Source organism: Flagellimonas flava, assembly GCF_050617915.1.
In the GTDB taxonomy this organism is placed as follows: domain Bacteria; phylum Bacteroidota; class Bacteroidia; order Flavobacteriales; family Flavobacteriaceae; genus Flagellimonas; species Flagellimonas flava_A.
Map to the genome: position 1 here is coordinate 1036783 of NZ_JBODQE010000001.1, position 115343 is coordinate 1152125.

Consider the following 115343-nt stretch of genomic DNA (forward strand, 5'->3'; position numbering starts at 1 on the left):
AAAAAACCAAAAATCTTGGAGGAGTGGGAAATTTAATTAACTTTGAATTTCAAAGTACTTTAAAATGGAATCAAAAAAATACTTGGAAGACATCTCCCAAATCAAGGATTTGATGAATCGCTCCTCCCGCTTTATTTCGCTTAGTGGTCTATCAGGAATATTGGCTGGCCTTTATGCTATAACAGGTGCATTTGTGGCCTATATGTTCTTTTTGCCCAAGGGCGATTACGTTGTTTTGCACAGTTGGATCTTTAAAATGATTGCTGGAATATTGATTGCAGTGGCCGTGCTGAGTTCAGTCACAGCTTACTTGTTGACCTCCAAAAAGGCTAAAAAAAACAATGAAAAGGTATGGGACGAAACCACCAAGAGACTACTCGTTAATTTTTTGGTTCCCTTAGTTACAGGTGGCATCTATATCTTAATCAAATTAAACAGCCAACATTACGGATTAACCGCCTCCCTAATGCTTATCTTTTATGGCCTTGCCCTTGTAAACGCGGCCAAATACACCATTGGCAACGTTAGATATTTAGGCTATCTTCAAATTATTCTTGGATTGATCTGCGCTGCCCTTCCCGGCTACGGTTTTTGGTTTTGGGTCATAGGTTTTGGGCTACTTCACATCATTTACGGTAGTTTGATCTACTTCAAGGAAGAAAAAGCGTAACATGGGGCTAATTGATAACATAAACAAACTCTTTGACCATCGTATACGGTTGGGTATCATGTCCATTCTGATGGTCAACGAGGAAGTGGATTTCAATAGGTTAAAAGAACTATTGGAGGTCACGGATGGCAATCTGGCCAGCCATACCAAAACCTTGGAAAAGGCGGAGTACATAAAAATTGAAAAGTCCTTTATCGGGAAGAAACCAAACACCCGATATTCCGCTACATCCTTGGGCAAAATGGCGTTCAAAAAACATATTGGAGCGCTGGAACAGCTAATTAGAAAACAAACATAATTTTTTTAACCACATACTTTGTAATTCAAAGTACTTTTAAAACATATAAAAAATGACATCACAAAAACAGAAAATCGGAAACTGGTTTAGAAACTCCATTTCGGCCAAAATGTTGATGGTAGGCTTCCTCATCCTTATCCTGTTGATCCCTTTGGGATTTGTTAAAGACTTGATTAGGGAAAGAGGCTTTAGACAAACCGAAGTAATTGAAGAAATAAACACCAAATGGGGAAATCAGGTAGTACTCAATGGCCCCATCTTAAAAGTCCCTTACCATGTTTATGTAGAGGAAAAAGTGTTTGACGAAAAGACAAAAACCTTTTTGACCTCCCAAAAACCGGAAAGGCATGTTGCCTACTTTTTTCCCTGGGACCTGGAGATTAATTCCAACGTAAAAACACAGCCTCTGGAACGCGGTATTTACGAATCCGTGGTCTACAACGCCAAGACCCAAATCAAAGGTAAATTCGCGAAGCTTAATTTTTCCGTAAAGGAAATTGCAGATGAGAACATTCTTTGGGACAAAGCAACCGTATTGTTCAAAACCAGTAATTTAAAAGGAATAAGGAACACGGTAAAAGTAAAAATCGGGAAAGAAGAATACGCTTTGAAACCCAAGTTTGACAATACCTATATGAACACACTGGAATCCGGATTTCTTAACGAAATTGCGACCATTCAAAATGAACCCCTTTCATTTTTATCAACAATTGATATCAACGGAAGCAGTTCCCTGCAATTTATTCCCATTGGGAAAGAAACCCGGGTATTCATGAAATCCAACTGGCACTCGCCCAGCTTTAACGGCAACTATTTACCGGAAACCGAGGGCAAAAAAATTAGCCCGTCCGGATTTGAGGCCCAATGGAAGGTGTTAGAGACCAACCGAAGGTTTGGACAGTATTTTTTTGACAATCTGCCCAACCTTTCCGACTTTTCTTTTGGGACGGAATTCATGGTTCCTGTGGACGATTATCAAAAAACGGAACGTACCAGTAAATATGGACTTATGATCATTGGGTTAACGCTGTTGGTGTTTTTATTGATACAGATTAGCAGTAAAATTGCCATCCATCCGTTTCAATACCTGATGATTGGTTTGGCCTTGGTCATGTTCTATACCCTGCTAATTTCCATTTCAGAACACCAAAATTATTTGTTTGCCTATTTAATATCAGGAGCTGCTGTGGTTGCATTGATTACTACTTACTCCAGATCCATTCTCAAAAATTCCAAATTTACCCTGTTGGTTTTGGGTTCCATGTTCAGTTTGTATACCTTCATTTTTGTGATCATCCAACTGGAGGACTACGCCTTGTTGGTAGGCAGTATTGGCCTCTTTGTTATTTTGGGAACCATCATGTTCACTTCCAGAAAAATTGATTGGTCCGGGGCCCAATAGTCCTTAAAGCTTTTGTAAAACCGTCCTGAAATTATCAGGACGGTATGTTTTTAACCAGGATAACCATTTTTTAACGGAGAAAACTCCTTTTTTCAAATCATTGGATTCCATGGTTTTATACCTTTGGTAAAAACCAACCTTATGAAAGTCCAAGCACTATTTTTTACCTTGTTGGCATCCGCCACATTATTCGCCCAAGAACATTCCCATAAAAGTTTGGGAGCAATGACATATCCCGATGTTCCAGGGTACGTAACCTTAAAAACCGATTTTCACCAACATACCGTTTTTTCCGATGGAAATGTTTGGCCCACCATTCGTATAATGGAGGCCCTCCGTGATAATTTGGATGCAGTTTCATTGACCGAACATTTGGAGTACCAGCCCCATTCCTCGGACATTCCACATCCAGATAGAAACAGAGCTTATGAAATAGCCTTGCAAGAGGCCAAAGACCATGACCTGATGGTAATTGCGGGCTCTGAAATTACCAGGGATGCACCTATGGGCCACAGTAATGCCATATTCATCACAGATGCGAACAAGCTGCTTGTGGACAAAGCCGAAGACGCTTTTGCCGCTGCCAAAAAACAAGGGGCATTTGTGTTTTGGAATCATCCCGCTTGGCATCCCCAAAATCCAACTGGGAATCCCTACCTCAGCGATTTCCAGAAAAACCGAATCAAAAATGGGGAACTTCACGGTATTGAGGTCATTAATGACAGGGATTATGCGGAGGAATCATTGGCCATGGCCTTGGAAAACAACCTGACCATCATGGGAACGAGCGATATCCATGGATTGGTGGATTGGCGCTTTAAGGAAAAAGGACATGCCCGCCCCATTACCCTGGTTTTTGCCAAGGAGAAAACACCTGCATCCCTAAAGGAGGCCTTGTTTGCCGGTCGTACAGTGGCTGTTTTTAACGAGTTATTGGTAGGTAAGGAAGAGAATTTGAAACCCCTTATAAAATCATGTATTGAAATTGGCAAGGCCAGTTATATCAACAACACTTCCATTGTTAAAGTGGAATTGAAGAATAACTCGAGCAGTGATCTCTTATTGCAAAACAAGATGCCTTATAGTTTCTATTCCAATCCGCCCTTGTTTACGCTTCCCGCTCAAGGTTCTGTGACTTTACAAATAAAAACATTGGAGCAAAAAGAGCAAATCACACTTTCTTTGGAAGCCGTTGGAGCCTACATTGCTCCTAAACAGCATCCCATTATTGAATGGGAAATAAAGGTGGAAAATTAGGCTACTGAGAACAAAGCGGAGCCATTGATATCACGGTCAAAATCTGCTTTGATTTTTTCTATGATGTCATAGGGGGTTTCCTCTGAAATCCAAACCCACTCGTTTTTAAGGTCAACATCAAAATGGAATTTGGAAAAATCCAACAAGTAATCTCCATCAAACTGGGACAGAAGAAATTTGGTGATTCTTGGTCTCAGTCTATATTCCAAGTCAATACAGACCTTCTTTGTTGCTGGATCAGGGGTTCCAGATATTAGCCAGTTGAATTTCACTACTTAATCTTAAAGGAATGAACAAGATAGTAAAAAGTTTCAACTAGGCGCCAGAGTGCTAAAACTGTTCGACCAAGAAGTGATTATTCCAGACCATCCACGTAATCCTGTAAATAGGCGTAACGTTTGGTAAGCTTTCCATTTTGCGTCATTCGGGAGCGTTCCAGAATGCCATCTTCATCGCCATTGAAAAAAGCAGGAATCACATATTTTGAAAAGGCTTCCCCAAACCCGGTACTGGCATCTCGTGGAAGTTCACAAGGCAGATTATCCACGGCCATCACAGCTACAGCATCGGGGTTTTTAAAATCCACCTCTGATTCGGTTTGCGGATCATAACCGTAGATGGGGTCAGCTACTTCAGATGGGCGGATGGTAGTGGCCACAGGTCCATCAATATCACAGCTGATATCCGCCACTACCTTAATCTTAAAATCGGGATGTTTGGCATCTTCCCTGGTGTAGAGATAGGGAGCACCATCCCCATAAAAATGACCAGCAATATAAAAGTCCGTAACCTCCGCAAAACGGAAAAAGTTGGATTTATACTCTTCTGGGTTGGCAAAGAAGTCGGCCTTGTTGCCACGTACCCCGTCTTTTCGCTTGTTATATTCCGAAGCGTCTATCTGGCAATAAACAGGCTCATCAAATTCCTCTTTCAAGTATTCGGCCACATTGACTCTTTTTAGGCCCATAGCGTCCAACATTTCACGAGACCCATTGCCTACCCTTCCCCTACCGGTAAGCAAGATTTTGAAATTGGGCAGTTTTATTTTGTTCAGCTCATCAATTAATGCCTGTTGGTCTTTTAAGGTTTCCGCCTTAGGCAATTGAAACAAATCATACTTTAAACCATAGGCGCGCATCCCATTATACGCCCCAACTATGCCCGCATATCGGCCAAAGGCCACCAAACGTTGTCCTTTAGGGTTGGTTATTACTTCATGATCATATAACTCTATATTTTTATCCAAGATAGCCTGCAACAGTTTTCTGTTATAAGGTTGTTTTTTGATGGTATGCGAAAAGAAAAAGTATTTTTTATTGGGAATCAAGTCCTCAATCGGAACTTCCTTTACACCAAGTAGTACGTCACATTGACTAATATCCTGAACTACCGGGATATCGACTTCGGCATATTCTTGATCCGAAAAAACCCTGATAGGGGAAGTTTCCACCTGGATTTCTGCCTTTGGGAAATTGGACAATACGTTTTTACATTCGGTTGGGGATAACACCACCCTACGATCTGGTGGGTTCTTTCGCTCTTGGATTAGGCCGAATTTCATTAATTATATAACTTTTTGTTTTGATATTGTTACAAACATAACTTATTGAAAGCAGGATTTCAAAACTTTTTTTGGAATGCTTTTTGGGGTACCTTTGCAGGCCTTGCCCTGTTTTAAAGGCATGGCAAACGTACGGAATTTGTTCTTTGATAAAAAAATGAGATGGATTATACACACCTTCCCCGCCCAAGGCAGGTTCGGTGGACGTAATTCGTTTACGGTAAGCAAAGCTTACCTAACTCATTACGGGGCCGACTGGTTTTGACAGCGAGACCACTGGCAATGTAAGCATGCCGAGCTATGAAATTAACGCTCGTAAATCTCTTATTTCAACTTTTTAAATGGCGAAAATAACTACGCTTTAGCTGCTTAATCGACTGAATTATAGTAAGTCCTAGCCTAGTCGCGCCAGGCGCGAAAGCTAAATGTCCCTTGGTAGCCCTTGTTGATGGCGACCTTTTTAGGGGCACCATAAAAGTCAACATAGCACTGTTGCGGCTTCGGCACTAGTGTAAAACTTAAGAAGCTAAGGGTATGGTAGGCGGTCTTTGGTCAGCCATGCCACGAAAATTGAACAAGGACTAAGCATGTAGAAAGCATTGACTTTGCTTGTTTGGACGGGAGTTCGATTCTCCCCGGCTCCACCTTCGCTCCCCGAAGCTTTATGCGAAGGGGAGCTTTTTTCTTTAAATGCATATCTTTCTGGTCTTCAAATTCTGGCGTTCCCAAGTGGTGAGCTACGGTGGACACCGTCCAATTTATACCCAAATTTTATGACACTCCCTTATTCCGTTTACATTCTGAAATGCTCTAATGGTCAGTTTTATACCGGATTCTCGGCTAACTTAAAGCAGCGATTAAAGGCCCATGCAAAGGGCGAGGTATCCTTTACAAAAGACAAGTTACCTATAGAATTAATCCATGTTTCCACTTTTTCCAACAAGTTAAAGGCATATGATTTTGAGCGGTACCTCAAATCCGGCTCCGGTATAGCCTTTAGGAACAAACGCTTAATCTAATGTACTACAAAGCAGTGAGCGCAGCGAAAAGCGTAGGAGGGCTCTTTTTCTCTTTTCAACCTCCTTTTAATTCTGAACACTCGGGCTTCAGGAAAATTTTCACAACTGAAATAATCCATATATTTTAAATCTCATTACCAAAATATCGTATATCACGATATGAAATAATATTCTATATTTAATTGTTTTTCAATATTTTATATATTAATATTGTATATCGCAATATGGAATAATTATGAGTAAAAGCAATTTACAACAGATGAAACCCCAAGATATTGTTGTTTTAGCAAAGCTAATTGCAATGGATGACCCTAACTATATTCAAATAGGGCTAGCCGAAGTGCTTTACATGAGTCAATCGGAAATAAGCGGTTCAATATCCAGGTCTTCCTATGCAGGACTTATCACTAACAAGGGCAAAGAAGTAAACCGAAAATTGTTTTTTGATTTTATCAAATATGGGCTTGCTGTAGTATTTCCCCAACATCCAGGTGCCCTAGTACGGGGCACCGTAACCGCCCATAGTGCTCCACCTTTGGATATGGAAATTGCAAGTGAAGAAAAATACGTTTGGCCCTATGCCAAAGGTAGAGCTCGCGGCCAAAGTATTGCTCCTTTGTACCCAACAGTACCCCAAGCTGTCGTTTTGGATCCTTATCTACACGAGTTATTGGCTTTAATGGATGCTGTACGAGTAGGTAGAGCGCGAGAGAAAAACTTGGCGCTAGAACTCCTAGAGCAACGTATATGCTAAAGAATACTTTGATCAATAGAGCGGCCACAAAAAAAATAGCAAAAGCCTTGGGCGACTTAAATGATGGGGTAGTTTATGTTGGCGGAGCAATGGTAAGCCTTTATATTGATGACCCTGCAGCCGAAGATATTAGGCCCACAAAAGATTTAGATCTTACTTTTAAGGTAGCAAGTTTTGCCCAATTGGAGGAATTACGCAAACGGCTTATTGAAAAAGGGTTTACCCAAAACGCAGAAGACAAGGTCAATTGCAGGTTTAGATTTGAAGATTTAAAAGTAGATGTAATGTCAACCCAAAATGTGGGTTGGGCGCCATCCAATCCTTGGTTTGCACCAGGTTTTGAAAAGGCTATTTCCATTACCTTGAATGAAACAACCATAAAAGTGTTATCGCTCCCCTACTTCTTGGCCACAAAAATGGAAGCATTCTTTGACAGGGGAATTAAGGATGTTTATGCCAGCCATGATCTGGAAGATATTGCTTATTTATTTAATTACACCACAGATATTGACGAGCAAATTCTAGTTTCCAACAAAGAAGTAAAGCAATTCTTGATCGAAAAACTAAATATCTTTAAAAATGACAATACCATCTTGACTGCAATCCGTGGAAGTTTATATTACGATCAGGCTGATGAACGCATGGATATTATTCTGCAACGTTTTCAAAATGTAATTGGATAATAAAAACAAATCACTTAAAAACATCTTACCCCCTGCTCTTCCATAGCTTTTCACAATAAACACCTAATGTGATGCAATATGCTCTGAAGCTTCAGCGAAGGAGCAGGATTGCGTTTAGAAACAAGCGTCTGATTTAAGAATTCAATACCACACTTTGGCTGATTACCATTATCTTCGAAATATAATGTATTCCCATGTCCAAAGGAAAATCTTGGTTACGAATCCTAATAGACCTTATTGAGGTTTTTATCAATAGTAAGGGGAACAATAAGCGAGGTCGTACGTGGCATCAACATGTGGTACCTTATGAAGAAGGTTGGGCCGTACGCCGTGAGGGCAACAAACGTGTAACAAGTAAACACAGAAAACAAAGTACGGCGATTCGAAAAGCCAAAAGTCTGGCCAAAAAATATAAGGCCGATGTTATTATCCATAGAGCGAGTGGAGGTATTCGAGAGCGGATTAGTTACAACGATTAACCAAAGCGCATGTTAGGCTGAATCTCGGCTCAAGCATGGACTTCCACAAACATTTTACCGCCATCGCGAGTTACCTAAAAGTTTATCAGTTTGGAAAGTGGCACGTCCAATGCCTTCGCAACCTCATGTAAGGTGAATAAAGTGGGGTTAACCTTCCCGTTTTCAAGTTTCTCCAAAGTCTGACGGTCCTTTTTACAAGCCCTAGCTAAATCAGACTGATTCCAACCTTTTTGTGAACGCAATTCTATGATGCGTTTTCCTATCCTTTGTTTTAACTCTTCCTTGGTCACAAAACAAATGTCAACAGATAAAGTGACATTTTTGTCATACTATTAGCTGACAATTGATTTAAATTATTACATTTGTCATACTGTAAGTTGACAATCTATATGAATACAAACCCAAATCATTTTCCATGAAAAACAAGAAAAAACTCAATCTGGACAATCTTGACCTCCCCATTGAAGCCTACTTTGGCACCCTGCAATCCCAAAAAAGAGGTTTTAGCATTCCCAATCTGCAGGTAAGGAGCTATATAGAGCTGCTTTTTAAGTTGGAGTCGCTCCTGAATGTTTGCATTTTGGCCTTGGACAATGCCAACTCTGGCCATCACGAACATATCTTGGAACCAGACACACACATTAAGTCGGTTTTGGAGTTGGCCGCTCAAATGATCCCTTTTGAAGAGGCGGAGTTTTTGGATGTTGTTAAACAGCATTTTCCAGAATAAAATCCGGTGGTTTTCAGTGCTAAAGAATATTCGTGTAGGATTATACAATAAAACCTACAATTCATACATATCTATCTGTATTTCAGGTGTTTTATCGGTAACTTATAAAATACAAAGCCGTTCAACCAATCCATCCGAAAATGAAAAAGAACACCCCTTTAGCATATATACTTTTCATCTTTTTTGCCCTGCTGTTGTCGTCCTGTGTCAGCACTCGCATTGAAGCCAGTCCTTATCAAGATAGTGTTGAGAATTTAGAGTGCCAACGAAAGTCCAGTTGGAGTTATTGGTGGGGAGTAGCCCCAGGGAGCACCAAAATGGTAAGCGCCAATCCGGATATTGCGGATACCGAATGCGCCTGTGCCGAAAGGGCCTTGTCCTGGACGGTGGTAAAAACCTCCTTCCCGGATTTTTTACTGAGTCTTGTTACCCTTGGAATCGTGAACCATAGAACCGCCATTTACGGATGCGCCAGACCACAAGGTGGAGAAGGTGATCTAGATCAATAAAAACACTTGCCATGCTACCAGACGGAATTACAAGATTGCCCATCCAACAATGGACCAACAAACACGAAAACTTTACCCACAACCTGGTGCAGAATGCTTCCTTTAAATTAAGGAACGTACCGGGGCAATCCCACAAAGAACGATACCGGAAAACCACCCAAAACTTCCAATGGCTCATCCAACATGCGCTGGACAACAATTTAAGACTGCGGGCCATGGGAAGTGGGTGGTCTTTTACCAAAGTGGGGGTAACTGAAGGGGGGCTCATTGATACCGCGTCCCTCAACTTTTCCTTTCCCTTGACCAATAAATATGTGGATGCCAATTACCCCAACCAACCGGATGATCTGTATTTTATCCAATGCGGCACCATTATCAATGAGATCAACACCCGTTTGGATCGGAAACTTCCTCCAAGATCCATCAAGGCCTCTGGGGCAAGCAATGGCCAAACTGTGGCCGGAGCCCTTTCCACGGGTACCCATGGTGCTGCCTTCACAGTTGGTGCCATCCCGGATTTTGTAGTGGGACTGCATTTGGTTACCGGGCCCAACTCCCATATTTGGCTGGAACGAGCCTCATATCCTGTAGCATCAATGGAATTTGTGGATTGGCTGGACGCAACTTTGGTACGGGATGATGAACTTTTTGATGCCGCCTTGGTTTCTTTTGGGAGTTTTGGCTTTATCCATGGGGTCATGATCGAAACGGAACCCCAATTCTTGCTTACTGAACACCGGGTGGCTCAGGTTCCTTACGATTCGAAATTGAAGAAGGCCATGACACAATTGGATTTTTCCAACCTTAATTTGGCCGGGACTGGACAAAACGGCGATTTGTACCATTTTGAGGTGCTCTTTAACCTTCACAAATTTGAAGCCAACAATCCGGCAAAAGGGGCTTTTCTTAAATACATGTTCAAAAAACCGGTGGTACCACACCCTCCCCTATTACGTGACAACAATTTCACGTATGGGGATGATCTCTTGGGCATAATCTCCACTGTTTTGGACAGATTGCCGGGTTCCGGTCTTTTGATTCCGGCAATGGTCAATGCCATGTTTGGATTGGCTTTTGAAGCCAAGCCCCCTATCCAAGGTACAGTAAAGGAGATCTTCAACTATACCAAATTCCGGGGCAAAGTGGCAAGTGCTGCTGTAGGAATCGCCATTGAAGATTCCCCAAAGGCAGTGGAACTCATTGTGGATGTGAACAAGCAAAAACCCTTTCCAGGGGGATTGTCCTTACGCTATGTAAAGGGTACCCAAGCAACTTTGGGCTTCACCAAGTTTCCCAATACCTGTGTTTTGGAAATGGACGGTGTGGATGGCAATAAGGCCAGACAATTTTATGAGGCCGTGTGGAACAAATTTGAACAAGAAAATCTACCCTACACCCTGCATTGGGGAAAAATCAATTTTAACCTCAACGAAAACCGAGTCAAAAGCATGTATGGGCCTGTTCAGGTTCAGTCCTGGATAGATGCCCGAAATCAACTGCTTGCTCCGCCAGTCATGGAGATTTTCAACAATAAATTCATCGAAGATTGTGGATTGAACAAAGTTAACGGGCCTATTGTATAGTCATGAAAGAACCTATACAAACCTAATTACTGAACAACCTATGTAAATAGTGTTTTGGATTTTCCCTGGCAATTAGATCAAAATCCTCCTCTCCCAAAAGGGTTTTCATGTCCACAAAAAGGTTTTTATCGGATTTATGGTTCCGCACCACATAAAAGTCGGTGCCGAAAAGTACCCTACTGCGCAACTTGTCCTTGCCTGTCAAAACAGGAGTTCCCTTTTGGGTTGAATTTCCTATTGGATTTGATGCTTGACCATTCTCCGACCCTTCACTTTTTTCCAATGTGTACTTGATCAAAGGATGCACTGATTCCTTGCTCAGGATATAACTTAAATCTGCATAAACATTGGGATATCTGATCATCAAACTACTAATAATGGAGTACCAATCTGCGTCATCCCAAACCTCATTGATTTTATACCAAGAAATTTCCTCATTCTGTTTTATTATGAATTTAATCCCTTCCGAAGGCTCTTTCATAAGTCTTTGACTATACTTTTCGCGATCCTGCTCCATATACCTGATCCATTCCTCTTCTCCACCATAATGGGCCAAACATATTTTTAAATCTTTTAGCGCTGCGTAGTCCAACTCTGGGCTTTCCGATTCCGGATCTTTTACAAAGGCATCAAGCGCTCGACTATTTTTATTTTCCTTAACCGCATCCAAGGTCCGTTTAAACAGGTAAGGATGCAGAAGACATAAATAATTAAGCGGATGTGTGAAATTCCATTGAAAATCCACGTTCTTGGTTTCTGGCAACACCTTTGGGCTTTCCTCATCATAATCCAAAAAAACCGGATGATAGTGCCAATCCGCTTTGATGGTACCCCTGTAGTAAATAGTCCCCATAATGCAATGGGCCATAATAGGGATTTGATTTTCGGCTGCATATCTCCAAATGGGAAGCAAGTATTCATCAAAACAATGATATCCCAAAGCTGGATAGATTTTGAATCCACTAAAACGACAATCTTCCATATAGGTGTGTACAAAACATCCCTTTTTTAGCTTGATTCGCCATTTTTTTTGTCCATTTTCATCTTCATTGCAATCCCATTCCCAATCAAAGAATTTCTCTTTTTCTTCTTTAATCCTTCTCGGGTCCAGGAACAGAAAAGGGTAATATCTCTTGGTGTCCTTTGCAACATCTTTCCCAACCAAATCCCATAATTCCAGCATTTGATATTTATAGCTGTCGTTAAGATCTTTCCCCATGGGTTGATCTTGATATTCTTGAGCCAATTTTCTTTGATCTTTGGAAGCAGAAGTCTTGCCCGCATGCATAAACTCCATGTCCATGGGAAGAATAACCAAGCCTGAATCTTTGGGGAGTTGATTCACGGCGCGCTCAGCAATCTTTCTTTGAGTTTTATAGGTCGTGGCGAACCTTCCTAATAAGTAGTAACGCTGCATAAGATCAAGAAAGGAAGAACTGAACACTTTTTTAATGGCAGGGAAAACTCCTTTCAACACAAAGAGTATAGGTTTTCTGCTAGATTTTATGATCAAAAGCACCGCCACAATCCAAATTATTCTAAAGAATATCTCCAAGTCAAAGTATAAATAGTGCTCTTGCAGCCAATTTTTGATCAGCATGAAGTATTTGTTAGCAAATTCATCCACTTTGAGAATCAAGGCCACAAATTCAACCAAATAGATGACTGCTATGGCACTGATCCAAAAAACCACCAACCGAAAAGGGATTCGAACCAAATAATGACCCAGGACCCAAAATTTAACCTTTAGGAATACTTTTTTTAGAAATTTCCAAAGACGTACTATCCATAACCGGTGGATCTTATCTGAATACCTAATTCCATGCTTGATTTTAAAAAACAGCTTGACCAAGCCGACCACCATGGGGGTATAAATTAGATAGTAGAAAGGCCAGGGCACTATGGTCTTGGCCAAAAAAGGTGGAACAAAATTTCCTGTGAACACATGGGCATGGCAGTTGACAAGTTGTTTTTTGGGCATAACGGGTCTATTTTATGAGGTGTTCTTTCAGAAGTTTATTTAGCTCGACCATAGTTTTTTTTTATTCAGTTATTATAGCTATTCGTCTATAATATCCAAATCAAAGTAGAGGTCATTAAAGTCGGTCCGGTCCAAGAACTTTTGCCATTCGGCATCCGAAATGTTTGCATTGTCCGCCTTCTTGACCTCATCCTCATCCGTTTGAAAAACCCTTCCCTGTGCCTTCTCAAGTAGCGCACTCTTAATACTGGGTAAGGGATGTCTCCAAGGGGGACTGTTTTTGGTCATGGCCCATTCGTTCACCGCCGTGATCATTGCTGTAAACTCTTGGGCATACTTGCCTTGGGCCATCCATCCCAAATTGGGGTAATTGTCATTTAATGTCCCCTTTAGGGTGGCATTATGACTTGCATGGTGACCAACTTTGTAGAGTACGGTACGTCCAAGAATGTCTTTGGCGGTGATGGTATCGTTCCCTCGCTGCCATTCATTATCATCCCAAGAAATCCAATTTCCTCTTTGGGCGTCAGCAGCAAAGAGTAGAACTTTTTTTGATTGCGGTAATTCAAATCCCAGTACCAAGCTGGTATTATTTACTCCCCTGTTGATTTTTAGGGCCAGATTTTCTGTTGAATACAACCATTCATCATCAATTCTACGCCAAGTGGCATTTGAGGGAACCTCCACATTGTCGTCATCCTCATCTTCGTGCTTATCGATATCTGTTCCATACCATTTTTTAAAAAATCCATGTCCAAAAGCACTATTTTTTTCCACTCTATACTCCCGTCGGAAAGGACAGGCTGCACTATCTCCAGCTAAAACCGCTGCATTAAACGACAAATGATGTCCATTTTGGGATGGAAATGCTTCATCTCCAATAGGGTCTTCATCCAACAGTAACTTTTCCCTGCGTGGTGGTCCCAAAACATAGGCTCCAATACCTTCCGTTTCTTTCAAGTCAACATAATCACCTGGATTGAGGTATCTGACACCCTTGTTATTCTGGGCTTTGTCCTTAACCAGTTTCATGGATTGCTTATTTCTGGATTTGGAAGGGTCTTTGGCCGCAGCACTCAAGGCTTTATGATTGAACGCTTCTTCTTTATCGCCGCCAAACTCCATACTCAATAGATTGTCGATTGTCTTGAGGGTCGGGTTATCAGCTTCCAATGAAAGACCCAAAAGCCTTCTCCCCTCCACTAACCCCAATAATTGGTCTTTATGTTTTTTCCGAATTTTCTTCGCAAGCTGGTCAGTAGGAGATTCTGTCCATGCAAACCAGGCTTCCTTGATATCAAAATCCTTGAAAAAAGGACTCCTCTTTTTCCAAAAGGCATTTACATGATCTTGATGTTCGTGGGTAATCACTACCAAATCAATGGTATTATTGGTAGCGGCAGCGATATGGTCGATGACCTTTTTTACATCCTTGTGCGGTAAAAAATTTTGGGACCCCGGTTTGTACCCGCAGTCAATTAAAATGTAATAGGGCACATCGCTGTCCTTCCTCGGCATTGCGATCAAGAAACAATCGCCATGACCAATACGGTACATCCGTACCTTAATTCCGTTTTCTGGTGTTTTCATTGTTGCCATGACTATTCTTCTGTTTGTTTGTGTAACATATAAAAAGGTTCATCACGATGGGATTCATTTTGGGCAACAAATCCAGCGTTGAAGGAATTACCGACCACTCCATCATCTCCCATAATAAAGTCTCGTAACCTGCTCAATTCTTGATTGGACCTAATCGTATCCGGAGTTCTAATAATTCTCCGTATTTCTTGACTGGTCGGGTTGATAATTATGGTACATCCTGCCCTATAGGTGAAATCACCATCTTCGCCAGGCGTCACCCCATTTTTATCCTTCTCTTTCTGAACTACGGGGTCAAAATATCCTCTTCGTCTCTGGGTCACCTCAACAACAATGTCTGTGGTAAAGCTACCAGCTATGGTTTGCCTGACCGTGGGCCTAACCGAGTGCACTTCTAAAGTAGGATCACCATGCTGATCACAATAAATAGTTTGGGGCATATCCGCCTCCTGATAAATAACCAACCCGAACAATTCTCCATAATCCCTCCCTATGGCATCACCCTGTTTCAACCAGTTGTGGACTTGTATTCGAAGCCGCCTTAGAATGTTCCATACCTTGAAACGGTCGCTCTCCAAATTCCAATTTTCTATTTTGCTAAGGAAATTCCCCCTCATGTATTCTTTCATGGAAACCCTCTTTTGGGTCTGCTCTTCCTGTCTATGTTGAAAAGCCTCATCAGTATCCTGATATTGGGTTGATGGGGTATTCCGCATCATTTCGTCCGCGCTAGGCCATTTCAAACCGTCAATTCCAGTACTGGTAACTCTTTTTGGAAGGATTCCCCATTCCCTAAAACTTTGGATAAAAACGATTCTATATTTCTCATTTTGAGGTGAAAAATCCAAATCCGCTGTGATGACTCCTCGTAAAAAATCACCAAACGTAATGCCCAATGGAGGGCAGTAGTCAATCGCCCTAATGCACATTTGAAGCACTCGATCTGCAGCTTCCGCCGCTTCTTGAGACAAACGATTGGTCAAATCTGGATGGATATCACCTTCCGGAAGATTTCCAGTTCCTTGAGTGGCAATTCGGAACAGGTCCGCACTATTCTCAGAATAAATCAATAAAAACGCCCTAAAAACGGCGGCTACCAAAATAGCGCCACGGGCATGAGGCTCAATTACATTATTGAGAGCAAATGGGTCTGGAGATCGCAGTTCCCATTCTCCCGTTTCTTTGTTGATTCCTCCCAAAGCGTCCCGTAAGGCGGCACCTCTGCCCGTGGCCCTTCCAAATTCTTGGGCCAGTTGACCAAGCAAGTTTTCACTCTGGAGATTACCGCGTGTCTTTTTGATTTGGTTTTCCAGTACCTGGGGATATGAAAAGTGTTGGAAAAGTGCCACAATATCAGCAAAAGCTTCGTGGAATGCATGCACATCAATATTGGTGGCATCATTGAATCTGGGATGGACACCATCCAAGAGAGCGTGAGTCACCTCATGGGCAATGATATCATGGGAAAGACATGTAAATACCAAGGTTCCCGGTGAATTGGATGGATCTCTAGAGGTTATGGGAAAATATCCAAACAACAACGCCTTTTTTGCCGGACTGTAGTAGGCATTTTTATCTCGAAGCGCATGGGGGTATACCCGAAGTCTTCTTACAAACTGATCAATATACCTGCCGTCCGGAAGTCTCTCGACTCGATCGGACCAAAATGCTACCCTGCCCAAGGCTCTTTCAAACTGTTTTATGGTGGTCATGACCACAGCATACACCATTTGCTGATGAAACTGGGGATTGGATTCGGAAGGAGTTAAGCCGTCTCGGGCAATAAGGTGTGAATCCTCCAGATTGACGGGTTCATAGAAAACGCCACTTGCAGGGTCATAATCAACTACTTCTATATACTCCCCAATAGGTCCCAATGCAAGATCTTCCCAAGGGATGTCAAGGGTAAGTTGGTTCATCTCGGCCGTTTCCAGATTAATGGCCAGACTTGGGTCAAAAGCCAATACTCTAAGTTTCCTAAAGTATGGGGCTTCCACCGGAATCTTGGATACTAAATTAAAACTGATCATACCAAGTCTTTTTCAATCGGTTAATGAATAGATGCGCTTACCTCCACGTCCCCGGTAGCGTTTTATAATGTTCTTTTGTTCCAACTTGTCTATCAGCGCTTTGGTCTCCGTGCTGTCCAATCCGCTGTCAGTAGCGATTCCTTCCACAGTTCTGAACTTGAATTTTTCATTTTGAAAGGATTTAAAAATCTTGTCCGCCATTTCGGCTGGAATCTCATTTTTAATTTCTTCCAACTTCTGGGGTTTGGCCGTTAAAGTTCCTCCATCGGTTTGTTCTTCCACTAGGGCTTCCACTTTTTCGGTATTGTCCTTGGTCTCTTCTTCAATCACATCGGTTTTTCGTTTGATTTTTTCGAGATCCTGAATGACCCGATCTCCGATTGAATTCATAAACCTATTCGAGAAGAAAGCAGCAATGAGGCAGAAACCAACAAACACAAAATAGTCTGTTGGAGCATTCTGAAATTCCAGTAGGTCACTGGATACCATGTTCAAGAACAAGGGAATGGTAAAGGCCGCAATAGTGCCTAAAAAAACACTTTTCACTAGGTTGTAGCCCTTCGCCTCCAAATTGCTCTCAAATCGAAAAAAATTACCAATACCACCTACAATGCCACTGGACAAAATGAGAACAACAATCAATGTCAATTTTTCCATGAGATTATCGTTTATCAGACTTCTGTATACCAAATCGAAGTCAAGGTTGAATGCGTTGGAAAAAGATAAGTGACACATCATACTTAAAAACTGAACATGCCAAGTATCCGTTTAAAAACCAGTAAATTATACGGGGAACTGCTGGTTATTAAGATAAAAAAATATCATGTGAAATCATTGCACAAAATCCTTAAAAAAACTGGGGATTTTCCGTAAACTTCAACTAGGTTATTGCATTTTTTGATTCCTAAACCTAAAATGTTTGGAATCATATCATTCGATAGATTCCGTCTTACCTCAAATGTAATTTTGAAGCCTAGACAAAAAAATCCCCATAAATGGGGATTTTCAGCCTAACTAACTAAAAACAAGCCGTTTAAAACTCGTATTTTTTCTCCACAGCATAGCGTAGCAGTTCCCCAGCCCCACTCAAGCCAAGCTTGCGTATCATATTTTTACGGTGGGTGTCCACGGTGCTCTTGCCAATAAAAAGTTCTTCTGAAATTTGGTGCGAAGTGCGACCTTTGGCAATCAGCTGTAAAATCTCCCGTTCCCGGGAAGACAGTACACTCTTGGAACTATTTTTTTCCGTGTTGGGAAGATGTAGTTTCCTGTCATAAAAGGTTTTCCCTGCTGCCACGGCCCTAATGGCCTCCAAAACCACATCCAAGCTACTGTTTTTAAGTATATATCCATGGGCACCCACCTCTAGCATCTGCCGTACCGCTTCATCCTGATCAAACATGGTAAAGGCCACAATCTTGGTATAGGGCAATTCCTTTAAGATAATTTTGGTGGCTTCAATTCCATCCAATTTGGGCATTCGAATATCACAGAGAACCACCTTGGGCTGTTTTAACCGGACTATTTTTAATAATTCTTCCCCATTATTGGCATGACCTATGACTTTGAGGTCCTCCTCATAACGAACATACGATCGTATGCCATCTATAAGGGCTTGGTGGTCTTCAGCTATTGCTACGGTAATCATACCGGTATATCGATTAATATGGAGGTGCCTTTACCTAGCACACTGTCTATGGTAAAGTTCCCTTCCAAATGTTCCACCCTTTTTTCGATTGTTGTCAGTCCCATTCCGTTATGGACCTTGCTGACTTTGGTACTATCAAAACCCGACCCATTATCTTCCACAATAATGTTAAGCTGGTCCTCATGCTGGGTTAGATGGATGCCAACTTTTGTGGCATTGGCATGTTTAATGGCATTGGCCACAAGTTCTTGTACCATTCTAAATATGGTCAGCTCCAAGGAATTTTCCAGCCGTTCTCCCAGACCAAAATCCTCTACGGTTACGTTTAGTGCATTGGTTTCGGAAATGGTCCTAGCCATTTTTTTGATGGCTGGCAGCAATCCCTGGTCGCTCATTACCCCGGAATTTTTGCTATGGGCCATTCCCCGAATCTTTTGATAGGCTTCTTCCAGCAACTTTTGGGCATTTTGAATGGCAGGATCTTTTTCGCTCACCTTGGCATTATCAAAATGGAGCTTGATCGTGGCCATAAGACTCCCTAGGTCATCATGAAGCTCATTGGCCACTTTTTGACGTTCTTTTTCCTGACCTTCGATCATGGCATCAATACTCACCAATTCCTGTTCCTTGAGAAGGTTCTCCAACCTGTGTTGCTTGAGCTGTGATTCTTGCTCGGCCAACAAGCGTTTTTTGGTGGTATTTTTTTGAAGGAGGATGGCTATGCCAAAGCCCAAAATGAGTGTTATCCCAGCCGCAATGAGCCAGTTTCGATTGGCTCGAACCTTTTGTTGTTCTTCCAAGATTTGTTTTTCCTTTTCGGCGGTTTGATACTTTGTTTCTAAATCATTGAGTAGGTCATCGTACCTAAATTTTCTTAAACTATCTTGAATTAGTTCGTATTGTTTGTACTTGCGATAGGCCATCTTAAAATTACCATATAATGTATCCTTTACAGAATCATAGAAATAAAAAAGAGAGCTTAGTTGCAAATCTGTCTTGTTCGAGTGTGCATTATCAAACTTAGCCAAGTAAGAATCAAGGAGTTCTCTTTTACTTTCCTTGGCAGCGATTCTAGCTGCAAACACCAGCAACTGATTATATCTACTTTTTGCATAGGCAAATTCTATTTTGGAAAACTCATTTTCCGCCTCACGTATATAATACCAAACTCTTTCAAACTCTCCGAGCTCTTCATAATAGCTGGCAAATACAGTATAGGTAATACCTTTAAGGTATGGCACGTTATTATTCTCAAAGTATTTGGAAAGCCACTCATAGGATGCAGAATTCCATTGATCAACTTTATAATTTTTAAAGTTTAGAATTAGATTAAAATAATTGTAAAATGCCTTCTCATAATCATCATACGCATAGTTCTTATAGTCCTCAAGATATTGTTCAAATGTGATGTTGTCATAGAGATAGTGTATTCTATGGACTGTAAGAATTTTTTTTAAAGCTTCGCATATGAGAATGGAATCTTTTTGGGTTTTGGCCAACACCAGAGCATTCCGATATTCTTCCAATGCTTGAAGATTTTTATCGTTGAACTTATAAAACAGGTAGTCCCCCATATTTATAGACCCATAAAAACTTTGGTATATCCCTTGCACTACATTTGAAGTCTTGGCAAGCTGATATGGATTCTGTATGTCATCTCCATAAAAATCAAATATTTTAAGCATTTTTAGCTGCCAAAGAAGTGCCTTGCCATCTGATTTTTTGGTTGCAAGCAGTAAATTCTCAACCTCCTCCAATTGATATTTTCTCAAATAATTTATCGCCTCTTTTTCTTGGCCAGAAACCAAAAAAGAAACACAAAAGGCCCATAACAAATGGAAGGAAACTTGTATTTTATTTTGGCAAAATATAGACATCCGAAAGTTTCATCTTACATGGTCGGCCTGCTCCAATGGCGGCAAATATCAAATCTTCCTCATCTCCTTCCATATGTGATTCATTCAACATTTGGGTTATGTTTTTTTCTTTGGCCATCCTTTTGGCCTTGTTTAAGCCATCTTCTTCCTTAAGCGCATTTATCAATTCAATTCTTGTCTGTGAATCCTTTAATAATCCGACCTCTTCACCATCCCTATAAAGATATAAGGGATCAGCAAACAAACATTCATTATTTCTAACCTCGCTATCTTTTTCAAGAATTTTGGAATATTCGTTATCCACATGCTCGTAGAAGACCACAACCTCTATCACATCACCTTGGTAAAGTTTTAAGTTCAATGCAGGTGGTATAGGTTCTCCTTCGATCGGCTCTTCAGGGAGTGAACCTTTGAATTCCTTGTTAAGTCCTTGAAGAATCATATAGATTTTTATAAGCCGACCAGTTGAAAATCCTTCCAAGATAAAATTGGAGGGTAATTTTTTGTCCTTGTAATCAATAACCTTCCCAATGCCCATTGTAATATTACCAGTGTAATTTTGCAATCGAAAGTTTATTTTTTCAACTAGAAATCCGGTTTTACCATTGTCATCAATTTCCCCTATAAAATGGCCATATATTCCAAAATGGGTACCGTATTGTATATCTGAGAAAATGGGTTCAAATACATATTCCACTTTACTTTCACCACTAAGTTGTCTATTTAAAACCAAAGGAAATCTAAGTCGTTCGTGTGCCATAATTGTTCTCTAATTAAATGTTTCTATTTGTGGTATTTTCATTTTGTCGTCTTTATAATCGTGAAATCCCCCGTCACTTTCTTTTGTAAAATCAAGAGGATTCGCCAAACAATATTCAAAATTGGCAATATCTCCAGCGAACAACAATCCAACAAGATTTCCATCAGTTGTTGTGACAATTGACCCTGAATCACCATTTTCGGCGTTCATACGGCACCGAATTTGATTCTTAAAAATGAGCTTTCCATCTGGATATTCGCTATGCAACACTTGAACCGATGAAGGAAAATCTATTATTCGACCATGAGTGCACTTTGTAGATCTGCCGTGCTTCTGAACTTCCATATCCTTTTCAGGCCTAACAATGCTCCCAAGGGCTTGTTGGCTCGTGGTACCTGACCCTACTTTTACGGTATCATATACTTTGGCAATTGCGGCATCAAAATGACTATCCAAGCGATACCAAACTAGTTCTCCTATGGAATGTTCACTAGTTCGACCTCCATCAAGACGGCATGGCTGCATAATAGGATCTCCTAATCTTCCATTGGAATTCACAAATACATGCCAATTGGATAAAACATAGTTTGAAGAATCATTTTTCAACCTAAAAGTGCATCCAAGCGTACCTGGACCTCGGTATTTATGATTCATGGAACTGCAACCTCCCAATAATGGTCGAATAGGATTTGCTAGTCCATAATATCTGTTCTCAGGAACTAACAAAACCTCAACTTCAAAGGTTTTATTTATGTCAAAAAGCTGTGGGAAATTTGTATGATTTTCGCTCGAAACGATCAGCTTTGAAGGCAGATTATAATTGTCTGCTGGAACAAACTTGTATTCTCTTTTTTCTGCCACCACCCCAGCTTGTATCATCCATGGAATTTGATTGCCAGTAGCATTGGTTGATTTAGCAATTGTCAAGGATACGAGCTTACCCTCACCTTGGTACCATTCAATTTCTTGCCATTCCAATTCGGATTTTATGACCCTATATACGCTTTCCTCATATTTAGAGTCAAAATGCCCTAATAATTCCATATACAAAGATTAATCTGCCAAGCATGGTAAAACATCCCCATTCCTAGGGATTTCTACCAAAACCAAGTAAAAAGTTTATGGAAATAATTGTGAGGCCCTGAAAATTAGACATTTGACATCTAACTCCATTGCAGATTTCCCTTAAAAAAACTGGGGGTTTTCCGCAAAATCCCCATAAATGGGTATTTTTTTTGACTTTACACCCTTCTAATTTTCCCAACCTAGATTGTTGCCCTTCATGGATAGGTCATTCAAATTTTGGGGGAAACGAGAACGACTGAATATGAAGGGCTCCCTTTTTATTCCCTAAAAGTCTACCCAAACACCGTTTTCAAGTTGGTTTCCATCGACTAAAAAACTAGGCCAAAGGTGTTTTTATTCGATTAACCTTTGTTTGCATCCCATTTGTCCCGTATTTATCTCATTTAACCAATAGTTTGGGGACACTTCTTAGGTATTTAAAACTTTACTGCAAAGATTTAACCTATGAAAGCTATTCTATACAACCTTAAAAAGGAATTTTCCGTTCCAGAAAACCTAACAGCAGGTATTAGCTGTTTGATCATTGCCATTACCGTATTCTTTATTATGGCCGTACTGAACAGGGAGGTATTGCTATAAGGATCCTTAGCCTCTTTTTTACTAAGGTCATCACGTTTTCACCCCAAGCTCGCTTAAATGTTCTTTAAGTTTTAACTTGCTTTTGTTATTTGGGTATTTTTGGTCTTTTAAAATTCAAATTGACCCATGAACTGGTTGCGTTCGGTAATATACCAGCCCCAAATTAATTTTCTAATAAGAAATGCTTGCAAACTGTTTTCCTCCATTTTGCCGGAAGGGTGGAAATTGCCAGCTTCAGGATTGGTCAAAATCAATATTGAAGGGATCTCCCCATTCCAACTAAAGACCAACCAAACCAGCTATATTACCCGCCAACTCTTTTGGAATGGCCCTATGGCCTTTGAATACACCCCGATTTTTAAAGATTTGGTAAAGAAGGTGGAGACCTTTTGGGATATTGGTGCGAATATTGGCTACTACAGTGTTTTGGGATGCAAAGCTAACCCCAACCTAAAGACTCGAGCTTTTGAACCTTCGGACGGGGCCATGTCTTATTTACAAGCCAATGTTGAACAGAATCAATTGGATAGCCAGGTGAAGGTTGAACCTTTGGCTTTGTCCAATTTTAAGGGCGAAATAGAATTCCACCAAATTGTGAATCCAAAATTCCCCAATATCGCCAACCTTTCAGGGGAACATAATATCGGAACCAAAACAAATCTACCATCCAAGAAAGTCAGGGTAAAAACCCAACGCATGGACGACTATGCTTCCGGCATTGGAAGCATTGACCTGATGAAAATTGATACCGAAGGAGCAGAAGTTGAAATCCTAAAAGGAGGATTGGAGACCATAAAAAAACATCAGCCCATTATTATCTGCGAAACCCTGTTCAACAAAAATGAAGCGGAAATAGAAGCTATTTTGGGTGAATTGGACTACGAATTTTATAACCATACCCCAAAAGGACTTCAAAAAGTGGAAACTTTGAAAAGAAATGAGGACAACGGTGTCCGGGATTGTTTTTGCGTACCTCCTGCAAAAGTTTCCCTCATCCAGGAATTTTTAGCTTAACAGCTAAATATTTAAGCAGTTATCCTTTCTATAGAAGACCGAAGTGCACCACTTTCCAGAATTAATGGGACCTAAACCATGAAAATCCAATCGCTTGAAATTATTCGATTCCAGAAACTGATAGCCCTCCAAATACTCATCCCTATCGGAATTGTCCCAAATAACAACACCGTCTTCCTTCAACGCATTTAATGCATTCAAACAACAATTTACCCTATCCCTACCATCCAATACAATGATGTCAAACGCCTTCGAATAATTCAAAATTTCTTGGGCATAAGCCTTGGATTCCAACTCTCGCCAGAGGTATTTTATTTTAGGAGTTGAGTCTAAACGGGGCTGCATTTGCCTATACCAATCTTCATCATGTTCCACTGATACCAGGGTGCAGCCTTTTTTGTTAAACCACACGGTGGAATTCCCACTTCCATACTCAAAAATGGACATTTCGCCATGAATTCGTTCTTCCAAAAAAGCTATGAAAGCATAGGTGAACCATGGAAGTTCATTCCCATTTTTTTGAACAGGTTTTCCGGTTCTCACACTATTGCTCCAACCCATGGGAAACAGAAATTTCTTCTGAAGAAGATAATTGGCCAAAAGTAACCGCCCAAAACCAGTTAGACTAAAAATGTAATGGATAAAGCGCTGTAATGGATTCAACAGTTTTCAATATCGATTGGTGATACGCTGCAAATCTATGTCTTCCCTTTTTAATTGGAGCCAATTATTGCAAAAAAGGAGGAAGTCAAGGCTGTTGCTTGGCCAATTTTAAGGCCTCCGTGGTGGTATAATATTTTACAAGCATATTGGGAATTTCCCATTGCGGGAGATGACCGTCCTTTAAAAACTGCAAGTATTTTTCGGTCACCTGTCCAAAATGGGCCTCATGCCCCACTTTGTACTTTTCAGGGATTTCCACTTTCCATAATTCATCCCCAACCTTTTCCAAGTCAAGACCAGGATACCCTTTAGAGAGTTCCGATACGGCATGCTGTAAAACCTCAGCTATGGGTTGTTGATTTTTGGTTTGAATGTACAAAGTGGGTTTATACGCTTCCTTTTCACCTTGTTGGATAATCAAATTACTTTTTGAGCCCCGCATAATGGAATAATGTGTGTCTTTGGCACCTTCAGGCGCCTTAAAATTCCAGATGACCGATGCTTTGGCGTGAATCCCTTTCAGCTTGTATACAAGCTCTCCATTACTGTGCACTTTTAGCGTATCACTTTGAACATCTTTTTTAAGATATTCGGGGTATTCCTCCAATTGGGTCACGTTTTGGAACATCTCTGGGGTCAGGTCCGTGGTCCAACGTCTGGCCGAGATTAATTCTACATCCTCCTTGGACAGTGTCTGCTCTGGAAAAGTTTCCCATTGAATCAAATCCACAAGATGGGTGTTGACATCCACTAACCCCTCTCCTTGCTGTTCGGTATCAAAGAACCACGCAGGCCTGGTCAATGGTTTACCTGCGACCAATTTGGAAAAATGATGCACACTTTCCTTGGTGATTGCCGGTTCTTCAGGGGTTCCCGGTAAAAGTTCCCCAAACACCCCAGGCATTTGTGATAATTCCCGCTGAAGCATGGTCGTAATCTCATAACGTTCTGTCATAATATCATAAATCAACAAGCCTTTTTCTTCGGCTAGACTGAATGCTTTTTCCAGGGCTGGAAAATCATCGGCATCAATCACCATGGGTTTATCCGCAAACACGTTTATCCCCGCTTCAACAGATTTGAGAATATATTCTGTTTTCTTGGCGTTATTTCCCGATGCATTCATTACGTTGCCTGCTTTTTCGGTAAGCATCCGCTCAAAAAAGTCCTCTCCCCGATACACTTTTAAATTCCAAGAGGTCGGATCTTGCTCACGGTTGTTAAATCCTTCTATTCTTTGAAGATGTTGATTCAAATCGGCTCCCCTAGGTGCATATACATACACTTCAGGATTCATTTGATCATACATGGTCTTTAAAATCAATCCGGCATGGAAATGCCCGGGATCTAGGGTTATCAGTTTTACTTCTCCTTTATTCCCCGAAAATTGGTTGGTCACAGTCTCTTTTTTATCCGATGCTCTTTGGTCCTGCTTGCAAGAAACCGCGATTAGAGCGATTGCTAAACAAAGTAGATTCAGGTTGCTTTTCATGATAATGTTGTTATTTCTTGTTTTGATCTATTCGTTTTTAGCCCATTTGTTATGATAAGCCAAGTCCATGCCTAACTCCCACCTCGAGACCTTTGAGTTCAGCCATTCCCATGGCCCTTCCTATAAGGGAATAGCCCGGATAAAATTCTGCTACCCGGTGCTGGTCATCCAACACAACATGACCATGATCCGGTCTCATTGGGATAGCTACCTCTTGGTCTCCGTTCACCAATCTTCTTTGTTGTTCCTGAACAAGCTCCCGCATTACTTCTGCCATTGGAACCGACCCTTGCAAATGTGAACTTTCGTAAAAACGTCCAGCGCCTTCCCGTTCTACATTTCTAAGATGGACGAAGTGTATCTTATCCCCAAAATCCTGGATTATCTTTATCAGGTTATTGTTTTTGGATGCGCCGAAAGAACCCGAACAAAAAGTGAGTCCATTGCTATGTGAAGGACAAGAATGCAGTATGTTTTGTACATCCTCATGAGTGGAAACGACACGAGGAATTCCAAACACCGAGAACGGCGGGTCGTCTGGGTGAATGGCCATCTTTACACCCAAATCCTCGGCTTCTGGAATAACGGCATTAAGGAAATAGGCTAAATTTTCTTGTAAGGTTGGTTTATCCAAATCTTCCAGGGCCTGAAGATTGCTCTTAAAATCTTCCAGTGAAAGGGCATCTTTGGTACCTGGCATTCCTATCAGAATAGCTTGTGCCAATTTTTGCTGCCCATCGGCATCCAAATTTTGAAAATATTTGGTCGCATCATCCTCTTCTTCGTCACTATATAGGGTATGGGCCTTTTCCCTTTTTAATATATGCAAGTCAAAGGCGGCAAGGGCAACAGGATCATATAGCAAGCTGATAGCACCTGTTGGAAGTCGGAATTGAAGATTAGTTCGTGTCCAATCAAACAAAGCCATAAAATTATAGCAGACGGTAAAAATTCCGTTAGCTGCAAGGTGTTTTAGGGTTTGAATATAATTTTCAATGTATTTGTCCCTTTCCTGCTGACCATACTTAATGGTACTGTGGACATTCACGCTCTCCACAACAGACCATTCCATCCCATGCCGTTCTATCTCTTTTTTGACCGCCAAAATGTTCTCCTCTGGCCATACTTCGCCTATGGGTATTTGTCCACAGGCAGTGACAATGCCCTCAACGCCCAACTGTTTTATTTCTGGGAGTGAAACCCCAAAGGAAGGGCCAAACCAGCGAAATGCTTTTTTAAGAAAATCCATTTGCTATACCCCTGAAAATGAACTAAATCCACCATCAACTTCAAAGATGGAGCCTGTGACAAAACTTGAAGCATCGCTCAGCAAATAATGAACCATGCCATTGAGTTCCGAAGTATCCCCAAAACGACCCATAGGTGTGTTGGCCAAGATTTTCTTCCCTCTTTCCGTGTACGTCCCATCTTCATTAATCAAAATGGCCCGGTTCTGATTCCCAACAAAAAAACCCGGAGCAATAGCGTTCACCCGTATCTTATCACTGAATTTGGATGCCAGTTCTTGCGCCATCCATTTGGTAAAGGCGTCCACTCCTGCCTTGGCCATGGAATATCCTAAAACCCTGGATATACTTTGCCGAGCGGCCATCGAAGAAATATTTATGATAGATCCAAATCCTTGCTTGGCCATCAACTCACTTAAAATTATGGTAGGGGTTACTGTTCCAAACAGGTTCAAATCCACCACCTCCTTGGTATCCTCGATTTTCATGTCATAAATGGTCTGGCCCTCTTGTAGAGTGGCTCCGGGAATATTCCCCCCCGCCAGATTGACGATGCCATCCAGTTTTTTGAATTCCTTGCTTATTTTTTGCTTCAAGGAACTCAATGCCGCCTCATCCAGTAAATCCACAACAAAGGTATGGGCATGGCCAATCTGGATTTCATCCAGTTCTTTTTGTTTTCCGGCAAGCTTCTCTTCCGATCTTCCCAAAAGAATTACCTTGGCTCCTTGCCCTACCAAATAGGTTGCAATGGATCCTCCCAACGCGCCGGTAGCCCCGGAAAGTAAATAATGCTTGTCTTTTATAGAAAAAAGTGAATCCATTTAATCCTGTTAGGCTTTCACATTATCTGTTCCATACGGATTTCGCTGAGACCTTCCCAACATCGTATTGGCTTCATCATCATTGATAAATTCCTCCTTTTCATTATCCCATTCCAATTTGCGCGGTAGCTGCATGGCAATATCACTGATCAAGCAGACCACGCATGCCTTATGTCCAATTTCAATTGGAGAGATGGGCGCTTTTCTACTCTTGATGCATTCCAACCAATTCCCATGCTGATCATCAATCTTATAGAGACGGGTCTCATTTTCCCCAATTTTGGAGCTTAGGATTTTTGGATCCGAAGCAGCCAAGGCCTTATTACTTTGTTTTTTGGATACCGGGTCGGAGGCAGAAGCACTATAATTTCCTCTGGACACAAAAATCCAACCGTCTGTACCCTCATAGCGGATACCATTGGTATATCCTCCGCTCGTGTACACGGTAATACCGTTACTGTATTGCTGCTTTACCAGAAAATCCCCATGAACATTCCAGATTCCCGATTTGGGAAACTCGGCCAATGCTTCCACAGAAGTTGGTCCGGATAGTTCAGTGTTCATTCCCCAAGCTGCAGAATCGTAATGGTGCTGACCCCACCCGGTGATCATCCCGGCTCCATAATTGCGTATACGCAACCAACCCGGTCTGCTATAATCTTGCTGCGGATGAACCCCTATTTCAGTATAGGGTACCATGGGTGTAGACCCCAACCACATATCAAAGTTTAGGTTTTTAGGAATGGGCATTTCTGGGGCTTCAGGCCCAGCAGGGTCTCCAGGAAGTCCAATTTTGACCGTGTGCAAATCCCCAATCCGGCCGTTTCGCACCAATTCTGCCGCAATCCGGAACTGCTCCATGGCGCGCTGTTGGGTACCCACTTGTAGAATCACCTTTTTCTTTTGAACCGCATCCCGAAGCTGTTGACCTTCCCTGACGGTTAGGGACGTGGGTTTTTGCAAATAGATATCCTTACCAGCTAAAGCTGCCTCCATAGCAGGTTGGGCATGCCAATGATCTGGTGTGCTTATGACAACGGCATCTATGTCCTTGTTCAAAAGCATTTCCCGATAGTCCACATAGGTTTTGACATCCACATACTTCGCTTTCCCCGTCTTTTCTTTGTAATAGGAATCCACAAGGGTCTTAGCCTCATTCATTCTCTTTGAATCCACATCGCAAACTCCAATAAATCGGGTCTGGTCAAACCGGATGGTGTCATGGATATCATGGCTCCGCGCAATTCTTCCACAGCCAATCTGCCCAATATTGATTTTGTTGCTCGGCGCATCCTTACCCAGCACATGGGAGGGAACTATACTTGGAAAACCCACCATTGCAGCGGTTCCCAACGCCGATTTGTTAATAAATGTTCTTCTTTGCATGGTTCAGTTAAATTTTAGTCGTTCACAACAATTGTCCAAGGTTGATTGGCAAATAGTTGCCAATAGGACTCAGCTTCATCCGGGCCGAGTTCACCATCAAAGACAATCATTCTATATTTCAGTTGATACTCTTTATTTGATTCAATTTGCCAGGGTTCATGGCGGATGGGGCAAAATTCAAAAAACATGTCGCCCCTACCTCCATTCCCGTCTATGGGCCATACCCTCATAGGTTCTGGGTGCATGCGATTTTCAGGATGGCTTAAAAACAAGATACCACTGGTTCCACTGCCGTCCGCAGACTCCCCACTGACGATGCACCAACGAGCATTTGAGCCGTCGGCCGTAAGACGATCATTCCCTTCTGAGGTAAGTACTTCACAATTATCCTTGTGCCATCGTTCCGTAAACCGCATACCTATTCCACCGCCATATCTATAGGCCTCAAACAGCAATCCGGATTCCAATGGGGAGCTGAAGGTTGATGTATAATCCAGAACATATCGGTTTTTGGGCTCCAAGCTCCATAATCGCAGTTCCAATTTTTCATTCAGGGCGATGCTACTTTCCGCATCCGCACCAAAATCCAGATGTTCCTGATGTGCAACCAAGGATGCAAAAACACCTCCAGCAACCATCGGGCCAAATTCCTTGAACCGAACAGTGCCTTGCCCTTCCCCCAAATTCCAAAAATCCACCGATCTCTCCCCAATTTTGGTTCTAGTCCATGGTCCCCAAATCCCATAGTGATGGTAGTGGTCCGGCGGCTGAATTCTGGTAAGCGTATCTCCTTTGGGGGTAACCAAGGGATGAATATAGCCCGATTTACCGTAAATGGAATCCACACCTTTGGGTGGATATTTCATCTTGAACTGATAGCTGGCAACTGGTGTATCTTGAAGCAACAATTGCAGATTTTCCTCATTTTTTTGATACTTCACAGAAGCCTTGAAGTTGGACACTCGATCTTGAAACTTGAGCTGATACCTAGGAGCTTCCTTGGGATTATGAACGAACCAGAGTTTTCCTTCCCCTTCGTTATCCCATTGAAAGGGGACTTTGACCAAGTCCCCACTTTTTTCCTTTAGCAAGACCATTTCCTGCTTAGACCCAGCAGGGTCCAAATCAAATTGGTCCAAGTTCACCGAAATATGGAATTCTTGTTGCAAAGAGCCATCCACCTTAACCTCAAAACCGTTTACATCTTTTGTAATACAGGAGCATAACATTGTAAAAACAAAAAAGAGAAATACAGGTTTCATGAGGTCTAGGTTGAATGGCTTTAATTTAACTAAAAACTAACTCAATTTGCAGGCAACTTCATTGCTTTCAAAGGCTTACGATTGATTGGCCAGCATTGTTCCAATTAAAACCATGTGTATTCTGGAAAAATCGATCTTAACCAATAAGTGGCGTAAAACTATATATTTGCATTTTATTATGCAACCGATTGCATTCTATTTTTGCTAATAAACAAGAATAAGGCATCAATATTCATGCAAAAACCTACAATAATTACATAAAACTAAGAGGAATTAATCTAAATATGTCGAATTAATCAATTTGTTGCGTAAATTGCGTAAGTATATATTACAAACCTCAAAAACCAAGGATGAAAAAAACGTTTGTTCTATTTGCTCTCCTTTTAATCGCCCAAATCAAGGCGCAAGAAGCAGCTCCTTTTGTCATGACAGAGGATTGGCTGTCCAAAATTCAATCTCTGGCTCCTGCCCCTTCCGGCACCCAAGGTTTAGAGATTAAGAACCTGCTCATTTTTTCCCTGCACACTGGCTTTGAACATTGGACCATTCCCCATACCGAAGCCGTGGTTCAAATAATAGCTGAAAAATCCGAGGGGTTTAAGGTATTCACCAGTAAAGACATTTCGGTATTCGAGAAAAGTAACCTAAAAAAATATGATGCGATTGTCTTGAACAACAATTGCTCCATCGGACCCAAACGGGATCTTTTCTGGGATGCACTTGACAAAGACAGTTCGTTGAGCGAAAAAGCAAAGACTAAAAAAGCAAAACAACTGGAAAACAACTTGCTTAATTATGTGAAAAAAGGGCATGGTCTAATGGTTGTCCACGGGGGAATTGTCATGCAAAACAACTCGCAAGCTTTTAGCGAAATGGTAGGAGGCAGTTTTGACTACCACCCCAAGCAACAGGCCATCCATATTAAGCTAGTGGATTTGGAACACCCCATGGTCCAGTGTTTTGACCCTAGCGGATTTATACATATCGATGAGCCTTATTTTTTTAAGAACGCCTATTTCGATTACAACTTTAGACCACTTTTATATCTGGAAGCAGATAAGCTCGATGGACTTAAGAAAGAAGTTCCAGACAACATTAAATATATTTCTTGGATCAAAAAATATGGCAAAGGAAGGGTATTTTATTCCTCCCCTTCACATAATGCACAAAGTTTGGAAAATCCAGATTTGCTCCAGTATTATTTAAATGGGCTACACTATATCACGGGAAGTTTGGACTGCGATGACTCTCCCATTGGGCGAAACCAAATTGGGTCAAAAAAGGCCAAAAGCTCCCGCTAAAACCCAGGGTTATAGCGACGACTCTTTAATATATTAAGTAATATTGCCAACGGTTAGTGCTACACTATTTAGCATGGGTAAAAAAATAACAATTTACGATTTAGCGGAACAGTTGCATGTTTCCCCGGCAACGGTGAGTCGGTCTTTGAACAATCATCCTTCCATTAGCACGGAAACCAAAACCAAAGTGGTCAGGGCGGCGCAGGAAGCTGGATACAAGGTGAATAAATTTGCGGCCAATCTCAGCAAACAAAAATCCAATACCATTGGGGTAATCGTTCCAAAGTTGAATTCCGCTTTCATGTCCACCATCCTTGCTGGGGTGGAAAAAATTGCGAACGAAGCAGGATACAATCTCGTCATCAGTCAATCTTTGGAATCCATGGAGAAGGAAAAGATGAATGCCCATGCCCTTTTTCAAAGCGGAGTGGATGCGCTTATCGTTTCCCTGGCTTACGATACTTCAACCTACGATCATTTTAGCAATTTCACCAAAGTTGGGATTCCGGTGCTATTCGTAGATCGCGTATACCCCATGGAAAACTGCTCTACCATTGTGATTGACAACCAACAAGCTGGTTACGACGCAACCGAGCACCTTATACAACAGGGGTGCAAAAATCTCCTGCATGTTTCTGGGCATCTCAATCGGAGCATTTATGCCGAACGGCTTCAAGGGTTTAAGAACGCCATGGCACAACATCAAATGGAATTTACGGATGCCAACGTGCTGGAGAGCGACCTTGATCCCAATAGCGTGGGTGAACTCATAAACCACCTGCAACACGTCAATGAGAGAGTTGACGGGATTTTTGTTTCCAACGATCGTTTTGCTGCGACCTGCATCAAGGAACTTCAAAAACTACACTATAAAATCCCGGAAGATATCAAGGTAATCGGTTTCAATAACGATTCCATCTGCGAGTTAATGACCCCAACCTTAAGCACTATAGATTATCCTGGATACCAAATGGGTGTTTTAGCGGCCCAAGGGGTGATCAGCCATCTAAACGGAAATATTGATTTGCTTCCTGCCAATTCCATTAGCCTTAGACACAGGTTGGTAATTAGGGAATCTACCTCCAATGATTGATTATAACTCCTTCCCCTTTATTTGCCATCTTTTTCCATAATTCCTAACTTCAAAGCCCATTTGTTTTCAGGCATTGTATACCATAATCGACATAGAGACCACCGGAAACGGCATCAAAGGCAACAAGATTACCGAAATCGCCATTTTTAAATTTGATGGTGTTGAAATTGTTGAGGAATTCTCTACCCTGGTGAATCCACAAAGCCCAATCCCAAGTTTTATAACGGGACTTACGGGGATTGATGACCAGATGGTACAAGATGCCCCAATTTTTTCTGAGATAGCAGAGCGGGTGCAACAGATGACCAAGGATTGCATTTTTGTGGCCCATGCCGTTAATTTTGACTATGGGGTAATCAAGGAAGAATTTAGGCAGTTGGGAGTTGATTTTGTTCGAAAAAAACTTTGCACGGTCAGGCTCTCCCGAAAATTGATTCCCGGGCTACAGTCCTACAGCTTGGGAAAGCTATGTTCTGCGGTTCAGATTCCTTTGACCGATCGCCACCGTGCGCGAGGGGATGCGCATGCCACTACCCTGTTGTTCCATAAATTGGTGAATCTTCCTGCCGCTGAAGGAATCATCCAAAAGTTTTTGAACGCCCGAAGCCAGGAGGCCACCCTTCCACCGCATTTGCCCAAGTCCATTTTTGATGGAATCCCCCAAAAACCAGGGATTTATTATTTCAAAAACCAGAAGGGGGAAATCATTTATGTGGGCAAGGCCATCAATCTAAAAAAGCGGGTCTTGGGCCACTTTTATGATAAAAGCACCAAGGAAACCCGAATGTGCAGTGAAACTGCTTCCATAGATTTTAAACTATCGGGTAGTGAACTTGTGGCCTTGCTTATGGAGTCCGCTGAAATCAAGCGCCTTTTTCCTCCCTACAACAGTGCCCAAAAACGAATTGGAAAACAATATGCCCTATTTGCCTACGAAGACCGCAAAGGTATTCTTCATTTGGCCTATAACACCCTGAAAGGTGCACCCAACCCCATCAGGGTTTTTTATAATCAAACCGATTGCCGGGCTTTTCTGGAGCAATTGTGCAAAACCTTTGCGCTTTGCCCAAAATACTGCCATCTGCAACAAACCAATACCGTTTGTTCCCATCATGAAATTACCACTTGTGAAGGCATTTGCTCTGGTGAGGAAAGCGTATCAGATTACAACAAAAAAGTGGAGCATGCCATCTCCAGTGTAAAACTGACCCAAAACGAGGTGCGTATCATCAAGGAAAAAGGAAGGGAACCCAATGAAAATGCCGTGATATTGATTTCGGAAGGAGTTTACAAGGGGTATGGGTTCATTGACCACCAAGTGGAAATAACCTCCATGGAAGACATTGAGGCCTTCATCATTCCGCAAAAAAACACAGTGGAGACCCAGCGCATTGTGGAATCCCTGCTACCGCGCTTGGAATCCTATGTCATATAAATCCCGGGTTATTTGTTTATCCTCCGATACATTTTAACCATGAAAGCAATCCAAACTACCAGAATAATGGCAACAAATACGATATAGGGCAAGAGGATATCCATAAACAAAGTAAAATTTTTTTGCCCCAATACTGGAATTCCCATAGCGGAATTCCTTGTTTTTCTAACGAAAAAGTATCTAACCAAGCGAGTACCTTTCCGCTATAAGCCTAAGTTAGCAAGAAAAGGAATACATCTGACACCGAAATTGTGTGCAAAGCTGCACTTCATCGAAAATTAGACCGAAAGCACCACCTTGAACACGACCTCTTCCCCTTTGAGCTGTTGAAAGCCCTGGTGAAGCTGATCCTGTGAAACGGAATATGGGTAAAATGAAATGGGCTCAATGCAGATCATATTCCGAACCTCTGTCCAACACATAAAATGTCCAAAACCTTCTGTTGCAATGATAATATCCCTTTTATCCCGAAGCAGGATTGAGGTGGTGTCCTGCACCTGAAATGCACGACTGCCCACTTCCAAGACATCATCCAATTGAATTTCGTTTTGTCCCACAATAATCAATGGCTTTTCCGTATGCAATTTAAATGCGGGATGATACCCGAGCATAAAGGGCATGTTTTCTTCGCCAGAAATCTTAAAGCCAATCTCCAATTGGTTGCCACTTAACTGAAAGGTCTTTTCAAACCGGAAATCGTATGGCCAAACCAACCATTCTTCGGAAGACTTTTCGGGAAATTTGGAGTTTTTTACAGGCGTACCCGCTTTATATTTCTTGACAAAGGATGCGGTCGTCTCGGTATTTGATTCCAGAACATAGTCCAATTCGCGTAGCAATCCATGCTGATCTTGAATGGCATTTCCTTTGGGTACCTCTACCCTAAAACCAGCCTCGTTTACCGGACCAATAATCGGGAACATTTCCGTATCCGAACTCCGCCATCCGGGACTCCCTTTTTGGTGGATAAATTCGTGTCCTTGGTTTTTAAAACCCACAAGTTCTCCCGCTTCAATGGCAACGGTGGTATTGCCCTGTTGTAATGTTATCATTTCTCGGAATTGATTAGTCGATAAATCAAAATAGCGGTTCGCTTGGTCAATGCTTCAATGGTATTCAAATTCACGGTCTCTTGTGGAGTGTGTGCACCCGTTCCCATGGTACCCAATCCGTCCAGACAATCCACATATTCTGCCACAAAGGATACATCGGCTGCACCCCTTTTTCCAGGGTCATAGGCCAAAACCTCTCCCTGGCCCAAATCCAAACTTACCTGATTCAAAATCTCGAGCAGGGCATGGTTTCCTGCTGTGGGTCCCATTGCGGGATAGCTATCCGTAAATGAAATACTGGCGGAAGTCATTGGAAGGTTATTGCCTACTATTTCCCGCATTTTGTTCCTGGCCCGCTCTTTCTGCTCTTCGGAAATAAAACGAAGCCCACCTTTGGCCATGGCCTTTTGGGCCACCACATTACTTTTTCCAAAGACATCTCCTTTACTTGTCGAGGCATCAAAATTGACAAAGGTTCCGCCCAAGACCGTACCGGGATTGAAGGTCAATAAATCCTCACCCTTCACATCCGTATAAAATTGATGCAGGATTCTGGACATTTCAAAAATGGCCCCTGCCCCAGTTCGCTCACTGAAAACTCCTGAAGAATGGGCCCGCTTTCCTTCAACTTCCACAGCCCAACCCGATGCTCCCCTCCGGGCCACGGTCGCATAATTGAAGCCCGTTGAAGTTTCGAAACCTAGGGCAATGTCACTACGCTTTGCTGCTTCCACCAAATCCTTTCTACTAATGGAAAGTGGTTTTCCCGTACTCTCTTCATCTCCTGTGAAAGCCACTATTATCTGTGCATCACCCAGAAGACCGTTCTCATACAAAGCCTTAAGTGCATACAAAACAATAACATCTCCACCTTTCATGTCGTTTCCACCTGGTGCATGCGCAATGCTATCGTTGACCATTTTGAATTTTTGAAACGGACTGTCTTCTTCAAAAACAGTATCCAAATGGCCTATCAACAAAAGTTTTTTACCCTTATTCCCATTGGTTTCCGCGAAAAAGTGGCCTGCTCTACCCATTTCCGGTGGCATTTCAATCCATCGGGAGTCAAAATTGATGTTCTCAAAGGCATCTTTGAAGACCATTCCCACTTCCTTCACTCCTTTGGCATTTAGGGTACCGCTATTGATGTTCACCACCTTCTTCAAAAAAGCGATGGCATCCGTGTTGTTCTGGGCAATGGTTTTGACAATTTTTTTCTCGGTTCTGGAAAGTTTTTGGGCAGTAAGCGTTCCTGCCATAAACAGGCTTAAAATGCTAATAAAGATTCTGAAATACATGGTTTTTGACTTTGGGTGAATTTATCAAATTTTAATCAATAAATCCTTTTTCCCGCATCCAGTCGTCATTAAACATCTTGCCCACATATCTGCTGCCGTGGTCATGGAACAGCACTACCACCACATCGTCCTTGGTAAAATGCTCCTTCAACTGCAACACTCCCTTAATGGCTGCTCCAGCTGAATTCCCCAAGAACATACCTTCTTCCTTGGCCAAACGCTGTGTATAAACCGCCGCGTCCTTGTCGGCTACTTTGGTAAAACCATCTATGATATCAAAGTTGACATTTTTGGGTAGAATATCTTCCCCTATTCCTTCCGTGATATAGGGGTAAATCTCGTTCTCATCAAAAATTCCTGTCTCGTGATATTTTTTGAAAACGGAGCCATAGGTGTCAACTCCCCATACCTTTACATTGGGATTTTGTTCTTTGAGATAACCTCCCACACCTGAAACGGTTCCCCCGGTACCAACTCCCACTACAAAATGAGTGACTTTTCCTTTGGTTTGCTCCCAAATTTCAGGGCCAGTGCTTAAATAATGGGCCTTGGTATTACTTGGATTATCATATTGATTGACATACCAAGAGTTGGGAATTTCAGTGGACAATCGCCTTGCTGTTGAGTAGTAACTTTGAGGATCATCAGGCGCCACATCTGTAGGGCAGACATAAACCTCACTCCCCATAGCCTTTAAAATATCCACTTTTTCCTTCGATTGTTTATCGCTTATCACGCAAATCATCTTGTACCCCTTGACCACCGCTGCCAAGGCCAATCCCATTCCCGTATTGCCTGATGTACCTTCAATGATGGTTCCTCCAGGTTTTAGCAGACCTTGTTTCTCCGCATCCTCCACCATTTGCAGAGCCATGCGGTCCTTAACGGAATTTCCAGGGTTAAAAGTTTCATATTTTGCCAGTACCAAACACGGTAGTTCTGCCGTGAGTTTGTTGAGTTTTACCAAAGGGGTGTTCCCAATAGTCTCCAGTATATTGTTTGCATATTCCATAGTCGCTGCAAAGATAGCCATAAGGTTGTCGGGGTTCTATACGGAAACTAAATTTTGATTCTTGTAAATTGGATTGTTTGGTGTTTGGTGTTTGGTGTTTGGTGTTTGGTGTTTGGTGTTTGGTAATAAATGAACTTGTTATTTAGACAAAAACCTTATTATCCCACCTATAACAATCAATTTTCCCTTTTATTCAAACTTAATGGCTTTGACCGGACTTATTTTGGTGATGATATATGATGGAACCAGTAGCATCAGTAAACACAACAACATTACGCCAAGATTTAGGAGAATTACGGAAGGAATATCGATATGCACCGGAATGTATTCAATATAGTATTCTTCGGGATTTGGAAACTTAAACCACCGGTATTTGTCCTGAAGATAAAGTAATCCCAAACCAAGCCCATTGCCCCACAACAACCCAATACCAATCAAATAAGCGGCATTGTACAAAAACACCTTGCGAATGCTCCAATTTTCGGAGCCTAAAGCTTTTAGCACCCCTATCATTTGGGTACGTTCCAGAATCAATACCAGAAGTGCCGTGATCATATTAATCCCACCAACAATTATCATAATCCCAATGATGAGGGCTATGTTAAAATCGAACAGGCCGATCCACTCAAAAATCCTGAAGTATTTGGATTTGATATTGATGGCATCCAAATTGGATGGGGTTTTGCCATAAATTTCATTGCTTTTTTCCTCCAAATGGTCAAAATCGTCCAAAAAGACCTCAAAGTTCCCAATTTGGTTCTCGGTCCATTTATTCATTCGTTGAATGTGACGGATATCCACAAAAACATAGGTGGCATCAAACTCCTCAAATCCGCTGTCGTAAATTCCAACAATCTCAAAACGTCTGTTATTGGGTACCCTGGAAGCATCTCCATCCTTAAGAAAAAAGGAGAAAAAGGTGTCGCCCAATTTCATTTGGAGACGGTTGGCCATAAGCCTTGAAATCAACACCTCATCATTCAACCTTCCTGTATAATCAGGAATCCGACCCTCGACAAGATATTCCTCAAAAACATTCCAATCGTAATCCGTGCCCACTCCTTTGGCCAACATCCCCTCAAAGGTTTCCTCGGTGCGGATAATTCCACCTTTGGTGGCAACAGCCTGAATGTGCCGTACACCATCCACATCGTTGAACTTGGGGTAAAAATCTTGTTCCAGGGAAACTGGAATCACGGAAACTTCGGAGGTGTTGTTGTCGTAGTTGGAAATTTGGATATGCCCATTAAACGCAGATACTTTTTCGCGAATCTTGTATTTAAGGCCAACACCCGTGGCAATGGCTATAAGCATCATCACAATACCAATGGCAATGGCTGCTATGGCAATTTTTATTATAGGAGCGGAAATGCTAATTTTATGCTCCTTCCCTGTTATCAGGCGTTTGGCAATAAACAATTCTAAATTCAACGAATGCCCATTTTATCTCCTTTCAAAAGTACAGTTTTATTGTTGGTTTTGCTGCTTTCCTCATGTAAAGGACAGGAAGGCAAAAAAGCCGCTGCATCAGAAAATGAAGAACTTGCCCTGGTTCCGGAAATTACGGTTGCCGCCAATAGAACCCAGAACTACCTTCCCCTGCTTCAGGATAAAAGAGTGGCCGTAGTGGCCAATCAGACCAGCGTTATTTTTAAAGCGGATGGATATACTCATCTAGTAGATTCCTTGTTATCCAGACAAGTGGACATTAGAACTGTCTTTGCTCCAGAACACGGTTTTAGGGGTAAGGCAGATGCGGGAGAACTGGTGAAAGATGGGGTGGATACCAAAACCTCCCTACCTATTGTATCGCTTTACGGAAAAAACAGAAAACCATCCCAAGAACAGTTATCGGGTGTTGACGTTATCCTGTTTGACATCCAGGATGTTGGGGTTAGGTTCTATACGTATATTGCCACGCTACAGCTGGTTATGGAGGCCTGTGCTGATGCGGGAATACCCGTCATTGTATTAGATCGCCCCAATCCCAATGGACATTATGTTGATGGCCCTACCATGTTAAAAGAGCATACCGGTTTTTTGGGAATGACCCAGATACCCCTAGTCTATGGTTTGACCATTGGGGAATATGCCCAAATGATCAATGAAGAAAAGTGGTTGGAGGGAGACAATAAGGTGGATTTGACCATAATTCCCTTGGAAAACTATACGCATGAGTCGGACTATCATTTGCCCATTCGTCCCTCACCCAACCTTCCTAATGACACCTCTATAACACTTTATCCCAGTTTGGGGCTTTTTGAGGGTACCCATGTAAATGCGGGCAGGGGAACGGAATTTCAGTTTCAGCGTTATGGTGCTTCATTTTTGGATAGCACCCAATACAACTACAGCTATGTTCCACAACCCAATTTTGGATCCAAACATCCCAAAGAAGAAGGCAAAAAGTGCTTTGGCAAGGATTTGGCAAAATCCGAACGGATGAATGCTGTTTCCTTGAAATGGATTCTGGACGCCTACAAAAATTGTCCAGATAAGTCCAAATTCTTCAGGACCAATTCCTTTACCAAGCATGCTGGCACCCCTTTACTTCAAAAGCAAATTGAAGCTGGATTGTCAGAGGCTGAAATTAAAGCCACCTGGTCAGCTGATTTGGAACGCTTCAAGAAAATACGCGAGAAATACTTGATGTATGACTAGTTTTCCGTAGTTGGTCTACGGTATTTATGGAAAGGCTGCTTTAGCAGACCGATAATGCTACTGTTCTCTTTTTCATCCGGAAAGGTGTCCACCCCGTACACAATCTTTTCGGTATCCAAATACATATACGTTCCAAAAATCCTATCCCAAATGGCAAAGATGTTGCCATAATTGGAATCCGTATAGGGTAATTTGTAGTGATGGTGCACCTTGTGCATATCTGGGCTTACAATGACCCAACTGATGGCTTTGTCCAATTTTTTAGGCAATTGAATGTTGGCATGGTTGAATTGCGACAGTACCACAGACATGCTTTGATATAGCATAATGACTCCTATAGGCACCCCTACCAGAAAAATCCCCAACAAGGTAAATGAGTAGCGAATCAAGCTTTCCAAAGGATGATGTCTGTTTGCCGTGGTGGTATCCACATTATGATCAGAGTGGTGTACCAAATGTACCATCCACAAAGGTTTTACCTTGTGCTCCACCCAATGGGCGGCATAGGCCCCAATTAAGTCCAAAAACAACACTCCAAGAACTACATATAACCATAACGGCATCCCTGGCAGCCAATTGATGATACCAAAGTCGTTGGCCACCGCCCAATCCGAAGTCATAAGAAAAAGGAAGGCCAAGGGAAAATTCACCAAGATCGTGGTTAATGTAAAAAAGAAATTAGGGACGGAATGCCTCCATTTTTTATACGGGATATTAAACAAGGGAACAATTCCCTCCAGAATCCAAAAAAAGGTGATGCCCCCAACCAAAATTAGACTTCGGTGAAGTGCGGGAATGTTTTCAAAATAGGTAATGATCTGCTCCATACGTTCAAATATAAAAAATAGCTAGAGCTTTATTTTTTTCTTCATTTCTTCCACAATATTGAAAGCTGCCGGGCAAATGGCCACATTCTTCAAGGTAAGATTGCCTATTTGGTGAAATTTTTTTCGATCCGTATGCGGAAACTCCCTGCACGCCTTGGGACGCACATCATAGATGGAACAATAGTTATCCGCATCCAAAAAAGTACAAGGTACCTGCTGCAGAACATAGTCGTTCTCTTCATCGACCCGTAGATATTGGGATATAAATTGGGAAGGCTTAAGCCTAAAATGCTTGGCGATACGCTCAATATCTGCATTGGTAAACAAGGGGCCTGTTGTTTTACAACAGTTCGCACAATCCAAACAATCCGTTCGTTGAAATTCCTCTTCATGCAGTTCCAACATGAGGTAGTCCAGGTTTTTGGGAGGTCTCTTTTTGAGTTTTGAAAAAAACTTTTTGTTGGTACTATGTTTTTCCTGTGCCTTTTTGGGCAGCCCTTTCAATTCTTCTTGCATATCACAAACTTAGAAAACCCAATCCATTAAACCTTTGTTTACAAATAAAGTCCCACTTTTGCCACAGTTACTGTTTTTATGGCGGACATTTTTGGAAAAGCCTTGTTGGATTATCACTTTGGAAACTATTCCGAGGATATAAAAACCTACTCCTCCTTGGACGAGGAAGATTATATTCCCCTACCCTATTTGTTTCGGGATTTTGATAAGATGCCCATGCTGGAACAAAAGGCCTTGGCATTGGCTCAAGGAACCGTATTGGATATAGGTTGTGGCGCCGGAAACCATGCGGTGTACCTTCAAAGCAAAGGTTATGAGGTGACAGGTCTGGATGCATCCGAAGGCGCGATCAAAGTATGTCAATCCAGAGGACTTGAATCCACGGTGCATACCAATTTTTTGGATTTTTCGGGAAAGCAATTTGATACCCTTTTGTTGCTTATGAATGGTATTGGCCTAGCTGGAAAATTGAACAATTTGAGCACTTTTTTGACGCATCTCAAGTCTTTGCTGCGCCCAAATGGGCAAATCTTGTTGGATTCGAGCGATATTATTTACATGTTTGATCAAGACGATGATGGTGGATATTGGATTCCGGACAACGGAAATTATTATGGAGAAGTGACCTTTACCATGGAGTATAAAAAAGAAAAAAGCAGCTCTTTTCCATGGCTTTATTTGGATTTCAATACCTTGCAGAATGCATGTTTTGCCAATAATCTAAAGTGTGAACTTGTAAGCGAGGGGAATCATTACGACTATTTGGCAAAACTTTTGCTGCAATAATAATAGATGTTACTATACAGCGTTCTATTTTAATACACTTGTGCCATGATTAAGAAAATTGCTATTTACACCTTAATTTGCTTGGGAATCATTCTTAGCTGCTCCAAGGACTCGGATGATTCAACTCCACCAGAAACTACGGTAGACAAAACGGCCAATCTTCAGGCCACTGGTTCTTCTGCCAATGACATTTTATCCAATGCCAACTTTGATGCTTTGCTCATAGAAATTGCATATGTGGAAGGTTTTAGGCCGACTACGACCGCAATAACCAGTTTTGAAAACTTTATCCGGGAAAGAACCTTTAAAACAGACATTGAGTTCACTTACTTAAGCTTGCCCTCTTCAGGGGAGGAGACATTGACTACCCAACAGGTGGCTGATTTGGAAGAGGAAAATAGAACGGCATATAACAACGGTACTACGCTGGCCATGTACATTTACTTTGCTGATGCACCATCTGATGATGATGAAGAGGGTGAAGGTCTGTTTACCCTAGGAGCGGTTTATAGAAACACGTCCATGGTGATCTACGAATCCACCATTAGGCAATTGGCGTCACAAAGCAATTTTATCACGATAAGTGATGTGGAGACTTCCACTTTAAACCATGAGTTTGCCCATTTAATGGGGCTGGTAAACTTGGGTACAGATGCGGTCAACGACCATGAAGACTCGGAAGCCGCCAATCACTGTAATGTTTCGGGTTGCCTTATGCGGGCCGCTTTGGAATTTGGTGTTCCTACCATGAAAGTTTTGGAGAGTAATGCAGCCAAAGGCGCAGCCCCTGTTCCCAGCTTGGATGCCGAATGCATATTCGACCTTCAGAATAATGGAGGCAGGTAATTTGCAATAAGGACTCCTCCTTACTAAGGAATATTCAAATACTTATGGGTCTGGAGTGAAACTTTCCATTTTGGGTTTTGCATGACAAAATCCACAATTAAAGGAACCATTTTGTCCCTAACACTCCATTCCGGCTGTAAATACAGGATACAATTTGGCCCTACTTGGGCTGCCTGTTCTTCGGCGAAAATAAAGTCGTGTTTATTATAAACAATGACCTTGAGCTCATCCGCTAGGGGATAGATTTCAGGTACGGGCAACTTGTTCTTTTTTGGGGAAAGGCAAATCCAATCCCAGTCACCCGATAAGGCATAAGCACCAGAAGTTTCAATATGGGTCTTTAAATTTTTAGCTTTTAAACTATCGGTCAATGGACCCATATCCCAAGTAAGGGGTTCTCCGCCCGTAACTACAATAGTATCCGAATATTTGGCAGCGTTGGTCGCAATACTTTCTATATCCGTGGGCGGATGGGTGCCTGCGTTCCAGCTTTCCTTCACATCACACCAGTGACAACCCACATCACATCCCCCAATCCGGATAAAATATGCTGCCGTTCCCTTGTGGTATCCTTCACCCTGAATGGTATAGAATTCCTCCATTAAGGGAAGCATTACACCTTTATCCACCAATTGCATCACTTCTTCTGAAATCATGGCGCAAAGATAAGGTGCAGGATTAAAAAACCAGTATTCCCGTTCGGTTTTCAAAGGCAACTCCAACTTGGAGCCAAACAACATGCTTACTTAAAAAATCTACTCATATTGTTTAATTGCATAGGTTTGGTTTTGCTTAAAATTACCCTATTTTTATCCGAAATAGAAGTCCATGGGCACCGAGGAAAAATTCTTTGAACACATTGAGAAAGGGTATACCACCAAAGGAGATTATATCACTATGGGGGCTGGAATGTTTAACGGTCAAGCAATTAAGAACGCTTTCGTTAAGATTCCACTTAAAACGCTTAACCGCCATGGCCTGATTGCAGGAGCCACGGGTACAGGTAAAACAAAAACCCTTCAAGTGATTTCAGAAAACCTTTCCGACAAGGGAATACCGGTGTTGCTAATGGACCTTAAGGGGGATTTGAGCGGCATTGCCCAACCAAGTCCAGGGCATCCCAAGATTGATGAACGCCACGAACAGATTGGACTTCCCTTTGAACCCAATGCATTTCCTGTGGAAATTTTATCCCTTTCTGAACAGGATGGGGTTCGCTTACGTGCCACTGTTTCTGAATTTGGCCCTGTACTCTTAAGTCGAATTTTGGATTTGACGGTTACCCAAGAAGGTATTGTTGCCGTAGTATTTAAATATTGCGACGACAACAAACTCCCCCTACTGGATTTAAAAGATTTCAAGAAAGTCCTGCAATATGCTACAGGCGAGGGCAAAAAGGAGTTTCAATCGGCTTATGGCCGTATCTCGACCAGTTCCACAGGCACAATTCTTAGGAAAATCATTGAATTGGAGCAGCAAGGGGCCGATCTCTTTTTTGGGGAAAAGTCGTTCGACGTAGAGGATTTGGTTCGTATCGATGAAAATGGCCGTGGCTATATCAATATTATTCGGCTAACGGATATCCAAGATCGCCCGAAGCTGTTTTCGACCTTTATGCTGAGTCTTTTGGCAGAAATCTATGCTACATTTCCTGAACAGGGAGATAGCGACAGACCTGAGCTGGTTCTTTTCATTGATGAGGCTCATCTAATTTTTAAGGAGGCTTCCAAAGCCTTGCTGGAACAAATTGAAAGCATTGTGAAGCTGATCCGTTCCAAGGGTATTGGTCTGTATTTTGTTACCCAGAACCCTACAGATGTTCCCGATGATGTGCTGGGGCAATTAGGCTTAAAAGTACAGCATGCATTGCGTGCCTTTACAGCTAAGGATAGAAAAGCCATCAAGTTAACAGCAGAGAATTATCCCATTTCTGAGTTTTATGATACCAAGGAAGTACTAACCTCGATGGGAATAGGGGAAGCCCTGATATCGGCCTTGGATGAAAAAGGTAGACCTACCCCGTTGGCCGCCACACTGCTTAGGGCTCCCATGAGTCGAATGGATGTCCTGACAGGTGCCGAACTGAAGGAAGCTATTGGGAATTCAAAACTAGTTAAGAAATACAATGAGGAAATAGATCGGGAAAGTGCCTATGAAATCCTCAATGAAAAGATAGAACAAGCCCAAAAGGAAGCCGAAAAAGAAGAGGTAAGGGACCGAAAGACTTCAAGCTCCCGAAAAAGTTCTTCTAGACGTACCAGCACCCGCATGAACCCAGTGGTGAAAGTGCTTACAAGCGCCACATTTATACGAGGGGTTCTTGGGGTTTTAAAAAAGGTGATTAGGTAGATGTTGGATGTTAGATCTTAGATGTTGGATGTTAGATCTTAGATGTTGGATGTTAGATCTTAGATGTTAGATCTTAGATGTTAGATCTTAGATGTTAGATGTTAGATGTTAGATGTTAGATGTTAGATGTTAGAAAGATGAAAAAAACAATTCTCATTTTTGGAATTTTGAGTTTGATAGTTTTTGGATGCACACCAAAGGAAACCACTTTCCTTATTTCAGAAAACAGCGTAGGTCCTTTGACCAAGGAGACAACTGTTGAGGACATTAGAATGGTTTTTGCCCAAGATTCCGTGGTTCGGGATACCACAAACCTTCAAGTGGGGGCCAAAGCCAAAAAAATCAAGATTTTTGAAAAGGGCGGAAAGCATTTGCTTACGCTCACACCCAATGCAGATAGCATCCCAACAATTGAGAATGTACGGGTTTTTGATGCCAGATATGTTTCGGACAAAGGGATAGGACTGAACAGCACATTTCAAGACATTCAAAACGGCTATGGAATCAAAAAGATTGTGACAACCCTTAACAGTATTGTGGTGTTTCCAAAAGGCAGTAATTTATACTTCACCATTGATAAAGAGGAGTTACCGGACAATCTAAGATATGCTACAACCAACATCGAGGCCGTTCAGATTCCGAATACGGCCAAAATCAAATATTTGATGCTGGGATGGGAGTAAGCTGTTAATATATTCTTAATGGAACCCATCTCTTGTTTCAATTTGGGTATTTTGATTGGACAAAGTCCAACCCATGAAACTATCAACACTCTCTTCCTTTCTGTTGTTGCCCATTCTTGTTTTTGCGCAATATAATTTTGAACCTTCGGCCGAGCACCCATTTGGCCTTCCCAATCCGGAAGCTCCTAAAGAACTAATGGATTTTGCTCCCATGATTGGTGAATGCAATTGCAAGTCTGAAACAAGGAATTCGGATCAAACCTGGGCGGAGCCCGTTGATATGGTTTGGCGTTTTAAATATATCATGAACGGAATGGGTGTTCAGGATGAAACCTTGAAAGTAGATGGCACTTACTCAGGAAGTATACGCCAATTTATTCCAGATAGTACCCGCTGGTATGTACACTATTACTCTACAAAGGCTCCTTCCACAGTGCTTCCCGTATGGGAGGGACGTAAGACCGAGGAGGGAAAAATAGTCCTGTTCAGGGAACAAAAAGCCCCCAACGGAATGGATGGGTTTTACCGCTTATCCTTTTACGATATTGATGAGAAGGGTTTTAAATGGATTGGGGAATGGGTAGATAAAACAGAGTCTGTGGTCTTTCCTACCTGGAAAATTGATTGTACCAATGGAAAAATCAATACGAGCACTGCAGAAGTACAACAACAAATTAGGGAAGCCTCCAAGAGATTTTCCAAAGCGTACATAGCACAAGATTTTGATACCATGGCCGATTCCTACACCCTTGATGCCAAATTGATGCCCTTGGGAACCCCCATTGTTGAGGGCAGGGAAGCCATTAAATCCAGATGGATGTTGGGTAAGGACACCAAGATTTTAACCCACAGTATGGATGCCTCAGAAATCAAGGTTTTGGGAAATTATGCCTATGACTATGGCCATTATCAGGGAACCAGTCAAAAAGGAGATGATCCGGTAATGCACTGGAAAGGAAAATATGTGGTGGTCTGGAAAAAAGAGGCAGGCAGCTGGAAAATGTACTTGGATATTTGGAATCGACTTAGGGATTAAATCAACCCATACTTTTCCCTATTGGCCAACACTTTTGGGCTATTGGTTTGCATCCATTCGGTGAGTTCAAGGAGTTTTTCCACATAAGATTGACCAAAATCCGTTAAGCTGTATTCTACTCGGATGGGTACCTCGGCATAGGCTTTTCGTTGTATATAACCATCTGCTTCCAGTACTTTTAGCCGTTGGCTAAGCACTTTGTTCGAGATGCCGTACACAAATTTCTTAAGCTTATTGAACCTTAAAACAGGAAAATATCCCAACCACAGGATGATAAGGGCACTCCATTGATCAGAGGCCACGGACATTACATCCCTCACAGGGCAAAGTTCCGGTGGGTTCTTATAGTCAATATGCCCAAACATTTTTTCCAATTTTTTTGCTGTTCTAACTTTCTGATTATCAGCAACAGTTTCCATTCCCATACCAAGTTGAATTGAGGTGACTTCTTTTTTCTTCTAAAAGGAATATGTACTTTTAGTATCTATTATAGAGTAAGTTACAAAAAGTAACCACAATGAAAAAACTGATTGCCAAAATAGTTCCCTTGGCCTACGGTCAATATTTCAATATTTCCTCATTAATCCTGCCTAAAAAAATGGCCCATATAGCCTTTAATCTTTTTTGTACCATAAGAAAGGGTAAAGTACTCCCCCAGCAAAAGGATTATTTAGATCGGGCCAAATTGGCCATGGAGACAGTGGCAGGTCACCAAATCCAATCCTATCACTGGCCAGGAACCAAAGAAACGGTTCTTTTGGTCCATGGATGGGAAAGCAACACCTTTAGGTGGAGAAACCTTATTCAGAAACTCAAGGAAGCTCAATACAACATTATCGCTTTTGATGCTCCATCACATGGGTATTCCTCAGGCAAATTACTCTATGCTCCACTTTATGAAGAAGTTTTGCATTATATGGTAAAAAAACATGATCCAAAACATCTTGTTGGACATTCGATGGGAGGTTTAACCCTGATGTACAACGAGTATAAAAACCCAAACCCAGGGGTGAAAAAAATGGTGGTGATCGGTGCCCCTTCTGAGTTCCATGAAATTATGCAGCAGTACCAGGATATTTTGAAATTCAATGACCGATTTATGGGAGTACTCGACAACTACATCCTTAACCGTTTTGGATTTCAGATCAGGGATTTTTCCACCTCAAAGTTTGCCAAGACCAACACCAAGAGAGGCTTGCTATTTCATGACAAATTGGATATGGTAGCACCATACCATGCCTCCAAACAAGTACATGCATCCTGGAAGGGAAGTAAATTGATAAGTACTGAAGGTTTGGGGCATTCCATGCATCAGGAAGAGGTCAATGATGAAATCATTAACTTTCTTGTGGCCTAATTCATACCATAAAAAATCCCAAACACCTTTGTATTTGGGATTTCGAAATTTTTAAAAGCGTGAACTAGAACTTTCTGTACTCCCCAGCTAAATATTGATTGGCTTCTTCCTCTGCAAATTTTGCTTTTTCACTGTCCCAATGCAAAGTTTGATTAGGGAAACGACCGGCAATCACACCCAAGAGAATGGTTTCGGTCAAACGAGCAGCGTACTCAAAGGGAGCTGTACATTTGTCCTTACCCAAGCAGGCATCAATAAATTGATGATAGTGCTTGGGTCCTTCGCTGGCATAGTTTCTAACAGGTGCTCCCAAATTTTGCTTGGCAATATCCTTGGAAATGTCAACATATTTGCCCCGAACAATTTTTCTTGGCAACTGCATAAAGTGCGGCAATAGCAAACGTCCTTTTGTTCCCACGAACATAGCGCCCTGCTCTGGTAACTGACCCTCTGCAGCAACCCCAGCGTCCAAGGAATTGTTATTTTTTACCGTTTGTTTCTTTTTGCCCGCAGTCTTTGCACCGGGAAGTACCAAATCTTCATGGGCAGGAGGCATTCCTGGACCATCGTACCAAATCCACTTTAGGGTTTTACCCGTGAAGTCCGTACCTGGAAATTCGTAAGTAACTGTGTTATTTTCTGGATATCCATAACCGTTTGGTTCGCGGCATTCATTCTTAATGGTCATGGGCACATCCAAATTCAGCGCATTATAAGGGGTGTCAAAAATGTGAACCCCCATGTCGCCCAAAGTACCGCATCCATAGTCCATCAATTTTCGCCAGTTTCCTGGATGATAGTATCCTTCCTTGTAGGGCCGTTCTGCGGAAGTACCCAACCAAAGGTTCCAGTCCAACTGAGCTGGTACGGGATCTTCCCCTTCCGGCTCAGCCCCGTTGTAGCCCCAAGATTTTGGACTCCACGCGTGAACCGTGTGTACTTTACCAATAATGCCATCCTGAATCAACAAGGTGGCCAATTTATAATCGTAGAACGAATGTACTTGAATCCCCATTTGGGTAACCAAACCTTTGTCTTCAGCCATTTTCTTCATCGCCCTGGATTCAGAGACATAGTGAGTCAATGGTTTTTGACAATATACGTGCTTGTCCTTCTCCATGGCCAACAATGAGGCAGGGGCATGGGTATGGTCTGGCGTAGAAACGATTACCGCATCAATATCATCTGCCATCTCCTCCAACATCACTCGGTAGTCAAAAAATACGCGGGCTTTGGGATGTTGCTTTCGTGCCGTAGATAAATTGATGGCATCAACATCACAAAGTGCCACCACATCCACTTGCGGGTGCGATGAAATATCATTGAGGTCTGCAGCTCCCATATTGGCAACTCCAATATGCGCTGTCCTAATCCGGCCATCCGGCTTTATTTCTCTTAATTTCTCATGGGCACTTAGAACGGAAGGTGCGGCCAATAACCCTAGGGCTCCCACACCACTTTTCTTCAGAAAATCCCTCCTATCCTGATTTGATGTCTTCTTACTCATATTATTCTGTTATAAATTATTTTTTTGACGGTAATTCTTTGATTTTGATATTTCTAAAGCGAACAACATCCCCATGTCCTAAAAAGCCAATATGTCCTATGTCTTTTTTCAAACCGGGATGGTCTTTTTTATCCAAGGTTCCATTTTTTGAAGCTTCCTGTAAATGCGCATCCACAATAATAGTCCCATTGAGCACCACCTTGATTTTTGGGCCATTGACGGTTACTTCCTGAACATTCCATTCACCAACAGGTTTTAGAAAACCCCGTTTAGCGGGGATAACCCCATAAACCGACCCATGGTATTGATAGGGTTGCAAACTGGCGTATTTATCAGCTGTATTATCCAATATTTGGAGCTCTTTACCAACATAAGCCACATCGCCTTCCAAAGGTGCGTGGATACCCAATCCATTGTTTGCCCCGGGGGTCAACTGAAATTCGAATCTGAATACAAAATTACCGTATTCACCTTCCGTAAGAAGGTTTCCTCCACTTCCTCCCCCACTTGGATCAACTACAATATAGCCATTTTCAACACGATAAGACTGCTTGTTTCCAATCCATCCATCCAAATCTTTGCCATTGAAAAGTGCTACAAAACCCTCATCTTTTGTTGTTTGATTTTGGGCATTACAGGGAAATTGCGCAAAAAGACAGCACAATATTCCCAAAGAAGCTATTCTTCCAATGGTCGCCATTATAGCTTTTTGATTTTAATATTCTTGAACCATATGGGACTGGAATGATCCTGTAAGGCTATAAAACCCTTTTTGTATTTTCCATAATCAGGGGCGTTATCCCACTTTCCTGAATTTTTCTTCTTGTTCCAATCCTCAGACCAAGGTTGAAATTCCAAAAGCTTTTTACCATTGAGCCAATGTTCCACTTTTTTCGGGGTGAACACAATTTTGGAAGAATTCCATTCCCCAACCGGATTCAATACTTTTTGGGACTCATCAGCAACGTGCATGGCATAATCGGCCCCAGTTTTCTGCCAATCTTGCAATAATTCTGGGTGTTCGGCCCCAAACTGGGAATTATACCCGGTTAAATCGTGTATTTTGGCGTAATTCTCGTCATCGATTAGCTGATATTCAGGTGAAACTACTGGTGGACCGTCATAACCTTCCTTAACGTGATAAAAGATTCCGCTATTACCACCTTCGGGGATTTTCCATTCCAGATAGAGTTCAAAGTTATCGAACTCCTCAGCGCCATAAATGATGTCTTTACCTCCTTTATAATCCTGTTCCAAACCGAGTTCTGTGTCAAATGTCAAGACACCATCCTTAATGGTCCAACCTGGAGGGAGTGCATCCCCATTATAGGCACGCCAACCTTCGGTACTGGTTCCATCAAAAAGATAGATCCATTCATCGGATGTTGAATTGGTTTCCTTGACAACTGTTTTTTCAGCAACAGCTTTGCTTCCCACTTTACATGCGCCTACAATCAGTAGCGATACCAGAACGGCAATTTTCTTCATTTTAATTTGTAATTCAATTGGTTATAGTGACAGCTAATAAAGGTAATCACAATTGCGTGATGTGCGAATTTTTTTATACCACCAACACATCATAAACCATGAATGTTATAGAATCTTGGAATGAGCAGTTGATGGGTTTCAAAACTCCAATTCAATTTGCATGGTTGGCCAATGCACTTTACTTTTATTACTTATGCATAACATCACACCATTTCACGTTGCCATTCCCGTACATAATCTGGCGGAATGCCGAAGCTTTTATAGAGAGGTTTTAGGTTGCGAAGAAGGCCGAAGCAGCGACCATTGGGTAGATTTTAATCTTTTTGGTCACCAATTGGTCATTCATTACAAACCAAAATCCGAGTCATCTTTACATACCAACCCAGTGGATGGCAAAAACGTACCCGTTCCGCACTACGGCGTTGTATTGCCCTGGGAAGTCTTTGAAAGCTTCTCCAACACATTGAAACAAAAAGCGGTGAATTTCATTATTGAGCCCTATATCCGGTTTAAAGGGGAGGTGGGTGAACAAGCCACCATGTTTTTTTTAGACCCAGCTGGAAACGCCTTGGAGTTTAAAGCCTTTAAGGATATGTCACAACTTTTCGCAAAATAACCAAAACCATTTCCATGACCAACCGATTAAAACACCTTGTCTTTCCAGCTTCCATGCTGGCTTTTTGCCTATTGTTACTGAATTGCAAACCCAAGGAAGCGGACAAAGAACAACCCGAAGAGCAAATTCAAACACAAACGGAAGATCCCTGGGTTCATTTGTTCAGCGGTAATGATATCGAGGACTGGACCGTTAAAATCCATCATTATGAGGTGGGCGATAATTTTGGGGATACCTTCCGTGTAGAGGATGGCATGATCAAAGTCCGCTACGACAATTACGAAGGGGACTTTAATGAACGCTACGGCCATTTGTACTACAATACCTCATTTTCCCATTACCACCTAAGCATGGAATACCGTTTTGCCAGCCCGTGGTACGATACGGCTCCAAGTTATACCGTGCTCAACAGTGGACTCATGTTCCATTCCCAAGATCCGCGTACCATGCCCAAGGAACAGGATTGGCCCATTTCGGTAGAGATGCAGTTTCTGGCGGAAGTCAATGAAGGGGAAGCCAGGCCCACGGGAAATATGTGTTCTCCTGGCACCGATGTTGTTTTTGAAGGTGAAATAGATCCAAGGCACTGTATTAGCTCCACCAGTAAGACCTATAAACCCGATGAATGGGTCAAGGCAGAGCTCATTGTACACGGGGATTCCTTGGTCACCCACATCATTAATGGGGAAAAGGTTTTGGAATATACCCATCCCCAAATAGGTGGCGGCGTAGCCAACAGATATGACGAAAGCATAAAAATTGACGGAAAGCCTTTAAAAGAAGGGTTTATTGCACTTCAAAGCGAAGGTCAACCCATAGATTTCCGTAACATCAAGCTCAAAGTTTTGGAGCACTGATCCATTAGGCTAAGGATATTCCCTTTTTTCGAACCCAGAAATAGGCAAAAATCATGTTGGGCACCCAGCATAGCCAGGCCACAATTTTATAGGCAATCAAAAACTCTCCGAAAGTCAGGGTCAGAAGTGGCAACCAGATACGTAGGGTAACTGCCGCAAAACAGGCAGCATAACTGTAGATCATCATTCCTTGATGCAGACCCAAATCTTTGGCCCTAATTGCCAGGTAAGCTTTGAGGGTCGTATACAACCAGACCAATCCCAAGCCAATAAATCCCAATGAGGTAATCCACCCCCCAGTGGCGTAAAACCCAATATAAACTGCGCAAATCCCACTAATCAACGCAGAAAGCACGTAGATTTTACCCAAGTTCCTATGAAGATTTAATTTCCTAGATCTTAACTTTTTGCTGAACTGCGACCATCCGATCAAAAGGGCTATTCCTCCAAAGGTGATATGGCCGTAAAAACCAATGTTCCAAAGATGGCTTTCCAAAAGCGCCGAAGCCTTGCTCAGTAAAATGCCAAAAGGTTCTGGCGTTACCCAGTACAAAACGGGATAAAACCCTACTCCTATGGCCAAAATGGCAAATACAACCCATGCGATTTTGTTTCTAGTAGTGCCAGACATCTCAGTTGATTTGGATACAATTTATCGAATAAATGCTTGAAAAAATAAGATTGGCCGGGACAATCCGTTATATTTTAAGTTGAACAGGCATTTTTTGAGCCCAAATCGTGAATTATGAAAACTGTTCTGTTGTTTATCACGCTTCTTTTTTCTTCCCTGGCCCTTTCAAGTTGCACCAACGACGAAGGTGACAATGATTTGGATTTTTTGACTCCGGATGAGGAAGAAAACCAGATTCAAGATCAAACTCAAGCACAAGTTCAATCCCAAGTCCAAACGCAAGTTCAGGAGAGAAGCAGAAGTTTGGGTTGATTAGCCCTTACTTTGATGCCTTTCCCTTGCCAATAAGGTATTTTTGAGCAACATGGCAATGGTCATTGGTCCAACCCCACCAGGTACGGGGGTAATATAAGACGCCTTTTGACTAACCCCATCAAAGTCCACATCACCGGTAATGTAATAGCCCCGCTCCCTTGATTCATCTGGGACACGGGTTATCCCCACATCAATAATGACCACCCCATCTTTGACCATATCGGCTTTCAAGAAATTGGGAACGCCTAGTGCCGATACCACAATGTCCGCTTGCAGGGTAAGGCTCTTTAGATCCTTGGTTCTGCTATGGGTAATGGTTACGGTGGAATCTGCTGCTTTTCCTTTTTGACTCATCAAAATGCTGATAGGCCTGCCCACGATGTGGCTTCTTCCGATAACAACGGTATGCTTGCCCGAAGTATCCACATCATACCTGCGCAACAGCTCCATAATACCAAAGGGAGTGGCAGGAATGAAGGATTCCATATCCAAGGCCATTTTTCCAAAGTTGGTGGGATGAAAGCCATCCACATCCTTATCTGGATCCACAGCCATGAGTACTTTTTGCTCGTCTATATGTTTGGGAAGGGGTAATTGAACTATATATCCGTCAATGTCAGGATTTGCATTGAGCGCTTGAACCTGACTCAATAATTCCTCTTCTGAGGTTTCTTCAGGAAGATGGATCAAGGTAGACTCAAAGCCAATTTTTTTGCAGGAGCGTACTTTGCTCCCTACATAGGTAAGGCTAGCGCCATCATTTCCTACCAAAACTGCAGCCAAATGAGGTACTTTTTCACCCCGTTCCTTCATTTGGGCCACTTCAACGGCTATTTCGTCTTTTATTTGGTTGGATACTTTTTTTCCATCAAGGATTTCCATGGGTTGGTTATTGGTGTTTGGTGTTTGGTGTTTAGTATTTGATATTTGGTATTTGGTATTTGGTATTTGGTATTTGGTATTTGGTATTTGGTTGGTGTTTAAAAGTTATCTCATGTTTTGCATCATCTGCATCATCTTTTTGCCACCACCACCTTGCATCATCTTCATCATTTTGCTCATCTGCTCAAATTGTTTCAACAACTGGTTGACCTCTTGTATGGTACGTCCACTTCCAGCGGCAATTCGCTTTTTTCGGCTCGCATTCAATTTGGATGGGGTAGATCGCTCATCAGGGGTCATGGAGTGGATAATGGCCTCTATATGCTTAAAAGCATCATCATCAATGTCCAACCCTTTTAGAGCCTTTCCTGCTCCAGGAATCATTCCCATGAGGTCCTTCATGTTCCCCATTTTCTTGATTTGCTGGATCTGACTCAGAAAATCGTCAAAACCGAAGCGGTTCTTGGCTATTTTCTTTTGGATTTTCCGCGCTTGCTCCTCATCAAATTGCTCCTGGGCCCGTTCCACAAGGGAAACCACATCCCCCATCCCCAGTATCCTGTCGGCCATACGGGAAGGGTGGAAAACATCAATGGCTTCCATCTTTTCCCCTGTACCAATAAATTTGATAGGCTTGTCTACAACAGACTTAATGGATATGGCTGCACCACCGCGGGTATCACCATCCAACTTGGTCAAAATAACCCCATCAAAATTAAGGATGTCATTAAATGCTTTGGCAGTATTTACTGCATCCTGCCCTGTCATGGAATCGACCACAAAAAGCGTTTCCTGAGGTTCAATGGCCTTATGGATATTGGCAATCTCGGTCATCATTTGCTCATCCACTGCCAAACGACCCGCGGTATCAATGATCACCACATTGCAACCGATGGATTTAGCATGCTTTACCCCAGCCTTGGCAATGGCCACAGGGTCATTATTATCCCGGTCGGAGTATACCTCAACACCGATTTGCTCTCCAACTACATGCAGCTGGTCAATTGCTGCAGGGCGATATACATCACAGGCAACCAATAGCGGCTTTTTGCTCTTCTTATTTTTAAGATAATTGGCCAATTTTCCAGAAAAGGTGGTTTTACCCGAACCTTGTAATCCAGACATTAGCACCATGGAAGGGTTCCCGGACAAATCAATCTCCTCAGCATCACCCCCCATCAATTGGGTAAGCTCATCCTTGACAATCTTAACCATGAGCTGGCCAGGCTGTAAGGTGGTCAACACATTTTGCCCCAAGGCCTTTTCCCTTACTTTATTGGTAAACTCCTTGGCAATCTTAAAATTGACATCGGCATCCAACAAGGCCCTGCGGACCTCTTTCACGGTTTCCGCTACATTGATCTCTGTTATTTGGCCACGTCCCTTGAGGACGTGAAGTGCCTTGTCCAGCTTTTCACTTAAATTATCGAACATGTGTTCCCGTCATTTAAAAGGAGGGACAAATTTAAGAATAAAAAGAAAAGGACGGCTTTGGGGAGAGCCGTCCTTTTCAAAAAAAGATAGGGGAAAATCTTATAATTTCTCGAAAACTAACGTTTCGGTCGAATTTTCATCCTCGTGAACCAATTCTATACGATTGGCGGTCACGGATTCAATGTACCAATCATCGGTAATGTCATTGAATTTACCATCGTGGTCAAAGCTGAGGAAGAATTTTAAGAAGTTGTCATCTCCTCTTAAAACTCTCCAAACACCTTGGATAATCGGATTGTCATTTTCGTCCACGTTTACTTGATGCATTTCATTGAAGTAGAAGTCCAAACCGGCAAAATCCTCGGTCTTGTTCATATCATCTTCTTCATACAAGGCCACTACCCAAGTACCATCTTTCATGGCGCTTCTGATTTCGGTAACATCCCCGTCATTGGCGTTATCATCACACACTCGAAGCAAGGTCAATTCATAATCTATTTCCTCCACTTCAAACTTCAACCTATGGTCGTCTAAATCCCTTAGTGGCCATTCAAAGCTAACACCTGGCTCATCACCCATTGTGATCAGTAAGGAAAGAACACCTTCGTTGTTTTCTCCAATTTCCCAGGTACCTTCGGAAGTGTTTACCCCGTTGCTCAAGGTTACAACACCTTCTGGCAAGAATTTGAATTCCCAACCTAGCAACCTATCAATTTCCTCTCCTTGGTTTTTTACCTTTTTGATGATCCATTCGCACTCCTTCAAGATTTCGCGCAAGGTATCAGGTCCTGGCAAATCATCTTCACAAAGTTGCTTAAGAATGATCTTGTTACCGTTCTCATTGTACAATTTGATGGTATGATCACCTATTTCGTACACTAACCACTCCAGGTTAAAGTCAACCAAAGTTTCAAACTCCAAGGTCAATAGCGGTCCACGATCAGTAAAACTACTGCTCCATGTTCCTTCCACAACATTTCCAGAACCATCGGTAACTGTTACACCTCCGCCTTCAAAGAACTTAATGATACGGGCATAGTACTGATCAGTCTGGTTCACTTCATCACGAACCACTTCCATTATTTTCCATGGACATTGGGTCAAACAGAAATCAAACCTTTCTTCATCAAAGTCGTCATCGTTATAATCGTTGTCATCATCCTCATCGCACTCATCCTTAGCCAATTCCAATGCTCGGGCCAATTCTGCATTGCTGTCCACAACGATTTCGGTACCGTCATACTTTTTAAGGGTAATTGGGAACTGGATGCTCACTAGATCATCATCTTCCAATCCTTTAAAGAACCTTCTCAACTGCTCATCACTCTCAACGGTGACCTCACCGGTCTGTTGCTCATTGATGTCAAAAGTGTACAAAGTAATAGGATATACAAAGTCGATACATTCAATGTCATCATCATCTCCACCTTCCTTACAATCGGCAGCCAATTCGCGAAGTTGTTCTATGTTCTCGATAACTACTTCGGTAAAATCTGCAAGGGTAATTGTAATAGGGAAAATAATTTCAAGGATATCATCATCAATATCCACTTCATCAAAAATATCTTCGATCGTGTGAAGATCTTCACGTGAATCAATTGTAACTTCAATACCGTTTACTTCAACGGTATAAGGAAAGTTAAGTGCTATACAGCTGGCTCCATCCACAATATTGTCAAAAGAACCATCATTGGAAGATGTTTTCTCAATCAACAATGCAGTGGAAGAATCAGCTTGGATGATCTCATTTTCTGTTCCGCCCGTCACTTCTTCGAATTCATCTTGACAGGAGGTAAATGTAAGCGCCATTAGCACAAAGCCGGCATACATTAAGTTTATCAACTTTTTCATAACGATTTGGATTTTTAGTTAGAATTCAATCTTAAAACAACTCACCGATAAAAAACCCTACTTCATCTTTGTTTTTTTTCAAATATCTTTGGTCAAAACAAAACCTCCTAAATGGACAACGTTTGCGAAGAGCAGGTTTTTAGCTCTGTTTTCAAGGCTAATTCCAAAACGGTATTCAACTATATATATTATAAGTTTGGCAACGAGGAGAAGGCGCATGATGCTGTGCAGGAGGCTTTTGTGAAACTTTGGGAGAATTGCGCCAAGGTGGTTCCGGAGAAGGCCAAATCCTATTTATATACTGTGGCCAACAATCTGTATTTAAATGTGCTCAAGGCAGAAAAGGTTAGATTGAAGTATGCTGCCCCCACTTTGGAACACTCCAATGAATCTCCGGAGTTCTTGATGGAAGAACAAGAGTACAAGGAAAAATTGGATAAAGCCCTGAACGATTTACCTGAAAACCAGCGCACCACCTTTTTATTGAATCGAATTGATGGCAAAAAATACGCCGAAATTGCAGAAATGGAAGGGGTGAGCGTAAAGGCCATAGAAAAACGGATGCACTTGGCACTAAAAACCCTTAGGGAGCAGATAGATGGAATCTAAATACAATTGACAATGACCAATGTACAATTAACAATGAAAATGGAAAGTTGAAAATGGAAAAATTGGGGATTCCCAAAGTCGGGGGCAATTCCATTGTACATTGCCCATTGATAAATGTTAATTGAAAAAGTAGGGTAAATTGGAAGTGAGTTGTTATTAATGTGTAAAGCATAGAAATCATGCAAGAGAATTATTTGGCAAAATGGCTTAGCGGAGAGCTTTCTGAAGCGGAGCTATCGGAGTTTAAAAAGTCCGATGCCTATGCTTCCTACAATAAGCTCAAGGAGGTTTCCAGCACCATGGAAGCCCCTGAATTCAATGCGGACCAAGCTTTTCAAAAGCTTATGGACGAACGCATTGGAGCCGCTCCAAAAGTGGTTGCACTACACCCGTACAAGAAGTTCTTACGTGTTGCGGCGGCCATTGCTATTTTGTTGACAGGCTCTTATTTCTATGTAAACACTTTGGATGAATCCGTTACCACACAATTGGCGGAACGCACCGAAGTAGTTCTTCCAGACAATTCGGAAATCCTTTTAAATGCGGACTCCAGAATTTCTTACAGTGAAAAAAATTGGGATGAGGAAAGAAATGTAGCCCTTAAAGGTGAGGCATTCTTCAAAGTGGCCAAAGGAAAAAAATTCACGGTTTCTACCAATCATGGAACTGTGGCCGTTCTGGGTACCCAATTCAATGTGGAAAACAGGAAAGACTTTTTTGAAGTGACCTGTTTTGAAGGCTTGGTCAGTGTGACCTACAACAATACGGAAACCCAATTGCCTGCAGGTAGTTCATTTGTGGTGATCGGGGGTCAAGTAATGGATGCTCCAAATCCCATTACCGCTCAGCCTAGCTGGGTTAACAACGAAAGCTCCTTTGAGCGTATTCCATTGGAATTTGTACTTAACGAACTGGAGCGTCAGTTCAATATCAAGGTAAATACACAAAATGTTGATAAGAATCTGTTATTTACAGGAACTTTTAGCAACACAGACTTAAATATGGCGTTAAAAAGTATAAGCACCCCATCTCGAATGAATTACAAACTTGAGGGCGATAATGTACTTTTCTATGCTGAAAAGACTCCTTAGCAGCCAATTAGGCCTCTTCTTGGTGTTTATACTTCTCCTGACCCCAAATCTAAGCGCACAGGTAGAATCCGGAACACCAGCACCTCTTGTGGCCTATATCAAGACTCTTGAAGAAAAGTTTGACATTAAGTTTTCCTATATCCACGAGGACTTGGAAGGCATTACCATCGCTGTTCCCAACAATCTGGTGGCCTTACAGGATATCCTGGATTTCATTGGTTCCGAGCTCCAAATAAAATCCCAAAAGCTTAACGACCGATACTATACACTTACCAAAAACACTTTGGTTCGTGTTTGCGGACAGGTTTTGGACAATTTTGCGGAAAACAACATCCCCGGCGCCACAGTAGAGGTCTTTGGAACCGAAATTGCCCGGGCTACAGACCCTGATGGCTCATTTCTGTTAACCGATATTCCCAGAAATGCAACCCTCAAAATTCGATATTTGGGTTTTAACACCAAGTATGTAACGGTTGAAGAGTTGATGAAAAAAGGTGGTTGCCCCAAAATCTTGTTGGCTCAGCATTACGAGCAACTCCAAGAAGTGGTGGTTTACCAGTTCCTGACCACCGGTATTATCAAGGAAACCGATGCCAGCATCACCCTAAATACAGCCGATTTTGGCATTTTGCCTGGTTTAATTGAACCTGACATTCTTCAAACCGTGCAAGCGCTTCCCGGAATTAAGAGTATTGATGAGACCGTATCGGACATCAACGTTCGCGGTGGTACCAACGACCAAAACCTCATTTTGTGGAATGGTATCAAAATGTACCAATCGGGGCACTTTTTTGGATTGATTTCTGCCTTTAACCCGTATCTCACGGATAAAATTACCGTTTTTAAAAATGGCACACCCTCTGAGTTCGGCGATGGGGTAAGTAGCGTTATAAAAATGGAAACCAGCAATGAGCTTACGGACTATTTTGTAGGCGGGGCGGGATTTAACTTCATTAGCGGGGACATTTACGGTCAAATTCCAGTTAACCAAAGACTTGGACTCCAATTTTCCGCACGGCGTTCCACTACCGATTTTTTGAACACCCCTACCTACACCAAATTTTTCGACAGGGCTTTCCAGGACAGTGAAGTCACCAATGCAAATAATGTGGTTATAGATGATGAGATTCTGCGCAATGAGAATTTCTTCTTTTATGATTTCACGGGCAAACTACTTTATGACATCAATGATTATCACCAGCTACGCCTGAATTTTATCGGCATGGCCAATAACCTCGACTATACGGAAACCAACCTTACCGATGTTGAGAGCACCAACAGTATCCTGGATCAGACCAACATTTCTGTTGGTGGACAATTGCATAGCGATTGGACCAACAATTTCTCATCCAATCTAAACCTGTATTACACCAAGTATGTTTTGGATGCCGAGAGTATTTTTGCCAACCAAATACAACTGTTGTTGCAACGGAACGAGGTGTTGGAGACCGCTCTTAAGCTGGATACCAAGTACAAACTGACGGATAACTTTGAGTGGAACAACGGTTATCAATACATAGAAACGGGAATTGCCAATACCACTATCATCAACCAACCAAATTTTAGAAGCGAAATCAAGGGAGTGGTTCGAATCCATGCGCCTTATTCAGGGGTTGGCTATAAAACCGATGATCTAAAGTTTGCTGGGAGAGCTGGAGTACGCCTAAACTACATGGAAAACCTGGGAACCTTTACCAAATTTTTGGTGGAACCCCGATTAAATTTGAGCTATGCCTTTGCCCCAAATTTCAGAATGGAGGTTCTGGGGGAATTTAAAAGTCAGTCAACAAATCAGGTGATTGACCTGGAACAGAACTTTCTTGGGATAGAAAAACGACGCTGGATTTTATCCGATGATGATACTTTACCCATCACACAAAGCAAGCAAGGATCTCTAGGTGTCAACTACGATACAAACAAGTTTTATATTGGATTGGAAGGGTTTTACAAAAAAGTGGATGGTATCAGTACCAGCACCCAAGGGTTTCAAAACCAAAACCAGTTTGATGGCGAAATCGGGAGCTATGATGTCAAGGGGATGGAATTTCTCGTCAATAAAAAGGGAAACAATTACAGTACTTGGTTAAGCTATACCTACAACAAAAACGACTATACTTTTGAGACCATTGTTCCCAACAGTTTTCCCAACAACTTGGATATTAGGCATACCCTGACCTTTGCGGGAACCTACACCTACAACAACCTCAAATTGAGTATTGGTGTCAATTATAGGTCTGGAAAGCCCTTTACGGAGCCACAAGATGGGGACTTGGCTGTGGACACTTCTGTTTTTCCCGCCCAAATCAACTACAAGGAACCCAACAGCAGTAGATTGGATGATTATTTCAGGATGGATGCATCAGCCATCTACAAGTTCAATATCAGCCAAAGAATAAAAGCCAATGCGGGCGTGTCCTTGCTGAACATGACCAACCGAAAAAACAGTTTGAACAAATACTACCGTCTTACGGAAGAGAATCAGGTTGAAACAGTGGAAAATATCTCCTTGGGTCTTACCCCAAACGTTAGTTTTAGGGTCAATTTTTAACAGCGGGAATATTTATTTATGTTGGGACGGCACTTTCTTTCTTAAATAGGCCTGTACCTCCTCCGGTTTGTCCGTGTTGATATAGTTTACTCCCCAAGATATTAATTTGCCCCAAGCTTTTTCTGTATCGGGCGTTGCCCAAAAACGAATAGGTTTTGAAAACTTACGGGCAGTTTCCACAAATTCTCTCACCTTTTTTTCATCCTTTTCCGAAATGTCTTCTGTCCCGTTCCACCTGGAGAAATTCCTAAAACTGGTGCTGATCATAGCCACTTTAGGCCACATCTGCTCCGGCATTCCTGATATGTCCTGACAATCAAACAGGATAAAATCCGGATAGTTGGCATAGTCCCTTTCTTGAGGGCGATTACCCGAGATAACAATGGAAACCCCTGTTTTGTTGTAAGGCTTCAAATAGGACTTGTATTTTTCCAAAAGCTCAACAATAGCCTTCAGGCTTGTATAGGCTTCCGACTTGACATCAATCATCAATTGAAAATCCAAAGATTCTTGACCGTACATTTGATTTGCCCTTTGTAGCGGGAGCAAATAGACAGTTTCCAAGGTTCTTTCAGGAAGGATATTTTCTTCTTCATGGGCCACAAAAAGCTCGCCTTCAACCAAAAACACATCCGCTTCTATGGATTTTGCGCCAGCGGAAAAAGCATCCCAAAAGGGAATTCGTTGCTCATAATCGTTATGGGAGTGAATACCGATGTTTTTCTGGGCAATTCCCACAGTAAGGACACCTTGAAAAAACAGAAGTGCAACCCATGTCGCATGTTGATAATAATTCGTCAATTCGAGTGGTTTTTTAGGGTTCTACCCTGAAAAATTATATCGAGAATTGGAATTTTAAAATAAAACCCTTGTTCTCGATACTTTTTCCTTCTGAAAAAACTCGAACTGACGGTTTTTTGAATCACGGAATCTCCAAATGCGCAACGGGCTAATACTATCTGTGTCAATCCCATATTTGTCAAATCAATTCCATATTGAACATCCTTTTAACCGTATCGTACAACTCGGAATACTCAGATTTAAATTGTTTTGGGCTTTCCACAAAATTCTCTGCCATTACGGCAAAGAATTCATAGAAATTGGTCATTCCATAATCCCTAAAGTAGTCCGTTTTTGATAGGGTATCCTGAAACTCCCTGGATTCAAAAATATTTTTGATCTGTATCAAACCCACCTTGAATCTACGAGCTTCCCAGGAAGCTTTTTTTCTGGTTTCGAACATCAAAGCATGAGCCACTTCATGTATGCCCAGATTCCTATTGTCATTGGGTATACTGAATCCCTTGGCCAAGTCCTCCGCAGAAAAAACCAAGATTCTCAAGTTTGGATTGTACTCTCCAATATGATGGCTTTTCCCGATTCTGGAGTAATATTGATCAGGATAAATGATAATTCTTGAAATAGATCTCTCAAACCTAAAATCGTTCATCCCCATGGTCAATAAAATGGCCGAGGCAGATACATACGCCTTAATTTCCTCCTTGTTCTCTATATCGCCATAGAAGACAAAGGGTTTTTTGGATTTAAACCAAGCAAAGCGTTTCAAGAAGATCTTGCGTTCCTTATCATTAAATTGTCGATAAGGCAATAGAAAACTACTGATGAAATTTCGTTCCCGTGCCGTAATCCGCCGAACAGGATGAAATATGTTATAAAAAGTGAATCGTTCACCAAAAAATTGCTGATAACCTACCCGGGCAAAAACATACAGCAAACCAACCGCCAAAACAAGCGCGGCGATTTCCTTTTGTGTTGGTGTAAGCCCTAGTCCATCCATTACATCCGTTCGGGAACATCTATCCCCAAAAGCCTAAAGGCCGACTGAATGACCTCCCCTACCTTGCTGGACAACTGTACCCTAAAATGCTTTTTGTTTTCGTCAGGTTCTCCCAAAATGGAAACCTGCTGGTAGAAGGAGTTGAACTCCTTTACGAGGTCGTATGTATAATTGGCAATTAATGCCGGACTATAATTTTCCGCTGCCAATTGTACCGTTTCCGGAAACAGCTGAATTTGTTTGAGTAATTCCTTCTCTTTTTCATGGAGTTCCAATGTCATGTCGAGCGCAGTCGAGACATCAAAATCCGCTTTCCGCAAAATAGATTGGATCCGAGCATAGGTGTATTGGATAAAAGGCCCTGTATTCCCTTGAAAATCCACCGACTCTTCCGGGTTAAACAGGATTCGTTTTTTGGGATCCACCTTTAGGATATAATATTTAAGTGCCCCGAGTCCAATTGTGCGGTACAGCTTTTTTCTCTCTTCTTCGGAATAACCGTCCAGTTTGCCCAACTCTTTGGAGATTTCTTCTGCGGTTTCCTCCATACTGCTGATCAGGTCGTCCGCATCCACCACGGTGCCTTCCCTACTCTTCATCTTTCCACTGGGCAGATCCACCATTCCATAGCTCAAGTGGTACAATTGCTGTGCCCATTGGTATCCTAATTTTTTAAGGATAAGGAAAAGTACTCTAAAATGATAGTCCTGCTCATTACCAACTGTGTATACCAAACCTTTGATGTCCGGAAAATCGGTGACCCGTTGAATGGCCGTACCAATATCCTGGGTCATATACACCGCTGTACCATCCGATCGCAGTACAATCTTTTCATCCAAGCCTTCATCGGTAAGGTCTATCCACACGCTTCCATCCTCCTTTTTAAAGAAAACGCCTCGCTCCAAACCATCCTTTACCACATCCCTACCCAAGAGGTAGGTGTCACTTTCATAGTACAAGGTGTCAAAATCAACCCCTAGATTTTTATAGGTCATATCAAACCCATCATAAACCCAGCCGTTCATTTTTTTCCAAAGAGCAACGGTATCGGTATCCCCTGATTCCCATTTCCGAAGCATTTCTTGGGCTTCCAACAAAATGGGTGCTTCCTTTTCAGCTTGTTCTTTGGAAGTTCCGCCCTCCGCTAACTCCGCAATCTGGGCTTTATAGGCCTGATCAAAGGCCACATAATATTTCCCCACCAAATGATCCCCCTTTAATCCTGACGATTCTGGGGTTTCGCCATCACCAAACTTCTGCCAAGCCAGCATGCTTTTACAGATATGGATTCCACGATCATTGATGATCTGGGTTTTATACACCTTCTTTCCTGCGGCTTTAAGGATTTCCGAAACTGAATATCCAAGTAGATTGTTTCGGATGTGGCCCAAATGCAAAGGCTTATTGGTGTTGGGGGAAGAATATTCAACCATCACGGCATCTTCGGATGCTGTTTTTACATATCCATAGTCCTTTTGGTCCACTATGGAATTGAAAAAGTCAAGGTAATAACCGTCTTCAACTACAAGATTCAAAAAACCCTTGACCACGTTGAATTTGCCTACCTCCTTGACATGTTCCTTCAGATATTCGCCAATCTTGTTCCCAATTTCAACAGGGTTGCTTTTTACAAAGCGTAACATGGGAAAAACAACCACGGTAATATCTCCTTCAAAATCTTTTCGGGTAGGTTGAAATTCAACGGTTGGAAGTTCCACATGGTACAAGTCCCTTACCGCTTTGATCACACTTTGTGAAATTACATTTTGCAAACTCATATATCTGGGCTTTTCAGCCAGCAAAACTACATATTTTTTGTGCGTTTCCACCAAGAATATTGGGCTTTGCTCCTAACAAACCCAACGATTTTGGTTAATTTTAAAGATGCTTTTGAACGTCTCCTACAACGACAAATCCAGAACACAGAAGATTGATACCACAGTTGGGAAGCCCTTTTCATTAAAAGAGCGATGGGCATTGGGCGGTATTGGCTCCCCTAAACTTTTTATTACTGAAACCAGTGTGGAAATCCAAAACCTACTGATTCTGGACAACAATTTGAATACGTGCAACATTGAGATTCGTCCCAAAGGCATCATTGTCCGCTTCCGATCGCTATTGGAAACCTATGGATTGATCATCCCGTATTACAAGCTTAAAATATACAAAGGGGATTTGGCAGTTTATTCGATATATAAAGACCATTATTTTATCAAGGTCAAATCTGACACCAAGGCTGTCCAGAAATTTTTTAAAAAACTGTTGGACCATAAGGCGGACAACACCCCAACTTCCATTGAAGACCTATAGATTTTCAGCTAATATTTGTTACAAATTCCTGTTAAAGTCGTCTCCCTTGAAGCAACCCTTTTGTTATTTCGCTTGTCTTTAATCAAAAGAACGAACTGATGCCCAAATTCAATCCAGCCCTTACCCTTTGCTTTTTTCTGGCACTGGGCAATCTTTCGGCCCAGACAATCGCCTCCAAACTCATCGATGGCAAAACCCAAAAGGGAATTCCCTATGCCACTGTCCAATACGGGGAACACCAGGGTGTTATTACCAATGAAGAGGGTCGTTTCAGCTTTATTTTGGACGAGACCGTCGTCCCCGATTCCATTTACATCTCCTCCATGGGTTATCAGAAAACGGGCTTTACCTTGCAACAACTGCAAGACAGTGTCATTGCCGTCTCCCCCAAAGCTATAGAACTCACAGGGGTCTATCTATTTGACAAGGAATTGACGGTAGATGAAATCATGGAACGTGTAGAAGAGCGACTACCCACCAATTACAACAAGAAGCCATTAAAACAACGTTTCTTTTTGAGGCAGTCCAGTTTTAACACGCTTCAAAAAATGGATATTGAGTTCAAAAAATCCACTATTGCGGAACTGGACAAGCATTTGATAGACAGCATCGTGTCCATTCTCCCGAGAAACTCGGCCTATTATACCGAAACTTTAGGCGATTACTACAAAAATGGGGAGGAAAACAAACTGGAGATCATAAAGGCCGCCGAATTGTATGACAAAAGCAATGAGGGATCCATGGAAGCTCTATCAGACAAAATGGAAGCCATTTTTAGGGCCAATGTAAAACCGGATTCTTATTTGAAGATCAAATCAGGGATCTTTGGGGAAAAAGTGCCCGTGGATTCCATTCTGGAAAATGAGGATGAAGCGGCTGAAATACAGGAAGAGCTCAAAAAACCGGAAAAAAACTACTTTTTGGGCAACCGCAAGCATATTTTGAGCGAGATTACCGAGCAGTTTTTTGGAAAGTCGAAATTGGATGTAGTTAAAAAATTGAACCGTTATGAATATGAACTTTTGGGCTATTCCGAGTTGGATAACCAAGGAGTTTATGTTGTGGGTTTTGCCCCAAAGCGAAGTGCTGATTTTCAAGGGAAGCTTTTTGTGAACATTGAGGATTTTGCCATTATGCGCATGGACTATGAAAATGTAAAGACCATACGTAGCATTAAATTATTGGGTTTTAGCTATCAAGAACTCAAGTATTTTGGAAGCACGGTTTTTTCCAAGTTTGATGGGGATAAATACCAGCTCAAATTCATGAATTTCACTTTTGGACGTAAAATGGGGGTGGACAGACCACTAAAGGTGATTGAAAAGAACAAGCACGTTAAAGGCCGAAGAAAACAGAACGAACTCTCCCTGGCTCTAGACCTTGTTAACTACAACACCGAAAAATACGAACTGGTGGTATATGATTCCGATACAGTTTCCAAAACCGATTTTGATGCTTTGAAAGAGGACGAAACCGTAAAGGCCACTTATTTATCGGCCTATAATCCCGAGTTTTGGAAGGGCTATACCATTATGGAGCCGAATCAGGCGATTAGGGAGTTTGCTACGAGTAAGGAGTAACCCTCAAACGATGATCTTCAATAAATCTCATATACATCAAATGATGTCCATCTGAATGGAGCTTTAGGCAAATGCAGTAATCTGTAATCTATAGGTCATCGCAGTTTCCACTTGAACCAGAAAAAAAGTACTTAGTCCAAAAGTAAAAACTAAGTTTTGCGTATCCTTTACTAATCAATAGATTTGTTGGCAAACCAAATTACCGTGAAGAAATACTACTTTTTTTTGCTGCTACTGGCAGCTCTCCCCTTTATTAAATCTTGTTCCAAAGAAAGTTCCGATACTAAAGAAATTGAAGATTCCATTCCGCCAAAAGTTGAATTTCAAATAGAGGGTTTTAATAAAAATACGAGTGATCCAATAATTGTGAGTGGCTCCATAACCATCAACATTGAAGCAACCGACAATGATAAGCTGAATTCCGCCACAGTTTCAATCAACGGAGAAACTGTAGGACAGTCTTCTGCGCAACCATTTAAATTTGTTGTGGACATCTCTGGTTTTAGCTCTAAAATTCCCGACACACAAAATTTCAAAGAATACATTTTAAAAATTGAGGTTTCGGATGTATCTGGAAACGTAACCACTGTTCAGCAAAATTTCTATATCGATAATGATTTGCCGTCAATATCCGAGGTAACACTTGAAAACGGCACCGTCCTAAATGGCAATGAAAACGTGGTTTCCTTTTCGGTCAGTGATAATCAAGAGCTGAAACAGGTGACCGCGGCAGTGGGGGATTCCCCTATCGAAGTGGTTGAAAATAGTGATGGTGGATATTCCATGACACTGAATACTCTCTTTTTGGATGATGGCAACAACACCTTACGGATAATCGCCCAAGATTATGCCGAAAACACTTTTACGTATCAAGTTGATTTTATTTCAGACAATACTGGTCCTATTATTGAAATCGAGGGAATCATGGACAATGAGGTCATCGGAGAAAACAAGACAATAGTACCTTCTGTTACCGATGAATATTCAGAAGCAGTTGACCTGAAGATTTTATTGAGTGAAGATTTACTATTTACATTCGACGAGCTAACCGACCTCAGTTTTGACCTTCTACCCGAGAGTTTGTCTACGGGCACCTATGATCTTACATTTGAAGCTTCCGATAGTCTTGGAAATATTTCTACGGTGGTTGTTCCCATAGACATAAAACGGTTATTGATTACCATCAATATTCCACTCGGATACATTCCTCAAGGACATGTGACGAAAAGATTGTTTTATCTTGTTTCCGATAAAGATGGCAAGTTGCTTGACTTTGCACAAGGTGAAGAAAATTCAACTGTTAAGCTTTATTCCGAAAATGAATTTCCCTTAGATGAGGAATTTACGCTGTCCTTATTGGAAATTTCGGGCTACTTGAACGGAAACCAAAACAATGAAATTTTTTCCGTTGGCCAGTTGACCAGACAAGCTAAAAGTGTCTATGAGCTAAAACCACATATCAACTATGCAGGGCCTATCAGGACTTCTTTCAAAATTACCGGACTTGATCCCTGTGCAAACAATGTGTTAGCTGGCGGCACAAGTTATTTTGATGCCCATAGCTCCGGTTCTGAAGATTTGGAAATATGGAATTATCAACCTTTGGAAGACCCCTCCTTGAAAACGGACAAAATATATTTGTTTTTGGATTTGTACTGTCTGGAAGAGTCTAAATACTTGGTATTTGATAATCCAATTCCTGAGAATATTGATAAAACTATCAGTGTTTCCGATTTCATTGATACAGATATCATGAAGAGCAGTACAACATTCAGCAATGAAGGATATGGGGAGGTCAAGATTTTTGGATACAATTCGTTGGATGATTATCGCTCCAATGTCAATCATTTACTGGATACAGGTTTTAGGCATACCACACACAGCCCAGGTCCATTACAGTACTTTTGGCTGGATAGATTCGCGGAATATAAACATGAGCTAATATCAAAGGATTTTGTTCGTATCGCACGTGGTCTGCCAGAGAACAACTACCAAGTTCCTGATTGGTCCATTGACCATACGTTGACCAATGGTATTGTGGATATGGCGATTACTGCTGGTCCACATTCTGTTGGTAAAGTCATCATAGATTCTGATAGATACCCCTCAGCCAGTTTCTTGGATTGGATCTATATTTTTGATAGTCAGAATGCCCAGCAGCTGGTTTTACCGGAACTTCCGGACGAATTACAGGAGTTTCAGATTTATGATGTTTTCAAGGAAAAAGACTTCAAAATCTACCAGTCACAAATAACGGACTACCAAGGTATTGATACGTACAGGGATTATATACAACAAATAATCCTACCCAATAAAAGTTATCAGTCTTTAGGTGATGTACTGACTTCCAAGTACGAAATAAATGAAGAATCCCAACGCGCATTCATTATTGGAGACTTTTTTATGTACAGATAATTTACCGGGGTCATTTTTAATTCATAAGGTAATTTAATCCAAGGGCCGCTTAGCGGCCCTTTTCAATGTTTTATTCAATCCTTCAAGTTCTTGGCCTGCTGTTCATACTTCCAACGCAACTTCCTAAACTCAGTCACATAAATATGGGTGCTTTTCCCTTTTAAACTATCGCTGCTAGTATAATAAAGATGTTTTCCATCCTTGGTTAAATAGGGATAAAGGTCACTGCCAGAAGTGTTCAATTCCACCATATTTTGAGGTTGTGTCCACGCATTATCCTGCTTAAAACTGATATAGAGATCTCCATAGGGTGATACGTTGGTATCGCGTTGCGAAGCCTCAAAAATAATCAGGTTGCCTTTATCATTGACCTCCAAGTTCCATTCGCCAAAGGGCGAGTTAAGGGTATTTCCCATGTTTATAGGCGGTTGAAATTCCCCATCTTTCAATTTAGACACATACAAATCTCCCTGTCCGTAACCGCCGGGTCGGTCCGAGGCAAAATAGAGGTTCCCTTCCCCATCCGTACGGGGGGAATATTCCGTTTTTTCAGAATTTATGGGATAGGATAAAATCGTGGGTTTTCCCCATGTTCCTTTTTCATTTTTGGTCACCTTCCAAATATCTGCAGATCTAGTTGCGTTAGCTGATGGCCTATTGGAAATAAAATACAGCGTATTTCCTTCTTTGGTCAAGTGTGGGTCACTGTCGTCATGGGTTCCTGAAAAGGAAGCTATTTTAGGAGTAGACCATTTACCATTTTTCTTTTCAGCATGGTAAATGGCACTTTTCATATCCCCACTGCCCCATGCTTGTTCACTTCTCGCAAAGTAGATTTCCTTGCCGTCTGAAGAAAATGTACAGGCATACTCTACGGCTTTTGTAGAAAGGTTTCCTAGTTCAAACTTGACAATACCTTTTGGGTTGGTGCATCCAATACACAGAGACGCTCCTAAAACCAACAATGCTGAGCTAAGTTTGATTGGACTTTCCATATTGAACCCTGACTTATATTAGAGCTCAATCAAGATATAAAATGAACTATTATCTGACCGTCTTAATTTTTCGGCAAAAAAACCTCAGCCATCATACAACGAGCCGAGCCCCCACCACAAGTTTCGATCCAATGCAGATCACTATGGATAATGGGTCCATGTTTTTCCAGGGTCTTAAGCTGGGATGGCGTTAAACTTTGGTATGCATCCGCACTCATGACCATATGGGCTTGGTTATCGGCACCTATTACCTGAAGCATATTCCCTGCAAAATGGGTTACCTGCTCCTCCGTAATGGCTACAATTTCCTTCCCATCTTCCTTTAAATGGTTCACCACATTTTTGCGCTCTTTTTTGTCATCTATGCTATCCAAACAGATTACAGCCAAATCTTCTCCCAAAGCCATCATCACATTGGTATGGTAAATGGCCATACGTTCCCCATTTACCGTCTGGTTGGCGGTAAAAATCACTGGGGTATACTCAAAGTCTTCGCAGAATTCGATAAAAAGCTCCTCATCCGCTCTTGGGGACAAGGCACAATACGCTTTTTTGTTCACTCGATCCATCAAAATACTGCCAGTGCCCTCCAAAAAAAGATTTTCGGCTTCCGCTGAGGAATAGTCCACCACATTTTCAATGGTAAAGCCATTTTCTTCCAAGGTTTCCAAAACGGCTTCCCGCCGTTCCCTTCTCCTATTTTCAGCAAACATGGGATACAGCGCGGTTGTACCATTGGCATGAAAGGATATCCAATTGTTGGGGAAATGGGCATCCGGAGTGTCATCGGCTTCCACCGCATTTACCACAACTACGTTAACCCCATGACTTCTAAGCTTATCCACAAAAGCATCAAATTCAGCTTGGGCTTTTTCCAAAAGCTCGGCATCGCTTAAATCTATATTGGACTTTTGATAATAATTGTTCACGGCCGTTTCCTCATTGGAGCGAAAGGTGGCCGGACGAACCATTAAAATGGTATTGGTAATCTGCATTGCTCGCTTATCTTTTTCTTTTTATTTGCGAGGGTAAATATACGTGCAATTGCAACAATCTTAGGCAAGAAAAAGTCTCAATAAAGGCTTTTTTTTATTTGAAATTTCCATGGAAATCCACCTCAATCCCAAAAGGGTTTAACAACTTATCTATCAAGGAACTAACAGTACGTCGGTCAAGCTGCGTAGATGTGGAAAATGGAATCTCAATACCTTCTGAACCCCAAATCTCCTTAATGACATCCCAGGTGATTTCTTGATCCACCTTGTTTAATGTAGTTGCCAAGAACAGCGGTGTAACACCAGCTCCAGAAGCATGCTCATTTTTTAACTTCGGATATAGCGGCAAAAGGCCATTTTTCAATTCAAATTCCGAGACAATCCCATCAGGATAAAACCAGGTCTCGTTGGCCCATTTGTAGGGTATCCCAAATCCTTTGAGAATCCCAGTAGCTCCAATTCGCTGTATGGATTCAAAAGCCTGGTCATCTGGTGTAACGTCCACAAACGGCATAATATAGGCCTTGCTCTCCAAAAGCGCCTGCTGCACCTCCCGAATGGACACCTCAGCTATATTTCTTTGCTCCTTTACAGTGATGGCCGCGATAGTTCCTGCTGCCTGTCCAATACCCAAGACCACCGGTTGCAACCGAGTGGTTCCGTTGACAATGTTGGACACACTGATGTTCTTATCGGAAACCAAAAAGTTATCCACCTGTTCCGGAACCAAACTGCCCATTGGAATGGAATATGACGGAACCTTGATATTGATGAATTCGATTTTTGGGGTATCCGAGTTCTTATCATGATGATGGTCTATGGGATAATCCCCAACGGCCACGCCAGTTTTGTACAAGTTAAAATCATAGGGGTGCTCCAAATGATCCACAACCAGAAATGTTTTTCCCCTGGCTCTTCTACCCTCTCTATGGTACGGAATCATTGGGAAGTTGTCTTTGGTTGGAAATTCATCGGCCAACCTTAAATTTTTGTAGCCCAGTTCATTTTGGATATAGTACACAAACCCTTGGGTAAAATCCTTTGCCTGCTTCAATGCTTTTTCTTGCTGGACTTGGGTCATTTCTGGCCAGTTCACAAAAAAGTCGTTCCCACAATTGGGCCAGTTGATCATGTATTTGTTGTTCGGTAATTTGCCATAGGTCAACATTTGATCACAATCAGCTACCGAGCCAAACATTTCACCCCCTTCGCGCTTGCAGGCACAGGCATAGGCATCAGGGTTGTAGTTTTTCGGTTTTTTTACAAGGCCTCTGCGATTTTTTTCATCCCCAACATCCTTTAGGATGGCTACATAGGTTAAATCTTGTACTATGGAATTGGCACTTTCAGGCGCTTCCTTTTCCCCAGTATCCGCTTTGGAATCCATTCCCAAACGAAAATCAGCCCCAACCAAAGGTAGCAGCTCCCCCGTTTCGGTAGCATCGATGAGAATGGTGGCCTTGGTCAAAAATGATTTGCCCTTCTTTTTGTATCGAACCAACCACTTGCCATCCATTTTTTCGATACGATCAAAGCTGGCCTTGTACTCAATTTCCAGATTGTCATGCTTGGCCATTTCAGTCAAAATCGACTTCCCAACGGAGGGTTCAAAAAGAGTGTGACTAACCCATCCTGTTGCGACAGCCTTGGGTCCTCCATAATAATCATATAGTTTTTGACGGAATTCGCCCCAAATCCCCGATGGCATTTTGTGGTTCCCATCTATTGCCGAAACGCCTGCAGATGTGAGCATCCCCCCCAGCCATGTGGTTTTTTCAATAATCTGAACTTTTGCGCCCATGCGCGCGGCCTGAATTCCCGCAGACGTACCCCCTGCACCTCCACCTACAATAACAATATCCACTTCTTTTTGGGCATATACCGAGCAAAGAAGCATTGAGCATACAAGTATTGTGACTAACTTTTTCATTCCAACTAGATATTTTCCAAAGTTCTAGAGATTTCAAACAGAGCACGGGGTACATGAAAACAACCTTTCCATTTGCCTCCTTTTAAATCTAATAAAATTTCTCCCTTTCGATTCAAATAGCCGTACCATTCCCCTCCGTTAGCCGGATCCCTAAAATGATTCCATGTATAATCATGCACTTTTCGAAACCAAGCTTCAGCCTTGGGACTTTGGTTAAAAGCATACGTCTTGGCCAAGGCCACCAAGGTTTCCAGATGTACCCACCATAATTTTTGATCCCATTCCAGTTTTTCAGGTGGATGACCCTTGGAATCCATAAAATAAAAAATACCTCCGTGTGTTTCATCCCAGCCATTTTCCAGTTGTTGATACAAGATTTCCTCCGCTTTGTTGACCAATTGCTGGTCCTTTCTTTTTAAACCGACATTCATCACAAACCACATGGCCTCGATGGCATGTCCGGGGTTTATCAACCTTCCTTCAAAACTGTCCACAAATTTTCCCGTTGATGATATATTTTCATAAACCAGACCTGTTTTGGCATCGTAGAACTGGTTCATGATTAGGTCAATGACAGCATCTGTTAATTCTTCCACCTGTTTTCCATCCAATAGGTGTTCCAATTCCAAGGCCAAATTGCAAAGGATCATGGGTAGGGCAAAATCCTGGAGGTTTCGCGTGCCAGGGTATTTTTTGTTATATTTCCCTTTGGGGTTGTGTTGTCTTTCCAAAATATTTTGAAAGGTGTCAAAAGCAATTTTGGCATAGGTCTCATCTCCCTCCACTTTGTAGTATTCACCAAATGCCATGGCGGCAAAACAATCCGCAAAGATGTTGAAAGGTTGAATCAAGGGTTTTCCTTTTTGGTCTAGGGAGAAGTACCAATTTCCACCTTCGTCGCGACCGAATTTCTCCAGAAATTCGATGCCGTTTTTGGCCATTGCTTTCCAGCTTGCCCTTGACTCCAAGGAATTATACAATTTGGAGAACATCCAGATCTGTCTTGCTTGCAACCAAACAAATTTGTCCGTATCGTATACAGTACCTTCTGGGGTTAAACAGGTGAAATAGCCGCCGTATACCTTATCCACCGAAAACTGCTCCCAAAATGGAATGACCTGCTCCAAAAGCTCCGTTCGGTATAGTTGGGCATATTTTTTCAAACCATCTACTTTTTATTGGTTTTAAGGGATTCACCAAAGTGCTCCATATATCGATTGTACAAGTGACCTGCCTGCAAGTAGGAGGATTGAGGGCTCATAAAATGGGAAAACTCAAATGTGATTGCCTTTGTACAGCCAGCCCTTTGGGCCGCATGCATTTTCAACAATAACTTTTCAAACTTAATGGGCAGGAATTTAATGGGCATATCCCGATCAAAAGATTCAATATTGGTCCAGGATTGCATTCCATAGGTATCCGCCAGTTTCTTGTTGACGACCAAATATTCCTCAAGTTCATCATAGTCCACATGACCATCCTGGAAGGCCACGATATCCACCGCTCCCTTAATTCCCTTAAAAATTTCATCCCATTCATGGGTGTGTTCCTTCAAGGAGATTGCATGGTCTTTGGTTGTAATACCTTCGGAAGACATTATGGCTTTTTTTCCATCAATCCAAGGGGAGATTAAAACCGGAAGATTATTGCTGACCGCTTTGCAGTGTTTGCCCAATTGCGCAATGGCCGCAATAGCTCCTTTTGTCTTTCTACTTAATTCCAGACTAATATACCATCCCATGAAGCTCTCATAATGTCCATACATTTCAAAGGCTTCCTCAATGACTCGAAGATTCAATTCAATCTCATGGGTCATATCTCCAGTTTTCCAATACTCCCCACTATCATATGTTCCGAAATAGAAGTCCATACCATACTTCGCCGAGAGCTCTAAAAATTGTTGGACCAAATCCACCGGAGGGGTAAAACAGGCTCTATTTTCTACAAGATATGAGGATGGATAGGCGAGGAATTTTTGATAGCCGCAACGAATGAGCACAACGGTATTGATTCCCATTTGCTTCATATGCTGAAAATCGGTATCCCATTCATTTCTGCCCCAATTCTGGTGTGGAATATCATGGCTGACTTCATCCAAAAAAGTGGCGCTGATCGCTAATCCTTTGTCCATCTAGTCCATGTTTTTAAGGTTATCCCACCAGAATTTTTTGAGCAAATAGCTGGTCAAAATCAATATGGCGGACCAAATGACCATTTCGGTGTTTTCACGGAGCATAAAATAGATAGGAATAACCACCTGGGCCATTTGCCAAATGATTCCCACAACCACATTAAATGTATCGCGTTTAAAATCCATGTTGGGGACAAAGAATGGGTCTTCTTGCATGACTTCCTTTTTTATGGGTCCCCATAATCCCCAAGGTTTGGTCTGCTTGTAAAACTGTTTTACTTTTTCCCGATTGGGAAGAGGCTCCATATAGGTGCCGATAATGCAGCCCAAAAAAGAAAACAGGAATATGATGGGGAATACAAAAATGTCCACATATTCCGGGAAGAAAAACAACTTTACCGTGGACGCTATCAGTCCAAAGAGCATCCCCCAGAAATATCCGTTTCCACTAAAGCGCCACCAAATCCATTTCAATACGTTGGCAGCCACATATCCGCCATATAGGGCAGAACTTAACCATAAGATCAGTTCATTTAAGGAGCTTGCATTCAATCCAAAAACAATACCCACCATCACCATGCCCAAGGAAGACCATATACTTAATCTGACCAAGCGTTTATCAGTTGCTCCAGGGTTGATGTATTTTTTATAGATATCATTGACCAGATAGGCAGGCGCTGCATTTACAAAAGCAGCGAAAGTACCCATAAAGGCAGCCAAAAACCCAGCCAACATAAGACCCTTCAAGCCTACAGGAAGGAATTTGTTGATAGCCATGGGCAGCACTTGTTCAAAATCGATGTTTTCTCCCATTGCCAGAAGCTCAGGCCCTAAATACACTAGCGACAAAACTGTGAAACCCACAATCATAAAATAACGGGGAATGTATAGCACGCAAATGGTCAAAAAGCTCATTTTGGCGGCTTCCCCTGGGGTTTTGGTGGCCAAAATCCGTTGCATGTCATAGGAAGGTACCGGGCCTGCAATCGAGGCAAAAATCCCCTTTAGCACCATCAAAATAAAGAGCAGTCCAAAGAGGTCAAAGCCATCTTTGGAGATTTTGGAATTAACCTGCGGAAAGGCAGCATTGCTCCAATCCAGATTCAAGTTCCATCCGAACATTAAATCCTTCCAACCAGAAGGGACAACCTTTTCTATTTGACCAGCATCCACCATGTTATATGCAATAATCCCAACTCCGATACAGGCAATGGTCATGATCACAAATTGCATAACCTCTGTGGCCACAACACTATGCATTCCTCCCTTCACCGTATAGAGCGAAGTGAGCCCGCAAATCAACAAAGCATAGCTTTTTGCAGATGAAACATGATAACCCAAAAAGTCAAAGCCCAAATCCCAAGGTAAAATGGAAGTGGAATACTTCCCGATACCTTCAAAAAAGTAGGCGATGAATCCAAGAACACTAATAACCGCAAAAATGACGATGATGATGTGCGACAGTTTGGCTCCTTTTCCATCTCCAAATCGGAAGGTGATCCATTCAGCCCCGGTCATTACATTGGAACGTCGCATCCAAATGGCCAAGTAAACAAAAACAAAGACCTGATTCCATACTGGCCAGAGCCAAGGTAGCCAGGCACTTTTAAGCCCGTAGACAAACAAGATGCCAACCGTCCACATGGTTCCGGAAATATCGAACATGCCTGATGCATTGCTCAAACCCAAATAGTACCAGGGAAGTTGGTTGCCACCCAAAAAATAGGATTCCAAATTCTTTGAAGCTCTTTTAGAAAGATAAAATCCGAGCACCAGAACCCCTATCACATAAGCAAGGACGATGGCAATATCAATGTTCGAGATTTCCATTAAGAAACTTGGTTGAAAAAGGTTGTTTGTACGACAGCTATGATTTTACTCTTAAACAAGCAAAAAACCAGACGGAGCAAATCTACATTATTTTGACATATTTCATATTGTTCACGAGCACAATTATATATTTATTAATAAAAACGGATATCTTATAAGATATTTTAATATTTTATTATGAATTTTGCATTTTTATTTATTGCTAAACGTCTATAACTTCACTACTTTGGTCCACAGATAGGAAAAAGACGGATTGGACCTAACATGCCGTTCAATTCCATTTGAAATCCTATCATGTATTGCTATTGGAACTAAATACCCTTACGTGCAGCCTAAAAAATACACCCTCGAAGATATTGCAAAGCTTGCCCAAGTTTCCAGAGGCACTGTAGACAGAGTAGTTAACAACAGAGGTAATGTTTCCGCAAAGGCCAGGGAGAAAGTAGATAAGGTTCTAAAAGAAATAGACTATAAACCCAATCTGATTGCCCGATCTTTAAAACGACATAAAGACCTTACCATTGCGGTGGTTATCCCCAAGCACAATGAACAGGATATATACTGGGATCAATGCGCCCAGGGTATAGCGGAAGCGGGAGAAAAATTGACCCAATTTGGAATCATGCTCAGTTATTTTCGCTATCAGAAAAGTAAGGAGAGTTTTGAAAAAAAGTTGAAAGAGGCAATGCTGATAGGTCCAAGTGCCATTTTGATCGCCCCGATATTCTACGAAGAACTCAAAGCACTCTTTTCACAAGTTGAAAAGAAGGGTATTCCCATTGGGCTAATCAATACCCCCATTGAGGAAATCGACCATTCGACCTTTGTGGGCCAAGACTACAAAGTAAGCGGAAGACTTGCCGCACAACTGATGGATCAAATCATTGAGCATACGCCCAAACAGAAAGTTCTAATTGCACATCTTGGTGTTGATACCGACCATGCTATTCACTTAAGGGATAAAGAAAGTGGGTTCAAAGCCTATTTCAGTGAGCATAATCCTGACTTGAAAATTGAGGTGGTTTCTTTTAGCTCCGACAATTTTCCAGAACGTTTGGAATCCATATATTCAGAAATCTCGGGAATCTATGTGACCACATCCAAGACCCATTTACTGTCGGCATATCTGAACAAGCAGTCGAACGTTAAGGTCATTGGCTATGATTTGGTTCCTAAAAACATAGCACAATTGCGAAAAGGCAATATCAACATCCTTCTCAACCAAAACCCAAAGATGCAAGGTGATGCCTGCATTGGTTTGCTTTCAGAACAACTACTTTACAACAATGTGGTGCCAAAGAAAAAACTATTCCCCATTGACATTGTATTGACTGAGAATTTGGAAAGCTATCTATAACTGAAGCCTGTTTAGCTTCGTATCAGGGGCATGGTGCTGCATCGAAGCAGTCCTTCCTGTTTGGCAATCTCTGCATAGGGAATTTCCTCCACAGTGAAACCTTGCTCACGTAACCAATTGTTCAAGCGGGTAAAGTTTTGTTCCGAGACCACAACTTCAGGCGAAATGGAAAATACATTGCTGAACATTTGATACATTTCGTCCTTGGTAATCTCAAAAATGTTCTCTTTTCCAAAATAATCCACCAACCATTGGTACTCTTCTTCCACTAAAAAGCCGTTTTTGTGTAGAATGGCCTTGCCCTTGCCCACGGGTTGAAAACAGCAGTCCAGATGCAAAGCATTCTCTTTGGCATTGGTATTGGATTTCCGTAGTTCAAAAGCCTTGACCTTTTTATGGGGAAATTGTGCTTTTAGAAATTCCACGGCTTCTTTGTTGGTTCGAGCCGTGATATAATCTGGATAATCAGCCCCTGTATATGTCCCCACAAAGATATAATCGTTCCAGGGCATCACATCCCCTCCTTCAATATGCACTTCTTCTGGAGGTCTGATAATTTTATTGGGGTCTATTTTTTCTAGTACCCCATGAATCGCCTCAAATTCGCGTTCGCGATCCGGCAGAATGTTGGAATGAAACAATTTATCTTCTATTACAAAGGCAATGTCCCTTGAGAAAATTTGGTTGCAATCTACCAGCACATCAGGCCTGTAAACGGTAACTCCATGTTTGTGGAACACTTGGGCAAAAGCATCCATTTCCTTGACCATGTCCGCTTCGGTTGGATACGTTCCTGCCAAAATGTGCTCCAGGGATTTTGGGTCGTAAGCTTCTTCCGGTTTAGGTACTGGACCACAGCTTTCGGCCGTACCCAAGATAACCGCCTTTAATGGGCTGGTTTCATTCTCAATATGCAATTGCATCATAGTTTCAATTTTCAATTCCAAAAGGATGCGTCACTATCCGTAATGGGAGGAAATCCTCAAAAATTCTATGGCAAAACTAGTGCTTTGCAAGCGATTTTCCACTTCGCCAAATAGAAAATATCATAGTTGCACAGGGGCTTTTTATAACAGTAAATGTCAAATCTCCCAGTTTGATTTAACTAATTGATTTTCAGTATATTGAATTTGATTTATTTTCAAAAATTCCTGTTCAAACGTACCTAAAATACCTGGGATAATACTAACTTTAAATGAAGAAACAGTCCTTGGATGAAAAAGATTGTTCTATTCATCGGTTTTATAGCAGTGGTGAGCCTTGGTTTGGCCTCCTTAAGCATTTTCCCCGAAAAAGTTTCCCTCCCAATTACTTTTGGGGGTCCGGCTCCCAATGCCCCTGACCAATCCACCAAATATTCCGATTGTATTGATTCACTGGATCTATCCAAGCATTTAACAAAGCAGCCCCAATCCAGCGTAGAAGGTTCATCGTCATTTAGAGAGATGGACAGCTCTCTTGAAAAGTACAGGCAATCCATGGATTCCGTTGTAAACAATCTTACGGCTTTGGAAGCCCACCAATTCTTGCATGCTGCATACAATAAATATAGGAACACCCTGCAATCCGACTCGCTAACTGAAGCGAAGACTTATTATCTTTTAGGAGCAATGCAAATTTGTTACCAACTGGATAAGTCCTTGAATCTTACCTCTGACACTGTAGAGAAAAATGCCAAATGAAAAGGCGACCCCAAAGTCGCCTCTCCATCTTTTAATATGTACACTATACTATCTTTTGGCCACAGAGACAAAGGGTCTGTGGTTCTCACCAATGTAAATCTGTCTAGGACGTCCTATGGGCTCTCCACGTAGACGCATTTCCCTCCATTGGGCAATCCATCCCGGCAATCTTCCCAAAGCGAACATTACCGTAAACATTTCGGTTGGAATTCCTAGGGCTCTGTAGATTATTCCGGAATAAAAGTCCACATTCGGATACAACTTGCGTTTTACAAAGTATTCATCTTCCAAAGCTTCCTTTTCCAGGCCTTTGGCTATATCCAAAATAGGATCATCGATGCCCAAATTTCCTAAAACCTCGTCCGCAGCTTTTTTTATGATTCTAGCTCTTGGGTCAAAGTTTTTATACACTCTGTGACCGAAGCCCATCAAACGGAAAGGATCGTTTTTATCCTTGGCCTTGGCCATGTATTTTTTGGTATCGCCGCCATCTTCTTGAATGGCTTCCAACATTTCCAATACAGCTTGGTTGGCACCTCCATGCAATGGGCCCCAAAGGGCAGAAATTCCTGCGGACAGGGATGCGAACAAACCAGCGTGTGAAGAACCAACTATCCGAACCGTGGAAGTGGAACAGTTCTGCTCATGATCTGCATGCAATATGAGAAGCTTATCCAAAGCATCAATGGCAATACCATCCCTTTTGTATTCCTGACTAGGTTTCTTGAACATCATTTTATGGATGTTCTCTACATAACCCAAGCTATCATCTCCATAATCCAAAGGCAATCCTTTTTTCTTTCGTTGGGTCCAAGCTACCAAAACAGGGAATTTGGCCAATATGCGCACTATGGAGTGGTACATGGCTTTTTCTGAAGAAACATCAACCGAAGTGGGATTAAATGCCACCAGGGCACTGGTCAATGAAGACAGCACGCCCATTGGGTGCGCAGATTTCGGAAAAGCGTCCAAAATCTTCTTCATTTCCTCGTCCACATGGGACTCCTCCTTAATATCGTTATGGAATGTCTCCAGTTGTTCCTTATTGGGAAGTTCCCCAAAAATCAAAAGGTAGGCCACTTCCAAAAAATCAGCTTTTTCGGCCAAATCTTCGATAGAGTATCCTCGATAACGCAGAATTCCTTTTTCCCCATCCAAAAAGGTAATGGCACTTTCACAGGAACCGGTATTCTTATATCCCGGGTCAATGGTTACTATTCCGCTAGTGCCACGGAGGGTTTTGATATCAATAGCGTGCTCATTTTCAGAGCCTTTGATAACTGGAAATTCGTATTTCTCACCTGCATATTCGAGTATAGCTTTGTCCGACATTTTAACTAATAAAGGATTAATAAAACAGAAGGTGAAAATTACGAAAAAGCGCAGCCATTAACAATTTCTGGGCGCTCTTTCTAGGCCAGCAAAAACACAAATAAATGTTAAGTTTCAAACAGCTTATTTCGTATCGAACTGATAGAGGTCTTTGTAGTACTTGTCAACCGATTTTTTCCAGGTGAACCTCATTTTTTTGGCAGCTGTCTGCATTTTTTTCCAGGCCTCTTTATCATTCTGGAACATATCCAGCGCCTGATCAAAACCATCCAACATGCTCTTTATCTTTTCGTCGTACGTATCACCGTCAAAGGCAAAGCCCGTTTTCATGTGCTTAACGGTATCCTTAAGTCCACCGGTGTGGTGCACCAAACAGGGATTTCCATTGCGCATGGCCAACATTTGGCTTATGCCACAGGGTTCAAATAGGCTCGGCATAAAATAGAGGTCGGATTCCAAGTAAATCGAATCTATTAAACTTTCGGATTGCCCGTTGGTAAAAACGAAGTTTTTATGCTCATAGCTCAATTGCCTGAACAATTCTTCATATTCTGGAGCTCCCGTGCCCAACAACATGAAAATCCCATCCACCTTCTCCAGTTTCTTTAAAATCTCCACAAATGCCTCTGGAGACCTTCTAAAAAAGTAGAATTTCTGTTCTGTAAGTCTAGCCACACTTGAGGCAATGAACTTGGGTCGATTATCCACATATTCCATGATCTTCTCCCCGGTATGGGCCAAAAAGTCCGCTTTGTACTTCTTGGATTCTTCTTGCAACCATCGGAACAGTGCTTTGACCGTATTGCGGTAAATAAACCCTTTTTCCTCTATATTGATGTTCTTGTAATTACATCCATTCAAAATCCCGAACAATCTTCCTTCCTCATCGGCAGTACGTAAATCCTGCTCCAGACTTTCCCCACCGATAAACTCTGGGGGCGAGCTTGGTTTCATTACATCTTCCTTATAGGAAGGAGATACCGTATGCACGGCATCCGCAAAGCGGATTCCAACGGCCATAAGGTTGATGCAATCCTGATAGCGATAGTCCATTAAGGTCCTATGGTCAAAAACCACATCAGGAAACCAATTTCTAACAGAAGAATAGTTGTCATCAAAAGGACGGATTCCCTGAATGGCCAAATTATGGATGCTGTATACAAAACGGATATCCTTTAGGTTGGTATACTCTTGATGATATGCTCTTAAAAATAGGAGCAGACTGGCATGCCAATCATGTAAATGAATAATATCGATGTCCCCAAATGCTCCTTTCTTGACCGCTTCCGCCACCGCAGTATTAAAGATGAAATATTTTATGGCATCCGTATAAAATGGCTCCTCGGGGTCATTGTGATAAATATGTGCTATGTCCCCGGCTTCAATCTCTGGATGGTGCAGTACATAGTGGACAATATTGGGAAATTCCTTTTTGGGCTTCACCTCATACAATTCGGCGGTATACGAGAGTCCCCGAAGACTAAAATTGAGATGGGTCTTAAAAAGCCCATCCTGATGCAATCTGCTGTAAGAGGGAACAATCACATGAACTTTGTCCCCATGTTCCGAAATCTGTCTGGGAACATCCCGAACTACATCTCCCATTCCACCAGCCTTGCAATTGGCCAAGGCATCGTTTTCGGCTGCGACAAAAAGAAAGTTCTTCATTTAGGTAAGTTTGCTTAGTTTATTGAATTAAGTTAGCCAAAGTTCCTTTTTGAAACAAAAAAAAGCCTTTCACATTTCGGAAAGGCCTTTTTATTGCTATTAAATCATCAACAATTAATTTACTTTGAATGCTTTTTCCTGCGGATAGTAGGCGGTACTTCCCAATTCTTCCTCAATTCTCAATAATTGATTGTATTTGGCCATTCTATCACTACGTGAAGCGGAACCAGTTTTGATCTGACCTGTGTTCAATGCCACGGCCAAATCAGCAATGGTATTGTCCTCGGTCTCTCCAGAACGGTGAGACATTACTGAGGTATAGCCTGCATTTTTGGCCATATTTACGGCTGCAATAGTCTCAGTCAAGGTACCTATTTGGTTTACTTTGATCAAAATGGAGTTGGCAATGCCATTTTCAATTCCGCGGGAAAGTCGTTCTACATTGGTCACGAACAAATCGTCGCCTACCAATTGTACTTTGTCCCCAACCTTCTCCGTCAACACTTTCCAACCGTCCCAATCGTTCTCGTCCATTCCATCTTCAATGGATATGATAGGATATTTTTCGCAAAGATCGGCCAAATACTGAGCTTGCTCTTCAGAAGTCCTAACCACTCCTTTATCGCCTTCAAACTTGGTATAATCATATTTCCCGTCCACATAGAACTCGGCAGAAGCGCAATCCAACGCAATCATTACCTCATCCCCTAGTTTATATCCTGCTTTGTCCACTGCTTTTGCTATGGTATCCAAGGCATCTTCCGTACCACCTTCCAAGGTTGGCGCAAATCCACCTTCATCCCCTACTGCTGTGCTCAAACCTCTATCGTGAAGTACTTTTTTAAGATTGTGGAAAATTTCAGTTCCCATTTGCATGGCATGGCTAAAGTCTTTGGCCTTTACCGGCATTACCATAAATTCCTGGAATGCGATGGGCGCATCCGAGTGCGAACCTCCGTTTATGATGTTCATCATGGGAACCGGTAGGGTATTGGCACTTACACCGCCCACATAGCGGTACAAAGGCAATCCCAATTCGTTGGCTGCTGCTTTGGCTACCGCCAAGGAAACACCCAAGATGGCATTCGCACCCAACTTTGATTTGTTTGGAGTTCCATCCAAGGCAATCATCGCATCATCTATTTGATTTTGCTCAAAAACCGAAGTACCCACCAATTCCTCTGCGATTACGGTATTTACATTGTTCACGGCCTGGCCTACACCTTTGCCCATAAAAGAACTTCCACCATCCCTAAGTTCAACGGCTTCATGCTCTCCTGTAGAAGCGCCGGAAGGTACGGCAGCTCTTCCCAAAATGCCATTTTCGGTAATCACATCTACCTCTACGGTAGGATTACCTCTCGAGTCTAAAATCTGTCTTGCATGAATGTTGATAATAATGCTCATGTGAACTTAAATTTATGGTTGAAATTAATTCGGCAAAGATACAAAAGGAGTGCAGTTTTGCTTCATGATAAGGCTCATAAAACGCTGATAATAACCTAAAAATAAACTACAACGTTTTAGTTGCGTCCAGATTCTATGACCTCAAAAAATTGGTCAAAAAGATAATCTGCATCATGGGGTCCAGGACTTGCTTCTGGGTGGTACTGTACAGAAAACACATCCTTATCCTTCATCTTGATTCCTGCTACGGTATTATCATTCAAATGCATATGGGTAATCTCCAAGTCGGCATGGGCTTCGGTTTCTTCCCTGTTAATGGCAAAACCATGGTTCTGGGAGGTAATTTCCCCTTTTCCTGTGACCAAATTAAGAATAGGGTGGTTAATACCCCTGTGCCCATTGTGCATTTTATAGGTTGATACCCCATTGGCCAAGGCCAATACTTGATGCCCGAGACAGATTCCAAACAAAGGTTTGTTGGACTTTATCATCTCCTTGGCCGTGGCAATAGCATCTGTTAATGGCTCAGGATCCCCAGGTCCGTTAGATATGAAGTACCCATCCGGGTTCCAGGCTTCCAAATCTTTAAAAGGTGTGTTGTACGGAAATACTTTAATATAGGCTCCCCTTTTCGCCAAGTTTCTTAGAATGTTCTTCTTGATCCCAATGTCCAATGCAGAAATTTTGATTTTGGCATCTTCCTCGCCAAAGTAATAAGGTTCCTTGGCGGAAACTTTGGAAGCCAATTCCAATCCTTCCATGCTCGGTACTTTTTTCAACTCTTCCTTGAGCGCATCCAGCTCATCCACTCTTGTTGAGATCAAGGCGTTCATGGCACCATTATCCCGAATATAGCTCACCAAAGCCCTAGTATCCACATCTGAAATGGCAAATAGGTCGTTTTTGTCCAAAAACTCCAGAAGGCTCATATCCGCATCGGGCCTTGAATATTCATAACTGAAATTTTTAACGATCAATCCAGCAATTTTAATGGAATCGGATTCCACTTCATCCAAATTGGCTCCGTAGTTGCCAATATGCGCGTTGGTGGCCACCATCAGTTGCCCGTAGTAAGAGGGGTCTGTAAAAATTTCCTGGTAACCGGTCATTCCCGTATTAAAGCATACTTCCCCAACGGCAGTCCCTTCTTTGTTTCCGATGGCCTTTCCATAAAAAATGGTGCCGTCTGCCAACAACACCAGTGCCTTTTTCTTAGCGTGATACTTCATTGTGGTTTTAAAATTTCAGTTTGACAAAAAAACATAAAAAAAGGATAAGTTTTCACTTATCCTTTTTCCACTAATACAATAGTTAATAACATTCTTCTTATTCTTCTGAATCGTCCGTTGTTTTCGTTTCAGCGACTGGAGCAGCAGCTTCCGCTTTTTTACCTCCACCCCTTCTACTTCTTCTTGTAGATTTCTTGGCGGGTTTTCCGGCGTTGTACAATTCATTGAAATCCACCAACTCGATCATGGCCATATCGGCATTATCCCCAAGTCGGTTTCCTAATTTGATAATTCGGGTGTATCCACCTGGTCTGTCACCAACTTTTTCTGCAACCTCCCCAAATAGTTCGGTAACTGCATACTTGTTTCTAAGGCTAGCGAAAACAACCCTTCTGTTGTGCGTACTTTTTTCGGTAGTTTGGTTGTTCTCTGTTTTGGCCTTGGTGATCAATGGCTCAACAAACTGCTTAAGCGCTTTGGCTTTGGCAACAGTTGTGTTGATTCTCTTATGCTCTATTAGGGAACTTGCCATATTGGCCAACATGGCCTTTCTGTGAGCGGCTGTTCTCCCTAGGTGGTTAAATTTCTTTCCGTGTCTCATCTTTCTGTTTTATCATCTTGCTACCAAATCCCGATGTTTATCAGGAGAGCAAAATATGATTACTTAATCTTTGTCCAATTTATATTTTGACAAATCCATTCCAAACTGAAGTCCTTTGTTGATTACCAACTCTTCCAATTCGGTCAAGGATTTTTTACCAAAGTTCCTGAACTTCATCAAATCGTTTTTGTTGAAGGAAACCAAATCTCCCAAAGTATCTACTTCGGCAGCTTTCAAACAATTCAATGCCCTCACGGACAAATCCATGTCTACCAATTTGGTCTTCAACAACTGACGCATATGCAACGACTCCTCATCGTAAGTCTCCGTTTGGGCAATTTCATCAGCCTCAAGGGTGATACGCTCATCAGAGAACAACATGAAGTGGTGAATCAAAACTTTGGCAGCTTCAGTCAATGCATCTTTTGGGTGGATGGAACCATCTGTGATGATTTCAAAAACCAATTTTTCGTAATCGGTTTTCTGCTCTACCCTAAAGTTTTCGATGCTGTATTTTACGTTTTTAACAGGAGTGTAAACAGAATCAACCGCAATGCTTCCCAAAGGGGCATTGGATTTCTTGTTTTCCTCAGCTGGAACGTATCCACGACCTTTTTCGATAATAACCTCAAGGTTAATACTTACTTTGGGATCCATGTTACAGATGACCAAATCAGGATTCAATACTTGGTATCCTGAAATGAACTTCTGGAAATCTCCAGCGGTCAATTGCTCTTTTCCACTTACGGAAACAGAAACAGTTTCACTTTCAACATCATCAATCTGTCTTTTGAAACGAACCTGTTTTAGGTTCAAGATCATTTCCGTAACGTCTTCAACAACGCCTGGGATAACAGAAAACTCATGTTCAACTCCATCAATACGCACAGAAGTGATCGCAAAACCTTCCAATGAGGAAAGTAGAACTCTTCTCAGCGCATTTCCAACTGTTAATCCATAACCAGGTTCCAAAGGGCGAAATTCAAATTTCCCTTCGAAATCTGTTGAATCGATCATTATAACTTTATCGGGCTTCTGAAAATTTAGTAATGCCATATTGGATTAATGTTGATTTTATTTAGAGTATAACTCGACTATTAGTTGTTCCTTGATATTCTCAGGAATCTGAAGTCTTTCAGGAATGGCAACGTAAGTTCCTTCCTTTGTTTCAGAATTCCAGGTAATCCACTCATAAACACTGCTATTGGCAGCCAAGGAATCTTGAATGGACTGTACGGATTTAGATTTTTCGCGAACACCAACTACATCCCCTGCTTTCAGGCTATAGGAAGGAATGTTCACTATCTCACCGTTAACGGTAATGTGTCTGTGGGAAACCAACTGTCTGGCACCTCGTCTTGATGGGGCAATTCCCATTCTGTAGACTACGTTGTCCAAACGCGACTCGCACAATTGAAGCAATACCTCACCGGTTACTCCCTTGCTTCTGTTTGCCTTGTCAAATAGGTTTCTAAATTGTCTTTCCAAAATACCGTAGGTATACTTGGCTTTTTGCTTCTCCATTAACTGGATAGCGTATTCTGATTTTTTACCACGGCGTCTGTTGTTACCGTGCTGTCCTGGAGGATAACTTTTTTTCTCGAAGGCTTTATCGTCTCCGAAAATCGCTTCTCCAAATTTTCTAGCGATCTTTGATTTTGGTCCTGTGTATCTTGCCATCTTCTAATTTTTTGAAAGTGCGATTATGAATTAAGGCTTATCCTTCGATAATCTCCATGCACCTTCGTGAAGACCCTAACGGGCCGATTATGATTAATTAAACTCTTCTTCTTTTTGGAGGTCTACAACCGTTGTGCGGAAGTGGGGTAACATCAATGATTTCCGTAACCTCGATACCGGAATTGTGTATGGAACGAATTGCAGATTCCCTACCATTTCCAGGTCCTTTTACGTAAACCTTCACTTTTCTCAATCCTGCCTCATGTGCAACTTTGGCACAGTCTTCCGCGGCCACCTGGGCAGCGTAGGGAGTGTTCTTTTTAGAACCTCTAAATCCTAGCTTACCAGCCGAAGACCAAGAAATTACATCACCCTTTTTATTGGTCAAGGAAATGATGATATTGTTAAAGGAAGCAGTAACGTGAGCCTCTCCAACGGACTCTACCACTACTTTGCGCTTCTTTGTTGTTTTTGTACTTGCTTTTGCCATATTTTTTAGTTTCTAGTTGCGCGTCCGCCGAAGTTTCAACAGTGCGCGGTGTTAGTTTTAGTTATTGGAATCCTAGACTTTTACATTTCAAACAGATTCTTCTAACGTCTAAATACTAACTAATGACTTCTTTCTAATTATTATTTGGTTGCCTTTTTCTTGTTGGCAACTGTCTTTCTCTTTCCTTTTCTGGTCCTAGAGTTGTTTTTGGTACGCTGACCTCTAAGCGGTAATCCGGATCTATGACGAATCCCACGGTAACAACCGATGTCCATCAATCGCTTGATGTTCAATTGGGTTTCGGAACGAAGTTCTCCTTCAATAGTGTAAGAGGAAACAGCTTCCCGGATTCTACCGATTTCATCATCGTTCCATTCGGAAACTTTGGTATCCTCGCTCACTTTGGCCTTCTCCAAAATTTCTTGGGCCCTACTTTTACCAATTCCGTAAATGTAGGTAAGTGAAATTACTCCGCGTTTTTGTTTGGGTATATCAACCCCTGCAATTCTTGCCATAATTACCCTTGTCTTTGTTTAAATCTAGGATTCTTTTTGTTGATTACGTATAATCTGCCTTTTCTGCGAACAATCTTGCATTCGGCGCTTCTCTTCTTTATTGATGCTCTTACTTTCATCGTATTAGTATCTATAAGTAATTCTTGCTTTTGTTAAATCGTATGGGCTCATTTCAAGCTTTACCTTGTCACCTGGAAGCAATTTGATGTAATGCATACGCATTTTTCCAGAGATGTGTGCTGTTACAACATGACCGTTCTCCAATTCTACTCTAAACATTGCGTTTGACAATGCTTCGATAATGGTTCCGTCTTGTTCTATTGCAGGCTGCTTTGCCATATTTTAGTTATTAGTTTTCAGTTATAAGTTATTGGTTAAAGCTTTTTCGAATCCCAAGTCTAACATCTAACTTTTAGCTTCTAACTTTTTTTTATGCTACTTTTCTATTCTTTCCGGTTTTCATTAAACCGTCATAATGTCTATTCAACAAATAAGAATTTACTTGTTGTACTGTATCGATCGCCACACCTACCATAATCAATAGGGAAGTACCACCGTAAAACAATGCCCATCCAGCCTGAACGTCCATCAACTTTACCACAACTGCAGGCAATACTGCCAACAAGGCCAAGAAAACAGAACCAGGCAAAGTGATCAAGGACATGATCTTGTCCAAGAAATCACCCGTTTCCTTTCCAGGTCTAATCCCTGGAATGAATCCACCACTTCTTTTTAGATCATCCGCCATTTTGTTCGTGGGAACTGTAATGGCAGTATAGAAGTAGGTGAATATGATGATCAATATGCCGAACAGAATGTTATAGGCCAATCCGAAAATATCGGCAAACTGAACCTCCATCCATTGTCCTACTGCTGTATCGTTAAAGGTCTTTCCAATCAAACTTGGCGCAAACATAATCGCTTGGGCGAAGATAATCGGCATAACCCCAGATGCATTCAACTTTAATGGGATGTATTGTCTAGACCCCATGATGTTCTTTTCGTATCCGCCTGAAGCTGTTCTTCTTGCATATTGAACCGGTATCTGGCGCACGGCCATCACCAACAACACACTTGCCAAGATCACCAAGAACCAAATGATTACCTCAATCAAGATAAACATGATTCCACCGGTGTTGTTTGTTGTTCTTGAGATAAACTCCTGAACAAAGGATTGTGGCATGGTGGCAATAATCCCGATCATGATCAATAGGGAAATACCGTTACCGATACCTTTATCCGTTATCTTCTCTCCCAACCACATGGCAAACACACATCCCGTAACCAGGATAATTACGGCTGGAATCATAAAATCCAATCCTTTCCCGATCACAAAAGCGGAAGCAGGAACTCCAAACCCAGCTTCAAGGCTATATAAATAAGCAGGTGCCTGGACGATACAAATACCGATGGTCAACCAACGTGTAATCTGGTTGATGGTCTTTCTTCCACTTTCACCTTCTTTCTGTAGTTTTTGCAAATAAGGAATGGCAATACCCATCAGCTGCACCACAATGGATGCTGAAATGTAGGGCATGATTCCCAGGGCAAACACAGATGCATTGGCAAAAGCCCCTCCTGTAAAAGCATTCAATAATCCTAGTAATCCCCCATCAGTCCCATCGGCCAAAGCTCCCAATTGGGAAGTATCAATACCTGGAAGAACAATTTGTGCACCAAAACGGTACACTAAAAGCAAGCCAAGGGTAACAATAATACGTTGCCTTAGCTCTTCAATCTTCCAAATATTTGATATGGTCTCTATAAATTTCTTCATGCTTCTTATTCTTATAAACTTATTGCCTCACCTCCAGCAGCTTCGATAGCAGCTTTAGCGGAAGCACTAAATTTATGTACAGATATTTTAAGGGCAGCTTTCAATTCGCCGTCTCCCAAAATCTTTACCAAGTCGTTTTTATGTGCCAATCTGTTTTCCACAAGGGTTTCCAAGGTCACTTCTTTCTTTACAACACCATTGTCCACCAATTCTTGCAATTTGCTCAAATTAATGCCTTGGTATTCCTTTCTATTGATATTCTTAAAACCAAATTTGGGAACACGACGTTGCAAAGGCATTTGTCCACCTTCAAAACCAATCTTTTTGGAATATCCAGATCTTGACTTGGCTCCTTTGTGACCACGGGTAGAAGTACCTCCTTTACCGGAACCTTCTCCACGACCTACACGTTTTCCCGCTTTCTGTACAGCACCTTCTGCTGGCTTAAGATTATGTAACTCCATGTGCCTTTATATTTTAAGCTTCCTCAGTGGAAACCAAGTGTTTTACCTTATTAATCATTCCAAGGATATTAGGTGTTGCATCGTGTTCAACAACATGCCCTATCTTGCGCAAACCAAGAGCTTCCAGAGTCCTCTTCTGGTTCTGGGTTCTTTTGATGGCGCTTTTTACCTGCTTAACTTTAATCTTTGACATAATAATATCCTCTTATTTATCCCTTAAAGACTTTTTCTAAAGAAATTCCTCTTTGGTTGGCAACCGTTTGCGCTCCCCTTAGTTGCAATAGGGCATCAAAAGTTGCCTTTACAACGTTGTGTGGGTTGGAAGAACCTTGTGATTTTGACAATACATCGTGTACTCCTACAGCTTCCAATACCGCTCTTACAGCTCCACCGGCAATTACCCCGGTACCATGTGATGCAGGCTGAATGTAAACACGCGCGCCTCCATACTTACCTTTTTGCTCATGGGGAAGGGTTCCCTTGTTCAAAGGAATGCGAACCAAATTCTTCTTGGCGTCCTCAATAGCCTTGGCAATGGCCGTTGCTACTTCTTTGGATTTACCTAAACCATGTCCTACTACACCATTCTCATCACCAACAACAACAATTGCTGAAAAACCGAATGCCCTACCACCTTTGGTAACTTTGGTAACCCTTTGGACTCCAACCAAACGATCTTTCAACTCCAGTCCACCTGGCTTAACTATTTCTACGTTTTTGTATTTCTGGTACATAGTCTTATTAGAATTTTAGTCCTGCTTCCCTAGCTCCTTCTGCCAATGATTTAACTCTTCCGTGATACAAGTTTCCACCTCTATCAAAAGCTACGGCTTCAACACCAAGCTTTTTTGCTTTCTCCGCAATGGTCTTTCCTACCAAAGCAGCAACTTCGGTTTTGGTCCCTTTGGCATCAAGGTCTTTATCTCTTGAAGACGCAGCAGCCAAAGTAACACCTTTGTTATCGTCAATCAATTGAGCGTAGATCTCTTTGTTACTTCTAAAAACAGAGAGTCTTGGTCTTGCTTCAGTACCAGAAGATATCTTTCTGATTCTTCTTCTGATGCGTAATCTTCTTTCAGTCTTGGATAATCCCATAGTCTTACTTATTATGCTGATTTACCTGCTTTTCTTCTTAATTGTTCACCAACAAACTTGATTCCTTTTCCTTTGTAAGGCTCTGGCTTACGGAAAGCGCGAATCTTGGCAGCAACCTGTCCTACCAACTGCTTGTCGTGAGATGTTAACTTAACGATAGGATTTTTACCCTTTTCGGAAATGGTCTCGATTTTGACTTCGGGAGCAATATCCAATACTATGTTATGGGAAAAACCTAACGCCAAATCCAATTTTTGTCCTTGGTTACTGGCTCTGTATCCAACCCCTACCAATTCCAATTCCTTGGTCCATCCTTTGGACACTCCATCGACCATGTTGGCAATCAAGGCACGGTATAGTCCGTGTTTTGCTTTGTGCTCTTTGGAATCAGACGGTCTTTCTAGCTGAACATTTCCTTCTTCAACCTTTACTGCAATTCCCGAAATCTCTTGGGAAAGTTCTCCCAACTTACCTTTTACGGTAACCACATTGTCGTTTACCTCAACAGTGACTCCTTCTGGGATTGCAACTGGATTGTTACCTATTCTAGACATTTTTCTTTTCTTTTCTCAATTAATAAACGTAGCACAATACTTCGCCACCTACGTTTTCTTGCTTGGCCTGCTTGCTGGTCATTACCCCATGGGAGGTTGACACGATAGCAATACCCAAGCCGTTAAGAACCCTTGGAAGCTCTTCTGAACCTGCATACTTACGAAGTCCAGGCTTGCTCACCCTTTGTAATTTCTTAATCACAGGCTCTTTGGTAAACTTATCGTACTTCAAGGCAATTTTGATATTACCCTGCGTATCGTTTTCCTCAAATTTGTAGCTCAAGATGTATCCTTGATCAAACAAAATTTTGGTCATCTGTTTTTTTAGATTGGATGCTGGAACATCTACCACCCTATGACCTGCCCTACTGGCATTTCTAATTCTGGTCAAATAATCTGAAATTGGATCTGTAAGCATTTCTCTTCTTTATCTGTTTACCAACTTGCCTTTTTAACTCCTGGAATCAAGCCCTGATTGGCCATTTCCCTGAATGTAACCCTGGAAATACCAAATGTTCTCATATATCCTCTTGGTCTACCGGTCAATTTGCAACGGTTGCGCATACGTACCGGAGATGCATTTTTAGGAAGCTTTTGCAAGGCTTCGTAATCACCAGCTTCTTTTAAAGCTTTTCTCTTTTCTGCATACTTTGCAACCATTTTTGCCCTTTTTCTTTCACGGGCTTTCATTGATTCCTTAGCCATACTAGTTCTTTTTAAAGGGTACTCCCAATTGGGTTAACAATGATTTTGCTTCTTTATCTGTTTCCGCAGAAGTAACGAAAGTGATATCCATTCCGTTTATTCTGTTGATTTTGTCGATATTGATCTCTGGAAAAATAATCTGCTCGGTCACACCCAAGTTGTAATTTCCTCTACCATCAAATCCAGTAGCCCGCACTCCTTGGAAATCACGTACCCTAGGAAGGGCAGACGTAATCAAGCGGTCCAAAAACTCATACATGCGTTCACCTCTTAGGGTAACTTTGGCACCTATGGGCATTCCTTTTCTCAACTTGAAGGATGCAACGTCCTTTTTGGAAATGGTTGCTACCGCCTTCTGACCTGTAATATTGGTCAGCTCCTCAACAGCATGGTCAATCAGCTTTTTATCGGAAACAGCAGCTCCAACCCCACGGCTAACCACAATCTTCTCCAATTTGGGAACCTGCATTACGTTTTTGTAACCAAATTCTTCAGACAACGCCTTAATCACGCGCTCTCTATATTCTTGCTTTAATCTTGGAATGTAACTCATAACTAAATTACTTCATTGGATTTTTTGGCAAACCTAACTTTCTTCCCATCTCTTTCTTCGTACCCAACACGAGTAGCATCTCCTGACTTTGGGTCAATCAATGAAAGGTTTGAGATATGGATAGGCGCTTCCTTTTTTACAATTCCTCCCTGAGGATTCTTTGCACTAGGTTTTTCGTGCTTGGAAACGGTATTGACTCCTTCCACGATAGCCTTGTTCTTTTCACGGTCTACCTGAAGCACTTTTCCTTCGGTGCCTTTGTGGTCTCCTGTAATGACCCTAACGGTATCCCCTGTTTTTATTTTCAACTTCATCTTAACTGATATTTCTGTTAAAGCACCTCTGGAGCTAATGAAACAATCTTCATGAACTGCTTGTCCCTAAGTTCCCTGGCCACTGGGCCAAAAACCCTGGTTCCACGCATTTCACCTGTTGGGTTCAACAAAACGCAAGCGTTATCATCAAATCGGATGTAAGAACCATCTGGTCTTCTTACTTCTTTTTTTGTTCTTACCACAACTGCAGTAGAAACAGAACCCTTTTTTACTGTTCCGTTGGGAGTAGCTTCCTTTACGGTAACCACAATCTTATCTCCCAAAGAAGCATATCTTCTCTTAGTACCTCCAAGTACGCGGATGGTCAAAACTTCTTTTGCACCAGTGTTGTCCGCAACCTTTAATCTTGATTCTTGCTGTAACATAATTATTTAGCTCTTTCAAGGATTTCAACCAATCTCCAACATTTCGTCTTGCTCAATGGTCGGGTTTCCATTATTTTAACGGTATCACCTTCGTTGCAGTCATTCTTTTCATCATGGGCCACATACTTCTTGGTCTTAAGAACGAACTTACCGTACATAGGGTGCTTTACTCGTTTTACCTCAGAAACTACAATGGACTTCTCCATTTTGCTGCTGGTAACAACGCCTATTCTTTCTTTTCTTAAATTTCTTTTATCTTCCATAAGGCAAAACCAATTATTGTACTTCCCTTTTAGTTAATTCTGTTGCAAGTCTCGCTACCGTCCTTCTAGTCTGTCTGATCTGTAAAGGATTTTCCAAAGGAGTAACCGAGTGAGCGATTTTTAAATCAGCGTGTTGCTTTTTAAAATCAGCCAGCTTTTCCTTTAGCTCTTCAATTGAAAGTTCTTTTATTTCTGATTGTTTCATCTTTCTTCCCAATTAAAAATTAAGCGGAATAATCCCTAGCTACAATAAACTTTGTTTTTACCGGTAACTTTTGGGCCGCAAGACGTAATGCCTCCTTGGCAATGTCCATAGGAACACCAGCTACCTCAAACATGATTCTTCCAGGCTTAACAACGGCCACCCAATATTCTGGAGCACCCTTACCTTTACCCATACGTACCTCAAGAGGCTTTTTGGTGATGGGTTTGTCCGGGAAAATTTTGATCCAGAGCTGACCTTGTCTTTTCATATACCTTGTCGCAGCAATACGCGCAGCCTCAATCTGACGGGAAGTAATGAAATGGGAATCCAAGGATTTGATACCGAACATTCCATTGGAAAGTTGGTGCCCTCTTTGGGAATTTCCTTTCATACGCCCCTTCTGGGCTTTACGAAATTTTGTTCTTTTTGGCTGTAACATTTTACCTTTACTTTATCTTATTACTTTCTACGACGTTGTGGTTTCTTACCATCTCGTTTGTCGCCTTTTCCTTGACTTTTGGACAATCCTACGAGCGGGGAAAGTTCTCTTTTCCCATAAACCTCGCCCTTCATGATCCAAACTTTGATACCCAATCTTCCGTAAGTGGTATGTGCTTCATGCAAAGCATAGTCCACATCTGCACGGAAAGTGGATAATGGAATTCTTCCTTCCTTGTAAGATTCTGAACGTGCCATCTCAGCTCCGTTCAAACGTCCCGAAATCTGAATTTTGATACCCTCGGCATTCATACGGATTGCAGCAGCAATCGCCATTTTGATGGCTCTTCGGTATGAAATTCTGCTTTCAATTTGTCTTGCAACACTGGCTGCAACCAAATTGGCATCCAATTCAGGTCTCTTTATTTCATGGATATTGATCTGAACCTCTTTGTTTGTGATTTTCTTAAGCTCTTCCTTAAGTTTATCTACCTCTTGCCCACCTTTACCAATGATGATACCAGGTCTAGCCGTGGTAATGGTGATGGTGATCAATTTTAAGGTTCTTTCAATAATTACCCTAGATACACTGGCCTTGGCCAAACGTGCATGGATATACTTTCTAATCTTATCATCCTCAGCCAGCTTATCGCCGTAATCATTACCGCCGTACCAGTTAGATTCCCATCCTCTGATAATTCCTAAGCGATTTCCTATCGGATTGGTTTTTTGTCCCATTTTATACTCTAGCTTTGAACATTGTTATTGGCTTCCAAGATCATGGTAACATGGTTGGAACGCTTTCTAATTCTATGTGCTCTACCTTGCGGGGCAGGACGTAGTCTTTTCAACATTGTACCACCGTCCACACGGATCTCTTTGATAATAAGGTCAGCATCCTCTATGTTGGCTTCCTCATTTTTAGCTTCCCAGTTGGCAATTGCAGAAAGCAATAGTTTTTCTAATTTTCTGGAAGCCTCTTTGGGGTTGAACCTCAAGATGGCCAATGCCATTTCTACCTGCTTTCCTCTAACCAAGTCGGCAACCAAGCGCATTTTTCTCGGCGAAGTTGGGCAGTTGTTCAACTTGGCAATAGCAAGTTGCTTCTTCTCTTCCTTTAACCTTTCGGCCATTTGTCTTTTACGAACTCCCATAGCTTACTTACTTTTTACCTTTGTTTTTAGCTCCTGCATGACCTCTAAAAGATCGTGTAGGTGAAAATTCTCCAAGCTTGTGACCTACCATGTTCTCGGTTACATATACAGGAACAAATTGTCTCCCGTTGTGCACTGCGATGGTCTGTCCTACGAAATCCGGAGTTATCATTGAGGCCCTTGACCATGTTTTGATAACCGTTTTCTTACCTGAATCTATATTGGCTTGAACTTTCTTTTCCAAGCTGTGATGAACGTAAGGTCCTTTTTTTAATGAACGTGCCATTTACTTTTCTTTTATTTCTTTCTACGTTCTATGATATATCTATTGGTGTCCTTGGTCTTGGAACGCGTCCTGAAGCCTTTGGCCGGGATACCGTTCTTAGATCTTGGGTGACCTCCGGAAGCCCTTCCTTCACCACCACCCATTGGGTGATCAACAGGGTTCATGGCTACTGGTCTTGTTCTTGGTCTTCTACCCAACCATCTGCTTCTACCTGCTTTACCAGATACCAACAATTGGTGGTCCGAGTTGGAAACCGCCCCGATAGTCGCCAAACAATTGGCCAAAATCAATCTAGTTTCTCCAGAAGGCAACTTAATGGTAACAAACTTACCGTCCTTCGCCATCAATTGTGCAAAAGTACCCGCACTACGTGCCATAACAGCACCTTGACCTGGTCTAAGCTCAATACAGGAAATGATGGTACCCAATGGAATTTCACTTAAAGGAAGTGCATTTCCAATTTCAGGGGCAGCATTGGCACCAGAAGAAATCTTCTGACCTACTTGCATCCCATTTTGGGCAACTACATATCTTTTTTCTCCATCCTTGTATTCAACCAAGGCGATAAATGCAGTTCTGTTCGGATCGTACTGGATAGATACAATGGTTGCATCAACTCCTTGCTTATCTCTTTTGAAATCGATAATACGATACCTTCTTTTATGACCTCCACCTCTGTGGCGCATGGTCATTTTTCCTTGACTGTTCCTACCACCCGACTTTTTTAACGGAGCAAGCAAGCTTTTCTCCGGCTTATCAGTAGTAATCGCGTCAAATCCGTTTACTACTCTAAAACGCTGTCCGGGGGTTATCGGTTTTAATTTTCTAACTGACATTTCTCGTCTTTATAGATTACTGTAAAAATCAATAATATCACCCTCCGCCACGTCAACAATTGCCTTTTTCAATGCATTAGTTTTTCCGTGCTGGATTCCTGTTTTTGTATAACGACTCTTACGGTTTGGACCATAGTTCATGGTTCTTACCTTTTCCACAGAAACACCATAAGCAGCCTCAACCGCTTCTTTGATCTGAAGCTTGTTGGCTGTTGGGTCAACGTAGAAACCATAACGATTGAAAAGCTCGCTATCCGCGGTCATTTTTTCCGTAATGATTGGTTTTATCAACACACTCATGATATTCTTATTTCTTAAGGTTCGATTCTATTCCTTCCAAAGCACTTTCAGTAAGCACAACACTGCCAGCATTAACTATCTTGTAAGTACTTAATTCTGAGCTAGTTACAACTTCGGAACGCTCCAAATTGCGCGACGACAAATATACATTTTTATTTGAGTCACCCAATACGATAAGAGACTTTTTGTTTTCTATGCCCAAGGAGCTCAAAAACGCTTTAAAATCTTTGGTTTTTGGAGCTTCAAAATTGAAGTCCTCAACAACCGTAATTGCCTTCTCTTTTGACTTCAAAGTCAAGGCCGATTTACGTGCCAAACGCTTAACGTTTTTGTTCAACTTTTGGGTATAATCTTTAGGTCTAGGACCAAAAATTCTACCACCACCTCTAAAAACAGGAGACTTGATACTACCTGCCCTTGCGGTACCTGTACCTTTTTGCTTCTTGATTTTTCTGGTACTACCAGCAATCTCAGCTCTCTCCTTGGCCTTGTGGTTACCTTGTCTTTGATGCGCCAAGTATTGCTTCACATCCAAATAGATGGCATGCTCATTGGGCTCTATTCCAAATACCTCCTTAGAAAGGTCAGCCTTTCTTCCAGTATCTTTTCCTTTGATATCTAAAACTGCAACCTTCATTACTTCTCAATTGTTACGTACGAATTCTTGTGACCTGGTACCGCACCTTTAACTACGATAAGGTTTTTCTCAGGAACCACTTTCAATACTCTCAAGTTTTGAACCGTTACTCGTTCACCACCCATTCTACCGGCCATCTTCATTCCTTTGAATACTCTCGCAGGATAAGAAGCAGCACCGATGGAACCAGGAGCTCTCAATCTATTGTGCTGACCGTGGGTCGCTTGTCCAACACCGCCAAAGCCATGTCTTTTAACAACACCTTGGAAACCTTTACCTTTTGACGTACCAATAACGTCAACAAACTCTCCCTCTTGGAAAAGCTCTACATTTAAAGTATCTCCTAATTTAAACTCACCTTCAAAATCCCGGAACTCAACGACTTTCTTCTTAGGAGAAGTACCTGCTTTTTTAACATGACCCTGTTCGGCCTTGTTTGCACGCTTTTCTGCCTTGTCATCGAAACCAAGCTGAAGGGCACTGTACCCGTCCACCTCTTCGGTTCTGACTTGGGTAACCACGCATGGTCCAGCCTCAAGAACGGTACATGGAATATTCTTTCCATTCTCGTCGAAGATGCTGGTCATACCGATTTTTCTACCTATTAACCCAGACATAAATATTTAATTAATCAATTATTTAATTACTCAATGTGCCAATTCAATTGCTTGGCAAAAAAATTGGGTCAAAGAAAAGATTCTGTGACCCAGATATTTTTCTTTTTCCCGTTTTTCCCTCGCCCGCAGCTCAGGACATGTCCACCTTTATCTCAAAAGGCGTGCAAATTTACACTTTTATTTCGACTTCAACACCACTTGGAAGCTCTAATTTCATTAAAGCATCAATGGTTTTTGAAGAAGAGCTATAAATATCCAGCAAACGCTTGTAAGAACTTAGCTGAAATTGCTCTCTCGATTTCTTGTTCACGTGTGGTGAACGCAAAACTGTAAATATCTTTTTGTGCGTTGGCAATGGGATTGGCCCAGTAACCACAGCACCTGTTGTCTTAACTGTCTTTACAATCTTTTCAGCAGATTTGTCCACCAAATTGTGATCGTAAGATTTAAGTTTAATTCTAATTTTTTGACTCATCTTGCTGAAAAATTAAGCGGTTACCCCTTTTACTGATTTAATTACTTCCTCTGCAATATTGTTAGGAGTTTCTGCGTAGTGCGAAAATTCCATTGTGGAAGTTGCTCTACCAGAAGACAATGTTCTCAAAGCAGTTACATAACCGAACATTTCGGAAAGCGGCACTTCAGCCTTAACAACTTTGGAACCAGCTCTATCATCCATGTTGTTTACCTGACCTCTTCTACGGTTCAAGTCACCAACAATATCACCCATGTTTTCTTCCGGAGTTAATACCTCCAACTTCATGATAGGCTCCATCAATACAGCTCTTGCAGCCTTGGCAGCTACTTTGTAGCCCAATTTAGCGGCAAGCTCAAAAGAAAGTGAATCAGAATCCACAGGGTGGAACGACCCATCCTTAAGGGTAATCTTCATACTATCCATCTCAAATCCAGCCAAAGGACCATTCTTCATAGCCTCTTTGAATCCTTTTTCCACAGATGGTATATATTCCTTAGGAATGTTACCTCCTTTGATCTCATTGATAAACTCAAGACCTGCTTTACCTTCTTCAGCAGGCTCCATGGTAAATACGATATCCGCAAATTTACCACGACCACCAGTCTGTTTCTTGTAAGTCTCTCTATGGTCCGCAGTTGCAGTCAATGCTTCTTTGTACTCAACCTGAGGTTGACCTTGGTTTACCTCAACCTTGAACTCACGACGCAAACGGTCCACGATGATATCCAAGTGAAGCTCACCCATACCTGAAATAATGGTCTGACCTGAAGCTTCATCAGTCTTAACCTGGAAAGTTGGATCTTCCTCGGCCAATTTAGCCAAAGACATCCCCAATTTATCCACATCAGCCTTGGTTTTAGGCTCAACAGCGATACCGATTACGGGATCTGGGAAATTCATGCTTTCAAGCACAATAGGGTGCTTTTCTGAAGACATGGTGTCACCTGTCTTGATATCCTTAAATCCAACTGCCGCACCAATATCCCCAGCTTCAATGTACTCAATGGCATTCTGCTTGTTAGAGTGCATTTGGTAGATACGGGAGATTCGCTCTTTTTTACCAGAACGGTTATTCAAAATGTATGAACCTGCATCCAGACGACCAGAGTATGCTCTAAAGAAAGCCAATCGACCCACGAAAGGATCCGTGGCAATCTTAAATGCCAAAGCAGAAAATGGCTCTTTTGGATCTGGTTTTCTTGTGACCTCATTTCCTGTATCGGGATCTGTACCTACGATATCGTCCTTGTCCAATGGAGAAGGCAAATAACGACATACGGCATCCAACAAGAATTGAACTCCTTTGTTCTTAAAGGAAGAACCACAGACCATAGGAATAATGGCTCTATCCATAACAGCAGCTCTCAACGCAGCGTGAACCTCTTCCTCGGTGATGGAATTCTCATCTTCGAAGAACTTCTCCATCAAATCTTCATCATATTCTGCTACGGCCTCGATCAAGGCAGCTCTGTATTCTTTAACCTCGTCTTGCATTTCTGCAGGAATATCAATTACATCAAATGTAGAACCGAAGTTCTCATCGTGCCATACGATAGCCCTGTTCTTGGCTAGATCAACAATACCTTTAAAGTCAGCTTCCTCACCAATTGGCAAAACAATTGGCACTGCATTGGAGCCCAACATCTCACGAACCTGTTTGCACACGTTCAAGAAGTTGGAACCTTGGCGATCCATTTTGTTTACGAAACCAATTCGAGGCACCTTGTAGTTATCGGCCAATCTCCAGTTTGTTTCGGATTGTGGCTCAACACCGTCTACCGCACTGAACAAGAAGACCAAACCATCCAAAACACGCAATGAACGGTTTACCTCTACGGTAAAGTCAACGTGCCCGGGAGTATCTATAATATTAAAGTGATATCCTTTTGCATCAGCTGTGGGCTGCCCATTTTCAGTAGGGAACTGCCATGTACAAGTTGTAGCAGCAGAGGTAATGGTAATACCACGCTCCTGCTCTTGCTCCATCCAGTCCATAGTAGCCGCACCATCGTGCACCTCACCAATCTTGTGACTTACACCTGTATAAAAAAGAATACGCTCTGTAGTAGTGGTTTTTCCGGCATCAATGTGCGCCGCAATACCTATATTCCTTGTATATTTTAAATCTCTTGACATTGTTTTGACTAGAATCTAAAGTGTGAGAATGCTTTATTGGCCTCGGCCATTTTGTGAGTGTCCACTCTTTTCTTAACAGCAGCACCTTCTTCTTTGGAAGCTGCTAAAATTTCAGCTGCCAATTTTTGCGCCATGGACTTCTCATTACGCTTTCTAGCGTAGCTGATCAACCATTTCATGGCTGTAGAAATCTTACGGTCTGGACGAATCTGCATGGGAATCTGGAATGTAGCACCACCTACTCTTCTACTTCTTACTTCTACGTGTGGCATTACATTGGAAAGGGCATCTTTCCACAATTCCAAAGCGGTTTTTTCTTCGTCTTGGTTTTTTTCATCCACAATGTCAATGGCATCGTAGAAAACCTTGAAGGCAACGGATTTTTTTCCGTCCCACATCATCATGTTCACAAAGCGAGTTACCAGCTGGTCATTAAACCTTGGATCTGGCAACAATGGTCTTTTTTTCGCCTGTCTTTTTCTCATGTCTTCTTATTTTTTAGGACGTTTTGCACCGTACTTTGATCTACGTTGCGTTCTACCTGCTACCCCTGCGGTATCCAATGCACCACGAACAATGTGGTATCGCACACCAGGTAAATCCTTTACTCTTCCACCTCTAACCAATACTATCGAGTGCTCTTGGAGGTTGTGACCTTCACCAGGGATATACGCGTTAACTTCCTTACCGTTGGTTAACCTAACCCTTGCAACTTTACGCATTGCAGAGTTTGGTTTCTTAGGCGTAGTTGTGTACACACGCGTACAAACCCCTCTTCGCTGAGGGCACGAATCCAAAGCAGCCGATTTACTCTTCTTGGTAATGGTGACTCTTCCTTTTCGTACTAATTGTGAAATTGTTGGCATTAAAATTTCTATTAAATATCAAAACAACCCTCGTTTTGAGGGCTGCAAATGTAGTGATATTTCGGAATAATTCAAATCCCGAAAGATTAAATTTCCGATCAATCTCGAAAATCAAATAATTATCCTAAATACAGATGAAAATGGAAGCTGTACAACAATTGGGCCTGTCAATTGATTTGAACTAAAGATTACCCGCAAAGGTTACCACGTTTACAAGGCCTCTCTTCGTCTTTAAATCAATGCCTTTTTCTTTAATAAATTTCTTGACCTTTGGTTGATGCTCAGCGGAAAACAGGGTCACAAACTCTTTTTTCTTTGAGGGAATGTAGACTGGGAATGCATCATCCAATGCCAAATAATAATTGGTTTCGTCCACAAATCGATGCGGAAAGGAAACGGAATGGGATGTTTTTGCCGGCTTCCCCTCCTTGAAGAGTTTCTTGTTCTGCTCGAACAAACGGTAGTTCCCCAAGGACACAACCTCCTTCAAGTAAGCTTGATTCCTTTCCCCTTTCTTGTCCAGAAGTATCATATAGGAATACAAATGACCATTCAGCACGCAGGAAATATCTTGATTTTTGAGAAGTGCAAGGGTCTTGTCCTCTTTCAAATTAGTGTTCTTAATTTCAAATTCATCATTGAAGGCATTGTACCTCATGAACATTTTTCGATCTTCCTGTCCTTTGAAAAGAATCGAACCACTCTCAAAAGCTTCATTTATGTAAATGGACCCTTCGATATCTCTCAAATTCAACTGTTGTTCAATGCCAAGAGCAGCAAATTTATCGCGCATTTGGCTGTAAAAGTTTTCTGACGCTGGATTGTTACCAAAATCCGGCCCAATGCCCTGGAGTCCTTTTTGGTAAACACTGATCACCCCAGGTTGAACATTAGCTTTTTGTTGCGCCAACAACAAGGATCCAAAACCGAAGACGAAAAAGAAAAAAAATATTGTTCTCATACCCCATATATATATTAAGGTATAAATTACAAATTATAACCCGCTCCAACTTCCCTCAAAAGACTTTTAACAAAAAACTGTTTTATTTCCGCCCTAAAGCCCCTCTTTTTTACAAATACAACAGGTATTTCGGCATTTTCAAAGATCCATAACACATTTGGATTACTACCAAATTTTGTCTTTTTGACAATTTTCACCCCTATCAATTGATGACAACACAATAATCAAATGTCATTTTGCACGCTTTGTATTTGTAGCCGCAGTCTTAAAATTTTAGTAAAATTAGTTTGGATTATTAACATGAAATTATGATTTTAGCGCCTAGCTAATTCAAATAATTTTAAAATGAGAACAAAACTTAATGGATTGTTAACGCTGTTATTGGCGTTTGTTGTGCATGTTTCCTTTGCACAAGACAAGACGATTACAGGTACTGTTACGGATGCCGATGGCCTTCCGTTGCCTGGGGTCAACATTGTCGTTGATGGTACCACTACGGGTACCCAAACAGATTTTGACGGACTCTATACGATTAGTGCCAGTCAAGGTCAGACACTTCTTTTCACTTATATAGGACAGAGAGACGCAAGAAGGGTCGTTGGTGCAAGTGACGTGATCGATGTTCAAATGGAAGAGGACACTCAGGCTCTTGAAGAGGTTGTGGTTACGGCCCTTGGTATTAAGAGGGAGAAGCAAGCACTGGGTTATGCAGTAACCGAAGTTGGTTCTGACGATTTGGAACAACGTCCTGAAGGTGATGTGGCCAGGGTGCTACAAGGTAAAGCTTCCGGGGTTCAGATTACGCAACAAAGTGGTCTTTCCGGATCTGGTACCAACATTGTAATTAGGGGTCAAACTACTTTTAGTGGTAGTAACCAAGCTTTGTTCATCATTGATGGTGTACCATTTAGTACGGACACCAACTCACAAGGTCGAAATGGGGACAGACAAGATTTTGTTAACGGTAACAACGGTTCAAGTAGATTTTTGGATCTTGACCCAAACAGTATAGAAAGTGTAAACGTACTTAAAGGTCTTGCGGCCGCAACACTTTACGGATCTCAAGGACGTAACGGTGTAATCTTGATCACTACAAAAGGTGGTTCTTCGCAAGCAGGTCCAAAAAAGACTGAAATCACTGTTAACTCTTCTCTTTTCTTCAACGAAATTGCTTCGTTGCCAGATTATCAGAATGAGTACGGAAATGGTTTCGACCAGTCTTTCGGATGGTTCTTCAGTAACTGGGGGCCAAGCTTTAGAAGAGAAGGAGCTTCCGGTTGGGGTGCACAAGCTGCAATCGATGACCAAGGAACATTGGCTCACCCATACTCTACTTCTACTGCTGCTATTCAAGCAGCATTCCCAGAATTCCAGGGACAGCGATATGAGTGGAGACCTTATGACAGTGTAAAGAATTTCTTTAGAACAGGTACTGTTTCCAATACTTCCGTTAACGTTAGGGGAGCTTCTGACGATGGTAAAGTTGGTTATAACATGAACTATGGTTACCTAAAGGACAATGGATTTACTCCTAACAACAGTGTAACACGTAATACTTTATCTCTTGGTGGTAGAGCTCAGTTATCGAACAAGTTCACCGTCAACGGTACAATTAACTTCGCAAGAACCAAATTCATCTCTCCTCCTGTAGCATTGAGCCAGGGTAACGGAGCTACCGGTACCGGTTCTTCAGTATTTGGTGACCTTTGGTTTACTCCAAGGAGTATTGATGTGCAAGGACTTCCTTTCCAAGATCCAATTACTGGTGGTAGTGTGTACTACAGACAGAACAACTCCATCCAGCACCCACTATGGACTGTTGCAAATGCAGAGTCAAGACAGGAAACCAACAGGGTATTTGGTCAGGCAACTGTACAGTACGAGTTGAATGACAATCTAAACGTCATTTACCGTGCTGGTGTTGACGTGTATAGCGAGAACAACACCAATCACCAAAACAAAGGAGGTATTAACAGTAACTCCGGTGATGTAAGGTTGGCAAGTGGAGTTTACGAAACTTGGAACAACACCAATACAATTTGGGACCATAACTTAGTGTTAAACGGAGATTACGATATCACTGAAAAGATAGGATCTACTTTCAACATTGGCGGTACCACACGTAGAACTGTTTTTGATCAAAATGGTGTAGCGAGTGATGGTCAGCAGGTATTTGGAGTGTTGAGACACTTTAACTTCTTGAACCAAAATGAAATTCAATCATTTAGTGAGTTGAATATTGCTGGGGTTTATGCCCAGGCAGATTTTGACTATGACAACTTCCTGTATTTAACCGTGGCTGCAAGAAACGATTGGGTATCCAACTTCTCCACGGACAACAGAACGCAGTTCTATCCTTCAGCAAGTTTGTCATTCATCCCAACTGCGGCCATTGATGGTCTTAAATCTGAGAATGTATTGAACTACTTGAAGATTCGAGGTGGTATTGGGGTTTCTGCAAACTTTGATGTATTGACTACTACTTACCCTGTTGCCAGTACATTATTCTTGGACACTCAGGATGCACAGGATGCTACAGGACAAAATGTGGTTACCAATACAACAGGATTCCGTTTAGGTAATCCTAACCTTCAGCCAGAAACTTTGGAAGAAATTGAGATTGGTATCGAATCTAGATGGTGGGACAGCAGAATTACATTGGATGCTTCCGTTTACCAAAGAAAGACCAACGATTTGATTTTGGACAGACCTCTTGATCCTGCTACTGGATTTACAGTTACAGCAACCAACATTGGTGAGATCGAGTCTGAAGGTGTGGAGATTGATCTTGGTGTAAACTGGATCAGAGGTGATGAAGAAGGTGACTTTGATTGGACAACCAATCTTAACTTCACTGCTTACGAAACTACAGTTACAGACCTTGGTTTGGATACAGACCAAGTAGTTTACTCTGGTTTCTCCAACTTGGGTAACGCCGCTATTGAAGGGGAGCCTCTTGGGGTATTCTTCGGTAGTAGAATTGCTACAGATGCAAACGGTAACTACGTTGTTGGTGCTGACGGTAACTACGTACAAGATCCAACTGATGGAATCATCGGTGATCCAAACCCAGATTGGATAGCTAACGTAAGAAACAGTATTTCCTATAAAAACTTCACCCTAGGATTCCAGTGGAACTGGACACAAGGTGGTGATGTATACTCTTCTACAATTTCTACACTATTGGGTAGAGGATTGATTACAGAGACTATTGACAGGGAAAACACCTTTATTCTGCCTGGAGTTGACGCCGCTGGTAATGTTAACAACAGACAAATCAACAATTCAACGTATTTCTTCAGTAACCTATTGTTTGGCCCAAGTGAGCTTCAAGTTTACGATGCTACTACAGTTAGGTTGCAGGAAGCTTCTTTGAGCTATAGCTTGCCATCCAAATTCTTGGACAAGACACCATTCGGTTCGCTTTCCTTTACAATTTCTGGAAACAACCTTTGGTACAGAGCAATCAATACACCTAAAGGTGCACGCTTTGATCCAAACACAAGTGGTACTGGTGTAGGTAACGGTTTTGGTTTCGACTTTATCAACGGACCAAGCTCAAGAAGATACGGCCTTAGTGTAAAAGCATCATTCTAAGAACATAACAATAATAATAATGAAAAACATTAGCAGATATATGACTTTGACGGTCTTAGGAGGATTGCTTGCATTCACCTCTTGTGAGACCACGGAGCTCGACCTTACCGCCAACCCAAATTTCCTGACTCCAGATCAGGCGGGTGTTGACTTCTTCTTGAACTCAATTCAAGAGGATTTCGTAAGGCAGTTTGAGGGCGATGCGGATTTTGACCTTAATGATAACTGGCAATCCGGTGGTAATACCACTGGAGACGGTTTCAACGAATTGGGTATGGAAATGACCCGTATCGTAAACATGAACGGTAGGAACTACAATACTGTTTACCAAGATAGTGACATGAACGATGAATGGATTAATGCCTATAGAGGTGTTCTTGCTGACATCCGTGCCATGACTCCACTTGCACAAGAAGCTGGATTGACCAGACATATTGGTATAGCTCAATTTATTGAGGCTTACTTGATGATCAGTATGGTGGATTTCTTTGGAGATGTTCCTTATTCTGAAATTGTACAAGGAGAGCAGCAAAACTTTAATCCAGCTGTTGATTCTGGAGCAAGTATTTATGATGCATGTTTGGTTCTTATTGATCAAGCCATTGCCAATTTTAACAGCACTGCAACAGCTAACCCAGCAGTTGATTTCTACTATGGAAACGACTATGCAAAATGGGAAAGAGCTGCGAATACGCTTAAACTGAAAATCTATGTGCAACGTAGATTGGTAGATTCAGGAGCAGCTGCAAGCTTTAACGCTATTATCACAGGTGGTAACTACATTCAGGATACTGCAGACGATTTTGTTTGGAGATGGCCTGCTACTAGTGCAACTCAACCTGATACAAGACACCCAAGATATGGTATCAACTACCAAGCTGCAGGTGCAGGTGAATATATGTCCAACTGGTTGATGTCTTTGATGGACGAGTCTGCTGATCCAAGAACTCGTTACTACTTCTACAGACAGACCAATGCTGTTCCTGGTGCAGAGATTGCTCCTAACGAGGAATTGTTGAACTGTTCTTTGGAAACTCCTCCTCAGCACTACATCAACGCTGGATTTGGTGGGGATTTCTGCTGGTTACCTAACGGTTTCTGGGGTAGAGCTCACGGAGAGGCTGATGGTATTCCACCAGATGGACTTCTAAGAGCAACTTACGGAACTTACCCTGTTGGTGGTAGATTTGATGATGACAGTTTCTTGGCCATTAGCCCATCTGCTGGTGGTGGTGGAACAGGTATCACTAACCTATTGACTGCCTTCGGTGTTGATTTCATGAGAGCTGAAATGGCTTTGGCCGCTGGTAATACTGGCGATGCTAGAACCTTCATGTTGGCAGGTTACGCCAAATCTGTTGCTAAGGTTCAGGCTTTCCTAACAGGAAGAGAAGCTGGTGCTGACCTTTCCTTCGTACCTTCTGAAGGCGATGTAAATGCATACGCTACGCAGGTAGGTATCGCTTTTGACGATGCTGACGCTGATGGAAAATGGGATGTTTTGGGTGAGCAGTACTTCATTGCCCACTTTGGAAACGGTGTTGAGCCTTACAACTTCTATAGAAGAACAGGTTTCCCAACCACACTTCAGCCTAACTTGGAGCCAGATCCTGGAACTTTCATTAGATCTATGTACTATCCTGCAAATGCGGTTAACAATAACTCTAATATCAGCCAAAAAGCTGATCAGACGCAGCCCGTATTTTGGGATACTAACCCCACCGCTCCCGCGGCTAACTAAAAAAAAGAGCGATGAAAAACGTAAAAATGAATTACATGAAAAATTTCAAGACGTATGTCTTGCTTGCCCTGGGCATCTTTATCGCAGGGTGTAGTGAAGACGACAAGGCCACGGTCATTGTACAAGAGACCGTGTCCAGTGGAGCTATTTTAAGAACGCTTTCCGCAACTGGAGCGTTGGATATGTTTGATACTGCCAGCGTTTTGGACTTCTCAATCCAGGAGCAAGATGCCGAAGGAGGAGATTTGTTGGATCGTGTAGAGATTACCGCAAGTTTTGTAGATAACAATGGTCCAGATAACTCTGTTGCCAATGCTGCTTTGGCTACTATTGCTGCTAGCGAATTCGGTGAAACGGAAGGATTGCCAAGTTTCGACTACAGCGTAACTATGGCCGAGGTTCTTTCTGCCACTGGCGTAGCACTTACAGATGTACTTCCAGGAGATCAATTCGTAATTGACATGGAGCTTTTCCTAACAGATGGAAGATCGTTCAAAAACTCCGATACTACTGGTAACGTGAGTGGAGGTTCTTTCTTTAGCTCTCCATACCAATACACAGAGTTGGTTGATGATGGTATCGAGTTTGAGATCGAAGACGTAAATGCAAATGAAGTTTCCTTGACCAACCCTAACATGGATTACTCTGTGGCCATTACCATAAATGATGGAAACGATCAAGCCTTGGTAGAAACTTTGAATCTTTATCGTGCTTTCGTGGACAGAAGTATTGTTGATGATATCAATGCCTCTGAGCCAGAAGAGCTTTTTGCAACTTGGAACATTGCTGATTTGGATATCGCAGATGGCGTAAGCTCTTTGGATTATGTAATCACTTTGGATGATTTGTATGGTCCTAACCTAACCTTTGACGATTTAGGAGTTAACGATGAGTTCCAATTACGTTACGAAATAGTAACTACAGATGGACGTGTGGTTACCACCGATGAAAACGATACTGAGTACTATAGAGCAGTATTCGTAACAGAATGTATCCAATTGAACGCTGATGCGCCATTCCCAGGTGAGTACACCATCAATTTCTTCGATAGCTACGGAGATGGATGGAACGGTGCTGCAATTGGAGTAAACATTGATGACGCTGGCGTTGTTGAGTACACACTAGAGGCCGGAGACAACGGTTCGGCTACATTTGATGTACCTGAAGGGTCAGTTTCTTTAGTTATCACTTTCATCTCTGGTGACTGGGATAGTGAGGTTACCTATACCATTCAAGATCCAAACTTGAAAACCGCTGCAAGTGGTGGTCCTAGCCCAGAAGTGGGTGAGATTACCATTCTTGTATGTGAATAATATAGTTATTAGGTTAACTTAAATTGTAAAAAGGGGCATCGTTGATGCCCCTTTTTTAATTATGAATTTCCTTTTATATTAGACGAGCACATGACTCCCTTTAGTGCGTGATCAATTTTCTTGAATTTAACTACCTTTAGCTCAAAAATTACTATGAAGCAAACTTTTAGATTGATTCTGGCTTCATTGCTATCCATCTTGTTTTTGATGAATGCATGCAACAGTGATGACAACTCTATGGATCCAGTGGATGATACAGGACAAAATCCTACCGATGACCAACCAACCACTGATGATGAACCTACCACTGACGATGAACCTACGGATCCTCCTGGTGTAGGAGAAGCGGCTGGCACCGTGGAAATTTTTAATGCCGACTTGGTCAGTGATGGCTATGTCCTGATTAATGATGCAGGTGCGGACAGAGTATATCTAATGGACAAAAACTCCATTATCCTTCACGAATGGGACTTGCCTTTTGGTATTGGCAATGATGTGGAATTAATGGATGATGGCCGTCTTTTGGGTATCATGAAAGCAGAAGAACCGGACATCCAATACGGAGGTCAGGGCGGTAAGCTCCAATTCGTAAATCCTGATAGTTCTGTAGACTGGAATTTTGATTATTCCTCCCCAGAATATATTACCCACCATGATGTTGAACTGCTTCCCAATGGCAATGTAATCACCATTGTCTGGGAAAGAAGAACAGTAGAACAAGCAGAACAGGCAGGATCCAGCCTGGAAATCGACATTTTCCCGGAAGCTATAATAGAAATAGACCCTACCACAGATGAAATCGTATGGGAATGGCATGCCTGGGATCATCTTGTTCAAGATCATGATGACACCAAAGATAATTTTGGTGTGGTAGCTGATAATCCAAACCTTATCAACCTAAATTATGTAACAGACAAGGAAGGGGATATCATGCATGCCAATGGTCTTGAATATGACGAAAACAACGATTTGATTTTCCTAAGTGTAAACTTCTATCACGAAGTCTGGGTCATAGATCATAGTACTACCACAGCAGAAGCCGCAACCAGCTCTGGGGGCAACTTTGGAATGGGTGGCGACCTGATCTACCGATTTGGTAATCCTAAGGCCTACGACAATGCGATGGGCGAAAGACTGTTTAGGAACAACCATCACCCTAGATTGTTGGACGGTGCGGATTTGGGTAAGTTTTCCATTTACTCCAACGGAGCGGATTTGGAGCAATCCACAGCCTATGAGCTTACACTTCCAGATCCATTGGAACTCCAGGCCAATGAAGACAACGAACCTACCGTTGCGTGGAGCTTTACAGATGCTGACCTTTACGCGCCCAGAGTGTCCGGAATGGTAAGGATTCCCACTGGCAACAGACTTATCACCGAAGGTGATTTTGGTGTTTGGGAAGTTACCGAGGCAGGTGAATTAGTTTGGAAGTTTCACACTCCAGGATTCTATTGGAGATCGTATCACTATGCAACGGACCATCCTGGGATAGTAGCCCTTGGACTTTAGCAATCGTTCCTTGGTTCTTGCTCCAATTTAACTATATCGCTTTCAATAATATAGTATATTTCGCTACGAATTGAATTTGCCCATGCCCAAGCTTTATACATATATATACGTATCCCTGTTGCTCTTTATAGCAAGCTGTGGTACAGATAAAAAAGACAGTACTGCTTCCACTGATCCAATCGCTAAAACAGAAGGAAAGAAGCTGTTCCAGAAACTGGAAAGTGCCCTTAGCGGAATAAGCTTCAGCAATACCATTACCCATGATGTAAGTACCATGGAAAATCTTTTTGATTATGATTACTTCTACAATGGTGCCGGGGTAGGTATGGAAGATTTGAACAATGACGGCCTTTTGGACGTGGTTTTCTGTGGAAATCAGGTTCCCAACCGTATCTATTTGAATCAAGGGGGACTAAAGTTTAAGGATATTACCGAAACATCCGGAATCAATACAGGAAAGCATTGGTCCAATGGGGTCACTTTTGTGGATATTGATGCTGATGGCTGGATGGATATTTACTTCTCCCAAGGCGGTCCTAAAAATCGTCAGGAACGTAAGAATCTGCTGTTTATCAACCAAAAGGATGGAACCTTTGTTGAAAGTGCTGCAGCATTTGGACTTGCGGATGAAGGCATAAGTACGCAATCTGCATTTTTTGATTATGATAAGGATGGTGACCTGGATTGCATGGTCATGAATGAAAACGAGCTATATGGCTTTGATCCCATAAGTTTAGAGCGTTACATCAAGTCCAACCCAGAAAGTATCTACTATAATTCGTCCCATCTGTACCGAAACGATGGAGGTAAATTTGTGGATGTAACACGGGCAGCGGGTCTGGAAAAACCGATTTTCGGGCTCGGACTTGCTATTTCGGACATTGACGAAGATGGCTGGTTGGACATATACTTGGCAAGTGACTATTATCTCCCAGATGTACTTTACCTCAACAATAAAAATGGAACCTTTTCAGATCGTATAAAGGAAACAACCAACCAAATTTCTTTCTATGGAATGGGTATGGACATTGCCGACATTGACAACGACAATCTTCAGGACATATTTGTTCTGGACATGGCCGCCAATGATCATGTGCGCTCCAAAACCCTTATGGCTTCCATGAGTACCAGCAGGTTTGATTATTTGGTGAACAAAAGGGATTTTCAGTACCAGTACATGTACAATTCCCTTCAAAAAAATATTGGAGATCTAAAATTCAATAATATTTCCCAACTCTCTGGGGTAGCCAATACAGATTGGAGCTGGTCTGTCCTCATGAACGATTTTGATTTGGATGGACAAAAGGAAATCCATATTACCAATGGATACCGCCGCTATGCTCTGGACAATGACCTTCAAAGGCGTGTTTTTGAGGCAAGACAAAAGTATGGCAACAATGTACCCCTTCAGGTAAAACAGGAACTTTATGAATCTATGCCCTCCGAAAGATTACCCAATATTATGTACAAAAGCACCTCGGCCTTAAAGTTCGCCAACGTTTCCCAAGAATGGGGGTTGGATGATTTTTCCTTTAGCAACGGTGCGGCCAGTGGGGATTTGGACAATGATGGAGATCTGGACTTGGTGGTCAACAATATGGATGATGCCGCCTTTGTCTATAAAAATCTATCCGTTGAGGAGGGAAAAGGAAATTATCTTAAAGTCATTACAGAAGGAAATAGCTCTGAGGAATTTGCCAAAGTTGTTATCGGTACCGGAAAAAACTCTCAGATGA

The 115343-nt window shown here is 41.9% G+C and carries 118 protein-coding genes and 1 other RNA gene (1 of these 119 running past the window's edge); 40 read left to right on the plus strand and 79 right to left on the minus strand.

Translation table 11 applies throughout. From position 1 onward, the window contains the following. Positions 1–64: 64 nt before the first annotated feature. The 4 genes from ACRHOZ_RS04735 to ACRHOZ_RS04750 all read left to right on the plus strand — a co-directional run bounded on the left by ACRHOZ_RS04735 (position 65) and on the right by ACRHOZ_RS04750 (position 3627). Positions 65–670, plus strand: coding sequence for a hypothetical protein (locus tag ACRHOZ_RS04735; protein ID WP_431122928.1), 606 nt, complete (start codon positions 65–67; stop codon positions 668–670). Position 671: 1 nt separating this feature from the next. After that, complete coding sequence (locus tag ACRHOZ_RS04740) at positions 672–968, plus strand: winged helix-turn-helix domain-containing protein (RefSeq protein ID WP_420400599.1); 297 nt, start codon at positions 672–674, stop codon at positions 966–968. 52 nt (positions 969–1020) lie between these two features. After that, a complete protein-coding gene (gene creD, locus ACRHOZ_RS04745; RefSeq protein WP_431122931.1) occupies positions 1021–2370 on the plus strand; it encodes a cell envelope integrity protein CreD in 1350 nt (449 codons plus the stop codon). A gap of 141 nt (positions 2371–2511) precedes the next feature. Further along, on the plus strand, positions 2512–3627 hold the full coding sequence (locus tag ACRHOZ_RS04750) for an Sb-PDE family phosphodiesterase (RefSeq protein ID WP_431122933.1): 1116 nt from the start codon (positions 2512–2514) through the stop codon (positions 3625–3627). Here ACRHOZ_RS04750 and ACRHOZ_RS04755 read toward each other — a convergent pair. Both ACRHOZ_RS04755 and ACRHOZ_RS04760 read right to left on the minus strand, forming a co-directional pair. Then, positions 3624–3899 (minus strand): hypothetical protein, encoded by a 276-nt coding sequence (locus ACRHOZ_RS04755; protein ID WP_431122935.1) that lies wholly within the window; start codon positions 3897–3899, stop codon positions 3624–3626. The two genes, ACRHOZ_RS04750 and ACRHOZ_RS04755, sit on opposite strands and share 4 nt — an antisense overlap. Positions 3900–3982: 83 nt before the next feature. Beyond that, positions 3983–5188, minus strand: a complete 1206-nt coding sequence (locus tag ACRHOZ_RS04760) for an NAD(P)-dependent oxidoreductase (protein ID WP_431122937.1) — start codon at positions 5186–5188, stop codon at positions 3983–3985. 247 nt (positions 5189–5435) lie between these two features. Between ACRHOZ_RS04760 and ssrA the strand changes: the two genes are divergently transcribed. The 5 genes from ssrA (at position 5436) to ACRHOZ_RS04785 (ending at position 8123) form a co-directional block, all read left to right on the plus strand. Continuing rightward, positions 5436–5835: a transfer-messenger RNA gene (gene ssrA, locus ACRHOZ_RS04765) on the plus strand. A gap of 126 nt (positions 5836–5961) precedes the next feature. Further along, complete coding sequence (locus ACRHOZ_RS04770; protein WP_422348798.1) at positions 5962–6207, plus strand: GIY-YIG nuclease family protein; 246 nt, start codon at positions 5962–5964, stop codon at positions 6205–6207. A gap of 235 nt (positions 6208–6442) precedes the next feature. Beyond that, entirely contained in the window at positions 6443–6961 is a 519-nt protein-coding gene (locus ACRHOZ_RS04775; protein WP_431122939.1) for a hypothetical protein, read from the plus strand. Further along, a complete protein-coding gene (locus ACRHOZ_RS04780) occupies positions 6955–7644 on the plus strand; it encodes a nucleotidyl transferase AbiEii/AbiGii toxin family protein (RefSeq protein ID WP_431122941.1) in 690 nt (229 codons plus the stop codon). The genes ACRHOZ_RS04775 and ACRHOZ_RS04780 overlap by 7 nt, the downstream gene beginning before the upstream one ends. Positions 7645–7838: 194 nt before the next feature. Then, entirely contained in the window at positions 7839–8123 is a 285-nt protein-coding gene (locus ACRHOZ_RS04785) for a DUF2188 domain-containing protein (protein WP_431122943.1), read from the plus strand. A gap of 74 nt (positions 8124–8197) precedes the next feature. Here the strand turns inward: ACRHOZ_RS04785 and ACRHOZ_RS04790 are convergent, their stop codons facing one another. Then, on the minus strand, positions 8198–8413 hold the full coding sequence (locus ACRHOZ_RS04790) for a helix-turn-helix domain-containing protein (RefSeq protein ID WP_420400606.1): 216 nt from the start codon (positions 8411–8413) through the stop codon (positions 8198–8200). Between the two features lie 125 nt (positions 8414–8538). On the opposite strand from ACRHOZ_RS04790, the gene ACRHOZ_RS04795 reads away from it, so the two are divergent. The 3 genes from ACRHOZ_RS04795 (at position 8539) to ACRHOZ_RS04805 (ending at position 10945) form a co-directional block, all read left to right on the plus strand. Next, positions 8539–8853, plus strand: coding sequence for a hypothetical protein (locus ACRHOZ_RS04795; RefSeq protein WP_431122945.1), 315 nt, complete (start codon positions 8539–8541; stop codon positions 8851–8853). A 140-nt stretch (positions 8854–8993) separates the two neighbouring features. After that, positions 8994–9362, plus strand: a complete 369-nt coding sequence (locus tag ACRHOZ_RS04800; protein WP_431122948.1) for a hypothetical protein — start codon at positions 8994–8996, stop codon at positions 9360–9362. 11 nt (positions 9363–9373) lie between these two features. Further along, on the plus strand, positions 9374–10945 hold the full coding sequence (locus ACRHOZ_RS04805; protein ID WP_431122950.1) for an FAD-binding protein: 1572 nt from the start codon (positions 9374–9376) through the stop codon (positions 10943–10945). Between the two features lie 22 nt (positions 10946–10967). On the opposite strand, the gene ACRHOZ_RS04810 is transcribed toward ACRHOZ_RS04805, so the two are convergent. The 8 genes from ACRHOZ_RS04810 to ACRHOZ_RS04845 all read right to left on the minus strand — a co-directional run bounded on the left by ACRHOZ_RS04810 (position 10968) and on the right by ACRHOZ_RS04845 (position 21818). After that, positions 10968–12926 (minus strand): hypothetical protein, encoded by a 1959-nt coding sequence (locus ACRHOZ_RS04810; RefSeq protein ID WP_431122952.1) that lies wholly within the window; start codon positions 12924–12926, stop codon positions 10968–10970. A 78-nt stretch (positions 12927–13004) separates the two neighbouring features. Next, complete coding sequence (locus ACRHOZ_RS04815) at positions 13005–14516, minus strand: hypothetical protein (protein WP_431122954.1); 1512 nt, start codon at positions 14514–14516, stop codon at positions 13005–13007. An 11-nt stretch (positions 14517–14527) separates the two neighbouring features. Next, complete coding sequence (locus tag ACRHOZ_RS04820) at positions 14528–16555, minus strand: hypothetical protein (protein ID WP_431122956.1); 2028 nt, start codon at positions 16553–16555, stop codon at positions 14528–14530. Between the two features lie 12 nt (positions 16556–16567). After that, positions 16568–17212: a YEATS-associated helix-containing protein gene (locus ACRHOZ_RS04825; RefSeq protein ID WP_431122958.1), complete on the minus strand. Its 645-nt coding sequence runs from the start codon at positions 17210–17212 to the stop codon at positions 16568–16570. A gap of 376 nt (positions 17213–17588) precedes the next feature. Continuing rightward, positions 17589–18203 (minus strand): response regulator, encoded by a 615-nt coding sequence (locus tag ACRHOZ_RS04830; protein WP_431122960.1) that lies wholly within the window; start codon positions 18201–18203, stop codon positions 17589–17591. Then, the gene (locus ACRHOZ_RS04835; protein WP_431122963.1) at positions 18200–19975 is read right to left on the minus strand and encodes a sensor histidine kinase; all 1776 of its coding nucleotides are present in this window, start codon (positions 19973–19975) and stop codon (positions 18200–18202) included. The genes ACRHOZ_RS04830 and ACRHOZ_RS04835 overlap by 4 nt, the downstream gene beginning before the upstream one ends. Positions 19976–20057: 82 nt before the next feature. Then, complete coding sequence (locus tag ACRHOZ_RS04840) at positions 20058–20840, minus strand: hypothetical protein (RefSeq protein WP_431122965.1); 783 nt, start codon at positions 20838–20840, stop codon at positions 20058–20060. 9 nt (positions 20841–20849) lie between these two features. After that, positions 20850–21818, minus strand: coding sequence for a hypothetical protein (locus tag ACRHOZ_RS04845; RefSeq protein WP_431122968.1), 969 nt, complete (start codon positions 21816–21818; stop codon positions 20850–20852). 552 nt (positions 21819–22370) lie between these two features. Between ACRHOZ_RS04845 and ACRHOZ_RS04850 the strand changes: the two genes are divergently transcribed. Both ACRHOZ_RS04850 and ACRHOZ_RS04855 read left to right on the plus strand, forming a co-directional pair. Then, positions 22371–22505 carry a hypothetical protein gene (locus ACRHOZ_RS04850; protein WP_431122971.1) on the plus strand — a complete coding sequence of 45 codons (135 nt, stop codon included), beginning with the start codon at positions 22371–22373 and terminating at the stop codon, positions 22503–22505. A 126-nt stretch (positions 22506–22631) separates the two neighbouring features. Further along, complete coding sequence (locus tag ACRHOZ_RS04855) at positions 22632–23519, plus strand: FkbM family methyltransferase (protein WP_431122973.1); 888 nt, start codon at positions 22632–22634, stop codon at positions 23517–23519. Between the two features lie 3 nt (positions 23520–23522). Here ACRHOZ_RS04855 and ACRHOZ_RS04860 read toward each other — a convergent pair whose 3' ends face one another. The 6 genes from ACRHOZ_RS04860 to ACRHOZ_RS04885 form a co-directional block, all read right to left on the minus strand. After that, on the minus strand, positions 23523–24182 hold the full coding sequence (locus ACRHOZ_RS04860; protein WP_431122976.1) for a hypothetical protein: 660 nt from the start codon (positions 24180–24182) through the stop codon (positions 23523–23525). 85 nt (positions 24183–24267) lie between these two features. Further along, the gene (locus tag ACRHOZ_RS04865; RefSeq protein ID WP_431122979.1) at positions 24268–25674 is read right to left on the minus strand and encodes a putative oxidoreductase C-terminal domain-containing protein; all 1407 of its coding nucleotides are present in this window, start codon (positions 25672–25674) and stop codon (positions 24268–24270) included. A 49-nt stretch (positions 25675–25723) separates the two neighbouring features. After that, the gene (uxuA, locus tag ACRHOZ_RS04870; protein WP_431122982.1) at positions 25724–26923 is read right to left on the minus strand and encodes a mannonate dehydratase; all 1200 of its coding nucleotides are present in this window, start codon (positions 26921–26923) and stop codon (positions 25724–25726) included. A 3-nt stretch (positions 26924–26926) separates the two neighbouring features. Next, on the minus strand, positions 26927–27745 hold the full coding sequence (locus ACRHOZ_RS04875; RefSeq protein WP_431122984.1) for an SDR family oxidoreductase: 819 nt from the start codon (positions 27743–27745) through the stop codon (positions 26927–26929). Between the two features lie 9 nt (positions 27746–27754). Then, positions 27755–29131: a Gfo/Idh/MocA family protein gene (locus ACRHOZ_RS04880; protein ID WP_431122986.1), complete on the minus strand. Its 1377-nt coding sequence runs from the start codon at positions 29129–29131 to the stop codon at positions 27755–27757. A 14-nt stretch (positions 29132–29145) separates the two neighbouring features. Continuing rightward, positions 29146–30393, minus strand: a complete 1248-nt coding sequence (locus ACRHOZ_RS04885; RefSeq protein WP_431122988.1) for a PmoA family protein — start codon at positions 30391–30393, stop codon at positions 29146–29148. A gap of 350 nt (positions 30394–30743) precedes the next feature. Here ACRHOZ_RS04885 and ACRHOZ_RS04890 point away from each other — a divergent pair, with 350 nt between their 5' ends. The 3 genes from ACRHOZ_RS04890 to ACRHOZ_RS04900 all read left to right on the plus strand — a co-directional run bounded on the left by ACRHOZ_RS04890 (position 30744) and on the right by ACRHOZ_RS04900 (position 34222). Continuing rightward, positions 30744–31694, plus strand: a complete 951-nt coding sequence (locus ACRHOZ_RS04890) for a ThuA domain-containing protein (RefSeq protein ID WP_431122991.1) — start codon at positions 30744–30746, stop codon at positions 31692–31694. A gap of 73 nt (positions 31695–31767) precedes the next feature. Beyond that, positions 31768–32787: a LacI family DNA-binding transcriptional regulator gene (locus ACRHOZ_RS04895; RefSeq protein ID WP_431122994.1), complete on the plus strand. Its 1020-nt coding sequence runs from the start codon at positions 31768–31770 to the stop codon at positions 32785–32787. A gap of 73 nt (positions 32788–32860) precedes the next feature. Next, entirely contained in the window at positions 32861–34222 is a 1362-nt protein-coding gene (locus ACRHOZ_RS04900; protein ID WP_431122996.1) for an exonuclease domain-containing protein, read from the plus strand. A 278-nt stretch (positions 34223–34500) separates the two neighbouring features. Here ACRHOZ_RS04900 and ACRHOZ_RS04905 read toward each other — a convergent pair whose 3' ends face one another. From ACRHOZ_RS04905 to ACRHOZ_RS04920, 4 genes are all read right to left on the minus strand, one after another. Then, a complete protein-coding gene (locus ACRHOZ_RS04905) occupies positions 34501–35274 on the minus strand; it encodes an aldose 1-epimerase (RefSeq protein ID WP_431122998.1) in 774 nt (257 codons plus the stop codon). After that, positions 35271–36572: a M20/M25/M40 family metallo-hydrolase gene (locus ACRHOZ_RS04910; protein ID WP_431123000.1), complete on the minus strand. Its 1302-nt coding sequence runs from the start codon at positions 36570–36572 to the stop codon at positions 35271–35273. Before ACRHOZ_RS04910 ends, ACRHOZ_RS04905 begins: the two co-directional genes overlap by 4 nt. A gap of 31 nt (positions 36573–36603) precedes the next feature. Further along, a complete protein-coding gene (locus ACRHOZ_RS04915) occupies positions 36604–37584 on the minus strand; it encodes a PLP-dependent cysteine synthase family protein (RefSeq protein WP_431123332.1) in 981 nt (326 codons plus the stop codon). Positions 37585–37773: 189 nt separating this feature from the next. After that, complete coding sequence (locus ACRHOZ_RS04920; protein WP_431123002.1) at positions 37774–39015, minus strand: ABC transporter permease; 1242 nt, start codon at positions 39013–39015, stop codon at positions 37774–37776. A 3-nt stretch (positions 39016–39018) separates the two neighbouring features. On the opposite strand from ACRHOZ_RS04920, the gene ACRHOZ_RS04925 reads away from it, so the two are divergent. Then, entirely contained in the window at positions 39019–40245 is a 1227-nt protein-coding gene (locus ACRHOZ_RS04925; RefSeq protein ID WP_431123004.1) for an exo-beta-N-acetylmuramidase NamZ family protein, read from the plus strand. On the opposite strand, the gene ACRHOZ_RS04930 is transcribed toward ACRHOZ_RS04925, so the two are convergent. Continuing rightward, positions 40242–41072 (minus strand): sterol desaturase family protein, encoded by an 831-nt coding sequence (locus tag ACRHOZ_RS04930; RefSeq protein WP_431123006.1) that lies wholly within the window; start codon positions 41070–41072, stop codon positions 40242–40244. The genes ACRHOZ_RS04925 and ACRHOZ_RS04930 overlap by 4 nt on opposite strands. Before the next feature lie 21 nt (positions 41073–41093). After that, positions 41094–41588: a YkgJ family cysteine cluster protein gene (locus ACRHOZ_RS04935; protein ID WP_431123008.1), complete on the minus strand. Its 495-nt coding sequence runs from the start codon at positions 41586–41588 to the stop codon at positions 41094–41096. A gap of 78 nt (positions 41589–41666) precedes the next feature. Between ACRHOZ_RS04935 and ACRHOZ_RS04940 the strand changes: the two genes are divergently transcribed. Both ACRHOZ_RS04940 and ACRHOZ_RS04945 read left to right on the plus strand, forming a co-directional pair. Then, positions 41667–42374 (plus strand): class I SAM-dependent methyltransferase, encoded by a 708-nt coding sequence (locus ACRHOZ_RS04940; RefSeq protein ID WP_431123011.1) that lies wholly within the window; start codon positions 41667–41669, stop codon positions 42372–42374. Positions 42375–42419: 45 nt separating this feature from the next. Further along, positions 42420–43220 carry a hypothetical protein gene (locus tag ACRHOZ_RS04945; protein ID WP_431123013.1) on the plus strand — a complete coding sequence of 267 codons (801 nt, stop codon included), beginning with the start codon at positions 42420–42422 and terminating at the stop codon, positions 43218–43220. Positions 43221–43243: 23 nt separating this feature from the next. On the opposite strand, the gene ACRHOZ_RS04950 is transcribed toward ACRHOZ_RS04945, so the two are convergent. After that, entirely contained in the window at positions 43244–43876 is a 633-nt protein-coding gene (locus ACRHOZ_RS04950) for a 7-carboxy-7-deazaguanine synthase QueE (protein WP_431123015.1), read from the minus strand. A 172-nt stretch (positions 43877–44048) separates the two neighbouring features. On the opposite strand from ACRHOZ_RS04950, the gene ACRHOZ_RS04955 reads away from it, so the two are divergent. The 3 genes from ACRHOZ_RS04955 to ACRHOZ_RS04965 all read left to right on the plus strand — a co-directional run bounded on the left by ACRHOZ_RS04955 (position 44049) and on the right by ACRHOZ_RS04965 (position 47288). Continuing rightward, positions 44049–45569 carry a helicase HerA-like domain-containing protein gene (locus ACRHOZ_RS04955; protein WP_431123018.1) on the plus strand — a complete coding sequence of 507 codons (1521 nt, stop codon included), beginning with the start codon at positions 44049–44051 and terminating at the stop codon, positions 45567–45569. A gap of 137 nt (positions 45570–45706) precedes the next feature. After that, complete coding sequence (locus tag ACRHOZ_RS04960; protein WP_431123020.1) at positions 45707–46252, plus strand: hypothetical protein; 546 nt, start codon at positions 45707–45709, stop codon at positions 46250–46252. Positions 46253–46325: 73 nt separating this feature from the next. After that, on the plus strand, positions 46326–47288 hold the full coding sequence (locus ACRHOZ_RS04965) for a YybH family protein (protein WP_431123022.1): 963 nt from the start codon (positions 46326–46328) through the stop codon (positions 47286–47288). On the opposite strand, the gene ACRHOZ_RS04970 is transcribed toward ACRHOZ_RS04965, so the two are convergent. Then, a complete protein-coding gene (locus ACRHOZ_RS04970; RefSeq protein WP_431123024.1) occupies positions 47285–47707 on the minus strand; it encodes a winged helix-turn-helix transcriptional regulator in 423 nt (140 codons plus the stop codon). The genes ACRHOZ_RS04965 and ACRHOZ_RS04970 overlap by 4 nt on opposite strands. 98 nt (positions 47708–47805) lie before the next feature. On the opposite strand from ACRHOZ_RS04970, the gene ACRHOZ_RS04975 reads away from it, so the two are divergent. Beyond that, on the plus strand, positions 47806–48645 hold the full coding sequence (locus ACRHOZ_RS04975) for an alpha/beta fold hydrolase (RefSeq protein WP_431123027.1): 840 nt from the start codon (positions 47806–47808) through the stop codon (positions 48643–48645). A gap of 64 nt (positions 48646–48709) precedes the next feature. Here the strand turns inward: ACRHOZ_RS04975 and ACRHOZ_RS04980 are convergent, their stop codons facing one another. From ACRHOZ_RS04980 to ACRHOZ_RS04990, 3 genes are read right to left on the minus strand one after another with little or no spacing between them, the layout of a single operon-like run. Beyond that, on the minus strand, positions 48710–50152 hold the full coding sequence (locus ACRHOZ_RS04980) for a Gfo/Idh/MocA family protein (protein ID WP_431123029.1): 1443 nt from the start codon (positions 50150–50152) through the stop codon (positions 48710–48712). A 16-nt stretch (positions 50153–50168) separates the two neighbouring features. Then, positions 50169–50852: a 3-keto-disaccharide hydrolase gene (locus ACRHOZ_RS04985; RefSeq protein ID WP_431123031.1), complete on the minus strand. Its 684-nt coding sequence runs from the start codon at positions 50850–50852 to the stop codon at positions 50169–50171. Continuing rightward, on the minus strand, positions 50852–51640 hold the full coding sequence (locus ACRHOZ_RS04990) for a 3-keto-disaccharide hydrolase (protein ID WP_431123033.1): 789 nt from the start codon (positions 51638–51640) through the stop codon (positions 50852–50854). Before ACRHOZ_RS04990 ends, ACRHOZ_RS04985 begins: the two co-directional genes overlap by 1 nt. Before the next feature lie 193 nt (positions 51641–51833). On the opposite strand from ACRHOZ_RS04990, the gene ACRHOZ_RS04995 reads away from it, so the two are divergent. Both ACRHOZ_RS04995 and ACRHOZ_RS05000 read left to right on the plus strand, forming a co-directional pair. Beyond that, a complete protein-coding gene (locus tag ACRHOZ_RS04995; RefSeq protein ID WP_431123035.1) occupies positions 51834–52256 on the plus strand; it encodes a VOC family protein in 423 nt (140 codons plus the stop codon). Positions 52257–52270: 14 nt separating this feature from the next. Beyond that, positions 52271–53113 (plus strand): 3-keto-disaccharide hydrolase, encoded by an 843-nt coding sequence (locus ACRHOZ_RS05000; protein ID WP_431123037.1) that lies wholly within the window; start codon positions 52271–52273, stop codon positions 53111–53113. A 4-nt stretch (positions 53114–53117) separates the two neighbouring features. Here ACRHOZ_RS05000 and ACRHOZ_RS05005 read toward each other — a convergent pair whose 3' ends face one another. Continuing rightward, positions 53118–53744, minus strand: a complete 627-nt coding sequence (locus tag ACRHOZ_RS05005; protein WP_431123039.1) for a DUF2306 domain-containing protein — start codon at positions 53742–53744, stop codon at positions 53118–53120. 114 nt (positions 53745–53858) lie between these two features. Between ACRHOZ_RS05005 and ACRHOZ_RS05010 the strand changes: the two genes are divergently transcribed. Continuing rightward, positions 53859–54056 carry a hypothetical protein gene (locus ACRHOZ_RS05010; RefSeq protein WP_431123041.1) on the plus strand — a complete coding sequence of 66 codons (198 nt, stop codon included), beginning with the start codon at positions 53859–53861 and terminating at the stop codon, positions 54054–54056. On the opposite strand, the gene folD is transcribed toward ACRHOZ_RS05010, so the two are convergent. The 3 genes from folD to ACRHOZ_RS05025 all read right to left on the minus strand — a co-directional run bounded on the left by folD (position 54057) and on the right by ACRHOZ_RS05025 (position 58226). Next, a complete protein-coding gene (gene folD, locus ACRHOZ_RS05015; protein ID WP_431123043.1) occupies positions 54057–54941 on the minus strand; it encodes a bifunctional methylenetetrahydrofolate dehydrogenase/methenyltetrahydrofolate cyclohydrolase FolD in 885 nt (294 codons plus the stop codon). A gap of 105 nt (positions 54942–55046) precedes the next feature. After that, entirely contained in the window at positions 55047–56375 is a 1329-nt protein-coding gene (gene ffh / locus ACRHOZ_RS05020; RefSeq protein ID WP_431123045.1) for a signal recognition particle protein, read from the minus strand. Between the two features lie 99 nt (positions 56376–56474). Continuing rightward, entirely contained in the window at positions 56475–58226 is a 1752-nt protein-coding gene (locus ACRHOZ_RS05025; protein WP_431123047.1) for a hypothetical protein, read from the minus strand. Positions 58227–58337: 111 nt separating this feature from the next. Between ACRHOZ_RS05025 and ACRHOZ_RS05030 the strand changes: the two genes are divergently transcribed. The 3 genes from ACRHOZ_RS05030 (at position 58338) to ACRHOZ_RS05040 (ending at position 62474) form a co-directional block, all read left to right on the plus strand. After that, on the plus strand, positions 58338–58835 hold the full coding sequence (locus tag ACRHOZ_RS05030) for an RNA polymerase sigma factor (protein WP_431123049.1): 498 nt from the start codon (positions 58338–58340) through the stop codon (positions 58833–58835). A gap of 179 nt (positions 58836–59014) precedes the next feature. Continuing rightward, complete coding sequence (locus tag ACRHOZ_RS05035; protein ID WP_431123051.1) at positions 59015–59926, plus strand: FecR family protein; 912 nt, start codon at positions 59015–59017, stop codon at positions 59924–59926. Continuing rightward, positions 59907–62474 carry a TonB-dependent receptor gene (locus ACRHOZ_RS05040; protein ID WP_431123052.1) on the plus strand — a complete coding sequence of 856 codons (2568 nt, stop codon included), beginning with the start codon at positions 59907–59909 and terminating at the stop codon, positions 62472–62474. Before ACRHOZ_RS05035 ends, ACRHOZ_RS05040 begins: the two co-directional genes overlap by 20 nt. 12 nt (positions 62475–62486) lie before the next feature. Here the strand turns inward: ACRHOZ_RS05040 and ACRHOZ_RS05045 are convergent, their stop codons facing one another. The 3 genes from ACRHOZ_RS05045 to argS form a co-directional block, all read right to left on the minus strand. Beyond that, on the minus strand, positions 62487–63275 hold the full coding sequence (locus tag ACRHOZ_RS05045; protein ID WP_431123054.1) for a phosphatidylinositol-specific phospholipase C/glycerophosphodiester phosphodiesterase family protein: 789 nt from the start codon (positions 63273–63275) through the stop codon (positions 62487–62489). A gap of 178 nt (positions 63276–63453) precedes the next feature. Further along, positions 63454–64272 (minus strand): zinc-dependent peptidase, encoded by an 819-nt coding sequence (locus tag ACRHOZ_RS05050; RefSeq protein WP_431123056.1) that lies wholly within the window; start codon positions 64270–64272, stop codon positions 63454–63456. After that, entirely contained in the window at positions 64272–66050 is a 1779-nt protein-coding gene (gene argS, locus ACRHOZ_RS05055) for an arginine--tRNA ligase (protein ID WP_431123058.1), read from the minus strand. The genes ACRHOZ_RS05050 and argS overlap by 1 nt, the downstream gene beginning before the upstream one ends. Positions 66051–66156: 106 nt before the next feature. Here argS and ACRHOZ_RS05060 point away from each other — a divergent pair, with 106 nt between their 5' ends. The 3 genes from ACRHOZ_RS05060 to ACRHOZ_RS05070 all read left to right on the plus strand — a co-directional run bounded on the left by ACRHOZ_RS05060 (position 66157) and on the right by ACRHOZ_RS05070 (position 70577). Then, positions 66157–66582 (plus strand): hypothetical protein, encoded by a 426-nt coding sequence (locus ACRHOZ_RS05060; RefSeq protein WP_431123061.1) that lies wholly within the window; start codon positions 66157–66159, stop codon positions 66580–66582. 98 nt (positions 66583–66680) lie between these two features. Next, the gene (locus ACRHOZ_RS05065) at positions 66681–68162 is read left to right on the plus strand and encodes a carboxypeptidase-like regulatory domain-containing protein (protein WP_431123063.1); all 1482 of its coding nucleotides are present in this window, start codon (positions 66681–66683) and stop codon (positions 68160–68162) included. A 204-nt stretch (positions 68163–68366) separates the two neighbouring features. Next, a complete protein-coding gene (locus ACRHOZ_RS05070) occupies positions 68367–70577 on the plus strand; it encodes a hypothetical protein (RefSeq protein ID WP_431123065.1) in 2211 nt (736 codons plus the stop codon). A gap of 74 nt (positions 70578–70651) precedes the next feature. On the opposite strand, the gene ACRHOZ_RS05075 is transcribed toward ACRHOZ_RS05070, so the two are convergent. From ACRHOZ_RS05075 to ACRHOZ_RS05100, 6 genes are all read right to left on the minus strand, one after another. Then, entirely contained in the window at positions 70652–71572 is a 921-nt protein-coding gene (locus ACRHOZ_RS05075; protein ID WP_431123068.1) for a hypothetical protein, read from the minus strand. Positions 71573–71634: 62 nt separating this feature from the next. Beyond that, on the minus strand, positions 71635–72567 hold the full coding sequence (ctlX, locus tag ACRHOZ_RS05080) for a citrulline utilization hydrolase CtlX (RefSeq protein ID WP_431123070.1): 933 nt from the start codon (positions 72565–72567) through the stop codon (positions 71635–71637). A 94-nt stretch (positions 72568–72661) separates the two neighbouring features. Then, entirely contained in the window at positions 72662–74497 is a 1836-nt protein-coding gene (locus tag ACRHOZ_RS05085; RefSeq protein ID WP_431123072.1) for an FAD-dependent oxidoreductase, read from the minus strand. A gap of 5 nt (positions 74498–74502) precedes the next feature. Continuing rightward, complete coding sequence (locus ACRHOZ_RS05090; RefSeq protein ID WP_431123073.1) at positions 74503–75660, minus strand: AGE family epimerase/isomerase; 1158 nt, start codon at positions 75658–75660, stop codon at positions 74503–74505. Positions 75661–75665: 5 nt separating this feature from the next. After that, positions 75666–76628: a DUF4434 domain-containing protein gene (locus ACRHOZ_RS05095; RefSeq protein ID WP_431123076.1), complete on the minus strand. Its 963-nt coding sequence runs from the start codon at positions 76626–76628 to the stop codon at positions 75666–75668. Continuing rightward, positions 76629–78458, minus strand: coding sequence for a sodium:solute symporter family protein (locus ACRHOZ_RS05100; protein WP_431123078.1), 1830 nt, complete (start codon positions 78456–78458; stop codon positions 76629–76631). Positions 78459–78783: 325 nt separating this feature from the next. Here ACRHOZ_RS05100 and ACRHOZ_RS05105 point away from each other — a divergent pair, with 325 nt between their 5' ends. Further along, complete coding sequence (locus ACRHOZ_RS05105; RefSeq protein WP_431123080.1) at positions 78784–79815, plus strand: LacI family DNA-binding transcriptional regulator; 1032 nt, start codon at positions 78784–78786, stop codon at positions 79813–79815. Positions 79816–79826: 11 nt separating this feature from the next. Here ACRHOZ_RS05105 and ACRHOZ_RS05110 read toward each other — a convergent pair whose 3' ends face one another. Beyond that, positions 79827–80741, minus strand: coding sequence for a dimethylarginine dimethylaminohydrolase family protein (locus tag ACRHOZ_RS05110; RefSeq protein WP_431123082.1), 915 nt, complete (start codon positions 80739–80741; stop codon positions 79827–79829). A 288-nt stretch (positions 80742–81029) separates the two neighbouring features. Here ACRHOZ_RS05110 and ACRHOZ_RS05115 point away from each other — a divergent pair, with 288 nt between their 5' ends. Next, positions 81030–81497 (plus strand): hypothetical protein, encoded by a 468-nt coding sequence (locus tag ACRHOZ_RS05115; RefSeq protein WP_431123085.1) that lies wholly within the window; start codon positions 81030–81032, stop codon positions 81495–81497. A gap of 48 nt (positions 81498–81545) precedes the next feature. Here ACRHOZ_RS05115 and ACRHOZ_RS05120 read toward each other — a convergent pair whose 3' ends face one another. The 37 genes from ACRHOZ_RS05120 to ACRHOZ_RS05300 form a co-directional block, all read right to left on the minus strand. Next, positions 81546–82829 carry a citrate synthase gene (locus ACRHOZ_RS05120; RefSeq protein ID WP_431123087.1) on the minus strand — a complete coding sequence of 428 codons (1284 nt, stop codon included), beginning with the start codon at positions 82827–82829 and terminating at the stop codon, positions 81546–81548. Between the two features lie 123 nt (positions 82830–82952). After that, complete coding sequence (locus ACRHOZ_RS05125; RefSeq protein ID WP_431123090.1) at positions 82953–84497, minus strand: glycogen synthase; 1545 nt, start codon at positions 84495–84497, stop codon at positions 82953–82955. Positions 84498–84611: 114 nt separating this feature from the next. Then, positions 84612–85904, minus strand: a complete 1293-nt coding sequence (gene eno / locus ACRHOZ_RS05130; protein WP_431123092.1) for a phosphopyruvate hydratase — start codon at positions 85902–85904, stop codon at positions 84612–84614. A 116-nt stretch (positions 85905–86020) separates the two neighbouring features. Then, the gene (gene carA, locus ACRHOZ_RS05135; protein ID WP_431123094.1) at positions 86021–87133 is read right to left on the minus strand and encodes a glutamine-hydrolyzing carbamoyl-phosphate synthase small subunit; all 1113 of its coding nucleotides are present in this window, start codon (positions 87131–87133) and stop codon (positions 86021–86023) included. A 97-nt stretch (positions 87134–87230) separates the two neighbouring features. Beyond that, positions 87231–87734, minus strand: a complete 504-nt coding sequence (gene rplQ, locus ACRHOZ_RS05140; protein ID WP_431123096.1) for a 50S ribosomal protein L17 — start codon at positions 87732–87734, stop codon at positions 87231–87233. Positions 87735–87797: 63 nt separating this feature from the next. Next, positions 87798–88790, minus strand: a complete 993-nt coding sequence (locus tag ACRHOZ_RS05145; RefSeq protein ID WP_097047045.1) for a DNA-directed RNA polymerase subunit alpha — start codon at positions 88788–88790, stop codon at positions 87798–87800. 18 nt (positions 88791–88808) lie between these two features. Then, complete coding sequence (gene rpsD, locus ACRHOZ_RS05150) at positions 88809–89414, minus strand: 30S ribosomal protein S4 (RefSeq protein ID WP_420400678.1); 606 nt, start codon at positions 89412–89414, stop codon at positions 88809–88811. 97 nt (positions 89415–89511) lie between these two features. After that, positions 89512–89904: a 30S ribosomal protein S11 gene (rpsK, locus tag ACRHOZ_RS05155; protein ID WP_298791405.1), complete on the minus strand. Its 393-nt coding sequence runs from the start codon at positions 89902–89904 to the stop codon at positions 89512–89514. Between the two features lie 140 nt (positions 89905–90044). Then, the gene (gene rpsM / locus ACRHOZ_RS05160; protein ID WP_431123100.1) at positions 90045–90419 is read right to left on the minus strand and encodes a 30S ribosomal protein S13; all 375 of its coding nucleotides are present in this window, start codon (positions 90417–90419) and stop codon (positions 90045–90047) included. A 2-nt stretch (positions 90420–90421) separates the two neighbouring features. Beyond that, positions 90422–90538, minus strand: coding sequence for a type B 50S ribosomal protein L36 (ykgO, locus tag ACRHOZ_RS05165; protein WP_013621733.1), 117 nt, complete (start codon positions 90536–90538; stop codon positions 90422–90424). 4 nt (positions 90539–90542) lie between these two features. Continuing rightward, complete coding sequence (gene infA / locus ACRHOZ_RS05170; protein ID WP_014031991.1) at positions 90543–90758, minus strand: translation initiation factor IF-1; 216 nt, start codon at positions 90756–90758, stop codon at positions 90543–90545. 91 nt (positions 90759–90849) lie between these two features. Then, the gene (gene secY, locus ACRHOZ_RS05175; RefSeq protein WP_420400681.1) at positions 90850–92196 is read right to left on the minus strand and encodes a preprotein translocase subunit SecY; all 1347 of its coding nucleotides are present in this window, start codon (positions 92194–92196) and stop codon (positions 90850–90852) included. 11 nt (positions 92197–92207) lie between these two features. Further along, positions 92208–92660, minus strand: a complete 453-nt coding sequence (gene rplO / locus ACRHOZ_RS05180; protein ID WP_138835161.1) for a 50S ribosomal protein L15 — start codon at positions 92658–92660, stop codon at positions 92208–92210. Positions 92661–92673: 13 nt separating this feature from the next. Continuing rightward, a complete protein-coding gene (rpmD, locus tag ACRHOZ_RS05185) occupies positions 92674–92853 on the minus strand; it encodes a 50S ribosomal protein L30 (RefSeq protein ID WP_055397075.1) in 180 nt (59 codons plus the stop codon). Positions 92854–92869: 16 nt separating this feature from the next. After that, a complete protein-coding gene (gene rpsE, locus ACRHOZ_RS05190) occupies positions 92870–93394 on the minus strand; it encodes a 30S ribosomal protein S5 (RefSeq protein WP_420400682.1) in 525 nt (174 codons plus the stop codon). Between the two features lie 7 nt (positions 93395–93401). Continuing rightward, a complete protein-coding gene (rplR, locus tag ACRHOZ_RS05195) occupies positions 93402–93755 on the minus strand; it encodes a 50S ribosomal protein L18 (RefSeq protein WP_422348873.1) in 354 nt (117 codons plus the stop codon). A gap of 11 nt (positions 93756–93766) precedes the next feature. Further along, entirely contained in the window at positions 93767–94309 is a 543-nt protein-coding gene (rplF, locus tag ACRHOZ_RS05200; protein ID WP_420400684.1) for a 50S ribosomal protein L6, read from the minus strand. Between the two features lie 19 nt (positions 94310–94328). Beyond that, positions 94329–94727: a 30S ribosomal protein S8 gene (gene rpsH / locus ACRHOZ_RS05205; RefSeq protein WP_420400685.1), complete on the minus strand. Its 399-nt coding sequence runs from the start codon at positions 94725–94727 to the stop codon at positions 94329–94331. A 17-nt stretch (positions 94728–94744) separates the two neighbouring features. Next, positions 94745–95014 carry a 30S ribosomal protein S14 gene (rpsN, locus tag ACRHOZ_RS05210; RefSeq protein WP_116218582.1) on the minus strand — a complete coding sequence of 90 codons (270 nt, stop codon included), beginning with the start codon at positions 95012–95014 and terminating at the stop codon, positions 94745–94747. A 1-nt stretch (position 95015) separates the two neighbouring features. Beyond that, positions 95016–95567, minus strand: coding sequence for a 50S ribosomal protein L5 (gene rplE, locus ACRHOZ_RS05215; protein ID WP_431123107.1), 552 nt, complete (start codon positions 95565–95567; stop codon positions 95016–95018). Between the two features lie 2 nt (positions 95568–95569). Continuing rightward, entirely contained in the window at positions 95570–95881 is a 312-nt protein-coding gene (gene rplX, locus ACRHOZ_RS05220) for a 50S ribosomal protein L24 (RefSeq protein ID WP_431123109.1), read from the minus strand. A gap of 17 nt (positions 95882–95898) precedes the next feature. Then, positions 95899–96267, minus strand: coding sequence for a 50S ribosomal protein L14 (rplN, locus tag ACRHOZ_RS05225; protein WP_073181004.1), 369 nt, complete (start codon positions 96265–96267; stop codon positions 95899–95901). A gap of 2 nt (positions 96268–96269) precedes the next feature. Next, positions 96270–96530: a 30S ribosomal protein S17 gene (rpsQ, locus tag ACRHOZ_RS05230; protein WP_073181006.1), complete on the minus strand. Its 261-nt coding sequence runs from the start codon at positions 96528–96530 to the stop codon at positions 96270–96272. Positions 96531–96543: 13 nt separating this feature from the next. Beyond that, positions 96544–96735, minus strand: coding sequence for a 50S ribosomal protein L29 (gene rpmC / locus ACRHOZ_RS05235; protein WP_138835174.1), 192 nt, complete (start codon positions 96733–96735; stop codon positions 96544–96546). A gap of 19 nt (positions 96736–96754) precedes the next feature. Next, entirely contained in the window at positions 96755–97174 is a 420-nt protein-coding gene (gene rplP / locus ACRHOZ_RS05240) for a 50S ribosomal protein L16 (RefSeq protein ID WP_055397052.1), read from the minus strand. A 20-nt stretch (positions 97175–97194) separates the two neighbouring features. Further along, positions 97195–97911 (minus strand): 30S ribosomal protein S3, encoded by a 717-nt coding sequence (gene rpsC / locus ACRHOZ_RS05245; RefSeq protein WP_420400687.1) that lies wholly within the window; start codon positions 97909–97911, stop codon positions 97195–97197. A gap of 8 nt (positions 97912–97919) precedes the next feature. Next, the gene (rplV, locus tag ACRHOZ_RS05250) at positions 97920–98327 is read right to left on the minus strand and encodes a 50S ribosomal protein L22 (RefSeq protein ID WP_420400688.1); all 408 of its coding nucleotides are present in this window, start codon (positions 98325–98327) and stop codon (positions 97920–97922) included. A gap of 7 nt (positions 98328–98334) precedes the next feature. Beyond that, complete coding sequence (gene rpsS, locus ACRHOZ_RS05255; RefSeq protein WP_116182579.1) at positions 98335–98613, minus strand: 30S ribosomal protein S19; 279 nt, start codon at positions 98611–98613, stop codon at positions 98335–98337. Between the two features lie 11 nt (positions 98614–98624). Next, complete coding sequence (rplB, locus tag ACRHOZ_RS05260; protein ID WP_431123113.1) at positions 98625–99449, minus strand: 50S ribosomal protein L2; 825 nt, start codon at positions 99447–99449, stop codon at positions 98625–98627. Between the two features lie 9 nt (positions 99450–99458). After that, on the minus strand, positions 99459–99749 hold the full coding sequence (gene rplW / locus ACRHOZ_RS05265) for a 50S ribosomal protein L23 (protein ID WP_138835180.1): 291 nt from the start codon (positions 99747–99749) through the stop codon (positions 99459–99461). Between the two features lie 7 nt (positions 99750–99756). Beyond that, a complete protein-coding gene (rplD, locus tag ACRHOZ_RS05270; RefSeq protein WP_431123116.1) occupies positions 99757–100386 on the minus strand; it encodes a 50S ribosomal protein L4 in 630 nt (209 codons plus the stop codon). Beyond that, on the minus strand, positions 100386–101003 hold the full coding sequence (gene rplC, locus ACRHOZ_RS05275) for a 50S ribosomal protein L3 (RefSeq protein WP_138835184.1): 618 nt from the start codon (positions 101001–101003) through the stop codon (positions 100386–100388). The genes rplD and rplC overlap by 1 nt, the downstream gene beginning before the upstream one ends. A 169-nt stretch (positions 101004–101172) precedes the next feature. Continuing rightward, on the minus strand, positions 101173–101478 hold the full coding sequence (gene rpsJ, locus ACRHOZ_RS05280) for a 30S ribosomal protein S10 (protein WP_007094989.1): 306 nt from the start codon (positions 101476–101478) through the stop codon (positions 101173–101175). Between the two features lie 12 nt (positions 101479–101490). Continuing rightward, positions 101491–103617 (minus strand): elongation factor G, encoded by a 2127-nt coding sequence (fusA, locus tag ACRHOZ_RS05285; protein WP_431123120.1) that lies wholly within the window; start codon positions 103615–103617, stop codon positions 101491–101493. A gap of 8 nt (positions 103618–103625) precedes the next feature. Beyond that, positions 103626–104102: a 30S ribosomal protein S7 gene (rpsG, locus tag ACRHOZ_RS05290; protein ID WP_422348878.1), complete on the minus strand. Its 477-nt coding sequence runs from the start codon at positions 104100–104102 to the stop codon at positions 103626–103628. A gap of 6 nt (positions 104103–104108) precedes the next feature. Beyond that, complete coding sequence (gene rpsL / locus ACRHOZ_RS05295; protein ID WP_031445118.1) at positions 104109–104483, minus strand: 30S ribosomal protein S12; 375 nt, start codon at positions 104481–104483, stop codon at positions 104109–104111. 181 nt (positions 104484–104664) lie between these two features. Continuing rightward, positions 104665–105444 (minus strand): hypothetical protein, encoded by a 780-nt coding sequence (locus ACRHOZ_RS05300; RefSeq protein WP_431123124.1) that lies wholly within the window; start codon positions 105442–105444, stop codon positions 104665–104667. A gap of 345 nt (positions 105445–105789) precedes the next feature. Here ACRHOZ_RS05300 and ACRHOZ_RS05305 point away from each other — a divergent pair, with 345 nt between their 5' ends. From ACRHOZ_RS05305 to ACRHOZ_RS05325, 5 genes are all read left to right on the plus strand, one after another. Further along, positions 105790–109041, plus strand: a complete 3252-nt coding sequence (locus tag ACRHOZ_RS05305; protein ID WP_431123126.1) for a SusC/RagA family TonB-linked outer membrane protein — start codon at positions 105790–105792, stop codon at positions 109039–109041. Positions 109042–109060: 19 nt separating this feature from the next. Further along, positions 109061–110782 (plus strand): SusD/RagB family nutrient-binding outer membrane lipoprotein, encoded by a 1722-nt coding sequence (locus tag ACRHOZ_RS05310; RefSeq protein ID WP_431123128.1) that lies wholly within the window; start codon positions 109061–109063, stop codon positions 110780–110782. Between the two features lie 35 nt (positions 110783–110817). Further along, positions 110818–112095 (plus strand): hypothetical protein, encoded by a 1278-nt coding sequence (locus ACRHOZ_RS05315; protein ID WP_431123130.1) that lies wholly within the window; start codon positions 110818–110820, stop codon positions 112093–112095. A gap of 153 nt (positions 112096–112248) precedes the next feature. Continuing rightward, positions 112249–113607: an arylsulfotransferase family protein gene (locus ACRHOZ_RS05320; protein ID WP_431123133.1), complete on the plus strand. Its 1359-nt coding sequence runs from the start codon at positions 112249–112251 to the stop codon at positions 113605–113607. A gap of 82 nt (positions 113608–113689) precedes the next feature. Continuing rightward, positions 113690–115343, plus strand: the start of a protein-coding gene (locus ACRHOZ_RS05325) for a VCBS repeat-containing protein (RefSeq protein WP_431123135.1). 1688 nt of this gene lie beyond the right edge of the window; the window shows 1654 of its 3342 coding nt (coding positions 1–1654); it begins with the start codon at positions 113690–113692; its stop codon lies off the right edge, out of view.

What these genes read in the sequence shown, in the direction of transcription:
- ACRHOZ_RS04735 (WP_431122928.1), top strand. Translation starts at nt 65, where the DNA reads ATGGAATCAAAAAAATACTTGGAAGACATCTCCCAAATCAAGGATTTG.
- ACRHOZ_RS04740 (WP_420400599.1), top strand. Translation starts at nt 672, where the DNA reads ATGGGGCTAATTGATAACATAAACAAACTCTTTGACCATCGTATACGG.
- creD (WP_431122931.1), top strand. Translation starts at nt 1,021, where the DNA reads ATGACATCACAAAAACAGAAAATCGGAAACTGGTTTAGAAACTCCATT.
- ACRHOZ_RS04750 (WP_431122933.1), top strand. Translation starts at nt 2,512, where the DNA reads ATGAAAGTCCAAGCACTATTTTTTACCTTGTTGGCATCCGCCACATTA.
- ACRHOZ_RS04760 (WP_431122937.1), bottom strand. Translation starts at nt 5,188, where the DNA reads ATGAAATTCGGCCTAATCCAAGAGCGAAAGAACCCACCAGATCGTAGG.
- ACRHOZ_RS04770 (WP_422348798.1), top strand. Translation starts at nt 5,962, where the DNA reads ATGACACTCCCTTATTCCGTTTACATTCTGAAATGCTCTAATGGTCAG.
- ACRHOZ_RS04775 (WP_431122939.1), top strand. Translation starts at nt 6,443, where the DNA reads ATGAGTAAAAGCAATTTACAACAGATGAAACCCCAAGATATTGTTGTT.
- ACRHOZ_RS04780 (WP_431122941.1), top strand. Translation starts at nt 6,955, where the DNA reads ATGCTAAAGAATACTTTGATCAATAGAGCGGCCACAAAAAAAATAGCA.
- ACRHOZ_RS04785 (WP_431122943.1), top strand. Translation starts at nt 7,839, where the DNA reads ATGTCCAAAGGAAAATCTTGGTTACGAATCCTAATAGACCTTATTGAG.
- ACRHOZ_RS04795 (WP_431122945.1), top strand. Translation starts at nt 8,539, where the DNA reads ATGAAAAACAAGAAAAAACTCAATCTGGACAATCTTGACCTCCCCATT.
- ACRHOZ_RS04800 (WP_431122948.1), top strand. Translation starts at nt 8,994, where the DNA reads ATGAAAAAGAACACCCCTTTAGCATATATACTTTTCATCTTTTTTGCC.
- ACRHOZ_RS04805 (WP_431122950.1), top strand. Translation starts at nt 9,374, where the DNA reads ATGCTACCAGACGGAATTACAAGATTGCCCATCCAACAATGGACCAAC.
- ACRHOZ_RS04810 (WP_431122952.1), bottom strand. Translation starts at nt 12,926, where the DNA reads ATGCCCAAAAAACAACTTGTCAACTGCCATGCCCATGTGTTCACAGGA.
- ACRHOZ_RS04815 (WP_431122954.1), bottom strand. Translation starts at nt 14,516, where the DNA reads ATGAAAACACCAGAAAACGGAATTAAGGTACGGATGTACCGTATTGGT.
- ACRHOZ_RS04820 (WP_431122956.1), bottom strand. Translation starts at nt 16,555, where the DNA reads ATGATCAGTTTTAATTTAGTATCCAAGATTCCGGTGGAAGCCCCATAC.
- ACRHOZ_RS04825 (WP_431122958.1), bottom strand. Translation starts at nt 17,212, where the DNA reads ATGGAAAAATTGACATTGATTGTTGTTCTCATTTTGTCCAGTGGCATT.
- ACRHOZ_RS04830 (WP_431122960.1), bottom strand. Translation starts at nt 18,203, where the DNA reads ATGATTACCGTAGCAATAGCTGAAGACCACCAAGCCCTTATAGATGGC.
- ACRHOZ_RS04840 (WP_431122965.1), bottom strand. Translation starts at nt 20,840, where the DNA reads ATGGCACACGAACGACTTAGATTTCCTTTGGTTTTAAATAGACAACTT.
- ACRHOZ_RS04850 (WP_431122971.1), top strand. Translation starts at nt 22,371, where the DNA reads ATGAAAGCTATTCTATACAACCTTAAAAAGGAATTTTCCGTTCCAGAA.
- ACRHOZ_RS04855 (WP_431122973.1), top strand. Translation starts at nt 22,632, where the DNA reads ATGAACTGGTTGCGTTCGGTAATATACCAGCCCCAAATTAATTTTCTA.
- ACRHOZ_RS04865 (WP_431122979.1), bottom strand. Translation starts at nt 25,674, where the DNA reads ATGAAAAGCAACCTGAATCTACTTTGTTTAGCAATCGCTCTAATCGCG.
- uxuA (WP_431122982.1), bottom strand. Translation starts at nt 26,923, where the DNA reads ATGGATTTTCTTAAAAAAGCATTTCGCTGGTTTGGCCCTTCCTTTGGG.
- ACRHOZ_RS04875 (WP_431122984.1), bottom strand. Translation starts at nt 27,745, where the DNA reads ATGGATTCACTTTTTTCTATAAAAGACAAGCATTATTTACTTTCCGGG.
- ACRHOZ_RS04880 (WP_431122986.1), bottom strand. Translation starts at nt 29,131, where the DNA reads ATGCAAAGAAGAACATTTATTAACAAATCGGCGTTGGGAACCGCTGCA.
- ACRHOZ_RS04885 (WP_431122988.1), bottom strand. Translation starts at nt 30,393, where the DNA reads ATGAAACCTGTATTTCTCTTTTTTGTTTTTACAATGTTATGCTCCTGT.
- ACRHOZ_RS04890 (WP_431122991.1), top strand. Translation starts at nt 30,744, where the DNA reads ATGAAAAAAACGTTTGTTCTATTTGCTCTCCTTTTAATCGCCCAAATC.
- ACRHOZ_RS04895 (WP_431122994.1), top strand. Translation starts at nt 31,768, where the DNA reads ATGGGTAAAAAAATAACAATTTACGATTTAGCGGAACAGTTGCATGTT.
- ACRHOZ_RS04905 (WP_431122998.1), bottom strand. Translation starts at nt 35,274, where the DNA reads ATGATAACATTACAACAGGGCAATACCACCGTTGCCATTGAAGCGGGA.
- ACRHOZ_RS04910 (WP_431123000.1), bottom strand. Translation starts at nt 36,572, where the DNA reads ATGTATTTCAGAATCTTTATTAGCATTTTAAGCCTGTTTATGGCAGGA.
- ACRHOZ_RS04915 (WP_431123332.1), bottom strand. Translation starts at nt 37,584, where the DNA reads ATGGAATATGCAAACAATATACTGGAGACTATTGGGAACACCCCTTTG.
- ACRHOZ_RS04925 (WP_431123004.1), top strand. Translation starts at nt 39,019, where the DNA reads ATGCCCATTTTATCTCCTTTCAAAAGTACAGTTTTATTGTTGGTTTTG.
- ACRHOZ_RS04930 (WP_431123006.1), bottom strand. Translation starts at nt 41,072, where the DNA reads ATGGAGCAGATCATTACCTATTTTGAAAACATTCCCGCACTTCACCGA.
- ACRHOZ_RS04935 (WP_431123008.1), bottom strand. Translation starts at nt 41,588, where the DNA reads ATGCAAGAAGAATTGAAAGGGCTGCCCAAAAAGGCACAGGAAAAACAT.
- ACRHOZ_RS04940 (WP_431123011.1), top strand. Translation starts at nt 41,667, where the DNA reads ATGGCGGACATTTTTGGAAAAGCCTTGTTGGATTATCACTTTGGAAAC.
- ACRHOZ_RS04945 (WP_431123013.1), top strand. Translation starts at nt 42,420, where the DNA reads ATGATTAAGAAAATTGCTATTTACACCTTAATTTGCTTGGGAATCATT.
- ACRHOZ_RS04950 (WP_431123015.1), bottom strand. Translation starts at nt 43,876, where the DNA reads ATGATTTCAGAAGAAGTGATGCAATTGGTGGATAAAGGTGTAATGCTT.
- ACRHOZ_RS04955 (WP_431123018.1), top strand. Translation starts at nt 44,049, where the DNA reads ATGGGCACCGAGGAAAAATTCTTTGAACACATTGAGAAAGGGTATACC.
- ACRHOZ_RS04960 (WP_431123020.1), top strand. Translation starts at nt 45,707, where the DNA reads ATGAAAAAAACAATTCTCATTTTTGGAATTTTGAGTTTGATAGTTTTT.
- ACRHOZ_RS04965 (WP_431123022.1), top strand. Translation starts at nt 46,326, where the DNA reads ATGAAACTATCAACACTCTCTTCCTTTCTGTTGTTGCCCATTCTTGTT.
- ACRHOZ_RS04970 (WP_431123024.1), bottom strand. Translation starts at nt 47,707, where the DNA reads ATGGAAACTGTTGCTGATAATCAGAAAGTTAGAACAGCAAAAAAATTG.
- ACRHOZ_RS04975 (WP_431123027.1), top strand. Translation starts at nt 47,806, where the DNA reads ATGAAAAAACTGATTGCCAAAATAGTTCCCTTGGCCTACGGTCAATAT.
- ACRHOZ_RS04980 (WP_431123029.1), bottom strand. Translation starts at nt 50,152, where the DNA reads ATGAGTAAGAAGACATCAAATCAGGATAGGAGGGATTTTCTGAAGAAA.
- ACRHOZ_RS04985 (WP_431123031.1), bottom strand. Translation starts at nt 50,852, where the DNA reads ATGGCGACCATTGGAAGAATAGCTTCTTTGGGAATATTGTGCTGTCTT.
- ACRHOZ_RS04990 (WP_431123033.1), bottom strand. Translation starts at nt 51,640, where the DNA reads ATGAAGAAAATTGCCGTTCTGGTATCGCTACTGATTGTAGGCGCATGT.
- ACRHOZ_RS04995 (WP_431123035.1), top strand. Translation starts at nt 51,834, where the DNA reads ATGCATAACATCACACCATTTCACGTTGCCATTCCCGTACATAATCTG.
- ACRHOZ_RS05000 (WP_431123037.1), top strand. Translation starts at nt 52,271, where the DNA reads ATGACCAACCGATTAAAACACCTTGTCTTTCCAGCTTCCATGCTGGCT.
- ACRHOZ_RS05005 (WP_431123039.1), bottom strand. Translation starts at nt 53,744, where the DNA reads ATGTCTGGCACTACTAGAAACAAAATCGCATGGGTTGTATTTGCCATT.
- ACRHOZ_RS05010 (WP_431123041.1), top strand. Translation starts at nt 53,859, where the DNA reads ATGAAAACTGTTCTGTTGTTTATCACGCTTCTTTTTTCTTCCCTGGCC.
- folD (WP_431123043.1), bottom strand. Translation starts at nt 54,941, where the DNA reads ATGGAAATCCTTGATGGAAAAAAAGTATCCAACCAAATAAAAGACGAA.
- ffh (WP_431123045.1), bottom strand. Translation starts at nt 56,375, where the DNA reads ATGTTCGATAATTTAAGTGAAAAGCTGGACAAGGCACTTCACGTCCTC.
- ACRHOZ_RS05025 (WP_431123047.1), bottom strand. Translation starts at nt 58,226, where the DNA reads ATGAAAAAGTTGATAAACTTAATGTATGCCGGCTTTGTGCTAATGGCG.
- ACRHOZ_RS05030 (WP_431123049.1), top strand. Translation starts at nt 58,338, where the DNA reads ATGGACAACGTTTGCGAAGAGCAGGTTTTTAGCTCTGTTTTCAAGGCT.
- ACRHOZ_RS05035 (WP_431123051.1), top strand. Translation starts at nt 59,015, where the DNA reads ATGCAAGAGAATTATTTGGCAAAATGGCTTAGCGGAGAGCTTTCTGAA.
- ACRHOZ_RS05040 (WP_431123052.1), top strand. Translation starts at nt 59,907, where the DNA reads ATGCTGAAAAGACTCCTTAGCAGCCAATTAGGCCTCTTCTTGGTGTTT.
- ACRHOZ_RS05050 (WP_431123056.1), bottom strand. Translation starts at nt 64,272, where the DNA reads ATGGATGGACTAGGGCTTACACCAACACAAAAGGAAATCGCCGCGCTT.
- argS (WP_431123058.1), bottom strand. Translation starts at nt 66,050, where the DNA reads ATGAGTTTGCAAAATGTAATTTCACAAAGTGTGATCAAAGCGGTAAGG.
- ACRHOZ_RS05060 (WP_431123061.1), top strand. Translation starts at nt 66,157, where the DNA reads ATGCTTTTGAACGTCTCCTACAACGACAAATCCAGAACACAGAAGATT.
- ACRHOZ_RS05065 (WP_431123063.1), top strand. Translation starts at nt 66,681, where the DNA reads ATGCCCAAATTCAATCCAGCCCTTACCCTTTGCTTTTTTCTGGCACTG.
- ACRHOZ_RS05075 (WP_431123068.1), bottom strand. Translation starts at nt 71,572, where the DNA reads ATGGAAAGTCCAATCAAACTTAGCTCAGCATTGTTGGTTTTAGGAGCG.
- ctlX (WP_431123070.1), bottom strand. Translation starts at nt 72,567, where the DNA reads ATGCAGATTACCAATACCATTTTAATGGTTCGTCCGGCCACCTTTCGC.
- ACRHOZ_RS05085 (WP_431123072.1), bottom strand. Translation starts at nt 74,497, where the DNA reads ATGAAAAAGTTAGTCACAATACTTGTATGCTCAATGCTTCTTTGCTCG.
- ACRHOZ_RS05095 (WP_431123076.1), bottom strand. Translation starts at nt 76,628, where the DNA reads ATGGACAAAGGATTAGCGATCAGCGCCACTTTTTTGGATGAAGTCAGC.
- ACRHOZ_RS05100 (WP_431123078.1), bottom strand. Translation starts at nt 78,458, where the DNA reads ATGGAAATCTCGAACATTGATATTGCCATCGTCCTTGCTTATGTGATA.
- ACRHOZ_RS05110 (WP_431123082.1), bottom strand. Translation starts at nt 80,741, where the DNA reads ATGATGCAATTGCATATTGAGAATGAAACCAGCCCATTAAAGGCGGTT.
- ACRHOZ_RS05115 (WP_431123085.1), top strand. Translation starts at nt 81,030, where the DNA reads ATGAAAAAGATTGTTCTATTCATCGGTTTTATAGCAGTGGTGAGCCTT.
- ACRHOZ_RS05120 (WP_431123087.1), bottom strand. Translation starts at nt 82,829, where the DNA reads ATGTCGGACAAAGCTATACTCGAATATGCAGGTGAGAAATACGAATTT.
- ACRHOZ_RS05125 (WP_431123090.1), bottom strand. Translation starts at nt 84,497, where the DNA reads ATGAAGAACTTTCTTTTTGTCGCAGCCGAAAACGATGCCTTGGCCAAT.
- eno (WP_431123092.1), bottom strand. Translation starts at nt 85,904, where the DNA reads ATGAGCATTATTATCAACATTCATGCAAGACAGATTTTAGACTCGAGA.
- carA (WP_431123094.1), bottom strand. Translation starts at nt 87,133, where the DNA reads ATGAAGTATCACGCTAAGAAAAAGGCACTGGTGTTGTTGGCAGACGGC.
- rplQ (WP_431123096.1), bottom strand. Translation starts at nt 87,734, where the DNA reads ATGAGACACGGAAAGAAATTTAACCACCTAGGGAGAACAGCCGCTCAC.
- ACRHOZ_RS05145 (WP_097047045.1), bottom strand. Translation starts at nt 88,790, where the DNA reads ATGGCATTACTAAATTTTCAGAAGCCCGATAAAGTTATAATGATCGAT.
- rpsD (WP_420400678.1), bottom strand. Translation starts at nt 89,414, where the DNA reads ATGGCAAGATACACAGGACCAAAATCAAAGATCGCTAGAAAATTTGGA.
- rpsK (WP_298791405.1), bottom strand. Translation starts at nt 89,904, where the DNA reads ATGGCAAAAGCAAGTACAAAAACAACAAAGAAGCGCAAAGTAGTGGTA.
- rpsM (WP_431123100.1), bottom strand. Translation starts at nt 90,419, where the DNA reads ATGGCAAGAATTGCAGGGGTTGATATACCCAAACAAAAACGCGGAGTA.
- ykgO (WP_013621733.1), bottom strand. Translation starts at nt 90,538, where the DNA reads ATGAAAGTAAGAGCATCAATAAAGAAGAGAAGCGCCGAATGCAAGATT.
- infA (WP_014031991.1), bottom strand. Translation starts at nt 90,758, where the DNA reads ATGGCAAAGCAGCCTGCAATAGAACAAGACGGAACCATTATCGAAGCA.
- secY (WP_420400681.1), bottom strand. Translation starts at nt 92,196, where the DNA reads ATGAAGAAATTTATAGAGACCATATCAAATATTTGGAAGATTGAAGAG.
- rplO (WP_138835161.1), bottom strand. Translation starts at nt 92,660, where the DNA reads ATGGAGTTACATAATCTTAAGCCAGCAGAAGGTGCTGTACAGAAAGCG.
- rpmD (WP_055397075.1), bottom strand. Translation starts at nt 92,853, where the DNA reads ATGTCAAAGATTAAAGTTAAGCAGGTAAAAAGCGCCATCAAAAGAACC.
- rpsE (WP_420400682.1), bottom strand. Translation starts at nt 93,394, where the DNA reads ATGTACCAGAAATACAAAAACGTAGAAATAGTTAAGCCAGGTGGACTG.
- rplR (WP_422348873.1), bottom strand. Translation starts at nt 93,755, where the DNA reads ATGGGATTATCCAAGACTGAAAGAAGATTACGCATCAGAAGAAGAATC.
- rplF (WP_420400684.1), bottom strand. Translation starts at nt 94,309, where the DNA reads ATGTCTAGAATAGGTAACAATCCAGTTGCAATCCCAGAAGGAGTCACT.
- rpsH (WP_420400685.1), bottom strand. Translation starts at nt 94,727, where the DNA reads ATGCTTACAGATCCAATTTCAGATTATTTGACCAGAATTAGAAATGCC.
- rpsN (WP_116218582.1), bottom strand. Translation starts at nt 95,014, where the DNA reads ATGGCTAAGGAATCAATGAAAGCCCGTGAAAGAAAAAGGGCAAAAATG.
- rplE (WP_431123107.1), bottom strand. Translation starts at nt 95,567, where the DNA reads ATGAGTTACATTCCAAGATTAAAGCAAGAATATAGAGAGCGCGTGATT.
- rplX (WP_431123109.1), bottom strand. Translation starts at nt 95,881, where the DNA reads ATGAAGTTGAAAATAAAAACAGGGGATACCGTTAGGGTCATTACAGGA.
- rplN (WP_073181004.1), bottom strand. Translation starts at nt 96,267, where the DNA reads ATGTTACAGCAAGAATCAAGATTAAAGGTTGCGGACAACACTGGTGCA.
- rpsQ (WP_073181006.1), bottom strand. Translation starts at nt 96,530, where the DNA reads ATGGAAGATAAAAGAAATTTAAGAAAAGAAAGAATAGGCGTTGTTACC.
- rpmC (WP_138835174.1), bottom strand. Translation starts at nt 96,735, where the DNA reads ATGAAACAATCAGAAATAAAAGAACTTTCAATTGAAGAGCTAAAGGAA.
- rplP (WP_055397052.1), bottom strand. Translation starts at nt 97,174, where the DNA reads ATGTTACAGCCAAAAAGAACAAAATTTCGTAAAGCCCAGAAGGGGCGT.
- rpsC (WP_420400687.1), bottom strand. Translation starts at nt 97,911, where the DNA reads ATGGGACAAAAAACCAATCCGATAGGAAATCGCTTAGGAATTATCAGA.
- rplV (WP_420400688.1), bottom strand. Translation starts at nt 98,327, where the DNA reads ATGGGAGTTCGTAAAAGACAAATGGCCGAAAGGTTAAAGGAAGAGAAG.
- rpsS (WP_116182579.1), bottom strand. Translation starts at nt 98,613, where the DNA reads ATGGCACGTTCATTAAAAAAAGGACCTTACGTTCATCACAGCTTGGAA.
- rplB (WP_431123113.1), bottom strand. Translation starts at nt 99,449, where the DNA reads ATGTCAGTTAGAAAATTAAAACCGATAACCCCCGGACAGCGTTTTAGA.
- rplW (WP_138835180.1), bottom strand. Translation starts at nt 99,749, where the DNA reads ATGAGTGTGTTGATAAAACCAATCATTACGGAAAAAATGACCGCGGAT.
- rplD (WP_431123116.1), bottom strand. Translation starts at nt 100,386, where the DNA reads ATGAAGGTTGCAGTTTTAGATATCAAAGGAAAAGATACTGGAAGAAAG.
- rplC (WP_138835184.1), bottom strand. Translation starts at nt 101,003, where the DNA reads ATGTCTGGGTTAATAGGTAGAAAAATCGGTATGACCAGCATCTTCGAC.
- rpsJ (WP_007094989.1), bottom strand. Translation starts at nt 101,478, where the DNA reads ATGAGTCAAAAAATTAGAATTAAACTTAAATCTTACGATCACAATTTG.
- fusA (WP_431123120.1), bottom strand. Translation starts at nt 103,617, where the DNA reads ATGTCAAGAGATTTAAAATATACAAGGAATATAGGTATTGCGGCGCAC.
- rpsG (WP_422348878.1), bottom strand. Translation starts at nt 104,102, where the DNA reads ATGAGAAAAAGACAGGCGAAAAAAAGACCATTGTTGCCAGATCCAAGG.
- rpsL (WP_031445118.1), bottom strand. Translation starts at nt 104,483, where the DNA reads ATGCCAACAATTTCACAATTAGTACGAAAAGGAAGAGTCACCATTACC.
- ACRHOZ_RS05300 (WP_431123124.1), bottom strand. Translation starts at nt 105,444, where the DNA reads ATGAGAACAATATTTTTTTTCTTTTTCGTCTTCGGTTTTGGATCCTTG.
- ACRHOZ_RS05305 (WP_431123126.1), top strand. Translation starts at nt 105,790, where the DNA reads ATGAGAACAAAACTTAATGGATTGTTAACGCTGTTATTGGCGTTTGTT.
- ACRHOZ_RS05310 (WP_431123128.1), top strand. Translation starts at nt 109,061, where the DNA reads ATGAAAAACATTAGCAGATATATGACTTTGACGGTCTTAGGAGGATTG.
- ACRHOZ_RS05315 (WP_431123130.1), top strand. Translation starts at nt 110,818, where the DNA reads ATGAAAAATTTCAAGACGTATGTCTTGCTTGCCCTGGGCATCTTTATC.
- ACRHOZ_RS05320 (WP_431123133.1), top strand. Translation starts at nt 112,249, where the DNA reads ATGAAGCAAACTTTTAGATTGATTCTGGCTTCATTGCTATCCATCTTG.